Source organism: Ralstonia sp. TCR112 (assembly GCF_007997035.1).
GTDB classification, from domain to species: Bacteria; Pseudomonadota; Gammaproteobacteria; order Burkholderiales; family Burkholderiaceae; genus Ralstonia; species Ralstonia edaphi.
Genome location: NZ_VOSS01000014.1, coordinates 1 through 114489, shown reverse-complemented (window position 1 = coordinate 114489; position 114489 = coordinate 1). Strand labels below are relative to the sequence as shown.

At 64.4% G+C, this 114489-nt stretch carries 103 protein-coding genes, 1 tRNA gene and 6 pseudogenes (1 of these 110 only partly in view); 51 read left to right on the top strand and 59 right to left on the bottom strand.

Annotated features, from left to right (window positions below):
• Nucleotides 1-1045: the 3' portion of a gephyrin-like molybdotransferase Glp gene (gene glp / locus FUT88_RS05910; RefSeq protein WP_147214211.1), read on the top strand. The gene continues 236 nt to the left of window position 1, outside the view; 1045 of the gene's 1281 nt are visible here — the last part of the coding sequence; the start codon falls outside the window, past its left edge; it ends in the stop codon at nt 1043-1045.
• 151 nt (nt 1046-1196) lie between these two features.
• Entirely contained in the window at nt 1197-1475 is a 279-nt protein-coding gene (locus tag FUT88_RS05905) for a hypothetical protein (RefSeq protein WP_004635681.1), read from the top strand.
• Between the two features lie 75 nt (nt 1476-1550).
• Here the strand turns inward: FUT88_RS05905 and FUT88_RS05900 are convergent, their stop codons facing one another.
• The 5 genes and pseudogenes from FUT88_RS05900 to pncB form a co-directional block, all read right to left on the bottom strand.
• A complete protein-coding gene (locus FUT88_RS05900) occupies nt 1551-3035 on the bottom strand; it encodes a DNA recombination protein RmuC (RefSeq protein WP_147214210.1) in 1485 nt (494 codons plus the stop codon).
• A gap of 12 nt (nt 3036-3047) precedes the next feature.
• Nucleotides 3048-4048 (bottom strand): annotated as a pseudogene (locus FUT88_RS05895) (2-hydroxyacid dehydrogenase).
• 19 nt (nt 4049-4067) lie between these two features.
• Nucleotides 4068-5477: a sodium:proton antiporter gene (locus FUT88_RS05890; RefSeq protein ID WP_147214209.1), complete on the bottom strand. Its 1410-nt coding sequence runs from the start codon at nt 5475-5477 to the stop codon at nt 4068-4070.
• Between the two features lie 139 nt (nt 5478-5616).
• Entirely contained in the window at nt 5617-6336 is a 720-nt protein-coding gene (locus FUT88_RS05885) for a lactate utilization protein C (RefSeq protein WP_147214208.1), read from the bottom strand.
• Nucleotides 6337-6425: 89 nt separating this feature from the next.
• Complete coding sequence (gene pncB, locus FUT88_RS05880) at nt 6426-7595, bottom strand: nicotinate phosphoribosyltransferase (protein ID WP_147214241.1); 1170 nt, start codon at nt 7593-7595, stop codon at nt 6426-6428.
• Nucleotides 7596-7776: 181 nt separating this feature from the next.
• On the opposite strand from pncB, the gene prfB reads away from it, so the two are divergent.
• The 4 genes from prfB to FUT88_RS05860 all read left to right on the top strand — a co-directional run bounded on the left by prfB (nt 7777) and on the right by FUT88_RS05860 (nt 12228).
• Nucleotides 7777-8881 (top strand): peptide chain release factor 2 gene (prfB, locus tag FUT88_RS05875; protein ID WP_147214207.1). Its coding sequence is split into 2 segments (ribosomal slippage): nt 7777-7857 and nt 7859-8881, totalling 1104 coding nucleotides; the frame shifts between segments, so codons are not numbered across the junction.
• 25 nt (nt 8882-8906) lie between these two features.
• Entirely contained in the window at nt 8907-9647 is a 741-nt protein-coding gene (locus tag FUT88_RS05870) for an SDR family oxidoreductase (RefSeq protein WP_147214206.1), read from the top strand.
• A 24-nt stretch (nt 9648-9671) separates the two neighbouring features.
• Nucleotides 9672-11216 (top strand): lysine--tRNA ligase, encoded by a 1545-nt coding sequence (gene lysS / locus FUT88_RS05865; protein WP_147214205.1) that lies wholly within the window; start codon nt 9672-9674, stop codon nt 11214-11216.
• 268 nt (nt 11217-11484) lie between these two features.
• Nucleotides 11485-12228: a glycine zipper 2TM domain-containing protein gene (locus FUT88_RS05860; protein WP_147214204.1), complete on the top strand. Its 744-nt coding sequence runs from the start codon at nt 11485-11487 to the stop codon at nt 12226-12228.
• Nucleotides 12229-12310: 82 nt separating this feature from the next.
• Here the strand turns inward: FUT88_RS05860 and iscX are convergent, their stop codons facing one another.
• The 9 genes from iscX to iscR form a co-directional block, all read right to left on the bottom strand.
• Nucleotides 12311-12505, bottom strand: coding sequence for a Fe-S cluster assembly protein IscX (gene iscX, locus FUT88_RS05855; protein WP_009238557.1), 195 nt, complete (start codon nt 12503-12505; stop codon nt 12311-12313).
• 31 nt (nt 12506-12536) lie between these two features.
• On the bottom strand, nt 12537-12875 hold the full coding sequence (fdx, locus tag FUT88_RS05850) for an ISC system 2Fe-2S type ferredoxin (RefSeq protein ID WP_147214203.1): 339 nt from the start codon (nt 12873-12875) through the stop codon (nt 12537-12539).
• Nucleotides 12876-12921: 46 nt separating this feature from the next.
• Nucleotides 12922-14787 (bottom strand): Fe-S protein assembly chaperone HscA, encoded by a 1866-nt coding sequence (gene hscA / locus FUT88_RS05845; protein ID WP_147214202.1) that lies wholly within the window; start codon nt 14785-14787, stop codon nt 12922-12924.
• A gap of 69 nt (nt 14788-14856) precedes the next feature.
• The gene (gene hscB, locus FUT88_RS05840; RefSeq protein ID WP_147214201.1) at nt 14857-15396 is read right to left on the bottom strand and encodes a Fe-S protein assembly co-chaperone HscB; all 540 of its coding nucleotides are present in this window, start codon (nt 15394-15396) and stop codon (nt 14857-14859) included.
• Between the two features lie 34 nt (nt 15397-15430).
• Nucleotides 15431-15631: a DUF3565 domain-containing protein gene (locus tag FUT88_RS05835; protein WP_147214200.1), complete on the bottom strand. Its 201-nt coding sequence runs from the start codon at nt 15629-15631 to the stop codon at nt 15431-15433.
• A 10-nt stretch (nt 15632-15641) separates the two neighbouring features.
• A complete protein-coding gene (gene iscA / locus FUT88_RS05830; protein WP_027677785.1) occupies nt 15642-15962 on the bottom strand; it encodes an iron-sulfur cluster assembly protein IscA in 321 nt (106 codons plus the stop codon).
• 26 nt (nt 15963-15988) lie between these two features.
• Nucleotides 15989-16390 (bottom strand): Fe-S cluster assembly scaffold IscU, encoded by a 402-nt coding sequence (iscU, locus tag FUT88_RS05825; protein ID WP_004635709.1) that lies wholly within the window; start codon nt 16388-16390, stop codon nt 15989-15991.
• A 61-nt stretch (nt 16391-16451) separates the two neighbouring features.
• Complete coding sequence (locus tag FUT88_RS05820) at nt 16452-17669, bottom strand: IscS subfamily cysteine desulfurase (protein ID WP_027677786.1); 1218 nt, start codon at nt 17667-17669, stop codon at nt 16452-16454.
• A gap of 74 nt (nt 17670-17743) precedes the next feature.
• Complete coding sequence (gene iscR / locus FUT88_RS05815) at nt 17744-18337, bottom strand: Fe-S cluster assembly transcriptional regulator IscR (RefSeq protein WP_147214199.1); 594 nt, start codon at nt 18335-18337, stop codon at nt 17744-17746.
• 424 nt (nt 18338-18761) lie between these two features.
• Between iscR and FUT88_RS05810 the strand changes: the two genes are divergently transcribed.
• The 5 genes and pseudogenes from FUT88_RS05810 (at nt 18762) to rbsK (ending at nt 24389) form a co-directional block, all read left to right on the top strand.
• Entirely contained in the window at nt 18762-19721 is a 960-nt protein-coding gene (locus FUT88_RS05810; RefSeq protein ID WP_147214198.1) for a sugar ABC transporter substrate-binding protein, read from the top strand.
• Between the two features lie 29 nt (nt 19722-19750).
• The gene (locus tag FUT88_RS05805) at nt 19751-21331 is read left to right on the top strand and encodes a sugar ABC transporter ATP-binding protein (RefSeq protein WP_147214197.1); all 1581 of its coding nucleotides are present in this window, start codon (nt 19751-19753) and stop codon (nt 21329-21331) included.
• Nucleotides 21321-22327 (top strand): annotated as a pseudogene (locus FUT88_RS05800) (ABC transporter permease). The gene FUT88_RS05805 and the pseudogene FUT88_RS05800 overlap by 11 nt, the downstream one beginning before the upstream one ends.
• 18 nt (nt 22328-22345) lie before the next feature.
• Complete coding sequence (locus FUT88_RS05795) at nt 22346-23386, top strand: LacI family DNA-binding transcriptional regulator (protein ID WP_147214196.1); 1041 nt, start codon at nt 22346-22348, stop codon at nt 23384-23386.
• 37 nt (nt 23387-23423) lie between these two features.
• The gene (gene rbsK, locus FUT88_RS05790; RefSeq protein ID WP_147214195.1) at nt 23424-24389 is read left to right on the top strand and encodes a ribokinase; all 966 of its coding nucleotides are present in this window, start codon (nt 23424-23426) and stop codon (nt 24387-24389) included.
• Here the strand turns inward: rbsK and FUT88_RS05785 are convergent.
• Complete coding sequence (locus FUT88_RS05785; protein WP_147214194.1) at nt 24386-26470, bottom strand: site-specific recombinase; 2085 nt, start codon at nt 26468-26470, stop codon at nt 24386-24388. The genes rbsK and FUT88_RS05785 overlap by 4 nt on opposite strands.
• Before the next feature lie 160 nt (nt 26471-26630).
• Nucleotides 26631-28721 (bottom strand): excinuclease ABC subunit UvrB, encoded by a 2091-nt coding sequence (gene uvrB, locus FUT88_RS05780; protein ID WP_147214193.1) that lies wholly within the window; start codon nt 28719-28721, stop codon nt 26631-26633.
• A 336-nt stretch (nt 28722-29057) separates the two neighbouring features.
• On the opposite strand from uvrB, the pseudogene FUT88_RS05775 reads away from it, so the two are divergent.
• Nucleotides 29058-30253 (top strand): annotated as a pseudogene (locus FUT88_RS05775) (amino acid aminotransferase).
• 205 nt (nt 30254-30458) lie between these two features.
• A complete protein-coding gene (locus tag FUT88_RS05770) occupies nt 30459-31730 on the top strand; it encodes a polyhydroxyalkanoate depolymerase (protein WP_147214192.1) in 1272 nt (423 codons plus the stop codon).
• Between the two features lie 70 nt (nt 31731-31800).
• Here FUT88_RS05770 and FUT88_RS05765 read toward each other — a convergent pair whose 3' ends face one another.
• Nucleotides 31801-32496, bottom strand: coding sequence for a TetR/AcrR family transcriptional regulator (locus tag FUT88_RS05765; protein WP_147214191.1), 696 nt, complete (start codon nt 32494-32496; stop codon nt 31801-31803).
• 140 nt (nt 32497-32636) lie between these two features.
• Between FUT88_RS05765 and rsxB the strand changes: the two genes are divergently transcribed.
• Both rsxB and nth read left to right on the top strand, forming a co-directional pair.
• On the top strand, nt 32637-33467 hold the full coding sequence (rsxB, locus tag FUT88_RS05760) for an electron transport complex subunit RsxB (protein WP_147214190.1): 831 nt from the start codon (nt 32637-32639) through the stop codon (nt 33465-33467).
• A gap of 13 nt (nt 33468-33480) precedes the next feature.
• Entirely contained in the window at nt 33481-34125 is a 645-nt protein-coding gene (nth, locus tag FUT88_RS05755; RefSeq protein ID WP_147214189.1) for an endonuclease III, read from the top strand.
• A gap of 60 nt (nt 34126-34185) precedes the next feature.
• Here the strand turns inward: nth and FUT88_RS05750 are convergent, their stop codons facing one another.
• A complete protein-coding gene (locus FUT88_RS05750; protein WP_147214188.1) occupies nt 34186-34773 on the bottom strand; it encodes a malonic semialdehyde reductase in 588 nt (195 codons plus the stop codon).
• Between the two features lie 407 nt (nt 34774-35180).
• Here FUT88_RS05750 and FUT88_RS26085 point away from each other — a divergent pair, with 407 nt between their 5' ends.
• Nucleotides 35181-35408, top strand: a complete 228-nt coding sequence (locus FUT88_RS26085) for a hypothetical protein (protein ID WP_186829248.1) — start codon at nt 35181-35183, stop codon at nt 35406-35408.
• Nucleotides 35380-37185, top strand: a complete 1806-nt coding sequence (locus tag FUT88_RS05745) for a S10 family peptidase (protein WP_186829247.1) — start codon at nt 35380-35382, stop codon at nt 37183-37185. The genes FUT88_RS26085 and FUT88_RS05745 overlap by 29 nt, the downstream gene beginning before the upstream one ends.
• 73 nt (nt 37186-37258) lie before the next feature.
• On the opposite strand, the gene FUT88_RS05740 is transcribed toward FUT88_RS05745, so the two are convergent.
• A complete protein-coding gene (locus tag FUT88_RS05740; RefSeq protein WP_147214186.1) occupies nt 37259-38194 on the bottom strand; it encodes a DMT family transporter in 936 nt (311 codons plus the stop codon).
• A gap of 115 nt (nt 38195-38309) precedes the next feature.
• Here FUT88_RS05740 and FUT88_RS05735 point away from each other — a divergent pair, with 115 nt between their 5' ends.
• On the top strand, nt 38310-38744 hold the full coding sequence (locus FUT88_RS05735) for a DUF1841 family protein (RefSeq protein ID WP_009238576.1): 435 nt from the start codon (nt 38310-38312) through the stop codon (nt 38742-38744).
• 68 nt (nt 38745-38812) lie between these two features.
• Here FUT88_RS05735 and FUT88_RS05730 read toward each other — a convergent pair whose 3' ends face one another.
• Nucleotides 38813-39211, bottom strand: a complete 399-nt coding sequence (locus FUT88_RS05730; RefSeq protein WP_147214185.1) for a c-type cytochrome — start codon at nt 39209-39211, stop codon at nt 38813-38815.
• 11 nt (nt 39212-39222) lie between these two features.
• Nucleotides 39223-39588, bottom strand: coding sequence for a c-type cytochrome (locus FUT88_RS05725; protein ID WP_027677805.1), 366 nt, complete (start codon nt 39586-39588; stop codon nt 39223-39225).
• A 310-nt stretch (nt 39589-39898) separates the two neighbouring features.
• On the opposite strand from FUT88_RS05725, the gene FUT88_RS05720 reads away from it, so the two are divergent.
• The 4 genes from FUT88_RS05720 (at nt 39899) to FUT88_RS05705 (ending at nt 43142) form a co-directional block, all read left to right on the top strand.
• Nucleotides 39899-40780, top strand: a complete 882-nt coding sequence (locus FUT88_RS05720) for an AAA family ATPase (protein WP_065857353.1) — start codon at nt 39899-39901, stop codon at nt 40778-40780.
• Between the two features lie 12 nt (nt 40781-40792).
• Entirely contained in the window at nt 40793-41401 is a 609-nt protein-coding gene (locus FUT88_RS05715) for a GNAT family N-acetyltransferase (protein ID WP_147214184.1), read from the top strand.
• A 16-nt stretch (nt 41402-41417) separates the two neighbouring features.
• On the top strand, nt 41418-42593 hold the full coding sequence (locus tag FUT88_RS05710) for a vWA domain-containing protein (RefSeq protein WP_116574770.1): 1176 nt from the start codon (nt 41418-41420) through the stop codon (nt 42591-42593).
• 150 nt (nt 42594-42743) lie between these two features.
• Nucleotides 42744-43142, top strand: coding sequence for a nuclear transport factor 2 family protein (locus tag FUT88_RS05705; RefSeq protein ID WP_147214183.1), 399 nt, complete (start codon nt 42744-42746; stop codon nt 43140-43142).
• Nucleotides 43143-43205: 63 nt separating this feature from the next.
• Here the strand turns inward: FUT88_RS05705 and FUT88_RS05700 are convergent, their stop codons facing one another.
• From FUT88_RS05700 to FUT88_RS05690, 3 genes are all read right to left on the bottom strand, one after another.
• Nucleotides 43206-44084 (bottom strand): spermidine synthase, encoded by an 879-nt coding sequence (locus tag FUT88_RS05700; protein ID WP_147214182.1) that lies wholly within the window; start codon nt 44082-44084, stop codon nt 43206-43208.
• Between the two features lie 8 nt (nt 44085-44092).
• Nucleotides 44093-44851, bottom strand: coding sequence for a tetratricopeptide repeat protein (locus tag FUT88_RS05695; RefSeq protein WP_147214181.1), 759 nt, complete (start codon nt 44849-44851; stop codon nt 44093-44095).
• A gap of 185 nt (nt 44852-45036) precedes the next feature.
• Nucleotides 45037-45546 (bottom strand): DUF1993 family protein, encoded by a 510-nt coding sequence (locus tag FUT88_RS05690; protein ID WP_147214180.1) that lies wholly within the window; start codon nt 45544-45546, stop codon nt 45037-45039.
• 435 nt (nt 45547-45981) lie between these two features.
• Here FUT88_RS05690 and FUT88_RS05685 point away from each other — a divergent pair, with 435 nt between their 5' ends.
• Both FUT88_RS05685 and FUT88_RS05680 read left to right on the top strand, forming a co-directional pair.
• Complete coding sequence (locus tag FUT88_RS05685) at nt 45982-46710, top strand: type IV pili methyl-accepting chemotaxis transducer N-terminal domain-containing protein (protein WP_147214179.1); 729 nt, start codon at nt 45982-45984, stop codon at nt 46708-46710.
• Nucleotides 46711-46735: 25 nt separating this feature from the next.
• Nucleotides 46736-47530, top strand: a complete 795-nt coding sequence (locus tag FUT88_RS05680) for a type IV pili methyl-accepting chemotaxis transducer N-terminal domain-containing protein (RefSeq protein ID WP_147214178.1) — start codon at nt 46736-46738, stop codon at nt 47528-47530.
• Between the two features lie 7 nt (nt 47531-47537).
• Here the strand turns inward: FUT88_RS05680 and FUT88_RS05675 are convergent, their stop codons facing one another.
• Nucleotides 47538-48035, bottom strand: coding sequence for a DNA-deoxyinosine glycosylase (locus FUT88_RS05675; RefSeq protein ID WP_147214177.1), 498 nt, complete (start codon nt 48033-48035; stop codon nt 47538-47540).
• Between the two features lie 8 nt (nt 48036-48043).
• A complete protein-coding gene (gene htpG, locus FUT88_RS05670) occupies nt 48044-49966 on the bottom strand; it encodes a molecular chaperone HtpG (RefSeq protein WP_147214176.1) in 1923 nt (640 codons plus the stop codon).
• A 200-nt stretch (nt 49967-50166) separates the two neighbouring features.
• Here htpG and FUT88_RS05665 point away from each other — a divergent pair, with 200 nt between their 5' ends.
• Complete coding sequence (locus FUT88_RS05665; protein WP_147214175.1) at nt 50167-50634, top strand: DUF2778 domain-containing protein; 468 nt, start codon at nt 50167-50169, stop codon at nt 50632-50634.
• A gap of 275 nt (nt 50635-50909) precedes the next feature.
• Here FUT88_RS05665 and FUT88_RS05660 read toward each other — a convergent pair whose 3' ends face one another.
• Complete coding sequence (locus FUT88_RS05660; protein ID WP_147214174.1) at nt 50910-52385, bottom strand: PLP-dependent aminotransferase family protein; 1476 nt, start codon at nt 52383-52385, stop codon at nt 50910-50912.
• Between the two features lie 131 nt (nt 52386-52516).
• On the opposite strand from FUT88_RS05660, the gene FUT88_RS05655 reads away from it, so the two are divergent.
• From FUT88_RS05655 to FUT88_RS05625, 7 genes are all read left to right on the top strand, one after another.
• Nucleotides 52517-53236: an alanyl-tRNA editing protein gene (locus FUT88_RS05655; RefSeq protein ID WP_147214173.1), complete on the top strand. Its 720-nt coding sequence runs from the start codon at nt 52517-52519 to the stop codon at nt 53234-53236.
• Nucleotides 53237-53244: 8 nt separating this feature from the next.
• On the top strand, nt 53245-54183 hold the full coding sequence (locus FUT88_RS05650; RefSeq protein ID WP_147214172.1) for a DMT family transporter: 939 nt from the start codon (nt 53245-53247) through the stop codon (nt 54181-54183).
• Between the two features lie 45 nt (nt 54184-54228).
• Nucleotides 54229-54699, top strand: coding sequence for a RidA family protein (locus FUT88_RS05645; RefSeq protein WP_147214171.1), 471 nt, complete (start codon nt 54229-54231; stop codon nt 54697-54699).
• A 131-nt stretch (nt 54700-54830) separates the two neighbouring features.
• Nucleotides 54831-56021, top strand: coding sequence for a PLP-dependent aminotransferase family protein (locus tag FUT88_RS05640; RefSeq protein ID WP_147214170.1), 1191 nt, complete (start codon nt 54831-54833; stop codon nt 56019-56021).
• Nucleotides 56022-56067: 46 nt separating this feature from the next.
• Nucleotides 56068-56709, top strand: coding sequence for a glutathione S-transferase family protein (locus tag FUT88_RS05635; RefSeq protein ID WP_147214169.1), 642 nt, complete (start codon nt 56068-56070; stop codon nt 56707-56709).
• An 89-nt stretch (nt 56710-56798) separates the two neighbouring features.
• Nucleotides 56799-58085 carry an MASE1 domain-containing protein gene (locus tag FUT88_RS05630; protein ID WP_147214168.1) on the top strand — a complete coding sequence of 429 codons (1287 nt, stop codon included), beginning with the start codon at nt 56799-56801 and terminating at the stop codon, nt 58083-58085.
• Nucleotides 58082-58906: an alpha/beta hydrolase gene (locus FUT88_RS05625; protein ID WP_147214167.1), complete on the top strand. Its 825-nt coding sequence runs from the start codon at nt 58082-58084 to the stop codon at nt 58904-58906. The genes FUT88_RS05630 and FUT88_RS05625 overlap by 4 nt, the downstream gene beginning before the upstream one ends.
• A gap of 12 nt (nt 58907-58918) precedes the next feature.
• On the opposite strand, the gene FUT88_RS05620 is transcribed toward FUT88_RS05625, so the two are convergent.
• From FUT88_RS05620 to FUT88_RS05610, 3 genes are all read right to left on the bottom strand, one after another.
• On the bottom strand, nt 58919-62074 hold the full coding sequence (locus tag FUT88_RS05620; protein WP_147214166.1) for an efflux RND transporter permease subunit: 3156 nt from the start codon (nt 62072-62074) through the stop codon (nt 58919-58921).
• Between the two features lie 2 nt (nt 62075-62076).
• The gene (locus FUT88_RS05615; RefSeq protein ID WP_147214165.1) at nt 62077-63258 is read right to left on the bottom strand and encodes an efflux RND transporter periplasmic adaptor subunit; all 1182 of its coding nucleotides are present in this window, start codon (nt 63256-63258) and stop codon (nt 62077-62079) included.
• A 183-nt stretch (nt 63259-63441) separates the two neighbouring features.
• Nucleotides 63442-65787: a patatin-like phospholipase family protein gene (locus FUT88_RS05610; protein ID WP_147214164.1), complete on the bottom strand. Its 2346-nt coding sequence runs from the start codon at nt 65785-65787 to the stop codon at nt 63442-63444.
• A gap of 271 nt (nt 65788-66058) precedes the next feature.
• Here FUT88_RS05610 and FUT88_RS05605 point away from each other — a divergent pair, with 271 nt between their 5' ends.
• Together FUT88_RS05605 and FUT88_RS05595 are read left to right on the top strand one after the other, a co-directional pair.
• Nucleotides 66059-67735, top strand: coding sequence for an L-lactate permease (locus FUT88_RS05605; RefSeq protein WP_147214163.1), 1677 nt, complete (start codon nt 66059-66061; stop codon nt 67733-67735).
• Nucleotides 67736-68218: 483 nt separating this feature from the next.
• The gene (locus FUT88_RS05595) at nt 68219-70051 is read left to right on the top strand and encodes an ABC transporter ATP-binding protein (RefSeq protein ID WP_147214162.1); all 1833 of its coding nucleotides are present in this window, start codon (nt 68219-68221) and stop codon (nt 70049-70051) included.
• 3 nt (nt 70052-70054) lie between these two features.
• On the opposite strand, the gene FUT88_RS05590 is transcribed toward FUT88_RS05595, so the two are convergent.
• The 10 genes and pseudogenes from FUT88_RS05590 to FUT88_RS27135 all read right to left on the bottom strand — a co-directional run.
• Nucleotides 70055-71374 carry an MFS transporter gene (locus FUT88_RS05590; protein ID WP_147214161.1) on the bottom strand — a complete coding sequence of 440 codons (1320 nt, stop codon included), beginning with the start codon at nt 71372-71374 and terminating at the stop codon, nt 70055-70057.
• Between the two features lie 47 nt (nt 71375-71421).
• Nucleotides 71422-72804, bottom strand: coding sequence for an amino acid permease (locus tag FUT88_RS05585; RefSeq protein WP_147214160.1), 1383 nt, complete (start codon nt 72802-72804; stop codon nt 71422-71424).
• Between the two features lie 241 nt (nt 72805-73045).
• The gene (locus tag FUT88_RS05580; protein WP_186829244.1) at nt 73046-73591 is read right to left on the bottom strand and encodes a chromate transporter; all 546 of its coding nucleotides are present in this window, start codon (nt 73589-73591) and stop codon (nt 73046-73048) included.
• Entirely contained in the window at nt 73573-74145 is a 573-nt protein-coding gene (locus FUT88_RS05575) for a chromate transporter (protein WP_147214158.1), read from the bottom strand. Before FUT88_RS05575 ends, FUT88_RS05580 begins: the two co-directional genes overlap by 19 nt.
• 4 nt (nt 74146-74149) lie before the next feature.
• A complete protein-coding gene (gene parC / locus FUT88_RS05570; protein WP_147214157.1) occupies nt 74150-76492 on the bottom strand; it encodes a DNA topoisomerase IV subunit A in 2343 nt (780 codons plus the stop codon).
• A 49-nt stretch (nt 76493-76541) separates the two neighbouring features.
• Nucleotides 76542-77432 carry a lytic transglycosylase domain-containing protein gene (locus tag FUT88_RS05565; RefSeq protein ID WP_147214156.1) on the bottom strand — a complete coding sequence of 297 codons (891 nt, stop codon included), beginning with the start codon at nt 77430-77432 and terminating at the stop codon, nt 76542-76544.
• A 16-nt stretch (nt 77433-77448) separates the two neighbouring features.
• Complete coding sequence (locus FUT88_RS05560) at nt 77449-79446, bottom strand: DNA topoisomerase IV subunit B (RefSeq protein ID WP_147214155.1); 1998 nt, start codon at nt 79444-79446, stop codon at nt 77449-77451.
• A gap of 172 nt (nt 79447-79618) precedes the next feature.
• Complete coding sequence (locus FUT88_RS27145) at nt 79619-79924, bottom strand: hypothetical protein (RefSeq protein ID WP_410003868.1); 306 nt, start codon at nt 79922-79924, stop codon at nt 79619-79621.
• Between the two features lie 258 nt (nt 79925-80182).
• Nucleotides 80183-80494: pseudogene (locus FUT88_RS27140) on the bottom strand (ATP-binding cassette domain-containing protein); the annotation flags it as partial.
• 201 nt (nt 80495-80695) lie between these two features.
• Nucleotides 80696-81529 (bottom strand): annotated as a pseudogene (locus FUT88_RS27135) (ABC-F family ATP-binding cassette domain-containing protein); the annotation flags it as partial.
• Between the two features lie 173 nt (nt 81530-81702).
• Here FUT88_RS27135 and FUT88_RS05550 point away from each other — a divergent pair.
• Nucleotides 81703-81909, top strand: a complete 207-nt coding sequence (locus tag FUT88_RS05550) for a hypothetical protein (RefSeq protein WP_147214153.1) — start codon at nt 81703-81705, stop codon at nt 81907-81909.
• A gap of 472 nt (nt 81910-82381) precedes the next feature.
• Nucleotides 82382-83293, top strand: a complete 912-nt coding sequence (locus tag FUT88_RS05545; protein WP_147214152.1) for an amino acid ABC transporter substrate-binding protein — start codon at nt 82382-82384, stop codon at nt 83291-83293.
• A 60-nt stretch (nt 83294-83353) separates the two neighbouring features.
• Here FUT88_RS05545 and FUT88_RS05540 read toward each other — a convergent pair whose 3' ends face one another.
• Together FUT88_RS05540 and FUT88_RS05535 are read right to left on the bottom strand one after the other, a co-directional pair.
• Nucleotides 83354-84328: a Kdo hydroxylase family protein gene (locus FUT88_RS05540; RefSeq protein WP_147214151.1), complete on the bottom strand. Its 975-nt coding sequence runs from the start codon at nt 84326-84328 to the stop codon at nt 83354-83356.
• A gap of 132 nt (nt 84329-84460) precedes the next feature.
• Nucleotides 84461-84676, bottom strand: a complete 216-nt coding sequence (locus FUT88_RS05535) for a hypothetical protein (protein WP_147214150.1) — start codon at nt 84674-84676, stop codon at nt 84461-84463.
• A gap of 310 nt (nt 84677-84986) precedes the next feature.
• On the opposite strand from FUT88_RS05535, the gene FUT88_RS05530 reads away from it, so the two are divergent.
• A tRNA-Arg gene (locus FUT88_RS05530) sits at nt 84987-85061 on the top strand.
• A gap of 113 nt (nt 85062-85174) precedes the next feature.
• Here the strand turns inward: FUT88_RS05530 and FUT88_RS05525 are convergent.
• Nucleotides 85175-85363: a hypothetical protein gene (locus FUT88_RS05525; RefSeq protein WP_147214240.1), complete on the bottom strand. Its 189-nt coding sequence runs from the start codon at nt 85361-85363 to the stop codon at nt 85175-85177.
• A 496-nt stretch (nt 85364-85859) separates the two neighbouring features.
• Here FUT88_RS05525 and FUT88_RS05520 point away from each other — a divergent pair, with 496 nt between their 5' ends.
• Nucleotides 85860-87725: a DEAD/DEAH box helicase gene (locus tag FUT88_RS05520; protein ID WP_147214149.1), complete on the top strand. Its 1866-nt coding sequence runs from the start codon at nt 85860-85862 to the stop codon at nt 87723-87725.
• A 121-nt stretch (nt 87726-87846) separates the two neighbouring features.
• On the opposite strand, the gene FUT88_RS05515 is transcribed toward FUT88_RS05520, so the two are convergent.
• Nucleotides 87847-89145, bottom strand: coding sequence for an ergothioneine biosynthesis protein EgtB (locus FUT88_RS05515; RefSeq protein ID WP_027677838.1), 1299 nt, complete (start codon nt 89143-89145; stop codon nt 87847-87849).
• Between the two features lie 67 nt (nt 89146-89212).
• Entirely contained in the window at nt 89213-90259 is a 1047-nt protein-coding gene (gene egtD, locus FUT88_RS05510) for an L-histidine N(alpha)-methyltransferase (RefSeq protein WP_147214148.1), read from the bottom strand.
• Nucleotides 90260-90775: 516 nt separating this feature from the next.
• Between egtD and FUT88_RS05505 the strand changes: the two genes are divergently transcribed.
• Nucleotides 90776-91468: a TerC family protein gene (locus FUT88_RS05505; protein WP_147214147.1), complete on the top strand. Its 693-nt coding sequence runs from the start codon at nt 90776-90778 to the stop codon at nt 91466-91468.
• Here FUT88_RS05505 and FUT88_RS05500 read toward each other — a convergent pair.
• The gene (locus FUT88_RS05500; RefSeq protein ID WP_147214146.1) at nt 91465-92466 is read right to left on the bottom strand and encodes a threonine dehydratase; all 1002 of its coding nucleotides are present in this window, start codon (nt 92464-92466) and stop codon (nt 91465-91467) included. The genes FUT88_RS05505 and FUT88_RS05500 overlap by 4 nt on opposite strands.
• Nucleotides 92467-92682: 216 nt before the next feature.
• Between FUT88_RS05500 and FUT88_RS05495 the strand changes: the two genes are divergently transcribed.
• A complete protein-coding gene (locus FUT88_RS05495) occupies nt 92683-93477 on the top strand; it encodes a thymidylate synthase (protein WP_147214145.1) in 795 nt (264 codons plus the stop codon).
• Nucleotides 93478-93481: 4 nt separating this feature from the next.
• Nucleotides 93482-93985 carry a dihydrofolate reductase gene (locus FUT88_RS05490; RefSeq protein WP_147214144.1) on the top strand — a complete coding sequence of 168 codons (504 nt, stop codon included), beginning with the start codon at nt 93482-93484 and terminating at the stop codon, nt 93983-93985.
• A 65-nt stretch (nt 93986-94050) separates the two neighbouring features.
• On the opposite strand, the gene pmbA is transcribed toward FUT88_RS05490, so the two are convergent.
• Nucleotides 94051-95424, bottom strand: a complete 1374-nt coding sequence (gene pmbA / locus FUT88_RS05485; protein ID WP_147214143.1) for a metalloprotease PmbA — start codon at nt 95422-95424, stop codon at nt 94051-94053.
• A 93-nt stretch (nt 95425-95517) separates the two neighbouring features.
• Between pmbA and yjgA the strand changes: the two genes are divergently transcribed.
• Nucleotides 95518-96135 carry a ribosome biogenesis factor YjgA gene (gene yjgA / locus FUT88_RS05480; protein ID WP_316888147.1) on the top strand — a complete coding sequence of 206 codons (618 nt, stop codon included), beginning with the start codon at nt 95518-95520 and terminating at the stop codon, nt 96133-96135.
• Complete coding sequence (gene mog / locus FUT88_RS05475) at nt 96132-96779, top strand: molybdopterin adenylyltransferase (protein ID WP_147214141.1); 648 nt, start codon at nt 96132-96134, stop codon at nt 96777-96779. Before yjgA ends, mog begins: the two co-directional genes overlap by 4 nt.
• On the opposite strand, the gene orn is transcribed toward mog, so the two are convergent.
• Nucleotides 96780-97427, bottom strand: coding sequence for an oligoribonuclease (gene orn / locus FUT88_RS05470; protein WP_374220483.1), 648 nt, complete (start codon nt 97425-97427; stop codon nt 96780-96782).
• Between the two features lie 76 nt (nt 97428-97503).
• Between orn and FUT88_RS05465 the strand changes: the two genes are divergently transcribed.
• The 3 genes from FUT88_RS05465 to FUT88_RS05455 are packed head-to-tail and all read left to right on the top strand — an operon-like array spanning nt 97504 to nt 100051.
• Complete coding sequence (locus FUT88_RS05465; protein WP_147214140.1) at nt 97504-98763, top strand: M48 family metallopeptidase; 1260 nt, start codon at nt 97504-97506, stop codon at nt 98761-98763.
• On the top strand, nt 98760-99707 hold the full coding sequence (gene rsgA, locus FUT88_RS05460) for a ribosome small subunit-dependent GTPase A (RefSeq protein ID WP_147214139.1): 948 nt from the start codon (nt 98760-98762) through the stop codon (nt 99705-99707). Before FUT88_RS05465 ends, rsgA begins: the two co-directional genes overlap by 4 nt.
• A 29-nt stretch (nt 99708-99736) precedes the next feature.
• Nucleotides 99737-100051, top strand: a complete 315-nt coding sequence (locus FUT88_RS05455) for a hypothetical protein (protein WP_147214138.1) — start codon at nt 99737-99739, stop codon at nt 100049-100051.
• A gap of 35 nt (nt 100052-100086) precedes the next feature.
• Here the strand turns inward: FUT88_RS05455 and FUT88_RS05450 are convergent, their stop codons facing one another.
• From FUT88_RS05450 to rpsP, 6 genes are all read right to left on the bottom strand, one after another.
• Nucleotides 100087-101028, bottom strand: a complete 942-nt coding sequence (locus tag FUT88_RS05450; RefSeq protein WP_147214137.1) for a CobD/CbiB family protein — start codon at nt 101026-101028, stop codon at nt 100087-100089.
• 107 nt (nt 101029-101135) lie between these two features.
• The gene (locus tag FUT88_RS05445) at nt 101136-101840 is read right to left on the bottom strand and encodes a CoA pyrophosphatase (RefSeq protein ID WP_147214136.1); all 705 of its coding nucleotides are present in this window, start codon (nt 101838-101840) and stop codon (nt 101136-101138) included.
• Nucleotides 101841-101944: 104 nt separating this feature from the next.
• On the bottom strand, nt 101945-102331 hold the full coding sequence (gene rplS, locus FUT88_RS05440) for a 50S ribosomal protein L19 (RefSeq protein ID WP_012761581.1): 387 nt from the start codon (nt 102329-102331) through the stop codon (nt 101945-101947).
• 73 nt (nt 102332-102404) lie between these two features.
• Entirely contained in the window at nt 102405-103193 is a 789-nt protein-coding gene (trmD, locus tag FUT88_RS05435; protein WP_147214135.1) for a tRNA (guanosine(37)-N1)-methyltransferase TrmD, read from the bottom strand.
• A gap of 23 nt (nt 103194-103216) precedes the next feature.
• Entirely contained in the window at nt 103217-103768 is a 552-nt protein-coding gene (gene rimM, locus FUT88_RS05430) for a ribosome maturation factor RimM (protein ID WP_147214239.1), read from the bottom strand.
• A gap of 133 nt (nt 103769-103901) precedes the next feature.
• Nucleotides 103902-104156, bottom strand: a complete 255-nt coding sequence (gene rpsP, locus FUT88_RS05425) for a 30S ribosomal protein S16 (RefSeq protein WP_012761578.1) — start codon at nt 104154-104156, stop codon at nt 103902-103904.
• A gap of 145 nt (nt 104157-104301) precedes the next feature.
• On the opposite strand from rpsP, the gene FUT88_RS05420 reads away from it, so the two are divergent.
• The 4 genes from FUT88_RS05420 (at nt 104302) to FUT88_RS05405 (ending at nt 106911) form a co-directional block, all read left to right on the top strand.
• Nucleotides 104302-105375, top strand: coding sequence for a PQQ-dependent sugar dehydrogenase (locus FUT88_RS05420; RefSeq protein WP_186829245.1), 1074 nt, complete (start codon nt 104302-104304; stop codon nt 105373-105375).
• 193 nt (nt 105376-105568) lie between these two features.
• Entirely contained in the window at nt 105569-105958 is a 390-nt protein-coding gene (locus FUT88_RS05415) for a hypothetical protein (RefSeq protein ID WP_147214134.1), read from the top strand.
• Between the two features lie 124 nt (nt 105959-106082).
• The gene (locus FUT88_RS05410; protein ID WP_147214133.1) at nt 106083-106265 is read left to right on the top strand and encodes a hypothetical protein; all 183 of its coding nucleotides are present in this window, start codon (nt 106083-106085) and stop codon (nt 106263-106265) included.
• Nucleotides 106266-106455: 190 nt separating this feature from the next.
• A complete protein-coding gene (locus tag FUT88_RS05405) occupies nt 106456-106911 on the top strand; it encodes an NINE protein (protein WP_147214132.1) in 456 nt (151 codons plus the stop codon).
• Here FUT88_RS05405 and FUT88_RS05400 read toward each other — a convergent pair whose 3' ends face one another.
• The 3 genes from FUT88_RS05400 to FUT88_RS05390 form a co-directional block, all read right to left on the bottom strand.
• Nucleotides 106912-108036 (bottom strand): PA0069 family radical SAM protein, encoded by a 1125-nt coding sequence (locus FUT88_RS05400; RefSeq protein ID WP_147214131.1) that lies wholly within the window; start codon nt 108034-108036, stop codon nt 106912-106914.
• An 84-nt stretch (nt 108037-108120) separates the two neighbouring features.
• The gene (locus FUT88_RS05395) at nt 108121-109740 is read right to left on the bottom strand and encodes an alkaline phosphatase D family protein (protein ID WP_147214237.1); all 1620 of its coding nucleotides are present in this window, start codon (nt 109738-109740) and stop codon (nt 108121-108123) included.
• Nucleotides 109741-109804: 64 nt separating this feature from the next.
• Entirely contained in the window at nt 109805-110302 is a 498-nt protein-coding gene (locus FUT88_RS05390) for an Lrp/AsnC ligand binding domain-containing protein (protein ID WP_027677860.1), read from the bottom strand.
• 122 nt (nt 110303-110424) lie between these two features.
• Between FUT88_RS05390 and FUT88_RS05385 the strand changes: the two are divergent.
• Nucleotides 110425-111710, top strand: a pseudogene (locus tag FUT88_RS05385) (D-amino acid dehydrogenase).
• Between the two features lie 69 nt (nt 111711-111779).
• Here FUT88_RS05385 and FUT88_RS05380 read toward each other — a convergent pair.
• Nucleotides 111780-113564, bottom strand: coding sequence for an acyl-CoA dehydrogenase (locus FUT88_RS05380; protein ID WP_147214130.1), 1785 nt, complete (start codon nt 113562-113564; stop codon nt 111780-111782).
• Nucleotides 113565-113730: 166 nt separating this feature from the next.
• On the bottom strand, nt 113731-114489 hold a 759-nt coding region (locus tag FUT88_RS05375), incomplete at its 5' end, for an electron transfer flavoprotein subunit alpha/FixB family protein (protein ID WP_147214129.1).

Sequence of the window (114489 nt, the reverse complement as noted above, 5' to 3'; positions counted from 1 at the left end):
GGGCGGCGGCGCAGGAGAAGTCTCATTGCGCGTGATCGGCACGGCGTATGCGGGTGTCGCCTTTGACGGCGCGCCCAGCGCGGGCGAAGCCGTGCGCGTCATGACCGGCGCCGTCATGCCGGCGGGCTGCGATACGGTCATCCCGCAGGAATTCACGCAAGGCGATGCCAACACCGTCCGCTTTGCCCGCGATGCCGTGCGTGCCGGCGACAACCGTCGTCTGCGTGGCGAAGATCTCGCGCGTGGCAGCGCCGCGCTGTCCGCCGGCCGTACGCTGCGCCCGGCCGATATCGGTCTGCTGGCCTCGCTCGGCATCGCCGAAGTGTCGGTGCGCCGCAAGCTGCGCGTGGCGTTCTTCTCCACCGGCGACGAGTTGCGCTCCATTGGTGAACCGCTCGACGCCGGCTGTGTGTATGACTCCAACCGCTACACGCTGCACGGCATGCTTTCGCGCCTGGGTGTGGAATTGCTCGACATGGGCGTCGTGCGCGACGACCCGGAGGCGCTTGAAACCGCCTTCCGCACCGCCGCCGAAAACGCCGATGCGATCATCACTTCGGGCGGGGTCTCCGTCGGCGAAGCGGACTTCACCAAACAGATGATGGCCAAGCTGGGCGACGTGACGTTCTGGAAGATCGCCATGCGCCCGGGCCGCCCGATGGCGTTCGGACGCATCGCGTCAAATGGCCACAGCGCATTCCTCTTTGGCTTGCCCGGCAACCCGGTGGCGGTGATGGTGACGTTCTATCACTTCGTGCGCGGCGCGCTGCTGCGCATGATGGGCGCCGCCGACGCCGGCGCACCGCTGGTGCCGGCCGTGAGCGCCGCCCCGATCCGCAAGCGGCCCGGGCGCACGGAATATCAGCGCGCAATCGCCGCCCTGAACGATCGCGGCCAGCTCGAAGTCCGCCTGACCGGCCAGCAGGGTTCCGGCGTGCTGCGCTCCATGAGTGAAGCCAATTGCTTCGTTGTGCTAGCCCACGAACAGGGCCAGGTCAACGCTGGCGACGCCGTGCAGGTCCTGCTGTTCGACGGTCTCGTCTAAGCGGCGTGGCGACGGCGGCTCTTGCGCCGCCAGCAACACCGCAGGCTGTCGGTTTTTTGCGTCACCTCCGGGCTGCGGGTATCGGTGCACCGGTCGATTCGCTACACTCTGCGCCAGTTTGATTGTTTCGGATTTGAGCCTGAGCACTGCCATGATGACCAAGGAGATTGCGTATCTTCACCCGGCCCATACCGCCCGCGCGCTGGTACTGGTGTATCTCTGTTTCTCGCTGCCGGTCGTGGGGCTGTTCTTCTTCGTCGGCTTTGTCCGCTACGGTGAACTGCCGACGATCGTCGTGCTCAGCGGCCTGATTCTCAATGCCCTGGTGGGTTTTGGCGCGCTGTGGCTCGCCTGCCATGCCTACAACTGGGTCGCCGAGCGCTTTGGCGGCATCGAGATCCTGCTGCGCGACGTGCCGGAAGAAGCCTGATCGCTTCCTCGGTGCAAGAAGAAGGGGCGGAATATCCGCCCCTTTTCTTTTGCTGATGGCCCGGTCAGACCGGTCTTAATCGGCCTCGATTTCCTCATCCGGCGGCACGGCGGTTTCCAGCCCCAGCACGCTCTGCGCGGAATCACTCGGCAATGCCTCCACGGCCTTGAGCTTGCGATTCATCTGCCGCGTACGCACCTCGGCCTGCTCGATGTTGCTGACGGCGCGCTCCAGCGTTTTCTTCGTCGCGGCCAGCACGTCGCCAAACTTTCCGAACTCGCTCTTTACGGCGCCGAGCACCTGCCAGACTTCGCTGGAGCGCTTTTCCAGCGCCAGCGTTCGGAAGCCCATCTGCAGACTGTTGAGGATCGCGGTGAGCGTGGTCGGCCCCGCCACCGTCACGCGGAACTTGCGCTGCAGCTCATCCGTCAGGCCGGGGCGGCGCAGCACTTCAGCGTAAAGACCTTCCGTCGGCAGAAACAGGATGGCGAAGTCGGTCGTGGCCGGCGGCGCGATGTACTTCTCGTGGATGGTCTGCGCCTCCTTGCGCACCGCGACTTCCAGCTCGCGGCTCGCGCCGGCAGCGGCTTCGGCATCGGCACGTTCCTGTGCGTCGAGCAGGCGTTCGTACTGCTCTTTCGGGAACTTGGCATCGATCGGCAGCCAGACGGTGGCATCGTGATCGGCATCGGTCTTGCCGGGCAGGCGGATGGCAAACTCCACGCGCGCACCCGTACCGTGCACGGTCTCGACGTTCTTGTCGTACTGCTCGGGCGTGAGCATCTGCTCCAGCAGCATCTCAAGCTGGACCTCGCCCCAGGTGCCGCGCGTCTTCACGTTGGTCAGCACCTTCTTCAGGTCGCCCACGCCTTGGGCCAGCGCCTGCATTTCGCCCAGGCCGCGATGCACCTGCTCAAGCCGATCCGACACCAGCTTGAACGATTCGCCCAGGCGCTGCTCCAGCGTGGCGTGCAGCTTTTCGTCGACGGTGCGGCGCATCTCGTCGAGTTTGGTCGCGTTGTTCGCCTCGATGTCCTTGAGCTTCTGCTCCAGCGTGGCGCGTACCTCGGCCAGACGGCGCTCGTTGCCCTCGCCCAGTTGGGCGAGCTGCTGCTGCATCGTCTCGCCAAATCGACGCAGCGCGTTGCCCTGCTCTTCGCGTGCCTGCTGGGCTTGCTGCTGCAGGTTCTGACGCACGGCCTCGAGCTGCTGCGTGTTCGTCTCGGTCAGCTTGGTGAGCTGCTGCGCGAACGTGTCGATCTGGTTGTTCTGCAGCGTGGCGACGCTGGTGAGCTGCGTGGCCAGCACCTGCTGAAACTGCCCCAGTTGTTGCGTGACGTCGCTGCGGCCGATGCGGGCCGTCTCGGCGATTTCGCCGCGCAGTTCGCGTTCGATGCGTTCGTTGCCGCGCGTGAGTTCACGCATGAGCCCATCTTGCAGCGCCGCGAGCATCGGCGATACATCGCTCTGCGCCGGGCGAGACACGCCGCGCCAGATCAGCACGCACAGCGCGGCCACCACGGCCACGCCCAGCAACGTCAGTAAAGCCAACCAGTCCATATCAGCGTTCGGTCAGGAGGAGGCGCGCTGCGCCAGCGCATCCGGGTTCAACAAGTTGGGCGGCCGCCCCGCGCGCGGGCCGAAGCCGAGCGCAGCGATGAGGTTGTCGGCCGCCAGGTTGGCCATGCCGAGGCGCGTGCCCAAGGTGGCACTGGCAATGTGCGGCGTGAGCGCGACGTGCTCGGCGTCCAGCAACGCCGGATGCACCTTAGGCTCGCCCTCGTACACATCCAGGCCGGCCGCAAAGATGCGCTTGTCCGCCAGCGCCTGCGCCAATGCGGCGTCATCCACGATGCCGCGCGCGCGAGGTTGACCAGCGTGGCGGTCGGCTTCATCTGTGCCAATTCGGCCGCACCGATGGCGTGATGACTTTCCTCGGAATACGGCAATACCAGCACGAGGTGATCCGCCTCCTTCAGCAGATCCTCCTTGCTGACATACGTGGCGCGCGTGTCCTGCTCGACTTCGGGCGAAAGCCGGCTGCGGTTGTGATAGATCACGCGCATCGAAAAGCCGCTCGCGCGCCGCGCCAGCGCCTGGCCGATGCGGCCCATGCCGAGAATGCCCAGCGTGCTGCCATACACCTCGACGCCGAGGAACATGTCGTAAGTCCAGCGCTTCCATTGTCCCGAACGCAGCCAGCGCTCCGACTCGGAGACGCGGCGTGCGGCGGCCATCAGGAGAGCCCAGCCGAAATCAGCGGTGGTCTCGGTCAGGATGTCCGGCGTGTTTGTGGCCAGGATGCCAGCACGCGTCATCGCGGCGAGATCGAAGTTGTTGTAGCCGACCGCCATGTTGCACACCGCGCGCAGCGTCGGCACGCGGCTGATCAGCTCGGCGTTGATCGTGTCGGCAGCGTTGGACAGCAGGCCCACGCGGCCTTGCAGCCGCTCGGCCAGCGCTTCGGGCGGATACTCGATGTCCGCCTGGTTGTCGATCACGTCGAAGGTCTCACGCAAGCGCTCGAGCACTTCGGGAAACATCGCGCGGGTGACAAGGATTCCGGGTTTCATACGTTCAGCACACGTTCGGTTAGCGGAAGAAGACGAAGGTCATCAGAACGAAAATCGGCACGAGAATGCACACAGACCACAGCATGTAGCCAAAGAAGCTCGGCATCTGCAGACCGCGGCTTTCGGCAATGGCCTTGACCATCAGGTTCGGGGCGTTGCCGATGTAGGTGTTGGCCCCCATGAACACGGCCGCGGCGGAAATGGCGGCCAGCGTGGAGGCGCCCTCGCTCATCAGCATGCGCGCGTCGCCGCCAGCAGTGTTGAAGAACACCAGATACGTCGGCGCATTGTCGAGGAACGACGACAAGAACCCCGTCGCCCAGAAGTACATCGCGTTGTTCGGCTGGCCCGCGCTGTCGTTGACGAGATGGACGATGCCCGCGAACGGGCCATCCACGCCGGCCTTGAGCATGGCAATTACCGGGCCGATCGTGATGAAGATGCCGGCAAACAGCTTGGCGACTTCCAGGATGGGCTCCCAGTTGAACTCGTTGCCGGCGCGCGCGCTCGCCGGGGTGAGCCACAACGACAGCAGCGCGATGGCGACGAGCCCGATGTCGCGCACAACGTTCTGCAGCATCACTTCGGTGCCCATGACGTAGAAGACGATGCCGGGCTTCCACAGCCCGCTCATCAGGACGAGGCCGAGAATGCCTGCCAGCAGCACGAAGTTGACGTTACCCTCGAAGCGCAGCGGGCCTGCATCGTCCGGCGTGGCGTCGGTGATGTTGGGCAGCTCTTCCTTGCCCGTGTGATAGAGGTAGCTGTCGATCAGGAAGAAGATCGCCAGCAGCAGCACCCACATGGTCAGCGTCTGGCGCCACAGGTGCTGCGTGGTCCAGAAGAAATCGACACCTTGCAAAAAACCGAGGAACAGCGGCGGATCGCCCAGCGGCGTGAGCGCCCCACCGGCATTGGCCACCAGGAAGATGAAGAACACGACGACGTGCGCCCGATGCCGGCGTGCCTCATTGGCGCGAAGCAAAGGCCGGATCAGCAGCATCGCGGCGCCGGTCGTCCCCATGATGCTGGCCAGCGCCGTGCCAAGCGCGATCAAGCCCGTATTGAGCTTTGGCGTGCCATGCAAATTGCCGCGAATGCAGATACCGCCCGCGACAACGTACAGAGCGGCGATCAGCGCGATGAAGGGAATGTATTCAGCAAGGGCCGCGTGATTGACGGAAGCGATGGCCGCCTCCGTGCCAAACGCGATCCCGAACGGCACCAGAAGCGCCAGCGCCCAGGCCGCGGCGATCTTGCCGTAATGGTCGTGCCACAGCTTGGGCACCATGAGCGGGGCAATGGCAATCGAAAGCAGGATGCCCGCAAAGGGCACACCCCACAACAGATGCAATTCCGCGCCGTTCACATCGGCGGCGCGCGCCAGGCCACAGACAAACAGGAAGACAAGGGGCCAGAGGCGTTTCACGTCGGCGTTCTCCTAAGCGTGGGCGCACGGCAAACGCCGCCGCGCCACCCAAACAAAGACGCCAGTGTAAACGCCCGAGGTCTGTCGCCTCCTGAACGTCCACAGATATTTGATGGGGCAATGAGCCCCGGACGCCGCCTCAGGCGGCCGTCACAACAATCACGTGCACGCGATACGGGCCATGTGCACCGAGCACGATGGTCTGCTCGATATCGCCCGTGCGCGACGGCCCGCTGATGACGTTGGTGGCGCGCGGCAGCTCGCCCCGCTCTGCGCGCATCAGCGCATAGGCGTCTTCCAGCGTGGCGACGATGCGCGACTGCGGAACCACGGCGATATGCGTCTCGGGCAGCAGCGCCGTGGAGGCGACATTCTCCGGCCCCGACAGCAGCATCAGCGAGCCCGTCTCGGCAATTGCGCAGAAGCAACCCGTAATGCCGACGAGATCGCCGTGTTCCTGATCGGCTTGCGCCCCGCGCACAGGCGGGCGGAATTCGATGCCGATACCGGCAGTTGCCCAGTCCAGCGATTGCAATGTCGTCCAGGCCACGGCTTGCGACCGAAGGTTCAGCCCAGACAAGTAACGGGCCACCGCGCTCGGCACGTCGGCTAGCACCTCCACGGTATCCAACGTGGAGGCCATCTTCAGCGCCTGCTCGGCAAAATGCGCGGCGAGGTTTTCGGGCACCGGCGGGCGCGGGCCGGCAGGGTGGCGGGCGAGGTAATCCGCCACGGCGTCGCGCTCACCCTGCGTCGGTTTCGCGGGACGATGCTGCGCGTTGCGGATGCGCGCAAAGATGGCGTCGCGTGCGCGGCTGGTGTCGAGCGGGTCGACGGGGGTGTCCGGTTGTGATTCCATGGCGGCTCCGAAAGATCGATCGATTATACGAGCCGCTTAGAGCACGATCCGCCAACGCCGTTGAAACTTATTCGGCGCTGGCGTGAGCCTTATTGCACGCCAAAAACTTGTTTCAGATACGTCAGGTAGGCCGGATCGTCGCACATGGTCTTCTCGGGCGCGTCCGACAGTTTGGCGACCGGTTGGCCGTTGCAGCGGACCATCTTGATGACGATCTGCAGCGGCGTGTAGCCCAGGTCGTTGGTCAGATTGGTCCCCACGCCGAACGCCAGCTTGCAGCGGCCGTGGAAACGCTCATACAGGCCGATGACCTTGGGCATGTCGAGGCTGTCGGAGAAGATCAGCGCCTTGGATTTCGGCTCGGCGCGCATGTCGTCGTAATGCTTGAGCATGCGCTCGCCCCACTCGAACGGGTCGCCGGAATCATGGCGAACGCCGTCGAACAGCTTGCAGAAGAACATGTCGAAATCGCGCAGGAAGGCGTCGAAGCCGTAGGTATCCGATAGCGCGATACCAAGGTCGCCGCGATATTCCTTGGCCCAGGTTTCCAGCGCAAAGGTCTGGGAATCTCGCAGGCGCGGGCCCAGCGCCTGGCAGGCCTGCAGGTATTCATGTGCCATCGTGCCAAGCGGCGTCATGCTGTGCTTCATGGCGAAGTAGACATTGCTGGTGCCCGCGTACTGGGCGCCCAGCTGCGCACGCGTCTCCAGCAGCACATGCTCGTGCCAGGTGTGTGAAAAGCGGCGGCGCGTGCCGTAGTCGGCAATGCGGCAGTCTTCCAGGCCGGGGCGCTTGAGTGACGCCAGTTTGTCGGTCAGGCGGCGCTTGCCCTCTTCCCACTGCGGATGCGTCTGCGTGCGGCTGAAGAACACCTCGTTGACGATGGCCAGAACTGGCACCTCGAACATGATCGTATGCAGCCACGGCCCAGCGATGACAACTTCTATCTGCCCGTCATTGCTCGGCGCGGGGCGCACGTCGATGTACTTCTCGTTGAGATGGAACAGGCCGAGAAAATCGACGAAATCGCTCTTGATGAAGCGCATGCCGCGCAGGTAATCCAGCTCCGGATCGGTAAAGCGCAGGGTGCAAAGGTGGCGGATCTCGGCGCGGATCTCTTCGATGAACGGCACCAGATCGACGCCCGCGTTGCGGCACTTGAAGCGGTATTCAACGTGCGCACCGGGAAAGTGATGCAGCACCACCTGCATCATGGTGAATTTGTACAGATCGGTGTCGAGCAGCGAGCGGATGATCATCGGGCAGCGCCAAAAGCCATGTGGACTGGTCGTCATGCTAACCGAAGCGAGGCGGGACGCCCGTGGCCGGCACATAAATCGCGGCGCGCCGGTCCGGAAAATGGCGGTTTTGACGCTCTACGCAGGCGGGAAACCCCTTGATTCCGCTATAATTTCCGGTTTCCGACCTGATTTTTGCACCATGGAAGCAGAACGCCTCAATGCCATCCAGAACACGTTGGCCGACCTGAAGTCGCGCGCCGACGACCTTCGGAGGTATCTTTGACTACGACGTCAAATCTGAACGTCTAGTTGAAGTCGATAAAGAACTCGAAAACCCCGAGGTCTGGAACGATCCCAAACGCGCCCAGGAACTGGGCCGCGAGAAGAAGTCGCTTGAAACCGTCGTGCTGGCACTGACCAAGCTTGACGAAGACCTCAGCGGCGGCGCCGAGCTGTTCGAGCTCGCCCGCGAAGAAGGCGACGACGACACCATCGAAGCCATCGAGGCCGACACCGCAGGCATGCGCGCCATTGTCGAAGACATGGAATTCCGCCGCATGTTCTCCGGCCCGATGGACGCTGCCAACTGCTTCATCGACATCCAGGCCGGCGCCGGCGGCACCGAAGCGTGCGACTGGGCGTCGATGCTGCTGCGCCAATACCTGAAGTACTGCGAGCGCAAGGGCTTCAAGACCGAAGTGCTGGAAGAGTCCGAAGGCGACGTGGCCGGCATCAAGAGCGCGTCGATCAAGGTCGAAGGCGAGTACGCGTTTGGCTTCCTGCGCACCGAGACCGGCGTGCACCGTCTGGTGCGTAAGTCGCCATTCGACTCGGCGGGCGGGCGTCACACGTCGTTCTCGTCGATCTTCGTGTATCCGGAAGTCGATGATTCGATCGAGATCGAGGTCAACCCGGCCGATCTGCGCGTCGACACCTATCGCGCTTCCGGCGCGGGCGGTCAGCACATCAACAAGACCGATTCGGCCGTGCGGATTACGCACATCCCGACCGGCATCGTCGTGCAATGCCAGAACGACCGCTCGCAGCACCGCAACCGCGCCGAAGCGATGACCATGCTGAAGTCGCGTCTGTATGAGCACGAACTGCGCAAGCGCCAGGCTGCTGCCGACGCGCAGGAAGCCGCCAAGACCGACGTGGGCTGGGGCCATCAGATCCGCTCGTATGTGCTCGACCAGAGCCGCATCAAGGATTTGCGCACCAACGTGGAAATCTCCAACACGCAGAAGGTGCTGGACGGCGACCTCGACCCGTTTATTCAGGCGAGCCTGAAACAGGGCGTCTGACCCAAGCCGAACCAAAGCGACTGCCATGTCTGACACGTCCCTGTTCATATTGACCGGCGCCTCGCGCGGCCTGGGCGCCGCGCTGGCCCAGGCGCTCATGCAGCCCGGTCACCGCCTCATCTGCGTGGCACGCGGCGATAACGCCGAATTGCGCGCGCAAGCGGCAGCCGCCGGCGTGACGCTCGACTGGCACCAGGTCGACCTGTCCGACGCGCATGCCGCCGAGGCCTGGATGACCAAGACGCTTGCCGCCCTGCCCGCTTTTGCCAACGTAACGCTGGTGCTCAACGCCGGCGCGGTCGAGCCGATCGGCACCATCGATACGCTGCGCGCCGATACGCTGTTGCCGCACCTGCAGCTGAACCTGGCCGGCCCGATGGCGCTGACCGCTGCCCTGCTGCGCGGCACCGCTGGCTGGGGCGCGCAGCGCCGTGTGCTGGCGATCTCGTCGGGCGCAGCGCGCCGGCCGATCGCCGGTTGGGCCGCCTATTGCACAGGCAAGGCGGGGCTGGACATGTTCGTGCGTGCCATCAACGCGGATGGCGACGCCAGCGTGCGCGCCGTGGCGCTGGCCCCTGGCGTGATCGACACCGACATGCAACGCACCATCCGTGGCACCGACTTTGCCGGCGTGCAGCGCTTCCGCGATCTGCATGCGCATGGCGAGCTGGTCTCGCCGCAAGACGCCGCCACGCGCATCGCCGCCTATCTCGCGCGCCCCGACTTTGGCGCGACCGAGCTGGACGACCTGCGCAACATCGCCTGAACCGACATTCCTCTCATCACCATCATGACCGAACAGAACAACCCGGCCGAATCGAATACCGCGGCCGCCGTGCCGGCGCAGGACGACAACAAGATCATCGCCGAGCGCCGCGAGAAGCTGGCCGAAATCCGCCAGCAAGGCGTCGCGTTCCCGAACGATTTCCGCCCGACGCACCATGCCGGTGATCTGCAAGCCAAGTACCGCGAGCTGGAACAGGCCGCCCTGGAAGCCGAACCGGTGCAGGTGGCCATTGCCGGCCGCATGATGCTCAAGCGCGTGATGGGCAAGGCCAGCTTTGCCACCGTGCAGGACAGCACCGACCGCATCCAGTTCTACATCAGCCGCGACGCCGTGGGCGAAGACGTCTACGCCAGCTTCAAGAAGTGGGACTTGGGCGATATCGTGGCCGCACGCGGCACGCTGATGAAGACGAAGACCGGCGAACTTTCGGTGGCAGTGACGGAGCTGCGCCTGCTCTCGAAGAGCCTGCGCCCGCTGCCGGGCGACTACTACGGCCTGGCCGACCAGGAACAGAAGTACCGCCAGCGCTACGTCGACCTGATCGTCTCGAAGGAAACGCGCGACACGTTCCGCGCCCGTACCAAGGCGATGGCCTCGCTGCGCAACTTCATGGCCGGCAACGGTTTCATGGAGGTCGAGACGCCGATGCTGCACCCGATTCCGGGCGGCGCGGCAGCCAAGCCGTTCATCACGCATCACAACGCGCTGGACATGCAGATGTTCCTGCGCATCGCGCCCGAGCTGTACCTCAAGCGCCTGATCGTCGGCGGCTTCGAACGCGTGTACGAGATCAACCGCAACTTCCGTAACGAGGGCGTGTCGCCGCGACACAACCCCGAGTTCACGATGATGGAGTTCTACGCGGCCTACACGGATTACCGCTGGCTGATGGACTTCACTGAACAGTTAATCCGCCAAGCCGCCATCGACGCCTCGGGCACCGCCACGCTCACTTACCAGGGCCGCGAGCTGGATCTGGCCAAGCCGTTCCATCGCCTGACCATCTGCCAGGCAATCCAGAAGTACGCGCCGCAATACACCGACGCGCAACTGGCGGATGTCGACTTCCTGCGCGCCGAGCTGAAGAAGTTCAAGATCGACACCAACGCGCCGCAATTCCTGAACGCTGGCGTGGGGACCCTGCAGCTTGTGCTGTTTGAAGAGACCGCCGAATCGCAACTGTGGGAGCCGACGTTCATTATCGACTACCCGGTCGAAGTGTCGCCGCTGGCACGCGGCTCCGACACGCTGCCCGGCATCACCGAGCGCTTCGAGCTGTTCATCACCGGCCGTGAAATAGCCAACGGCTTCTCCGAGCTGAACGACCCGGAAGACCAGGCTGAGCGCTTCCGCAAGCAGGTCGAACAGAAAGACGCCGGCGACGAAGAAGCCATGTTCTATGACGCTGACTACATCCGCGCCTTGGAATACGGCATGCCCCCGACCGGCGGCTGCGGCATCGGCATCGACCGTCTGGTGATGCTGCTCACCGACAGCCCGAACATCCGCGACGTGATCCTTTTCCCGCACCTGCGCCGGGAAGACTGATCGGTTCGGTCGATCGCCTTCGAAAGACGCCCCTTCGGGGGCGTTTTTTGTTGCCTGCGCAGGCGCAAAACCCGCGCCCACCCCGCTATTTGTAACATCGCGCCGTTTCCACAATATGTATCAAACCGCGCCAAATACTTGATTTTTAGAGGAAAAACCTCGGTACAGATGCTTACAAATTAAAACGGCATCCGTTTGGGCGATGAACCACACTGTGATCATCGAAAGGCCGAACCACGAACCAATCACGGGCCGCAGGAGAACGAAGATGAACAACAACATCCAACCGAACCAAGGTCAGCAATACGGTGGCACCTCGCCGGGCCAAGTCCCGTCGTCGTCGCGTCGCATGCATCCGCTGATGACGACGGCTGCCGTGGCCGTGATCATCGCCAGCCTGACGGCGGTGGCCGCCATTACCGGCGTGCTGCCCACCTCGAAGGCTACGCAGGGCAGCACGGACCCGAACGTCGCTGCGCAATCTGCAGCGGCCATGCCGGGCGCATCGGCCCCGATGGCGCTGGCGGCGCCGGGCCAGACCACGCAACCGAATCAGGCCGCTCCGTATCCGGCACAGAACGTGGCACCCGCTCCGGCGCGCGCCCGTGAGCCGTCGTACGCTGAACGCGCTCCGTCGAACAATCCGAGCTATGCGCAAACGCAACCGCGCCAGTCGGCCAGCCCGTATGCCGGCCGTGTGACATCGGTCACGCCGATCACCACGCAAGGCAAGGAAACGGGCCTCGGCATGATCGGGGGCGCGGTGGTGGGCGGGCTGCTGGGTAACCAGATCGGCCGCGGCAATGGCCGTACGCTGGCGACGGTCGGCGGCGCAGTGGCAGGCGGCTACGGCGGCCATGTGGCCGAAAACTACTACAGCCGCGATACCCAATACCGCGTGAACGTCCGCATGGATAACGGCACGACGCGCAGCTTCATGTACAAGGCTGCCCCGGGCTTCCAGGCAGGCGAACGTGTCCATGTCGAGAACGGGACGCTGGTGGCCGGTTAATTCGGCGTCGCCTTCGCCCAAAAGAAAAACCGGCCTTCGGGCCGGTTTTTTCATGCGCATGCGTTTGATTGAGGCTACGCGCTTATTCCGCTTCGTCGATCCAGGCTTGCTGGATGGCTTCGAGGAACTTCTCGCCGCCACGCTTGTGGTCATCATCAAAGCCTTCCAGCGTGACGACCTTGTTGTGCAGGTCGACAAAGTTCAGGCGCGTCGGATCGACGTCAGGGTATTTGTCGTACAGCGCTTCCGCGATCTGCTGGATATCGTTCCATTTCATGATGGGCTCCCTCCACCGCTGGCCGGTCGGCTCAGTGGTTTTCCTTGGCGTGGTTGATCGTGTACTTCGGAATCTCGACGGTCAGGTCCGTCTCCGCCACCTTGGCCTGGCAGGACAGGCGCGAGTTCGGCTCCAGGCCCCAGGCCTTGTCGAGCAGATCCTCTTCCTTCTCGGTCGCCTCATCCAGGGAATTGAAGCCCTCGCGCACGATCACGTGGCAGGTCGTGCAGGCGCACGACTTCTCGCATGCATGCTCGATCTCGATGTCAGCGCCCAGCAGCGCATCGCAGATGGTCGTGCCGGGCTTGGCTTCGATCACGGCCCCTTCCGGGCAGTATTCGACGTGAGGAAGGACGACGATTTGTGGCATGAAGAAACTCGTTCGATAAGTGTGTTTTGGGAGATGCGATCGGCGATCAGCCGAGCTCCTCGATGCGTTTGCCGGCGAGCGCCTTGCGAATGCCGCGGTCCATGCGGCGCGCAGCGAATTCGTCGGTGCCATGCGACAGGGCATCCACGGCGTCCTTGATGGCGCGGTGGTCTTCGCCCTGCATGGTGGTGCGCAGCGCGGCGATTTCGGCGTCGATGGCGGCACGCTCTTCGGGCGACAGCAGATCGCCGTCGGCGGCCAGCGCCTGCGACAGCGCCTCCAGCAGGCGCTCGCCTTCAACGCGCTCTTCTGCCAGCGCACGACGCCGCATGTCGTCTTCGGCGGACTGGAAACCTTCCTGCAGCATGCGCGCGACATCGTCATCGGCCAGACCGTACGACGGCTTCACAGCGATCGACGCTTCCACGCCCGACACCGTTTCGCGTGCGGACACCGAGAGCAGGCCATCGGCATCCACCTGATACGTCACGCGGATGCGCGCGGCACCGGCCACCATCGGCGGGATCCCACGCAACTCGAAACGCGCCAGCGAACGGCAATCGCTCGCGAGTTCGCGCTCGCCTTGCAGCACGTGGATCGCCATCGCCGTCTGGCCGTCCTTGAACGTGGTGAATTCCTGCGCGCGCGCGACGGGAATCGTGCTGTTGCGCGGGATGATCTTTTCAACCAGGCCACCCATCGTCTCGACGCCCAGCGACAGCGGGATCACGTCGAGCAACAGCCAGTCTTCACCGGGCGCACGGTTGCCGGCCAGCAGGTTGGCCTGCATGGCAGCACCAATGGCGACCACCTGGTCCGGATCGAGGTTCGTGAGCGGCGTGCGGCCAAACAGCTGCCCCACGGCACGGCGGATGATCGGCATACGCGTGGCGCCACCGACCAGCACCACGCCCTTCACGTCTTCGACCGTCACACCCGCATCGCGCAGGGCGCGGCGCACAGGCGACAGCGTCTTCTGCACGAGATTGGCGGTCAGTTCGGCAAAGGTCTCGGCGGTCAGCACGAGATGCACGGTCTCGCCGGTGGAGAGCATCGCGTCAATCTCGGTGCTGTCGGCGGTCGAAAGCCATTCCTTGGCGGCGCGGGCCTTGTTCAACAGCAGGCGCGTGTCTTCGGCAGAAAGCGGTTGCAGGCCGGCTTGCTCGACGATCCAGCAGACGATGCGCTGGTCGAAATCGTCACCGCCGAGCGCGGAGTCGCCACCCGTCGACATCACCTCGAACACGCCCTTCGTGAGTTTGAGCACCGAGATGTCGAACGTACCGCCGCCCAGGTCATAGACGGCGTAAATGCCCTCGGCGGCGTTGTCCAGGCCATAGGCGATGGCGGCTGCGGTCGGCTCGTTCAGCAGACGCAGCACGTTCAGGCCGGCCAGCTTGGCGGCGTCCTTGGTGGCTTGGCGCTGCGCATCGTCAAAGTACGCCGGCACGGTGATGACGGCGCCGACAAGCTCATCGCCGAGCGTATCTTCCGCGCGCTGCCGCAGCGTGGCCAGAATCTCCGCCGACACTTCCACCGGGCTTTTCACGCCGGCCACGGTCTTCAACTGCACCATGCCGGGCGCATCGACGAAGTCGTACGGCGTGTTCTCGATGTGGGCAACATCCTTCAGGCCGCGCCCCATGAAACGCTTGACCGAGATGATGGTGTTTTTCGGGTCGCGCACGGCTTCGGCCTGGGCCTTGTAGCCGATGTGGGCGCCGCCCGAGGGCAGATAGCGCACCACGGAAGGCAACAGCGGGCGCCCCTGATCGTCGGGCAACACTTCCGGCACGCTGCTGCGCACGGAGGCCACCAGCGAGTTAGTCGTGCCCAGATCGATACCGACCGCCAGACGACGCTGGTGCGGTGCGGGCGATTCGCCGGGTTCGGAAATCTGCAGTAAAGCCATGGGGATGTCTCGATTGCGCGGGTGGGCTGCCTGCCGGGGCAAACCCAGCATTGTCGCAAATTCTGGGTTCTAGTCGTCCAGCCGGTCGATGGCCTCGGCGGTGTCGCGTTCGATCTTTTCGATGAACATCAATTGGCGCACGGCATCCGCTGCCGCTGCGGTGTTGCCATCGCCATTGAGCAGGCCGGACAGCGCCTGATAACGCGTACGTTTTTCCTTGCGCAGCATGGCCAGCAAATCGTCCAGCGCATCCACGTTGTGCTCGGCCTTGGCGTCGCCGAGCGTTTCGCGCCATTCCATTTGCTGCATCAGAAACGCGGGCGGCATGGCCGTGTTGTTCTCGGCCTGCACGTCGATACCGCGCAGGTGCAGCAGATACGTCGCCCGTTTGAGCGGATCACGCAACGTCTGATAGGCCTCGTTGGCGCGCGTGGCCCATTGCATGGCAACGCGGCGTTCGGCGTCACCTGCATGGGCGTAACGATCGGGATGCGCCTGCGACTGCACGGTGCGGTAGGCAGCGTTCAGCGCGTCGTCGTCAACCTCAAAGTCTTCAGGCAGTCCGAAGAGGGAAAAATGCGTCGTGTTCGCTGACAAGCCGGAATTCATGAATAAAAAAAGCGGCCGCGCCGCCTCGTGTTCCTCATTCGACCGGTTCACCCCGATCGCACTTCAGGCATTCCACAACCACGCCGATCTTGCTGGCGCGCCCGGCTTCGGTTTCTGTCCAGGGCCGCAGCTGCCAAGGCGGATCGTGGCGCATGTGCTGCCCGTGCCCACACGCGAGACGGGCGACCCAGTGGCCCTCCTCGTCCCGCTCGAAACCGACAATCGCTTGCTTCAATGTGCCCCGCTCACACGCGGAACGACTCGCCGCAACCGCATTCGTCCTTAACGTTCGGGTTGTTGAAGCGGAAACCTTCGTTCAGCCCTTCACGTGCGTAGTCCAGCTCGGTGCCGTCGATGTACGGCAGGCTCTTCGGATCGACGATCACCTTGACGCCGTTGGATTCGAAGACCTGGTCTTCGGCGGCAATCTCATCTGCGTATTCGAGCTTGTAGGCGAGGCCCGAACAGCCCGTGGTCTTCACGCCCACGCGCAGGCCCACGCCTTTGCCACGGCGGGTCAGGTAGCGGGAAACGTGCTGCGCGGCCTTGTCGGTCAGGGTGATCATGCTGCGTCCTTTCTATCCAAACGGGCTCAGGCAGCCTTCTGCTCGGCCGAACCGTGCTTTTCCTTGTAGTCGGCCACGGCCGCCTTGATGGCGTCTTCAGCCAGGATCGAGCAGTGGATCTTCACCGGCGGCAGGGCCAGCTCTTCAGCGATGGCGGTGTTGCGGATTTCCAGCGCCTGGTCCAGCGTCTTGCCCTTCACCCATTCGGTTACCAGCGACGACGAAGCGATGGCCGAACCGCAGCCGTAGGTCTTGAACTTTGCGTCTTCGATCACGCCTTGCTCGTTGACCTTGATCTGCAGCTTCATCACGTCGCCGCAAGCCGGCGCGCCGACCATGCCGGTACCGACCGTATCGTCGCCCTTCTCGAACGAACCGACGTTGCGCGGGTTTTCGTAATGGTCCAGAACCTGGTTGCTGTAAGACATTTCACACCTCTTTCAATCGTTGGCTGGCGCGGGGGCGCCTGTTATCCGTCAAACGCCGCGCTCAGTGCGCCGCCCATTGAATGCTGTTCAGATCCACGCCGTCCTTGTACATCTCCCACAGGGGAGACAGGTCGCGCAGCTTGCCGATCTTGCTCTTGAGTAGCTCAACCACGTAATCGACTTCTTCTTCGGTCGTGAAGCGGCCCACCGTGAAGCGGATCGAGCTGTGTGCCAGTTCGTCGTTGCGGCCCAGGGCGCGCAGCACGTACGACGGCTCCAGCGAGGCCGACGTGCAAGCCGAGCCCGACGACACGGCGACGTCCTTGATCGCCATGATCAGCGACTCGCCTTCCACAAAGTTGAAGCTGATGTTGAGGTTGTGCGGCACACGGGCTTCCATGTCGCCGTTCACGTAGACCTCTTCCATCGTGTTCAGGCCGCGGTACAGGCGATCGCGCAGCATGCGGATGCGCTCGTTTTCGGTCGCCATTTCTTCCTTGGCGATGCGGAAAGCCTCACCCATGCCGACGATCTGATGCGTGGCCAGCGTGCCCGAACGCATGCCGCGCTCGTGGCCGCCGCCGTGCATCTGCGCTTCGATGCGGATACGCGGCTTGCGTCGCACGTACAGCGCGCCGATACCCTTCGGGCCATACGTCTTGTGCGCCGAGAACGACATCAGGTCAACCTTCAACTTCTGCAAGTCGATTTCCACCTTGCCCGTCGCCTGCGCGGCGTCGACGTGGAAGATCACGCCCTTCTCGCGGCAGATTTCGCCCAGCGTTTCGATGTCTTGAATGACGCCGATCTCGTTGTTCACCATCATCACCGAGGCGAGGATGGTGTCGGGGCGGATCGCTTGCTTGAAGACTTCGATGTCGATCAGGCCGTTGTCCTTCACGTCCAGGTACGTCACTTCGAAGCCCTGGCGCTCCAGCTCACGCGTCGTGTCCAGCACAGCCTTGTGCTCCGTCTTGACGGTGATGATGTGCTTGCCCTTGCTGCTGTAGAAGTTGGCGGCGCCCTTGATGGCAAGGTTGTCGGACTCGGTGGCGCCGGACGTCCAGACGATTTCGCGCGGGTCGGCATTCACCAGCGCGGCAACCTGCTCGCGCGCGGTCTCGACGGCCTTCTCGGCTTCCCACCCAAACGGGTGGCTACGCGAAGCCGGATTGCCGAAACTCTCGCGCAGGTACGGAATCATCTTGTCGACCACGCGCGGATCCACCGGCGTCGTCGCGGAATAGTCCATGTAGATGGGAAGCTGCAGGGTGCTCATATCTTGTCTGCCTTGTGTGGGGGGCGATGTTCTTGTCTGACGCCGACGTCGTGGCCGGCCTCACGCTGGCGCAATTACGACTGCGCCAGACTGAAAACGGAGTTGACCAGCGGGGCGCGCTTGACCGGCTCGGCGGCAACCGACGTGGCCGGCGGGGCATCGACGGTGCGCGCGCGTGCCGGGGCACGTTCGCGGCGCGCCGGACGCGCTTCACGCATGTCCTGAATCACTTCGGGCTGACGCTCGCGTTGCTGATCGACCAGGTTCTGCAGCGACACCGAATCGAGATACTCGACCATCTTCTGATTGAGCGTGGCCCACAGATCGTGCGTCATGCAGCGCCCCGTGTGACCGCCGACATGCTCTTCCCCGCCGCAGTTGCCCTTGCCGCCGCATTGGGTGGCGTCAAGCGGCTCGTCCACGGCAATGATGATGTCGGCAACGGTAACGTCGTCGGCACGGCGGGCGAGGCTGTAGCCGCCGCCCGGACCGCGCACACTTTCCACGATTTCGTGGCGGCGCAGTTTGCCGAACAGCTGCTCCAGATACGACAGCGAAATTTTCTGACGCTGGCTGATGCCAGCCAGCGTGACCGGGCCCTGCTCTTGGCGTAGCGCCAAGTCAATCATGGCGGTGACCGCGAAGCGGCCTTTGGTGGTCAATCTCATGGCGTCGGGGAAATACCTGATCGTTTTGCTCAAGTATAAAGGAACCCGACAAAATCGGTCAACTAAGGCGTCGGGGGATTCCGCGTCGCAGCAAGGGGATTTGCAAAGCCCGAAAAACGGGATGGCCACGCGGCAGGCCGTATTGTGGACCAAAACAATCAACCACGTTCGATAGGGCTATCACGCCACTTGCGCAGCGCCACTTGCGCGCCCCGTCAGAACGCGCCGTCACTGCGGGTTTTTCCTTATGCGGTGAAAAGCGCAATTTCATTGACTTCTGTTACGCGGTAGCCGAGACTGTCAGATACGCAAACGTTTGCGAAGAGCGAGGCGCGATTGCCCTTAGGAATGCCTTACGGCGTCACACGGCAGCGACGCCCCGCACTCACCCGCCCCAGATAGGACTCTTCCTGGAGGAGACACCATGGATATCCGCCGTCGCCGCGCCCTGCAACTTGGCGCGGGCTCTGCCGTAGCTGCTGCCCTGCCGTTCCCCTTTTCGCTCGCGTACGCCGCCAATCAGCCGCCCAAGGTGGCGCTGGTCATGAAATCGCTCGCCAACGAGTTCTTCCTGACCATGGAGAACGGCGCGCGCAAGCATCAGAAGGATCATGCGTCTGAGTACACGCTGCTGACCAACGGCATTCGCGACGAAACCGACACCGCCGGGCAGATCCGCCTGGTCGAGCAGATGCTCGTCGCGCGTGTTGACGCGCTGGTGCTGGCGCCGGCCGACTCGAAGGCGTTGGTGCCGGTCGTCAAGAAGGCCGTGGACGCGGGCATTCTCGTCATCAACATCGATAACCGGCTGGACCCGGCGGCGCTCAAGGAAAAGGGCCTTAATGTGCCTTTCGTGGGGCCGGACAACCGCAAGGGCGCGCGATTGGTGGGCGACTTCGTTGCCAAGTCGCTCAAGCCGGGCGACGCCGTGGGCATCATCGAAGGCATTCCGACCACCACGAACGCCCAGCAGCGCACCGCTGGCTTCAAGGACGCGGCCGAAGCCGCCAAGCTGAAGATCGTCGGCGTGCAATCGGGCGAATGGGAAATCGACAAGGGCAACAAGGTGGCGGCTGCCATGCTGCGCTCCGAGCCCGACTTGAAGGCTCTGCTGTGCGGCAACGACAACATGGCGATCGGCGCCGTATCGGCAGTGCGCGCCGCAGGCAAGCTGGGCAAGGTGTTGATTGGCGGCTATGACAACATCGAAGCCATCAAGGCCATGCTGGCAGATGGCCGTGTCGTTGCAACGGCTGATCAGCACGCCGATCAGCAAGCCGTCTACGGCATCGAGACCGCACTGAAGGCGCTGGCCTCCAAGACGCCGCAGGCGAAGCTGTCGGGTGTCGTCGAGACGCCGGTCAACCTCGTCACGCGTTCCTGACCTTACAGACCGGCCAGCCGCCGCCAGCCATGTCTGCCGCTTACGAACCGCGCCCACCGCTGCTGCGTGTTTCGGCCGTCAGCAAGCACTACGCCGCCCCCGTGCTGCGAGAGATCGATCTCGACGTGCATGCGGGCGAGGTGCTTGCGCTCACGGGAGAGAACGGTGCCGGCAAGAGCACGCTTTCCAAGATCCTCTGCGGGCTCGAGACTGCGACCTCTGGGTCGATGACACTGGCCGGCGCGCTGTACGCGCCCGATTCGCGCAGCGCCGCCGAAGCGCTGGGCGTGCGCATGGTGCTGCAGGAGCTGAGCATGGTGCCGACGCTCACGGTGGCCGAGAACCTGTTCCTGGGCAACCTGCCCCAGCGGCTCGGTTTTGTGGATCGCTCTGCGTTGCGCCAGCGGGCCGAACAGGCGCTCGCGCGCGTCGGCCTGGACCTTGACCCGTGGACGCCCGTCCAGGCGCTCGGCATCGGCCACCGGCAGATGATCGAGATCGCCCGCGCGCTGGCCAGCGCATGCCGTGTGCTGATCCTCGACGAGCCGACGGCAATGCTGAGCGCGCACGAGAGCGCCACGCTGTTCGAGCGCATCGACGCGCTGCGCCGCGAAGGCGTGGCCATTATCTACATCTCTCACCGCCTGGACGAACTCGCGCGCATTGCCGATCGCATCGTCGTGCTGCGTGACGGCAAGCTCGTGACCGATGCGCCGGCTGCGACGGTCTCGCAGGATGCGCTGATCCAGGCGATGGTCGGCCGCGACGTGGCCGCCTCGTCCGAAACGCAGCGGGCTGCGCGCGAACCATGGCTCGGCGACACCTCACCTGCGCTGCGGGTGACCGGCCTCACGCGTGCTCCGGCCGTGCTCGACGTGAGCTTCGACGTGGCGCCCGGAGAGATCTTCGGCATCGCGGGGCTGGTCGGCGCGGGGCGCACGGAATTGCTGCGGCTGATCTTCGGTGCAGACCGCGCGGATGCGGGCACCGTCGAGGTCGGCTCGCCCCTGGCGCCTGCGCGCATCCGCTCGCCCGGCGATGCAGTACGCCACGGCATCAGCCTGCTCACCGAAGACCGCAAGGACGAAGGCCTGATGCTGAGCCTGCCCATCGCCACAAACATCGCGCTGGGCAACATGCCGGGCGTCACGAAGCGCGGCTGGCTGCAACCCGCGCAAGAGCGTGCGCTGGCGCAGCGGCACATCGGCGCCCTGCGGGTCCGGTGCGCGGGTCCGGAGCAGCCGGTGGGTGAACTGTCCGGCGGCAATCAGCAGAAGGTGGCCATTGCCCGCTGGCTGGAGCGCGACACGCCCGTGCTGCTGTTCGATGAGCCCACGCGAGGCGTCGATGTCGGCGCCAAATTCGACATCTACACGCTGCTCGAGGCGCTGGCGGCGCGAGGCAAGGCGCTGGTCGTGGTGTCGAGCGATCTGCGCGAACTCATGCAGTTGTGTGACCGCATCGGCGTCATGCGCGCCGGGCGGCTCACGCACATCTTCCAACGCGGTGGCTGGAGCCAGGACGCCCTGCTCGCCGCCGCCTTTGGTGAATCGGGCGAATCCGATTCACCTGCACCTCAATCGCCCTCGGAGACCGCAGATGCGCTCTGATTCCACCCTGCCCCCGACGACGCCCGCAGCGAGCACCGGCACGCGCGCGGCGCTGGGCATGTCGCTTGGCACGATCGGCGGGTTGCTCGCTGCGCTGATCGCCATGCTGGCGCTGTTCGGCACGCTGTCCCCCACGTTCTTCTCGCTGCCCACGTTCACAACCATCGCCAACGAGATACCCGACTTGCTGGTGATGGCGGTGGGCATGACGTTCATCCTGATGATCGGCGGCATTGATTTGTCGGTCGGCTCGGTGCTGGCGCTGTCGGCGTCGGTGCTGTCCGTCGCCATGACCAAGTTGGGCTGGGGCCTGTTGCCCGCGGCGCTGGCGGGCGTGGCGCTGGCCACGGCGGCCGGCATGCTGACCGGCGCGGTCACGGTGCACTGGGGCATTCCGTCGTTCATCGTGTCGCTGGGTGTGCTGGAAATGGCGCGCGGCCTCGCCTACAGCCTCACCGATTCGCGCACCGTGTACATCGGCAGCGCGGTCGACTGGCTGGCCAACCCCATCGCGCTGGGCATTGCGCCGTCGTTCCTGATTGCGATTGCCATCACGGTGGTTGGCCAGATCGTGCTGGTGCGCACGGTGTTCGGCCGCTACCTCGTGGCCATCGGCACCAATGAAGAAGCCGTGCGGCTGGCGGGAGTGAACCCCCGCCCCTACAAGATTGCGGTGTTCGCGCTGATGGGGCTGCTCTCGGGCCTGGCTGCGCTGTTCCAGGTGTCGCGCCTGGAAGCCGCCGACCCGAATGCCGGCGTGGGCATGGAGCTGCAGGTGATCGCGGCCGTGGTGATCGGCGGCACGAGCCTGATGGGCGGGCGCGGCTCGGTCGTGCGCACGCTGTTCGGCGTGCTGATCATCTCGTGCTCGAATCGGGCCTTGCGCAGATCGGCGCCTCCGAGCCCACCAAACGCATCATCACGGGCGCGGTCATCGTCGCCGCCGTGGTCATGGATACCTACCGCAGCAAGCGCAACCGCAGCAAGCACCATTAAGAGACAGAGGAGATCGACATGGCAACCATCAAGGACGTGGCCGCATTGGCCGGAGTTTCGTTCACCACCGTCTCGCACGTCATCAACAACACAAGGCCGGTCAACGCCGAGACCCGCAAGCGCGTGGAAGAAGCCATCCGGGCCACGCGCTATGTGCCCAGTGCCGTGGCGCGCTCGCTCAAACATCGCACCACGCGCACCATCGGCGTGCTCGTGCCCACCGCCACCAACCCGTACTTTGCGGAGCTGGCGCGGGGCATTGAAGATGTGTGCGCTGCCGCCGGCTACAGCGTCATCCTCTGCAACTCCGACGACGACCCGCGCAAGCAGCGCGACTACCTGCGCGTGCTGATGGAAAAACGCGTCGACGGCATCATCGTGAGCAGCGCCGGGCCGGATACGGCATTGGTGGAAGCGCTTGGTGAATCCGCCCTGCCCATCGTGATGGTCGACCGCCCGACCGAAGGCATCCAGGCCGATCAGGTGCAGGTGGATCACGAAGAAGGCGCGTACATGGCGACCAAGCATCTGCTGGAACTCGGCCACCGCCGCATCGCCTGCATCAGTGGGCCGTCGGCGCTGAGCGTGACGGCAGAGCGCCTGGCCGGTTTCCACCGCGCGCTGCGCGAAGCCGGCGTACCGGAAGCCTCTGCCCGCATTGCCGAAGGCGATTTCACGAGCCCCGGCGGCTACCGCGCCGCGCGCCAGCTGCTGACCGAAGGCGAGATGCCTACCGCCATCTTTGCCGGCAATGACCTGATGGGCATCGGCGCGCTGCGAGCTGCGGCCGAGCTGGGCATTCCCGTGCCGAAGGCGCTTTCCGTGATGGGCTTTGACGATATCGAGCTCAGCCGCTACGTCTATCCGGCGCTGTCCACCGTCGGCCAGTCGATCCGCCAGCTGGGCGAGACCACCGCGCAGACGCTGCTCGAGCACCTCGGCGACAACGCCCTGCGCCATCCCGTGGAAGAGCCGCGTGCGCGCCGCATCGTGCTGCCGCCGCGCCTGTCTCTGCGGGAGTCGACCGCCGAACCCGAGCGCCCGGCCCGCGCCGCCTGATTCCGCATTCCTTTCACGCTTTCAACGTAGTCCCGCCATGGTGGCCAAGCGCCCTTCCGCCTCTTCCGCGCACCCCGCTGCCGACGTGCTGATCGTCGGCAGCCTGAACATGGATCTGGTGATCCGCACGCCCCGCTTGCCGCGGCCCGGGCAAACGGTTGCAGCGCCTGCGCTGGAAACCATTCCCGGCGGCAAGGGTGCCAACCAGGCCGTGGCAGCGGCCCGCCTGGGGGCCCGCGTCGCCATGCTCGGCTGCGTCGGTGATGACGCATACGGCACTGCGTTACGCGACGGCCTGCGCCGCGAAGGCGTGGACACATCGATGGTCTCGGTGCACGCCGGAGCGGCCACCGGCATCGCATGCGTGACCGTGGCCAACAGCGGCCAAAACACCATCGTCATCGTGGCCGGCGCCAACGAATTGCTGACGCCCACCATGATCGAAGCGCAGCGTGCCGCATTCGAGCGCGCGCGCGTGATCGTTTGTCAGTTGGAATCGCCGCCGGATGCGGTGGAATGCGCGCTGAAGCTGGGCCAGCGGCTTGGCAAGACGGTCATCCTGAACCCGGCGCCTGCAATCGGCCCACTGCCTACCCCGTGGCTGGCCGCCTGCGATTACCTGATCCCGAACGAAACAGAGGCCGCGCTGCTGACGGCCCGGCCCGTCGATTCGCCCGAAGCTGCGCTGGATGCGGCTGCTGATCTCCACGCGCAAGGTGCGCGGCACGTGATTGTCACGCTGGGCGCGCGCGGCGTTGCCTATGTGGATGCCCACTCGCGCGTGCTGATGCCGGCCCCCACAGCGCACGCCATCGATACCACAGCGGCCGGCGATACGTTCGTTGGCGCACTGGCTGCGGCGCTCGCGGAAGATGCGGCCCCCGCTGCGGCCATCGAGTTTGGGCAGGCCGCGGCGGCCGTGTCGGTCACGCGGCTTGGCGCGCAGCCGTCCATTCCGTTCCGCAGCGAGTTGGGCGCACCTGTCGCGCCCGCACCGCACTAGACCGGCGTGCTGGTGCTGGGCGGCGTGCTCGCAGTCGGGGCACGTGGGACCAACAGGCACAGCGGATCCCGCAAGATGCGCCGCCACACGGCGCCCGTCACGCGCTTGCGATCGACGCCGCGAAGGTTGCGCGAGCGCATCGCCATGTTGAAGGCCAACGCAAACGACACCAGAACGTTCAGCACGCCCATCAGCGCAATGCCGGCCACGGCAAGCCAGAACGGCCCGGTGTGCATGACGCTGGGGCCAAGCACGCCCACGGCCGTCGCCACCGCACCCGTCGACAGCGTGACATGTCGCACCTCCATATGCGGGCCGAAAAAGGACAGGATCTCCGGCCCCAGCCCGAGCATGAATCCCAGCGAGACGTTGGCGACAATGCCCGACAGATTGCGCTTCCAGAAGCTGGCAATGCGCTGTGCGCCCTGGGTGCCGACCATGAAGCGCAGGCGCCGGTGATAGGCAATCACATCGTGCACACGATGCAGCGCAAACCAGTTGTCGGCCCAACCCGCCGCCAGGCTTGAGGCCCACAGCAGCACACCCGTGAAGATGGCGTACAGCGGTGTCGGCCCGAGAATCGAAAACGACTCGATGGTCGCCATCGCCTTCGCGGCCGAAATCAGGTCCGCATGGAACAACCGCCCGGCCAGCCACTGCACCAGGAAAGCCACCGGCGCCACGGCCACCAGGTTGCCGGCGATCGCTGCCGCGTTGGAGCGGATCATGGCGACGGTATCGTCGACAAAACGGTCCAGCCCTTCCTGGCGCCCCACCTGGTCCAGCCGATGCGCCAACGCGGGCGCCGTCATGGCGGGTTGCTTGGTGGCCAGCGTGAAATGCGCGAAATGGATGCCGAGAAAGCTGAGCGCATAGTTGATCGACGCGAACAGCCCTTCGGTAAAGCGCGACAGATGCGCTCCGGTGATGAAGAACTTGATGTACACCGTGGCCGCCGTGATGACGCCACCGCCCGCTGCGGCCTTCACCATCGCCCCGTATTCCTTGCCGTCGCGGGTGATGTAGTGCTCGCCGCTCTCGGCAGACCGCTCGACCACCTTGCGCGCCAGATCAGCGAACGTGGAGCGGATCAGATACCCCACGCTGCGGCGATGCTGGCTGGCCGACACCAGCTCGGCCGTCATATGCACGAAGCGACGCGAGCCCTGCGTGTCCGCCCATGCCGTCAGCAGCAAATCGATACGGCCCAGCCACGCCTTCATGCGCTCAACCTGGAAGACGACTTCCACCGAGACGCCGTTCTCGTCCAGATGCTGATACACGCTGGCCGTCGCCGTTCCGCAGCGGTCCAGCACGGCGCGGAAATAGTTGAGTTCCTGCAGGAACCGCTCGGGGCTTGCCAGCGCCGTGTTGGGCCGCTCCAGGAAGATCGCGTTGGCCGCATCGGCGAGCAAGTAAAACGGAGAATCGGTGAGTTCCGCATGGTCCATGCGGCTGCGGATGCCGCGCGACAACCCGGCCGCGCGCACCTGGCTGATGAGGATCTGGATGCTGATACCGAGGCTGCGCTCCAGTCGTGTCTGGCCTACAGCGTGCTCGTCATCGCTCATCCCGGCGCGGAACAGCCCGTAAAGGCGCGTGACCAGTTCGTCGTCCAGACCGTCGACCCACTGCGCATCGGTCGGCCCCACAAACAGCAGTGCAAACAATGTCGCCAGTTGCGCCTGATTCGGGGCGGGCGGCAGCCAGCGCGCCTGCCAGCGGTCGATCAATTCGCTCCAGAAACCCGAGCGTGACGACAACCCCGTATCGCATAACAGCGACACCGGATCGTTGTCCTGCACGATGCTGCGCAATGTCTGCCCGACGCGCTCTGCCAAGGCCGGATTGTTCTCCAGCACTTGCAGCAGATAACGCAGGCGGGCATAACGCCACGACTCTGAGGCCGCGCCCGCAGGCCTGTCCGCGCGGCGCAGCCAGTAGCCCAGCTCGATCAGCCATTCATTGCGTTCGGCCAGACTGCGCGTGGGCTCGAACTGCGCCAGGATGGCATCGAGTTGATGGCTGGCGTGCCGGGACGCGCGCCACTTGCGCCACGGGTTAAGCAAAAAATCGAACATCGAACTCCCTTGATGGCAGACGCGTGCAGCAAGCGCTGCAGCAGGTGCCGGCTCCCCGGTCAGGCGACGCGCACGGCCCGAATTTGATCTGAAATGATGTCAACAGCAACCCCTGCCACCTGCAACGAGGTGGCGGGGTTTCAAGCGGAGGCCGCGCGATTCAGGCGGCCGGAACGATGTGGTCTTCGCCGCTCGCCCCAAAGAGCTGCGACTTGAGCTTGGCAAGCTGATCGCGCACCGCCGCCGCCTTTTCGAATTCGAGATTCTTGGCGTGGTCGAGCATCTGCTTTTCCAGGCGCTTGATTTCCTTGGACGCCTGCTTCTCGCTCATGTCTTCGTACTTGGCGGCCTCTTGCGCGGCCTTCAGTTCCGCGCGCGCGTCGTCGACGTTGTACACGCCATCGATGATGTCCTTGATGCGTTTGACGACGCCGCGCGGCGTGATGCCATGCGCCTCGTTGTGGGCGATCTGCTTGGCGCGGCGGCGCTCGGTTTCGTCGATCGCCTTCTTCATTGAATCGGTCATGCGATCCGCATACAGAATGGCGGTACCGTTCACGTTCCGCGCCGCGCGGCCGATGGTCTGGATGAGCGAGCGCTCGGCGCGCAGGAAACCTTCCTTGTCCGCATCCAGGATCGCCACGAGCGACACCTCGGGAATGTCCAGCCCCTCGCGCAGCAGGTTGATGCCGACCAGCACGTCGAAGGTGCCCAGTCGCAGGTCACGGATGATCTCCACGCGCTCGACGGTGTCGATGTCCGAATGCAGGTAGCGGACCTTGATGCCGTTCTCCGACAGAAACTCGGTCAACTGCTCGGCCATGCGCTTGGTGAGCGTCGTTACCAGCACGCGCTCGCCAGCCTCGACGCGCACGTGGATCTCAGACAGCAGATCGTCGACCTGCGTTGTCGCCGGGCGCACCTCGATGATCGGGTCGACAAGGCCCGTGGGGCGCACGACCTGCTCGACGACTTCCGTGCCGGCGGTCTTCTTTTCGTAATCCCCCGGCGTGGCGGACACGAACGTCACCTGCCGCATCTTGGTCTCGAATTCGGCGAATTTCAGCGGCCGGTTGTCGAGCGCAGAAGGCAGGCGGAAACCATATTCGGCCAGCGTTTCCTTGCGCGCGCGGTCACCGTTGTACATGCCGTTGAGCTGGCCAATCAGCACGTGCGATTCATCCAGGAACATCAGCGCATCCGGCGGCAGGTAATCGACCAGCGTCGGCGGCGGCTCGCCCGGCGCAGAGCCAGACAGGTGCCGCGAATAGTTTTCGATGCCCTTGCAGAAGCCCAGCTCCTGCAGCATCTCCAGATCGAAGCGCGTGCGCTGCTCCAGCCGCTGCGCTTCCACCAGCTTGTTTTCCTTGTAGAAGAAATCGAGCCGCTCGCGCAGTTCGGCCTTGATGGTTTCGATGGCGCGCAGCACGGTCTCGCGCGGCGTCACGTAGTGGCTCGAGGGGTACACCGTGAAGCGCGGAATCTTTTGCCGCACACGGCCCGTCAGCGGATCGAACAGTTGCAGCGATTCGACTTCATCGTCGAACAGCTCCAGGCGCACGGCCATTTCTGCGTGCTCGGCGGGGAAGATGTCGACCGTGTCGCCGCGCACGCGGAAGGTCCCGCGCTGGAAATCCGTCTCGTTGCGCGTGTACTGCATGGCGATCAGGCGTGCGATCACGTCGCGCTGGCTGACCTTGTCGCCTGCGCGCAGCGTCAGGATCATCTGGTGGTATTCGCTCGGGTTGCCGATACCGTAGATGGCCGAGACGGTGGCCACGATCACCACATCGCGGCGCTCCAGCAGGCTCTTGGTGGCGGAGAGCCGCATCTGCTCGATGTGCTCGTTGATCGACGAATCCTTCTCGATGAACAGGTCGCGCTGCGGCACATAGGCCTCAGGTTGGTAGTAGTCGTAGTACGAGACGAAGTATTCGACTGCATTGCGCGGGAAGAACTCGCGGAACTCCGAATACAGCTGCGCCGCCAGCGTCTTGTTCGGCGCAAAGACAATCGCCGGACGACCTACGCGCGCGATCACATTCGCCATGGTGAACGTCTTGCCCGAGCCCGTGACGCCCAGCAGTGTCTGGTACGACAGGCCGTCTTCGATGTTCTCGACGAGCTGGCGGATCGCCTCCGGCTGGTCGCCGGCCGGCGGGTACGGCTGGTACAACTGGAACGGCGAGCCCTCGAAAGTCACGAATTTCGACTCGTCGTGCGGGCTGGGGACTTGGCTCAGATCGGTCATGGCGGGGGGCAGGATGGCAGCGCAGAAAGTCGACAAAGTGACTCGCACGCCCTTAGCAAATGAGGACGGCAGCGGCAATTGCAACCAATCGTCTAGTGTAGCGTGCGGCCCGGGCAATCGTTTGGACGACCGGGCCCGCAGATCTGTACCGGCCGTTGAAACGCTTTAGGCGCCTGTTCTGCAAGGATTTTTCGGGCGATTAGAGCGTGTATTCGGTACAATCCGTCTTCGTGCGCGCCTCGTTGTACATCTGGCGCCGGGCGAGCCGCCCCGGAGTCCGCGCCGCACCGCCTGCAAGATCCCACCGAATTCCGAACCAACCGATCGAGACATCTCATGTCGCTTTTCTCTGCCGTCGAACTGGCCCCGCGCGACCCCATCCTGGGCCTGAATGAAGCTTTCAACGCCGATACCCGCAGCACCAAAGTGAATCTGGGCGTGGGCGTGTACTTCACCGACGAAGGGAAAATTCCGGTGCTGCGCGCCGTACAGGAAGCCGAAAAGGCCCGCCTGGCTGCCGCTGCCCCGCGCGGCTACCTGCCGATCGAAGGCATTGCCGCCTACGACCAGGCCGTGCAGAAACTGCTGTTCGGCGCTGAGTCGCCGCTCATCACCGAAGGCCGTGTGGTCACCGCGCAAGCCCTGGGCGGCACCGGCGCACTGAAGATCGGCGCCGACTTCCTCAAGCGTCTGTACCCGAACGCCAAGGTCGCGATTTCCGACCCGAGCTGGGAAAACCACCGCGCGCTGTTCGAGTCGGCCGGCTTCGAAGTCGTCAACTATGCGTACTACGATGCCCCGTCGCACGGCCTGAACTTCGCCGGCATGATGGATTCGCTGAACAGCTACGCGCCGAACACGATCGTCGTGCTGCACGCCTGCTGCCACAACCCGACCGGCGTGGACATGACCACCGAGCAGTGGAAGCAGGTCGTGGAAGTCATCAAGGCCAAGAACCTGATCCCGTTCCTCGACATGGCCTACCAAGGCTTTGCCGACGGCATCCAGCAAGACGGCCTGGCGGTGCGTCTGTTTGCCGAATCCGGCCTGCCGTTCTTCGTCTCCAGCTCGTTCTCGAAGTCGTTCTCGCTGTACGGCGAGCGCGTCGGCGCGCTGTCGATCGTGACGACCAGCAAGGACGAAGCCACCCGCGTGCTGTCGCAAGTCAAGCGCGTGATCCGCACGAACTACTCGAACCCGCCGACCCACGGCGCACGATCGTCGCCAGCGTGCTGACGAGCCCCGAGCTGCGCGCGATGTGGGAACAGGAACTGGGCGAAATGCGCGACCGCATCAAGTCGATGCGCAACGCGCTGGTCGACAAGCTGGCCGCCAAGGGCGTGAAGACCGATTTCTCGTTCGTGAAGGCGCAACGCGGCATGTTCTCGTACTCGGGCCTGACCTCCGCGCAAGTGGATCGCCTGCGTACCGAGCACGGCATCTACGCCGTGTCGACGGGCCGCATCTGCGTGGCCGCGCTGAATACGCACAACATCGACGCTGTGGTGAACGCCATCGCTGATGTTCTGTAAGGTGCTGTAGGCGTCACGCCTCAGGTGCAATTGCAAAAAGAAAAGCGGCTTCGGCCGCTTTTTTGCTGCATCGGACTAGACTGACACGGGCGCATCATACAAGCGATGCCACATTCTGTTATCAGGGTTTATGCTGCATCGCAGTAACGTGCACCCAGGTGCATAATCATTCGCGTCGCCTTCGCCACCAGAGACCGGTCCAGCCATGCTTTACCAGCTTCACGAATTCCAGCGCGCCCTGCTCAGCCCCATGACGGCTTGGGCCCAGGCGACCGCCAAGACCTTCACAAACCCCCTGAGCCCGCTGTCCCTGATGCCCGGCGCGCAACGCTACGCCGCGGGCTACGAGCTGCTGTATCGCCTGGGCAAGGAGTACGAGAAGCCGGAATTCGGCATCCGCTCCGTCAAGTCCAACGGCCGCGACATTCCGATCGTCGAGCAGACCATCATCGAGAAGCCGTTCTGCCGCCTGATCCGCTTCAAGCGCTACGCCGACGACGCCGAGACCATCAAGCTGCTCAAGGACGAGCCGATCGTCCTGGTGTGCGCCCCGTTGTCGGGCCACCACTCGACGCTGCTGCGCGACACCGTGCGCACGCTGCTGCAGGATCACAAGGTCTACGTGACCGACTGGATCGACGCTCGCATGGTGCCGACCGAGCAAGGCGCCTTCCACCTGTCGGACTACATCAACTACATCCGCGAGTTCATCAATCACATTGGCGCCGACAAGCTGCACGTGATCTCGGTGTGCCAGCCGACCGTGCCCGTGCTGGCCGCCATCTCCTTGATGGCCTCGGACGGCGAGAAGACGCCGCGCACCATGACCATGATGGGCGGCCCGATCGACGCCCGTAAGAGCCCGACCGCCGTCAATTCGCTGGCGACCAACAAGTCGCACAGCTGGTTCGAGAACAACGTGATCTACACGGTACCGGCGAACTATCCGGGCCACGGCCGCAAGGTGTACCCGGGCTTCCTGCAGCACGCCGGCTTCGTGGCGATGAATCCGGACCGCCACCTGTCGTCGCACTACGACTACTACCTCAACCTGATCGAGGGCGACACGGAAGACGCTGAAGCCCACGTGCGCTTCTACGACGAGTACAACGCCGTGCTGGACATGGCGGCCGAGTACTACCTCGAGACCATCCGCGACGTGTTCCAGGAATTTCACTTGGCCAACGGCACGTGGGTGGTGGAAGGCAAGCCGGTGCGCCCGCAGGACATCAAGAGCACCGCGCTCTTCACCATTGAAGGCGAGCTGGACGACATCTCCGGCAGCGGTCAGACCGAAGCGGCGCATGGTCTGTGCACCGGCATCCCGAATGCGCGCAAGCAGCACCTGACGGCGCCCAAGTGTGGCCACTACGGCATCTTTTCGGGTCGCCGCTGGCGCGAGCAGGTGTATCCGCAGTTGCGGGACTTCATCCGCCGCTACGAAGAGAATGCTCCACGCATCAAGGCTGTGGCCTGAGCCTGAAGCACTCAAGAAAAAGCCTCGCAACCGCGAGGCTTTTTTGTTGTGGCGACGATCCGTTCGCCGATCAGTTCTTGGGCCGGTCCAGATACGCCAGCAGCATCTTGATATGCAGTTGCGCGAAGGCTTCGTGCTCATCGGCCGAGGCGATGTCGCGGCCGACCACAGCGCTGATCGTGTAACGGTTGGACAGCACGTAATAGCCCAGCGCCGAGATCGTCAGATACAGGCGCGACACATCGACATCGTCACGGAAGATGCCGCTGCGCTGGCCGCGCTCCACCACGCCGCGCAGCACGTCGATGACCGGGTTGACCAGCTCCACCAAGTGCGGCGACGTCTTCAGATGCCGCGCCTCGTGCAGGTTTTCGCTGTTGAGCAGGCGGATGAATTCGGGATTCTCGTAATAGAAATCCCAGACGAAACGCGCAAGCTGGATGACCGCCTCACGCGGATCCGACGACTCGATCTGCACCTGTTCTTCCGCCTCCTTGAAGCGGAAATACATGTTCTCGAGCACCGTCAGGAAGAGCTTTTCCTTGCTGCCGTAGTAGTAATACAGCATGCGCTCGTTGGTTTCGGCGCGGCGGGCGATGGCATCGACGCGGGCACCGGCAAAGCCGCCGCGTGAAAATTCTTCAGTGGCCGCAGCAAGGATGCGCCGACGCGTGCCGGCGGGGTCGCGACGCGTGCGGGGTGCGGCGGATTCGCCATGAGCATCCGCTTCGATGTCGGCGAGCGGCGCGGCTGGGTGAGACGGCATGGCACCTCGGTCCGTTTAGAACGCAGGAATTATGTCATAGGGTCAAGACATGCCCGCCGTGTGCGATCTCAGGGCATGCACGCCTTGCGCCGCAGCCAAATCGGCGATAATGGCAGGCTATTCAAACGACAAGTCCCATCGTGGTTTCCTTGGTCTCCACAACCGCCGCATCCTTGGCCGACCGGCTCGAAAACCTCCTGCCGCAAACGCAATGCACCAAGTGCGGCTACAGCGGCTGCCGCCCCTACGCGGAAGCCATGGCCAGCGGCGAGGCGCTCCCCAACCGTTGCCCACCCGGCGGCGCGGAAGGTATTCGCCGGCTGTCAGACGCACTTGGCCGCACGGGCGACCTGCTGCCGCTGGACCCGTCCAACGGCATCGAACAGCCTCGCGCCATCGCCGTCATCGACCCGGAGCGCTGCATCGGTTGCACGCTGTGCATTCAGGCGTGCCCCGTCGATGCCATCGTCGGTGCGCCCAAGGCGATGCATACCGTGCTCGAAGACTGGTGCACCGGCTGCGACCTCTGCGTGCCGCCCTGCCCCGTCGATTGCATCGACATGCGCCCAGTCACCGGCGAGCGCACAGGCTGGGATGCCTGGAGCCAGGAACAGGCCGATGTCGCACGGGACCGCTACGTCTTCCGCAACGCGCGCCTGAAGCGCGAACAAGCCGAGAACGAAGCGCGCCTCGCCGCCAAGGCCGCGGCCAAACTCGCAGCGGTGAGCGCCGAGCAACCGGCCGATGACGCTGAACTCGCCGCGCAGGCGCGCAAGAAAGCGATCATCCAGGCCGCGATTGAACGGGCACGCCAGAAGCAGGCCGAGATGGCCGCGCGCGGGCAAGGTCCACGCAACGTGACCAACGTGTCGGCGGACGTGCAAGCCCAGATTGACGAAGCTGAAGCCCGCCGCAAGCGCATCGCCAGCCAGATCGAACACGGCACCAAGCCCGACGCAGACACACCCTGAAACCTGCCCGACGATGAATCCCGCCAAGCGCCACGCCATCTTCGAGACCCTGCGCGAGAACAACCCGACGCCGACCACCGAGCTGGAATACACCACGCCGTTCGAGCTGCTGATTGCGGTGCTGCTGTCCGCACAGGCGACCGACGTGGGTGTGAACAAGGCGACGCGCAAGCTGTTTCCGGTGGCCAATACGCCCGCCAAGCTGCTGGCGCTGGGCGAGGAAGGCATCACCGAGTACATCAAGACCATCGGGTTGTATCGGACGAAGTGCAAGCACATCCTCCAGACGTGCCGCATCCTGCTCGACCGATACGGCGGTGAAGTGCCGCGCGACCGCGCCGCGCTCGAAGAGCTGCCGGGTGTGGGCCGCAAGACAGCCAACGTGGTGATGAACACGGCCTTTGGAGAGCCGACAATCGCGGTCGACACGCACATTTTTCGCGTGGCCAATCGCACGGGGCTGGCACCGGGCAAGAACGTGCTGGAAGTCGAATTGAAGCTGCTGAAGGTGGTGCCGGAAGAGTTTCGGCAAGACGCCCACCACTGGCTGATCCTGCACGGGCGCTACGTGTGCAAGGCCCGCAAGCCCGAGTGCTGGCATTGCGCCATCGAGCCGCTATGCGAATTCAGGCCGAAGACACCGGCGCCGAAGGAATGAAAAACGGGGACCGCACCTTCCGATGCGCGTCCCCGTTTTCCTTGCGTGACCGACCGTGGCTTAAATGATCTTGCACGCCTCTTCGAACGACAGACGCGGGTTGCGCGGGTGCAGCTTTTCCGCGTCGCCGTAGCCGATGTTCATGATGAAGTTGACCTTCCACTGGCCATCGGGGAAAAACGTCTCGTTGACCTTGTCGGCATCGAAGCCGGCCATCGGGCCGCAGTCCAGGCCCAGCGCACGCGCGGCGAGCACCAGATAGCCGCCCTGCAGCGAGCCGTTCATCAGCGCAGCCGCGTTGATCTTGGCCTGGTCACCGGCGTACCAGGAACGCGCATCGGTGTGCGGGAACAGCTTGGGCAGTTGCTCATGGAACTGCGTGTCATAAGCGACGATCACGGCCACGGGCGCCTGGCGGGTTTTTTCCTGATTGCCGGCCGACATGCACGGAATCAGGCGTTCCTTGGCGGCAGCGCTCTTGACGAACACGAAGCGGGCCGGCGTGCTGTTGGCGGCGGTCGGGCCGTACTTCACGGTGTCGTACAACGTGTGCAGCAGTTCGTCATCGACCGGCTTGTCCAGCCACACGTTGTGCGTACGGGCTGCGCGGAACAGTTGGTCCAGCGCGGACGGTTCAAGCATCGGCATTGCGGGGTGCTCCGGAAAAAGTTGAGGAGCGCATTGTAATGCGCCGTATCCGCGCGCGCGGGACACCTGCACACACGGGATGGGCATCCGGCACACGTGAGGGGCGCACCGACTTTAGAAAAAACGGCATGCCTCGTTTGTATTTAATCGCACCTATTGCGACGCGCCATCGTATTGGCATGGTCATTTTTACAGCGCATCGCACGCAATGAAAAAGAGCCCTTTACAACGGTTTCCTTACGAACTACTTTTTCGTTCGTCATTGCATTACCCGCAGAGCTGGACGTATCGGATTCGCGCCTGAGTTAAATCAGGCGCGTAGCCGCATTCATCCCAACGCTTTTGCACGGACCGTTGCAGACTTTGCGCAAACGCGCTGCGGGCTTGACTCCAGAGCCGTTCCGTTTTTGAAATCCGATCGGATTTCAGGGGCTTCTTTTACCAAACAAAAACCGATTGCATTCATTTCCGCAGGCAAGGCGGGAAATCAGAATATTCGTTTCGCGTCGCAGAGAAATTACAAAACGCAAATCGAATATGGAGCCCACTTAAAACCACACGTTTTAAGTGATGGCGTTCGTCACCCTGAAAAAGGCCATTATCGCCATGAAAAAATCCAGGTTATCGACCAGTGATTTTGCAGGATTGTCCCGGACCCTCGGTGTATCGTTTGCGGCCGCAGCGCTATCCGCGGTGCTGCTGGCAGGTTGCGGCGGTGGCGATTCATCCGCCGCGGCCAACCCCAGCGGCGTAGCCACCAACGCCGGCAACGCAACCACGCAACCGGTGACGGCCGCCGTGCCGCCCGACCAGCCTTACGTCGACCCGAACGTCTACGGCACCGGGCCCAACGACGCGCTTGCTGCCGATCCGGGCGAAAGCGCGGCCATCACGCACCACACCGTGACGATCGGCGGCAAGAGCATCGCCTACACCGCCACCGCCGGCCACCTGACGACGATCGACCCGGTCACGTCGCAATCGAACGCGACGATGTTCTACGTGGCGTACACGCAGGACAATCCCGATCCCGCAAAGCCGCGTCCGGTGACGTTCTTCTATAACGGCGGCCCGGGCTCGTCGTCGGTGTTCCTGCTGCTGGGCTCGTTCGGGCCGAAGCGGCTGCAGTCGTCGTTCCCGAACTTCACGCCGCCGGCGCCGTACAAACTGCCCGACAACCCGGACAGCCTGCTCGACCGCTCCGATCTCGTGTTCATCAACCCCGTGGGCACCGGTTATTCGGCCGCCATCGCACCGGCCAAGAACAAAGACTTCTGGGGCACAGACCAGGACGCGCGCTCCATCGACCGCTTCATCCAGCGTTACCTGACGAAGAACTCGCGCTGGAATTCGCCCAAGTTCCTGTACGGCGAGTCGTATGGCACGGCGCGCAGTGCGGTGCTGTCGTGGGTGCTGCATGAGGATGGCATCGAGCTGAACGGGATCACGCTGCAATCGTCGATCCTCGACTACGCGAATGCGCTCTCGGCCGTCGGCACCTTCCCGACGCTGGCCGCAGATGCCTTCTACTGGAAGAAGACGACGCTCAACCCGGCACCGACCGACCTCGACAGCTACATGGCCCTGGCACGCAACTACGCCGACAACACGCTCGCACCGCTGGCGCAGGCTCCGAGCGCCGCAGACGGCGGCTTCGTGAACGTGCGCCTGAACCTGAACCTGTCGACGGCGCAGACGATGGGTTCGTACATCGGCACCGATCCGGTCTCGCTGATCCAGACATTCGGCAATCCGGCGGCGCTGGGCAACGTGCCGTCGCAGAACAACAACCCGCCGTACACGTTCTTCCTGACGCTCAACCCGGGCATCCAGATCGGCCAGTATGACGGCCGCGCTAACTACACGGGCCAGGGCATCGCGCCGTTCATCCTGCCGAACTCGGGCAGCAACGATCCGTCGATCTCGAACATCGGCGGCGCGTACACGGTGTTGTGGAACAGCTACCTAAACACCCAGCTCAAGTACACGTCGACCTCGTCGTTCGTGGACCTGAACGACGCCGTGTTCAACAACTGGGACTTCAGCCACATCGACCCGACGGGCGCCAACAAGGGCGGCGGCAACACGCTGTACACCGCCGGCGATCTCGCCTCGACGATGAGCCTGAACCCCGACCTGAAGGTGCTGCAGGCCAGCGGCTATTTCGACGCCGTCACGCCGTTCCACCAGACCGAGTTGACGCTGGCGCAAATGCCGCTCGACCCGACGCTGAAGGCGAAGAACCTGACGATCAAGAATTACCCGTCGGGCCACATGATCTATCTGAACGATGCGTCGCGCACCGCGCTCAAGGGTGACCTGGCTTCGTTCTACGACGGCGTGATGGCCGATCGTCCGGCCCTGATGCGGGTGCAGAGCCTGCAACGCCTGCCGAGCGGGCAGAAGAAGTAATCGGCTCTGGCAGAAAGCAAAACGCCCAGTTCACGCTGGGCGGTCTTTTGTTGGTTGGACTGTGGATTCGGCTTCAGGCCATGTCGTCTGCACCGTGCCCAGCGGGTTTCGCATCTGCACGTGTGAGCCACAGCACGCCCGCCAGAATCAATGCGCCGCCCGTCATCTGCATGGGCGTGATCGACTCGCCGAGCAGCAATGCCGCGAGCAGCACGGTCACCACCGGCTCCAGCGTCGACAGCATCGACGCCTGCGCGGCCCCCAACTTCTGCAAGCCGGCGAAGAACGTCAGGATGGCCACCACCGTCGACAAGCCTGCAATGGCCAGCGCCGCGGCCCAGCCGCTGAACGTGCCGGGCAGATGTGCGGGCGCGCCGAGCAACGCCATCCCCGTATACACGACAGCCGCCGCGGTACAGATGACGGTCGTACACGCCAGTGGATCGAGCCCGCGCGTGACCCGTGCACCGACCGTGATGTAGATCGAGTAAATGACCGCCGAGGCCACACCCAGCCCGATGCCGAGGAGGCTGCCGCCCGACAGGCCCGCACCGCCCACCGTCAGCCCCGCCCCGACCGAGCACAGCACCAGCGCGATGATCGCCGTGGTGGTCAGCCGCTCGCGCAGGAAAATCGCCGCCAGCACCGTCACGAACATCGGATACAGATACAGCAGCAACGCGACCAGGCTGGCCGGCGCGTAGTTCAACGCCGTAAAAAACGCGAACGACTGCCCTGCGTAACCGATGCCGCCCATTGCCGCCAGCCCCGCCACGCGCGACCACGGCGGTATGCCGATGCGGCGGACACGCATCACGACCATCAGCGCCGCGGCTGCGATCACAAAGCGCACGATCAGCAGACCGACCACGTTGGCGCCACTCGCATAGGCGTAATGCGTGAAGATGGCCATCGCGCCGAAGGATGCGGCGGACACGGCGATCAGCAGCACGCCGAGGAGCTTGTCGGCGGCGCGTGCTGCGAGGGGGGAATCGGCGGCTTGTCTCATGAGGGGCGGCGTTTTTGTTGGAATCGACCTCTGCGGGAGCGGGCGCCATTGTAGCGTTGCCGTCTCGTGAAGCTGCCCGGCAGGCATCCAGACGCGCCGGTACAATGCCGGGATCATGTTCAATCCCTCCCGCGACGAAGTCCGTCAATTCTTCTGCGGCGCGTGGCGCAAGCACCGCCAAGCAGAAATCCTCACGCCGCTCGAAGCCATGGCGCTCGACTGGATGCTGCAGCATCCCGAATACCACGACACCCTGGAAGCCGGCGAAGAAGCGCTCGCCCGCGACTACACGCCGGAAAGCGGCCAGAGCAACCCGTTTCTTCACCTGTCGATGCATCTGTCGATCAGCGAGCAGGTGTCGGTGGATCAACCGCGCGGCATTCGCGCCGCTTATGAGGCGCTGGCGCAGCGGCTCGACTCCCCGCATGAAGCCCAGCATCAGGTGATGGAATGCCTGGGCCAGATGCTGTGGACGGCGCAACGCACCGGCCTGCCGCCCGACGGCGACGCCTACATCGAATGCGTGCGCAAGCGCGCCACGGCCCGTTGAATCTGACGCTCTGACGCCAACAAAAAACCGCTCCGAAGAGCGGTTTTTTATTTACCGGCGACGCCGCATTACTTCTTGAGCACCAGGGAGCCCGGCAGTGATTCGATGTACGCGGCAATGTCCTTCAGCTCAGCCTGCGTGAACGGACGCGGCTTGCCGTCGGCACCGATCGTGGCAGGGTTGCTGTTGACCTGGCCCGCCATGATGGCGTTGCTGCGGCCCACCAGCGGGTTGTTGCTGGTCTGATAGGCCAGCAGCGCGTGATAGATGTAGTCGCCGTGCTGGCCGGCGAGCTTCGGATAGTCCGGCGAGATCGGGGCATTCAGGCCAGCACCGTGGCAGGCCGCGCACGCGCCCTTCTCCACCAGCTGCTTGCCCTTTTCAATATCGGCAGCTTGTGCCGGCACGGCTGCTGCCAGCATCAGCGCGCCCAGATTGAACGAGATTGCGAGCGAGATCTTCTTCATATTCTTCCTCGTCACTTCTGGGGATTGTTTTGGGTGGCAGGCGTCTGCGCCGCGTAATAGGCGGCCAGGTTGGCGATGTCCTGGTCGGTCAGCGACCCGGCGATGGCGCGCATCGTCGGGTGCTTGCGGTCACCCTTCTGGTACGCATGCAGCGCGCTTTCGATGTACTTGGCGTTCTGGCCGCCCAGATAGGGCACGCGATACACCTCGGGGAACGACGTCTTGTAGTCAGGGATGGCATGGCAGCCGATGCACATGGCGACCTTGTTTTCGGCGGCGGCAGCGTTGCCCTGAACGTCGGCAGCGGCGGCGCTGTTGGCTGCGGCCAGTGCGCCTAAAGTGCCCAGTGCGGCCACCATGGTGAGGATCTTTTTCATCTCGTTCTTAAGCGTGGAGTTTCAGAATCCTGCTCGCCCTGCCGGCTTGGCTCGTCTCAGCCGGCTGTCTCGCTGGGCGCATTCACCCGCCGTTGGCAACAAGCCAGAAGACGGTCATTTGAGGTGCGTCAAACCGGCGCATTGTACCGCACCGCTTTTTTTCCAGTCCAGTTAGGGCTCCCGTGACTTGACAGCGATGAATGGCACGCGCGCGCCCTCCCGGCCCGCCCCGCTGACACCCGGCGTCAAACACCCAAATGCTCTTATACTGGCCGTTTCCAAATCTTTTACCGCTCAGTAGGCTTGCACGATGAACACCACCACCTCGCCTGCCCCATCCGACCAGCGCACCCGCTTCGAGGGCTCCGACCAGTACGTCGCCACCGATGACCTGAAGCTCGCCGTCAATGCGTCGATGACGCTGCAGCGCCCGCTGCTCATCAAGGGCGAGCCGGGCACGGGCAAGACCATGCTGGCCGAGGAAGTGGCCGCCGCGCTGGGCATGCCGCTGCTGCAGTGGCACGTGAAGTCGACCACCAAGGCCCAGCAGGGCCTGTACGAATACGACGCCGTCTCGCGCCTGCGCGACTCGCAGCTCGGCGATGACAAGGTGCACGACATTCGCAATTACATCGTCAAGGGCGTGCTGTGGCAGGCCTTTGAGGCGGATGAACCTGTCGTGCTGCTGATCGACGAAATCGACAAGGCCGACATCGAGTTCCCGAACGATCTGCTGCGCGAGCTGGATCGCATGGAGTTCTACGTGTACGAAACGCGCGAAACCATCCGCGCGAAGCATCGTCCGCTGGTGATCATCACGTCGAACAACGAGAAGGAATTGCCCGACGCGTTCCTGCGCCGCTGCTTCTTCCACTACATCAAGTTCCCCGATGCGGAGACGATGCAGGCGATCGTCGATGTGCACTACCCGGGTATCAAGCCGGCGCTGGTCAAGGCTGCGCTGGATGCGTTCTACGAGATGCGCAACCTGCCGGGGCTGAAGAAGAAGCCGTCGACGTCCGAGCTGATCGACTGGCTCAAGCTGCTGCTGGCCGAAGACATTCCACCGGAATCGCTGCGCAGCCAGGACAAGAACGCCGCGATTCCGCCGCTGCACGGGGCGCTGCTCAAGAACGAACAGGACGTGCACCTGTTCGAGCGCCTGGTGTTCATGAACCGCGCCAATCGCTGAGCGTGCCCCACCATGCCGCGCCTGATCGAGCCCGTCACGCTGTCCGGCCAGCACGCCTGGCTGGAGCCGCTCGGCCCGGAGCACGAGGACGAAGTGCGCGCCGCGGCCGCTGATGGCGAGCTGTGGAAGCTTTGGTACACGTCCGTCCCGTCGCCCGACAAGACCGGCGAGTGGCTGGCCATTGCGCTGGACATGCGCGAACGGCTCGGCGCGATGCCGTTCGTCGTGCGAGAGATGCGTGATGGACGGCCCGGCAAAGTGGTCGGAGCCACGCGCCTCTTCAACGTCGACGAAGCCAACCGCCGGCTCGAAATCGGCCACACGTGGTACGCCAAATCGGTACAGCGCACGGCCGTCAACACGGAATGCAAGTTGCTGCTGCTCACGCATGCGTTCGAAACCCTGCGCTGCATTGCCGTGGAATTCCGCACGCACTGGATGAATCACCAGAGCCGAGCCGCCATCGCCAGGCTCGGCGCCAAGCAGGACGGCGTGCTGCGCAACCACCAACGCATGCCGGATGGCAGCTTCCGCGACACGGTCGTGTTTTCGATCATTGAATCGGAATGGCTGACCGTGAAACGCCATCTGCAATACAAGCTCGAGCAACCGCGCGCCTGAGCGCCGGAGGACCACCATGCTCATCGATTTCTTCTTCACGCTGCGGCACGCCAAGCTGCCGGTCTCGGTCAAGGAATACCTGACGCTGCTCGAAGGGCTCAAGCAGCAGGTCATCGCGCCGTCGCTCGACGAGTTCTACTTCCTCGCGCGCATGACGCTGGTGAAGGACGAAAAGCACTTCGACAAGTTTGACCAGGCGTTCGGCGCCTACTTCAAGGGCGTGGAAGGCGCGGTCGATTGGCGCGCAGACATTCCGCTGGATTGGCTCACCAAGAAGCTGGAGCGCGAACTGTCTCCCGAGGAGAAGGCCAAGATCGAGGCCATGGGCGGTCTCGACAAGCTGATGGAGCGGCTGAAAGAACTGCTGAATGAGCAGCACGAGCGTCACGAAGGCGGCAACAAGTGGATCGGCACCGGCGGCACGTCGCCGTTCGGGCACGGCGGCTACAACCCGGAAGGCATCCGCATCGGCGGGCCATCGAAGGGCAACCGCACGGCAGTCAAGGTGTGGGAAGCACGCGCGTACAAGGACTACGACGACACCGTCGAACTGGGCACGCGCAACATCAAGGTGGCGCTGCGCCGCCTGCGCAAATTCGCGCGTGATGGTGCCGACATCGAGCTGGACCTCGACGACACCATCCACTCCACCGCCGCCAACGCCGGCATGCTCGACATCAAGATGCGCCCCGAGCGGCACAACAACGTCAAGGTGTTGATGCTGATGGATGTGGGCGGCTCGATGGACGACCACATCAAACGCGTGGAAGAACTTTTCTCCGCCGCCAAGACCGAGTTCAAGCACCTCGAGTATTACTACTTCCACAACTGCGTCTACGAATGGCTGTGGAAGAACAACCGGCGCCGCCACGCAGAACGCTTCTCTACCTGGGATGTCATCCGCAAATACCCGCCCGACTACAAGCTGATCTTCGTGGGTGACGCGACCATGAGCCCGTACGAGATCCTGCAGGCGGGGGGCTCGGTGGAATACAACAACGCCGAAGCCGGCGCCACGTGGCTCAAGCGGTTGATCGAACAGTTCCCGAAATTTGTCTGGCTCAACCCCGAGCCGGAAGGCCTGTGGGAATACCGCCAGTCCATCTCGGTCATCAATCAGATCGTGAAGACGCGGATGTATCCGGTGACGATTGCGGGGTTGGAATCGGCGATGCGGTTGTTGTCGAAGTAACGCGCCTCCCGGCGTTTCTCCAGGCGTGGACACGGCGATTACCTGACGCGTAATCGACACCATCCACGCTGGTGCCGAAGATGAAGCCATCCAGCGCAATCGATCCATCACCGCGCTGGGCAAGCTTCCCACTTCGAACGGAGAAACGCCATGACAGCCACCCAACTCGCCGCCAACGACACGCTCGCCGATACGCTCGTCGACCGTTACATTGCCGCGTGGAACGCGACGGACGCCGCGCAACGCCGCGCCCTCGTCGCGCAAACTTGGACTGAAAGCGCCACGTATGTCGACCCGCTGATGCAGGGCGCCGGCCATGACGGCATCGACGCGCTCATTGCCGGCGTGCAGGCCAAGTTCCCTGGCTTCCGCTTTGCGCGCGACGGCGGCGCGGATGTCGTGCAGGACACGATCCGCTTCCGCTGGACGCTCGGCCCCGAGGGGCAGGCGCTGGTCAAGGGCACCGATTTCGTACGCATCGAAGGCGAGCGCATGCAGACAGTGACCGGCTTCATCGACCAGATGCCCGGCATGGGCGACGCCGCCTGAGCGCCCCCGCACAAAAGCAAACGCCCCGAAAGTCGGGGCGTTTTGCATTGACGGCATGAACGATCAGATGGACAGCGCGTCTTCCTGGCCGGCATTGGCACTGCGCAAACCGTCGGCCCAGCCTTTGGTCGGCAGCTTGAGCGAGGCCTGCAGCGCGGCGGCGCGCGCCTGCACATCTTCCCAACTCACCTGCAGCGGCGGGCCATTGAAGGCAAGCGCGATCACATTGCCGTCGTGCACTTCAGGGAAGACCAGCACGCGATTGTCGAACGCGTCGCAGATGCGTTCGATGTTGCGCGGGAAGCTGGTGTGGTCGCCAAACAGGTTGATCGTCATCACACCCGGCGCGCGCAGCACCTGGCGGCAAGCCTTGTAGAACGCCGGCGTATCGAGCACGGGGCCGCGCGCGGTGGCGTCGTACAGGTCGATCTGCAGTGCATCGACGGTGCCGTGGTGGCTGGCGTCCATCACCCAGTCGTAGGCGTCCTGTTCGAGCACGCTCAACCGCGCGTCGTCAAACGGCAGGCCGAACATGCTGCGCGCTGCGACGATTACCGACGGATTCAACTCCACTGCGGTCACCTTCGCGGGCGCGAGTTGACGATGGCAGAACTTGGTCAGCGCGGCCGCGCCGAGACCGAGCTGCACGATGTGGAAGTCCGCGCCTCGCGCGGCCGGATCGAGAAACAGCAGCCACGCCATCATCTGCTGCGCGTATTCCAGTTCGATGGCGTCGGGCTTGGACAGGCGCATGGCGCCCTGCACCCATTCGGTACCGAAGTGCAGGTAGCGCACGCCGGCCAGTTCAGAAAACGTGACGGGCGCGAAGCGCGGGGCCATGCGCTTCGGTTCGTCATCGTGGCTCTGGCGGTCTTCGCGCTTGGCGCGGGCAGGTCGTCGCGAGGCGACGGCCTCGATGGATTTACGTTTCAACAGCGTCATAAAGCGGATCAACGGGAAGAAGACTGAGCGGCAGCCGCGCGCTGCAGCCACTCGCGATTGTGGTCTTTGGCATAGCGCGTCCAGTGCTTGGCGTCGCGCAGGATTTCTTCAAACAGGGCCTGCGCGAGCTGCTTGTCGGCATCGTTGTTCTGGGCGAGCAGCCATTCGCCGAAGAGGCAACGGGCTGCGGCATCGTTCGCGCAGGTCAGGGCCTGCTCGAACGCCGCACGCGTATTCGGCGCGTTCGTCGCAGCCAATGCCCGTGCGTAAAGCAATGTCGGCTCGGGCTGCTGGCGCGTCACGCGATGCGCTTCGAACAGTGTGTCGAGCGTGCCCTTGGCGAGTGCCGCATCGCCCGTGGCGAACTGCGCGCGGGCCAAGCCCAGCAGCACGGCCGGGTCACCGGCAAACGGGCCCGTGGCCGCCTGCTCGAAGTGCTGGCGAGCTTCCTTTGCATCACCGGCTTCCAGCAGTGCTTCGCCCAGGCGCAGACGATGCTGCACGGTCGGCGCGCGATCGAAATCGTTGCGCGCTTCGCGTACGGCGCGGTTCGGGTCGATCAGCTGCGTGACGGCGCGACTGGCGACACGGGCGCCGCGCGAGTGGCGCATCTCCGGCAGATAGATCGCGAAGAAATACACCACGCTGCCCAGCAACGGAAACGCAAAGAGGATGAACAACCAGTACATGTTCTGGTTGTTGCGTACGACGTGCACCGCAAAGAACAGCGCGACGATGACGTGAAACCCGATTCCGAGAAACGGCATGTGAAGGCCCGATAGTGAAATGCACCGACGCCCCCCGCGTCGGCCACGGGCGCGATTGTGACAGATGCGCCGCGACAAGGGCGGATGCGCCCATAACGTTTGCCCGCCCCGGGGACGACCGATCCACCCATAAACGCCGGCGCCCTCATCAGGCGATCGGCGTTGCCTCTGCGGCCAGGCGGCTCTCAGGGGCGCCCGAGGAAATCCATCTTGCCGATTTCCACGCCGTTATGGCGCAGCAGCGCGTAGGCCGTGGTGACATGGAAATACAGGTTCGGCAGCACAAAACCGCGCAGGTAATCGATGCCCGTGAACTGCAGCTCTCGCGTCGGGCTCTTGAGGGTGATCTGGCGATCTTCGCTGCCGGCAAATGCCGCAGCGTCGATGCTGTTGACGAATTCGAGCGTCTTGGCGATGCGCGCCTTCAGCTCCGGAATGGTCGTCTCCACATCCGGGTACGACGGTACCTCGTTGCCCGATAGACGCGCCGCGCCGCCCTTGGCCTGGTCACAGGCAATCTGCACCTGCCGCGTGAACGGATGCATGTCCGGCGCCAGACGCGCCGTCATCAAGTTAGCCGGGTCGAATTTCTTCGCTTCTGCGTGGGCGGCCGCCTTGTCGAGCAGCGCCGAGAGGTTGCCCAGCATGCGGTTCACGGTCGGGACCAGAAACTCGTACATCGAAGGTGTCGTCATGGAAATGATGTCCTTGGTATCCATCGTTGTGGCCGCCGGCGATCATCTGTCCGGTCTGCCGGCGCCGCGCTTTGTCGCGCAGGGCACAGTGTAGGCCAGCGATCTGGCCGGTGCATGGCGCACGCGCACGCCTCGTCATGAGGCATTTGGCACGAGATTAGTGCGGCTGAACCCTTTACGGCGTGCAGATCAACGGGCACGTCGATATCTCTCCCGTGGCATGGCTATTGCATGGGCAAGGACAAGGCCAACGGCGGCCTTGATCCACCTTGGCACATCGCAATGACACGCTCCGCAGCGGAGCGTTCGGGGCAACGGCGCTCCGAGGCGACATGGCACGACCCGGGCAACCGGTGCGTCGCCATCTCGCTTCGGAGCGCTTTTTTTCTGGCCAGCGCGACTGCGTCAGCGTCAACACCATCAGCAAGGCATGACATGAACGCTTCCACCACCCGGGGTTCCACGGCCGACGTAACCGTCGAGACCATTGGCGAGCTGATCAATCTTTCCGGGCGCCAGCGCATGCTGTCGCAGCGGATCGTGTTGCACATGGTGCTGGCCGCGCAGGGCCACACCACGGCGCTCGACATCGCGAAGTCATGCCTGGCGACATTCGCAGCGGCACACACCGATCTTGTCGAGGGCAATGCGCGGCTGCCCGGCGCATTCTCCGAAGCATTGCGTCAGGTGTACTCCGGCAAATTGCGCGGCGATGCGCGTGTGCGCGAGTTCATCGTGCTGGCCAAGAGCGCCATCGAGACGCTGTCGTCCGGCACGACGCAACGCAACCCGTCGCTGGATGCGCTCGTGGCGCAGGCCACGCCCATGCTGGAGCTGCTGCAGACGATCACGCAGGCCTATCAAGACGAGATGCACGTGTGCGAGGTCGCACAGCGCAAGCGCCAGGCAGACATCGCCGCGCACCTTGGACGCATCTCGATGCAGGCCAACATCGTCGCCATGAACGCGCGCGTCTCGGCAGCGCGGGCGGGGCCATATGGGCGCGAGTTTTCAGTCATCACCACGGTGCTGGCAGACATCATCCAGGAGATGGACCAGTTGATCCGCAACGTCGTCGGCACGAACGACGCGCAGTCCGGTGCGGGCACGCGCCGGCCATCGACGCCCGTATCGCCAACCTTCGGGCACATTTCGCTGCGCTGAGCATGAGATTGAGACGGAGCGCTACTTGAAACCTTACCTGCAATTCATCCGCTTGCTGCTCTGCACCGCCCTGCTGTCGGGGCTGATTGGAAGCGCCTGCGCGCAACCGCTGACGATCAACTCGGCCATCAACAAGGCGGGCCGCCAACGCATGCTGTCGCAACGCATGGCCAAGGCGTATTGCCAGATCGGGCTGGGCGTCGAGGTCGAGCGATCGAAGAGGATTCTCGAACAGTCCGTCGCGCTATTCGATCAACAACTCACGGAGTTGAAGGCGTTCGCGCCCACACCAGAGATCAAGGACACCTACGCCAAGCTTGAGCAGATGTGGATCGTTTACAGGCGATTGCTCACGGGCGGTGAACCGAACATCGACAACGCGAGGAAGATCGCTCAGGCCAGTGAAGACGTGCTGAAATTCGCACAACAGGGCACGGTACTGCTGGAGAAATACTCGGGCACGGCGACGGGCAAGCTGATCAACGTGGCCGGCCGCCAGCGGATGCTGTCGCAGCGCATCGCCAAGCTGAGCATGTTCCGCGCGTGGGACATTACGTCCGCGCAGATGACGCAGGATCTGGACTCAGCCATGAAGGAATTTGCCGCTGCCCAGGCATTTCTCACGTCTGCGCCGCAGAACTCCGGGGCGATCAGCAGTGAGCTGCAATTGGCCAACACGCAATGGCTGTTTTTTGCAGAAGCCCTCAAGCAAACGGAAGGAACGCGCGCCGAGCAGTTGCGCAACGTTGCCACAACCAGCGAGCGCATCCTTCAGGTCATGGATGACGTGACGGGCCTGTACGAGGGGCTCGGCCGGTAGCAGGACGCTACGACAGCCATTCACGCAGCGCCTGCCACGCCGCCAACTTCTGGGCATACGGCACGGCTGCATAGGCCGGACTGCTGGAAGGGAGCTTGAGAATGGTGTGACGGTCGCCGACCTCGCCCAGCGCCTTCATGCCGATGCGCGCAGCGGTACCGCCGTTGAAGGCGATGACTGCCAGTTCCGGCAGTGAGGCAATCAAGCCGGCAAGGTCATTACCGGCATGGTCCCGGATCTTGCTGTCGAGACTGCCCTCGCGCTTGGCTTCGGCCACCACATCCCACAAGCCGATGCGATGTGCCAGCAGCGCCTGCAAGCGCGCGGCGTATTCCATGCCTGGCAAGTCCTCGCCGATCACCTCGCCGGCGAGGCGCCAGAACTGGTTGTGCTTGTAGGCGTAGTACTGCGATTGCGCAAGCGATGCCTCGCCAGGCAGGCTGCCCAGGATCAGCACGCGCGTGCGCGCGTCGACCACAGGGGGGAAGCATCGCTTGAGCGCCACGCTCGTCGTCAGGCCAGCAGGCGGTTCACGCGTTGGACGTAAGCCGCAGGGTCGGTCAGAGCGCCGCCTTCAGCCAGCAGTGCCTGATCGAACAGCACGTGAATGCGATCCTCGAACGCGGCGCGGTCGGCTTCGTTGCCGGTCACGGTTTCCAGCAGCGCGAGCTTGCGCACGAGCGGATGCGTCGGGTTCAGCTCCAGCACCGGCTTGCCGTCAGGAGCCTGTTGGCCGGCCTGCTTCAGCAGACGGGCCAGCGTGCCGCTGATGTCGCCTTCATCGGCCACCAGGCACGACGGCGAATCGGTCAGGCGATGCGTGATCCGCACGTCCTTGGCCTTCTCGCCCAGCACAGCCTTGGCGCGCTCGACCAGCGGCTTGAACTCGCCTTCCACCTTGGCGTGCTCGGCCTTCTCGGCTTCGTCTTCCAAGGCACCCAGGTCGAGATCGCCACGCGCCACCGACACCAGTTCCTTCTCTTCGAAGTCGTGCAGGAACGAGAGCATCCACTCGTCCACGCGGTCGGTCAGCAGCAGGACTTCGACGCCCTTCTTGCGGAAGATTTCCAGATGCGGGCTCGACTTGGCGGCCGTCCAGTTTTCGGCGGTCACGTAGTAGATCTTGTCCTGGCCTTCCTTCATGCGGCCGATGTAATCCGCCAGCGAGACGGTCTGGGCACTGTCTTCGTTGTGCGTGGAAGCGAAGCGCAGCAGCTTCGCAATGCGGTCCTTGTTGGCGTGGTCTTCGCCGATGCCTTCCTTGAGCACCTGGCCAAAGTTCTGCCAGAACGTGGCGTACTTTTCCTTCTCGGCGGCGTCATCCGACTCCACCATCGATTCCAGCATGCCCAGCACGCGCTTGGTCGAGCCCTCGCGGATGGCCTTCACGTCGCGGCTTTCCTGCAGGATTTCGCGCGACACGTTCAGCGGCAGGTCGGCCGAATCGATCACGCCCTTCACGAAGCGCAGGTAGCCCGGCAGCAGTTGCTCGGCGTCGTCCATGATGAAGACACGCTTGACGTACAGCTTCAGGCCGCTGCGGCGCTCGCGGTCCCACAGGTCGAACGGAGCATTGGTCGGGATGTACAGCAGCTGCGTGTATTCGCTGCGGCCTTCCACGCGGTTGTGCGTCCAGGCGAGCGGCTTGCCGTTTTCGTGCGCGATGTGCTGGTAGAACGCGATGTACTGATCGTCGGTCACATCAGTGCGCGGGCGTGCCCACAGCGCGCTGCCCTGGTTGATGGTTTCCCACTCGTCCTGGGCGACCATCGCTTTCTTCTCTTCGTCCCACGCTTCCTTGCGCATCTGGATCGGCAGGGAGATGTGGTCCGAATACTTCTGCACCACTGACTTGATCCGCCAGGTGGAGAGGAAATCGTCCTCGCCCTCGCGCAGGTGCAGCGTGATGGTGGTGCCGCGCTCGGCGCGTTCGATCGTGTCGACGGTGAATTCGCCGTCGCCGGTGCTTTCCCAGCGCACGCCTTCCTCGGCGGCCACGCCGGCACGGCGCGATTCCACCGTCACGCGATCGGCCACGATGAACGCCGAGTAGAAGCCGACGCCAAACTGCCCGATGAGGGCGGCGTCCTTCTGCTGGTCACCCGACAGTTGGCTGAAGAACTCGCGCGTGCCCGACCGGGCGATGGTGCCGAGGTTGCGGATCGCCTCGTCGCGGCTCATGCCGATGCCGTTGTCGGCAATGGTGATGGTGCGCGCGGCAGCATCAAAGCCGATGCGGATGCCAAGCTCGCCGCCGCCTTCCAGCAGCGACGGATTGGCGATGCCCTCGAAGCGCAGCTTGTCCACCGCATCCGACGCATTGGAAACCAGCTCCCGCAGGAAGATTTCCTTGTTGCTGTACAGCGAGTGGATCATCAGATGCAGAAGCTGCTTCACTTCTGCCTGGAAAGCCATCTTCTCGTGCGGTGCGCTCATGGTGTGCATAAAAAGTCTGGAAAGTGGAAAGAGAAGCGGGCTACACCTTGCGCGTGCGCCCGCATGAATTTGTGAGGCTAGATAGGGCGGGAGAGCGGGTTTTCAAGCCCCGCGTAAGGGCAAAAAAGCCAGAATTGGCTGATTGTGCGGTATGCCAGAGCATTGCTGGAATCGACGCTTTCCATCCGCAGGAGAGTTTCATGTTCGATTGCTGCTTTGAACTGAATGACCAACCGATGAGCGCATTCAAGATCGGCACTGCCGCTTTTCCGGCATTCTCGGGCTACGGCGCCTATATCAACAAACGCGCGTCGATGTGTCTCGCAAATCTAGGCCCGATCCCTACGGGTTCGTATTACATCATTGACCGCCAATCCGGAGGGCGGCTCGGCTGGCTATGGGACCAAGTCCGAGGTCACGCCGACTGGTTCGCGCTGTATGCCATCGACGGTCAAATCGACGACCAGACATATTGCGACCAGGTACTGCGTGGCAATTTCCGCCTGCACCCCAAAACCGGTGCTGGAATCAGCCAAGGCTGCATTACCATTGCCGCGCCTCACAATTTCGCTCGTGTACGGGCCATGCTCAAGAGCAGCGCCACCCTGGCTGTACGCGCCGCAGATGGGCAAACCCTGCAGACTTATGGCAAGGTTCTTGTCAAATGAAACGGTACATCACGAGATCTCTGCTAGCCGTTTGGCTCATCGGCACCTCTTTGATGCTCGGCTATACGTGGTATTACCACCCAGACAACTTCCCTCCTCTACCCGAGTCTGTGGGCCGATGGATAGTGACGGTTTCCGGCGCCCAGACTCCAGAAGACATCGCTGAAGCTAGTCTTTTCTTTGGTTGGCTGGTTTCCTTTTTCCTCGTCTGCTCTGCCACGTCCCTGGCATTTCATGCTTGGAGTTGGATGAAGCGACCACGTACATAAACCACTTCAGGCCTTTTCGAGCTGCTCCGCCAGGAACCGCAGCATGTCCGGATCCGCGCTGGTCGCGATGTTGAAGCGCATCCACGTCGATGGCATCTGGGACGGCGAGAACAGGCTCCCCGGCGCAAACACATAGCCCTGCTCGTGCCCGGCGCGGGCGATGGCGTTGGTGTCCTGGCCGGTATCGGCCCAAAGGAACATGCCCGCGCCTTGCTGCGCAAACAGCTTCAGGCCCATGCGCTCCAGGTTGCGCTGAACGGCATCGCGCGCACGGTCCAGGCGGCCGCGCACGCGCTCAACGTGCTTGCGATATTGGCCTTCGGTGAGGATCTTGTAGAGCACGCGTTCGTTGATCTCGGGCGTAGCAAACCCTGTCAGCAGCTTGGCATCGGTCAGGTTCTTGGCCAGTTCCGGATGGCAGGCAATGAAACCCACGCGCAAATTCACCGCCAGCGTTTTGGAAAAGCTGTTCAGGTAAATCACCCGGCGCAACTGATCCAGGCTTGCAAGGCGTGTCGCCGGATAACCGGGCGGTGCAAGATCGCCGTAAATGTCGTCTTCAACGATCAGAAAACCGTACTGCTCAGCCAACCGCAACAGCTGGAATGCCTTGGCAGCCGAGAGCGACGTGCCGGTCGGGTTGTGCAGGATTGAATTGATGACCAGCAGCTTGGGGCGACGCGCCTGTACCAACCCTTCCAGCGCGACCAAGTCCGGCCCCTCGGTGGTATAGGGCACGCCGATCACCTGCGCACCCTGCGCGGCAAAGCGGCCGAACATCAGAAACCACGCCGGATCGCCCACGAGCACCGTGTCGCCCGGCTGCACATACTGACGCGCAATCAGGTCCAGTGAAGCGGTGATCCCGGAGGTCACCACGATCTGTTCGGGTCGCGCGCCGATTTCCAGCTCGGCCAGCCGTGTTTGCAGTTGCTGGCGCAGCGGCAAGAAGCCCTGCGGCGTGCCCAGCGACAGAAATTGGTTGCCGTTCAGCCGCCCCAGCGAGCGCATCGCGTTGGCGATCAGCTCGCCGTCCAGCCACCCGTTGGGCAAGAAGCCCACACCCGGCGCCTTGCGTGGCTCCGCAGAATGGAACATGTTCCGCAGCAGCCACGTCACGTCGATCTTGCGTGCAGCAGTCGGCGGCGGCGCGACCGGCTCCTCGGGCAGCAGCGCTTGACGCTCCTTCACGTAGAAGCCCGAACCGCGGCGCGACTCCAGATACCCCTGCGCCACCAGCCGCTCGTACGCCTCCACCACGGTGAAGCGCGAAATGCTCTTTTCCTGCGCCAGCTGCCGGATCGACGGCATGCGCATGCCGGCACGAAACACGCGCTCGTCGATGCGCATGCGCGCCCATTCGGTGAGCTGATCCACCAGCGTCATCTGCGCCGACGGAATGGGGTCAGGCAACTGCTCCGCCGCCGGGCGGGCGGCCGCGCGGCGGGCGTCCAGGCTGATGATGGGGGAGGTGGAATTCATGACGGGTAGGCTTCAAGCGGGCAGAAAACTGTACAGAAAGCGCCACGACAAAGTGTACAGGTACTGTACAGACGCAGTTCGGTAGGATCAAGGTCAGAATTCCGCCCTCAGCGAACCCGGAGACTGCCCCAATGCCCACGTTGAAACGCTTTGACGAAGACGCCTACCGCGCCACCTGCGACGCCACCGTCGTCGCCGTGCATCCGGAAGGCATTGAACTGGACGCCACGGTGTTCTACGCCCGCAGCGGCGGCCAGGCAGGCGACACCGGCACGCTGGTCCTGGCCAACGGGCAGACCATTGCGATTGCCGACACCGTCTACAGCGCCGATCGCCAAACCGTTCTGCATGTGCCTGCCGACAGCGCAGACGTCTCGCTGCTCGCGCCCGGCACGCCGGTCACGGCCACCATCGACTGGGACCGCCGCCACCGCCTGATGCGACTGCATACGTGCCTGCACCTGCTGGGCTCGCTGATTCCCGTGCCGGTCACGGGCTGCGGCATCTCGCCGGACGCTGGCCGCATCGATTTCGACCTGCCGGAATCGACGCTCGACCGCGACACGCTGACCGCGCAGCTGAACGAGCTCATCGGCCGCAATACGCCGGTGCGCGTCGACCTGATCACGCCGGAAGAACTGGCCGCCCAGCCCGAACTCGTGCGCACCATCGGGGCGGCACCGCCGGCGGGCGCCTCCGCCATCCGCATCATCCACATCGACGGCATCGACCGCCAACCGTGCGGCGGCACCCACGTGCGCGCCACCGGCGAAATCGGTCGCGTGGTCGTCACCAAGATCGAAAAGAAAAGCCGCCAGAACCGACGCGTCGCCGTGACGTTTGCAGATTGAGCGCCGCCATGAACAAGTCCGTCGCCCTGCCCCTGCAACACATTGACCACGCTGAACGCCGCGGCCTGCTGCTGGGCTTTATCGGCGTGGCCATCTTCAGCCAGACGCTGCCGTTCACGCGCATGGCCGTCGCCGAACTGGATGCCACCTTCGTGGCGCTGGCGCGGGCGGTGCTGGCGAGCGTGCTGGCGCTGGTGCTGCTGGCGGCCACGGGCGCGTTCTCGGCCGGCAAGCGCCCGCGCGGCAATCAATGGTGGCAACTGGCGGTGACGGCAATGGGCGTGGTGGTCGGCTTTCCGCTGTTCTCGTCGCTGGCGATGCGCGATGTGCCGGCCGCCCATGGCGCCATCATCACCGGCCTGCTGCCGCTTGCAACCGCCATCTTTGCCGCGTGGTTCGGGCGCGAGCGGCCGTCTGCCGGGTTTTGGCTGTGCGCGGTCATTGGCAGCGTGCTCGTTGTTTCATTTGCACTGCTGCAGGGAGCGGGCGCCCTCCACCGCGCCGATTGGCTCCTCTTCGCCGCCATGGTGACGGGCGCCCTCGGCTATGCGACCGGCGGCAGGCTCGCGCGCGAACTGGGCGGCACGCAGACGATTGCCTGGGCGCTGGTCGTCTCCCTGCCTGTGCTGCTGCCGCTGGTGGGCGCGCTGGCTTGGCTGCCGTCCACACATCAGGCCGAGGCGCTCGCGCATGCGTCGTCCAGGGCCTGGATGGGGCTGGCTTACGTGTCGGCCTTTTCCATGTTCATCGGCTTCCTGTTCTGGTATTCCGGCCTGGCTGCGGGCGGTGTTGCGCGGGTCGGCCAGATACAATTGCTGCAACCTTTCATGACGTTGATCGGCGGCTGGCTGCTGCTGGGCGAACCGCTCGATGCGCCGACCGTGCTGTTTGCGCTGGCCGTCATTGCCGTGGTCGGCATCGGCCGGCGCACGTCGGTCCGCCGATAGCAACGTTTTCCCTCTTTTGTTGACCGCACTTACCAAGGAGTCTTCATGACCGCCCCGCACGACGCTCAGGCCAAGCTCAAGCAACTCGGCATCGAACTGCCCGCCGCAGGCGCCCCCGCTGCCGCCTACGTCATGGCCGCGCAAACCGGCAACCAGGTCTTCCTGTCCGGCCACATCGCCAAGAAAGACGGCAAGCCGTGGGTTGGCAAGCTGGGCGCCGACATGACCACCGAGCAAGGCAAGTCAGCCGCACGCGCCATCGCCATCGACCTGATCGCTACGCTGAACACGCACCTGGGCGGTGATCTCAGCCGCGTCAAGCGCATCGTCAAGGTGATGAGCCTGGTCAACTCCACCCAGGAGTTCACCGAGCAGCACCTGGTGACCAACGGCGCATCCGAACTGTTCGTCGAGGTGTTTGGCGACGCCGGCAAGCACGCCCGCAGCGCCTTCGGCGTCGCACAGATTCCGTTCGGCGCATGCGTCGAGATCGAACTGATTGCGGAAGTCGCCTGAGCGACGCTTTTTGCTGCTGTGCCACCGGCAGCCGGCCAGTGTTAGACGGGCCGGTTGCCTGCTATTCTCATCGTTTTGCCCACCCACGGTGCCCGCTCACGAGGTGGGCGCCGCAACACTAGGACCACACCATGGACCACACCGCCTGTACCTTCTCCAGCCGCGCTCAGAAACTCACCAGCTCGGCGATCCGGGAAATCCTCAAGATCACCGAACGTCCTGAGGTCATTTCGTTTGCCGGCGGCCTGCCCGCCCCGGTCACCTTCCCGGTCGAAGCGATTCAGGCGGCGTGCGCCCGCATGTTTGCCGACAACCCGCAGGCCTCGCTGCAGTACACCCCGACCGAAGGCCTGTCGGTGCTGCGCGAGTGGATCGCCCAGCGTCATGGCACCACCGCTTCGCGCGTGCTGATCACCACGGGCTCGCAGCAGGGCCTGGACCTGCTCGGCAAGATCTTCATCGACCCGCAAAGCAAGGTGCTGGTCGAAACGCCGACGTACCTCGGCGCACTGCAGGCGTTCTCGCTGTTCGAGCCGGCCTATACGTCCATCGCCACCGACGACAAGGGCCTGCTGCCCGACGCGCTCACGCCCGAGCTGGCGGCCGGCGCGCGCTTCTTCTACACGATCCCGAACTTCCAGAACCCGACCGGCCGCCGCCTGCCGCTGGACCGCCGCCAAGCCCTGGTCGCCCGCGCGAAGGAACTCGGCGTGCTGCTCGTTGAAGACGACCCGTATGGCGAACTCAGCTACACCGGCGACGCCCTGCCCTCGCTGCGCTCGCTGAATCCGGACGGCGTGGTCTACATGGGCTCGTTCTCGAAGATCCTGGCACCGGGCATGCGCCTGGGCTACATCATCGCGCCCGAACATATCCACTTCAAACTCGTGCAGGCCAAGCAGGCATCGGATCTGCACACGCCGAGCTTCACGCAGCGCGTGGCGTACGAGGTGCTGAAGACCGGGCTGCTCGACACGCACATCCCCAGCATCCGGAACCTCTACGGCAAGCAATGCGAAGCGATGCTCGACTCGCTCACGCGCCACATGCCGGCCGGCGTGCACTGGAACCGCCCGGAAGGCGGCATGTTCATCTGGGTGGAAGTGCCGGAAGGCATCGACACGATGTCGCTGCTGGAAAAGGCCGTCGCGCGCAATGTGGCGTTCGTGCCGGGTGCACCGTTCTATGCCAATGCGCCGCGTCGCAACACCCTGCGCCTGGCGTTCGTGACGGTGGCACCGGAGCGCATCGAGCAAGGCATTGCCGTGCTGGGCGAGCTGATCCGTGCAGAAATCGCTGCGCTCACGCCGAAGGCCGCCTAAATTACCTACCTGTCCATTCATCCATTCGAGAAAGGAGCCGTCGTCGATGCTGCGGATCTGGGGAAGACTCTCTTCGGTCAACGTTCAGAAAGTGGTCTGGTGCGCGCGCGAGCTGTCGCTGGACCATGAGCGCATCGACGTCGGCGGCGCCTTCGGCGGCGTCGACACGCCGGAATTCAAGGCGATGAACCCCAACGGGATGATCCCCGTCATCGAAGACGGCCTGAACGATGCCGGCGATACGCGCTTCGTGCTGTGGGAGTCCAACGCCATCGTGCGTTATCTCTCGGCGCGCTATGGCCCGGGCAATCTCTACCCGCTCGAGCTTCACCAGCGCGCGGATGCCGACCGCTGGATGGACTGGCAGACCACGTCGTACAGCCCGTCGATGGTGGATGCGTTCATGCAGCTCGTGCGTACGCCGGAAGACCAGCGCGACGCTGCACGCATTGAACGCTCGCGCCAGGCCGCGGAACGCAGCACCGCCGTCCTCGAAGCCGTGCTGGCCAAGCAGCCCTACGTGGCCGGCCGCCGCTTCACCATGGCCGACATCGTCTGCGGCTGCGCCACACACCGCTGGCTCGGCCTGCCGATGGACCGCCCGGCGCGCCCGAACCTCGAGCGGTGGATGGCCGAGTTGCGCGACCGGCGCGCCGCACGGGAAGTCTTGGCGCTGCCTGTCGTCTAAGCCCGCCCGAAACCGGTTGCGGTAGCATCACCAACCGCGCACGGCACCCAAGCCGGCGCGGTTTTTTGTTTTCACCGAGGGAAACCCGGATGCCATTGAACCGACCTTCCACCACCGTCGCCACGATCCTCTGGGGCGCGCTTTACCTGGTTGCCGCCATCGTGTCGCATCGGCTGAATGGCCCGGTCGACATGACGGGCTACATCTGGCTGCCGGCAGGCGTGACCATGGCGGCGTTCATGCTGCGGCCTTACCGCGAATGGCCGGGGCTCGGCGCGGCGTTTGCCGTGGCCCAGCTGGCGCTGGCCGCGATTGAACACACCAACCCCGCGCACGCCATGCTGTTCGTGCTCGACGAGGCGGGGAGCGCGGCCCTGGCCGTGGCCCTGGTGAGGCTCGCGCGCGTGCCGCTCGAAGGGTTGTACTTCGTGCGCGCGATGCTGGTGGCGGGCGCGGTCAGCGCGCTGCTCGGGGCGCTGTTCGGGGCGGCATGGTTTGCGTGGTCCCAGGGTGGCGCATTCGGGCACGTCCTGCGCATCTGGGCGGCGTCGGATTTCCTGGGCGTGCTGATCGTCACGCCGGTGCTGGCCGCATGGTCGCGCTTTCGCGCATTCCGCTCGGGCGGCACGGACCGCACGGACTTCCTGCTGGGCCTGGCGGCTGCGATTGCGCTGGCGCTGTCGGCGTACGTCATCTTCGATGGCAACAGCGATGCCAAGTTTGGCGACGGCATCGGCTTTGCGCTGACCTACGTCCCGTTGTTCTTTGCCGTGGTGGTGGCCCTGCTGTGGGGCGGCCGCGGCGGCTCCATGGCCGTGCTGCTGCTCACGCTCGTGGCGCTGACGCAAACCGCCGAGGGCGACGGCCCGTTCGCCGTGCTCGATCACCACTATGGCCAGTCGCTGCTGGAAGCGCAGCTGTATCTGGGCATTGCCGCGCTGCTGGTGCTGCTGGTGAGCGCGCTCAAAACCACGCGCGAACAACTGCACGAGCAAAGCGCGCAGTGGCAGAACCGCGTCGAACTGGCGTTGGCAACATCGGGCCAGCTCGTCTACACCATCGACCCGGCCAGTGGCCGCATCGACTGGGGCGGCGACGTGGTCCTCGTCTTCGGACACGACGCGACGAGCATGGCGTCGATCTCGACCGTACTGCAACTGGTGCATCCGGATGATCGCGACGCGCTGCGCGCACGTTGGCTCGGAGAAACCGCGCTGGACGACGGGGCCGCCATGCCCGCGCGCCGCCAGACGCTGCGCATCACCGCACGCGACGGCACGCTGCACACCGTGGTGGATACCGGTGGCCCGCTGATGGATGCCGTGGGCAACATGGCGCTCGTCACCGGTACCTGGTCGGTCGAGACCGCACTGTGACGGCATTGGCGTCCGGCAGCACGGCTGTGCTGCTGATCCATGGTCTGGGCGGCACGGCCTACGACGTGGGCGTGCTGCAGAAAGCGCTGCGCAACGCCGGCGCGGTCACGCACGTGCCAACCTTGCCTGGCCACGGCACGCGCCCCGAAGACCTGATCCACATGCCCGCCGAGGCCTGGCTTGAAACGCTCACGCAAACGTATGAGCAGCTCATCGCCGAGCACGACGCCGTGCATATCGCTGGGATGTGCATGGGCGCATTGCTGGCACTGGTGCTGGCGCACCGGGTTCGGCATGGCATTGCACGCCCGCACGACAGGCTGGCGCTGCTCGCCACGCCGATCCATATCGATGGCTGGTCGACGCCGTGGTATCGGGATCTGCGCCACGTGGTCTATCGCATCCCGGGCATGGCGGCGCGCATGCGCGTGGAAGAAGACGAGCCGTTCGGCATCAAGAACCCGCTATTGCGGCGGATCATCAAGGCGAAGCTCGCGCGCGGCGACAGCTTCCACTACCCGTGGGTGCCGCTGGCGTGCATTCGGCAGGTGGATCGGCTGCGACGCTGGGCGCTGGCTGGCGCGCCCGAGACGCAGTGCCAGACGCTGGTCGTCCACTCCCGTGAAGACGAACTCACCAGCCTGCGCTCCGCTGAAACGTTGCAAGCTACCCTGCCCCATGCGCGCAGCGTCGTGCTCGAAAACAGCTACCACATGATCTGCGTAGACAACGATCGCGATCAGGTCGCCGCCGAGGTCCTCGGCTTTTTCGGTTTCGACCCCGCAGCGGCCAGGCGCAAGAGCCCAGCCGCCGCAGATTGATCACGACGCCGATCAGGCCGCCGGCCCCGCAGTCTCGTGCTCGTGCGCCGCGTCCAGCCGGCGCTGCCGCTCGCTGCCCTTGAACACGCGCCGCACCACCACAAAGAACACCGGCACCAGGAACACCGCCAGCACCGTCGCCGCGATGATCCCGCCCAGCACACCCGTGCCGATGGCGCGTTGGCTGGCGGATGCCGCGCCGGTCGCAATCGCCAGCGGCACGACACCAAAGGCAAACGCCAGCGACGTCATCACGATCGGCCGGAAGCGCAGCCGCGCGGCCTCCAGCGTGGCTTCAATCAGGCCCATGCCTTGCGCCACGAGATCCTTGGCCACTTCAATGATCAGGATCGCGTTCTTGGCCGACAGGCCAATCGTGGCAATCAGCCCGACCTTGAAGTAGATGTCGTTGGGCAGGAAGCGCAGCGTGGCGCCCAGCAGCGCGCCCAACACGCCCAGCGGCACCACCAGCATGACCGCCAGCGGAATCGACCAGCTCTCGTACAGCGCCGCCAGGCACAGAAACACGACGAGGATCGACAACGCAAACAGCGCCGGCGCCTGCGCACCCGACAGCCGCTCCTCGAACGACTGCCCCGTCCACTCGTAGCCGAAGCCTTCGGGCAGGCCGCGCGCGATCGACTCCATCGCCGCCATGGCCTCGCCTGAGCTGTGACCCGGCGCGGGCGCGCCGGTGATCGTCATGGCCGGAAAGCCGTTGTAGCGGTCGAGCTTGAGCGGCCCCACGATCCACTTCGTCGTGGTGAACGCCGAGAGCGGCACCATGGCCCCTGCGGCATTACGCACATGCATGCGGCCAAGCTGCTCGACCGAGACGCGCTGCTTGCCGTCGGCCTGCACGATCACGCGGCGCACCTGGTTGCGATAGACGAAATCGCCTGCGTAATCGGAGCCGAACATCACGGCCAGCGTGCGGTTGATGTCATCAATCGACACGCCCATCGACAGCGCCTTCTTGCGGTCCACATCAATCAGCACCTGCGGTGCATCGCCCTGGCCCGCAAACGTGACTTCCGACAGCGCGGGATGCTTCGCGGCCTCAGCGAGCATGCGGTCGCGTGCCTGCGCGAGGCGCTCGTAGCCGGCGCCTCCGCGGTCCTGCAGACGCAGGTCGAAGCCCGGCTTGCTGCCCAGCTCCGGCAGCGCGGGCGAGTTCATCGCCATGACCATCGCGCCCTTGATCTTGCCGAACGCTGCGTTGGCTCGCTCGACCACGGCATCGACGTGCTGGTCAGCGCCCTTGCGCTGCTTCCAGTCCTTGAGCGTCAGGAACAGCATGGCCGCGTTCTGCCCGTTGCCGTACAGGCTGAAGCCCGTGATGGCCAGCGTGGATGCCACCGCCGGCTCCTGCGTCATGAAGTGCTGCTCGGCTTGCCGCACGACGTCGAGCGTTTGCGCCTGCGTGGCGCCAGTCGGCAGCATGACGACGGTCATGAACTCGCCGGTGTCTTCTTCCGGCAGAAAGGCCGTCGGCAGTTGCGTGAACAGCAGCACCACGACACCGACGACGGCGCCGTACGCCACCAGCGCGCGGCCCGTGCGGTTCAGCAGCCTGGCAACGCCGCCTTGGTAGCGCGCCGTCAACCGCGCAAAGCCGCGGTTGAATGCGCCGAAGAAGCCCTTGCGCTCGGCACCGTGGCCAGCCTGCACGGGCTTGAGCAGCGTCGCGCAAAGCGCTGGCGTAAGCGTCAGTGCCAGGAATGCCGAAAACACCATCGACACCGCCAGCGACAACGAAAACTGTCGGTAGATATTGCCCACCGCGCCGCCAAAGAACGCCATCGGCACGAACACCGCCGTCAGCACCAGCGAGATGCCGACGATGGCCCCGCTGATCTGCCGCATTGCCTTGGCCGTCGCCTCGCGCGGCGAGAGCCCATCTTCGTGCATCACGCGTTCGACGTTTTCCACCACCACGATCGCATCGTCGACGAGGATGCCGATGGCCAGCACCAGGCCGAACAGCGTCAGCACGTTGATGGAAAAACCCATCGGCAGCATCACCGCAAACGTGCCCAGCAGCGCGATCGGCACGACCAGCGTCGGGATCAGCGTCGCGCGCAGGTTCTGCATGAACAGCATCATCACCAGGAACACCAGCACCACGGCTTCGAGCAGCGTCTTGACCACCTGCTCGATGGCGATGCCGACAAAGCGCGAGCTGTCGTACGCCACCTCGTAGCGCACGCCGGGCGGGAAATGCGCCTGCGCTTCGTCCAGCACCGCGCGCACGCGCTTGGCCACGCCCACGGCGTTGGCGCCAGGGGCGAGCTTGATGCCGATGGTCGTGGCCGGCTTGCCGTTCATGCGCGAGAGGTAGAGGTAATCGCTGCCGCCCAGCTCCACGCGCGCCACATCGCGCAGCAGCACCATGCGGCCTTGCGCGTCCGCACGCAGCGGGATCTGGCCGAATGCATCCGGCGTGGTCAGCCCATCGTCGCCGGTGACGCTCGCGTTGATGGGCGCGCTGCCCGGCACGGCGCCGCTGCCGATCTCGCCCACGGTGATGCGCGCGTTGTAGCGGCGCACGGCGTCGCTCAGGTCGCCGGCGGTCAGGCCCAATGCGGTCAACTTGTCGGCATCGGGCCAGATGCGCATGGCGTATTCCGCGTCGAACAACTGCGCGGTGCCAACGCCCGGCACGCGGCGCAACTGCGGAATCAAATCTGACGAAGCGAGGTCGCCCAGGTCGATGCCGTCAAAGCGGCCACGCTCGGCCGTCAGCGACAGATACATCATGTAGTTCTCGGCCGCCTTCTCGATGCGGATGCCGTTGCGGCGCACGACCTCGGGCAGGCGTTCTTCGACGATCTTCAGCCGGTTCTGCACCTCCACCGCCGCAAGATCGGGGCTCGTGCCCTGGGTGAACGACAGGTTGATCGACACATTGCCCGCCGCATCGGACGACGACGACATGTACAGCAGCCCCGGCGCGCCGTTCATCTCGCGCTCGATGATGGCGGTGACGGCACTCTCCACCGTGCGCGCCGACGCGCCGGGATAGTTGGCCGAGATGCTGACGTTGGGCGGCGCGATGTTCGGGTACTGCGCCACGGGCAGTTTGGGTAGCGCGAGCACGCCGGCCAGGATGATGGCCAGCGCAATCACCCAGGCAAAGACCGGGCGGTCGATAAAGAAGCGCGCCATGGTCAGCCCTTCTTCGGCTTGGTGTCAGCACGCGGTGCTGCGGGCACCGGCTTGACCGCCATGCCCGCTTCCAGCGTCTGCATGCCCGGAATGGCGAGGCGCTCTCCGCCGGACAGCCCACTGGTCACCAGCCATTGGTCACCGGCCAACGTTTGCGCAGCCACGGGACGCACGGCCAGCGTATTGTCGGCCTGCACCACAAACACCGATGCTCCCTGGCGGTCGCGCTGCAACGCGCCCTTGGGAACCGTCACCGCGCCCTGCTGGACGGCGTGCGAAAGCTTCACGCGCACGTACATGCCAGGCAGCAGCAGGCCATCGGGGTTGGGCAGCACGGCGCGCATCGAGACGTTGTCCGTCGCACGGTCCACCGCCAGATCCGAGAACAGCAGCTTGCCCGGGCGCTCGTACGCCACGCCATCGCTCAGGATGACCTGTACGCCGATGTCCTGACCACTCAATGCAGCGGCCTCGCCCTTCTTGAGCGCGCGCTGCAAGGCCAGCACTTCGGCAGCAGGCTGTGCGAAGTCCACGTAGATCGGGTCGATCTGCTCGACGGTGGTGAGCGGCGTGGCAGCGTCTTCCTTGACCAGCGCACCTTCGGTCACCTGCGCGCGGCGCGAGCGGCCGGCAATCGGCGCCGTGACGGTGGCATAGCCCAGGCGCAGCTGGGCGGTTTCCAGTGCGGCGCGGCTGGACACGACGTCTGCGGCGGCCTGACGCTCGGCGGCTTGCGCTTCGGCGTATTCCAGCTCGCTCACGGCGCGCGTGGCGGCCAGCCCCTTGTAGCGCGCAGCCTTGTCGCGCGCGATGGCGTGTTGCGCCTGCGCACGGGCAAGCGCGCCTTGTGCGGCGTCCACCTGCGCCTTGAGCGGCGCCGGGTCGATGCGGAACAGCACCTGCCCGGCCTTGACCACCTGGCCTTCTTCGTAGGCGCGCTTGAGGACGATGCCATCGACGCGCGCACGCACTTCCGCCGTGCGATACGGCTCAAGCCGGCCCGGCAGTTCGGTCACCAGCGGCGCCTCGGAGCGCTGTGCAACGGCAAACTCGACCTCCGGCGGGCCAGCGGGCCTGGCGGCCTCATCAGCATGCTTGCCGCACGCCTGCAACACAGCCAACGCGCACGCGCACAGCAACCACCGGGACGAACGGTAACGACGGAACAACACGGAGAACATCATGAGAAAGGGGGCTGGGCGCGACCGCGCCCGAGGTCTTGAACGAAGCGAAGCGGAAGGCTAGCACGCACGTCCGCCGCGACCTGACCGATTGATTTCCCAGTCTGATCAAGACCTTACGAAGCGCGCATTGCCGCCGCGCGCGCGCAAGCCTGCTGCCGCCTGCTGCGGTTTCAGAACGTCAGGTCAGAAGACGCGGCCGAGCTGCAGGTACACGTTCCACACGCCCTGCGGCGCCACCGCAAAACCAAAGTACAGCGGCCCGATCGGGCTGTTGCCGCCAACGAATACGCTGCCGCTCTTCAGGTAAGGGCCCCGCCCGAAGTTGTTGCGCAGCTGCCAGACGTTGCCGGCCTCCGCGCTGGCGCCGAACACCGGCGCGCGCAGGCCGAGCAGATCGTCGATGCGCAGGTCGTACAGGTAGGTCAGGCGGCCGTACAGCATGTACTGGCCGTTGAACTGATCCTGCGCGTACGCCGAAAGGTGCTGGAAGCCGCCCAGGAAGAAGCCTTCGTTGGCGCCATTGCCCGTGTTGCCGCCGTTTTCCCGCGTCGGGCTGTTGACGCCAAACTGGCCGGCGCCCTCCAGCGCCACATTGAACGTGTGGCGGCCGTAGCTCGTCGCCCACAGGCCCTTGGCCTGGGCGGTGTTGAACTTCTTGTCGAGCGATCCAAAACCGGCTTCCACGCTGCTGTAGAAGTAATAGCCGCTGCGCGGAAACAGCGGGTCATCCAGTTGGTCCAGCGTCAGCTGCGCGCGGAAGGCCGGCTGCTTGGCGCGCAGCGTCGGCAGATCCAGCGCCCCTTCGTCCGTCAACGCCAGATAGTTGAACGCCGCGCTCTTGCTCATGTAGTTCACGCCCAGCCGCAGTTCGCCCTTGCGGCCGAGCGGAATGCCGAGGTCGACGCCGGCACGCGCGGTCTCCATGGTGATGCTGTTGAACGCCTTGGCCTCCTTGGTCGGCGCCTGGTCGTCAAAGTAGAGGTCGAAGCGGCGGCGCGAATACTCGGCATACGGCGCCACGTAGAACCCGCGCGCCTGCCAGAGCGGCTGGCGCAATTCGGTATGGATGCTCGCCCGGTTGCTGCCGAGCACGATGTCATTGCGCCATTCCAGCCCGCTCTGCGTGAGCCACGGATACCGGTGGCCGAGATTGACGTTGAACGCGCCGCGCCCGTCGAAGTTGGTCGACATGCCCAGCCCGAACAGGAAGAACTGGTTGCCCCAGGACTTTTCACGGGCGTCGATCTTCAGCGTATGCACGCCGTTCTGTTCCACCAGTTGCTGCGTCACGGTTTCGAAGTCGCCCGTGGTGGCCAGCGCCGACAGTTCGCGATTCAGCGCCTCGGCGTCATATGCGTCGCCTTCGCGCACCTTGATCAACTGGCGCACGCGCGCGGGCGGCACACGGCCGCTGGTGGTCACATCGATGGCGTCGATGCGCGCGCCGGCCACCAACGTGCCCTGCGGCTCGTGGGCAGCGCGGTACGCGGCATACGCCTGCGGCGAGAGCGACAACGTCGCGAGCTTCGCCTCCGCGCCCTGCGCCGCGCGCTCCCCCTGCCGCACACCCTGCGGGCCCTTGGCGAAATCGGTGAATGAAAGCTCCGAGAGCTGCGGCTCGATCAACACATCCTTGCCGCGCAGCAGCGCCTTTTGCGCCCGCACGTTCTGGCCGACGAGGATGGTGATCATTTGCTGCGTCACCGCCGCCGGCGAGGTCAGATCTTCCGGCCGCTGCAAATCCGACCCGATGTTGACCGCGATGATGATGTCCGCGCCCATGTCGCGCGCGAGCTGCACGGGCAGGTTGCTCACCAGGCCGCCATCCACCAGCGTGCGGCCGCCCACTTCGATGGGCGCGAACAGGCCGGGCACCGCCATGCTGGCGCGCATGGCCAGCGGCAGCGAGCCGTGGTCGAGAATCACCCCGTCGCCCGTGGCCAGATCCGTCGCCATGGCCTTGAAGGGAATCTGCAGGTGCGAGAACGCGATGTTGTCGGGCCACTGCGCCGTCCAGTTCTTGAGCAGCGCAAGCAGGCGGTTGCCCTGCACCAGCCCGGTGGGCAGCTTGAGCCTGCCGTCGCCATAGCCGGCGGACAGGCCGATCGGATACTGGAAATCATCCTCGCGCAGCGACTGCGGCAGCTTGGCCCGATCGTTGCGATCGAAGGCGATGTCGCTCAGGTCCACCTGCGAGAGCTTCTGCTCCAGCGCGTCCGCACGCATGCCGCTGGCGTACAGGCCGCCCACCACGGCGCCCATGCTGGTGGCGGCAATCACGTCCACGGGAATGCGCATGCGCTCCAGCATCTTGAGCACGCCGATATGCGCATAGCCGCGCGCCCCGCCGCCAGAGAGCACCAGACCGATACGCGGCCGCGTCGCTTCTGCATTCGGTTGCGTTGGCGCTGCCGCATTCTGGCCATGCACGGCGGGCGACAGCATTGCCATTGCCGCAAACGCGGTGAGCACGGCGGTAGCCAAACGGGCGCCGCGGCGGCGAGACAGGAAGGCCGTCAGAGAAGCCATGGATGGAAGGCGAATTGGGGTGGGTGCGGGTTGGGTGGGCTGCGCTGCAGGCGCAATGATTCCACAACCCGGATTTACCCGGTGCAATTGCGCACCCCGCGCCATACCACGCGCCAGCGCCGATGAATACTTTTCAGGGCGAAAGTGACAGAATATTGCCGGGACCCGGACACGCTTGTTCCTACAATCCGCGTTTGCCCCTTAAAAAAGGGGCGACAGAAGACGTTCGGTATCGAGAAGAACTGAAACGCCCAAACAGGAGGAGATCAAGATGTGGAATCAAGTCTATGACCCGCTCGGCAGTGCCGTGTGGTCGACCATCGCAGCCGGGATACCGGTAGCGGTGCTGCTGTGCTCGCTGGCGTTCTTCCATATGCAGGCGCATCTGGCCGCGGGCCTGGCGCTGATTGTCGGGGTGGGCATCGCCTCGTTCGTGTTCGGCATGCCGACCGCAATGGCCGGCAAGGCAGCGGGCCTGGGCATCGTCTCCGGCCTGTTCCCGATTGGCTGGATCGTTCTCAACATCATCTTCCTGCATCGGCTCACCACCTTGAACGGGTCATTCAAGGTCTTGCAGAGCTCGATTTCCGGCATTACCGAAGACCGCCGCCTGCAACTGCTGCTGGTGGCGTTCAGCTTTGGCGCGTTCTTCGAAGGCGCCGCGGGCTTCGGCACGCCGGTGGCCGTCACGGGCGCCATCCTGATCGGCCTGGGCTTCTCGCCGCTGGCCGCGTCTGGCCTGGCACTCATCGCCAACACCGCGCCGGTGGCCTACGGCGCGCTGGGCGCCCCGCTCATCGGGCTGGCTTCCGTTACGGGGCTGGACTTGCTGCAGCTCTCCGCCATGGTCGGCCGCCAGTTGCCGTTCTTCTCGGTGCTGGTGCCGTTCTGGCTGATCTGGGCGTTCGCGGGCTTCCGCGGCATGCTGCAGATCTGGCCGGCGATCCTGGTGGCGGGCGTGTCGTTTGCGATTCCGCAGTTCCTGGTGTCGAACTTCCACGGCCCGTGGCTGGTGGACGTGATTGCGGCGCTGGTGTCGATGGGCACGCTCACGCTGTTCCTCAAGGTGTGGAAGCCCAAGACGATCTGGACGTCGACCGCCCTGCGCAACCGTGAGGACAACTCCCGCGTCGACCCCGAAGCCGCCGCCGAAGCCCGCGAAGCCACCACGGCCACCAACGGCAAGATCACGCGCGTGCAGGCATGGCTGCCCTGGGTGATCCTCACGGTGTTTGTCTTCATCTGGGGCGTGCCGCAGTTCAAGGCATTTGCCGACGGCCTGTGGGCCTACAAATTCGCCATCCCGGGCCTCGACAAGATGGTGCTCAAGGGCCCGCCGGTGGTGCCCAAGGTGATTGCCGAAGGCGCGGTGTTCAACTTCAACGTGCTGTCGATGGCGGGCACGGGCATCCTGGTGTCGGCCCTCGTGGGCGGCCTGCTGATGGGCTACTCGCTGCCGCGCATGCTCAAGGAGTACTGGAACACCATCAAGCTGACGCGCTATTCGCTGCTGACGATCTGCGCGATGTTCGGCATCGGCTACCTGACCCGCTACTCCGGTCTGGACGCCACGCTGGGCCTGGCCTTCGCCCACACGGGCGTGCTGTACCCGCTGTTCGGCACGATGCTGGGCTGGCTGGGGGTGGCGCTGACCGGCTCGGATACGGCATCGAACGTGCTGTTCGGCGGCCTGCAGAAGACCACGGCCGAGCAGCTTGGCCTGTCGCCGATCCTCATGTCGGCGGCCAACAGCTCGGGCGGCGTGATGGGCAAGATGATCGACGCGCAGTCCATCGTCGTGGCGTCCACGGCCACCAAGTGGTACGGCCACGAGGGCGACATCCTGCGCTACGTGTTCTTCCACTCGCTGGCGCTCGCCTTCCTGGTGGGGCTGATGATTACCCTGCAGGCCTATGTGGAGCCGTTCACGCGGATGGTGGTGCACTGAGCCCCCGCTCCCGACGGAACCCGAAAGCCGCTCAACCGAGCGGCTTTTTTCATGCGAAGCCGACACGTCGAGCGAAAAGCCTCGCACGTCGGGTTCCGAACTCCAGCGTCGGAGCAAAAAGCCTCATACGTCGAGCTCTGAGCTCCACTCGCCGAGCAAAAAGCCTCACCCGTCGAGCTCCGAGCTCCACCTGCCGAGCAAAAAGCCTCGCGCATCGAGCTCCGAGCTCCACCTGCCGAGCAAAAAGCCTCGCGCGTCGAGCTCTGAGCTCCAATCGCCGAGCAAAAAGCCTCGCGCGCCGAGCTCTGAGCTCCAACCGCCGAGCAAAAAGCCTCACGCGTCGAGCTCCGAGCTCCACTCGCCGAGCCCTGCACGCCGTAAGCCACCCCGCCAACAAGGGCACTTTCACGCGCGTATCATGGGCAGCTCTTCCGCGCACGTCCCGCCCTGGGGCGTCGGTCTCCTCTTCACCCCCGACCCGACATGCTGCTGCGCCGCCTGGAAAAGCTCATCGATCCGTTCCGTCCCCTGCCCGACACACAGCCTCCAGCCAACGTCTGGCGCTTCTACGCCTACTTCCTGCGCGAAGTGCGCGGCGTGTTCGCGTTCCTGCTCGTCGTCGGGTTGCTGGGTGCGCTGATTGAAGTCGCGCTGTTCGACTTCCTGGGCCGCATCGTCGACATGATCCAGGCGACACCCGGCCCCGCCTTCTTTGGCCGCCACCGCAACGAACTGCTGTGGATGGCCTTTGTGGCGCTGATCGCGCGGCCGGTCATCTTCGGGCTGCACGACGTGCTCGTGCATCAGGTCATCAACCCCAACCTGTCGAACCTGATCCGCTGGCAGAACCACCGCTACGTGCTCAAGCAGAGCCTGACGTTCTTCCAGAACGACTTTGCGGGCCGCATTGCCCAGCGGATCATGCAGACCGGTTTTTCATTGCGCGATTCCGCCGTGCAGTCCGTGGATGCGCTCTGGCATGTGGTGATCTACGCGATCAGTGCGATGGTGCTGTTCGCCAAGGCCGACTGGTGGCTCGTGGTGCCGCTGCTGGTGTGGATTGGCTGCTACGTCGCGGCGCTGAGCTACTTCGTGCCGCGCGTGAAGGCGCGATCGGTCATCGCCACGGAGTCGCGCTCCAAGCTGATGGGCCGCATCGTTGACGGCTACACCAACATCACCACGCTCAAGCTGTTCGCGCATACGCAGCATGAAGAAAGCTACGCGCGCGACGCCATGGCCGAGCAGACGGACAAGACGCGCCTGTCAGGCCGGATGATCAGCGGCATGGATTTCACCATCACGGCCATGAACGGCCTGCTGATTGTCGGCACATCGGCGCTCGCGCTGTGGCTGTGGAGCGAGGGCCGTGTGAGCGCCGGCACCATCGCGCTGACGACGGGGCTGGTGATCCGCATCAACAACATGTCGGGCTGGATCATGTGGGTGGTCAACGGCATCTTTGAAAACGTCGGGCAGGTGCAGGACGGCATGCAGACCATCGCGCTGCCGCGCGCCGTGATCGACCAGCCCGATGCCAAGCCGCTGCACGTGACGCGGGGCGAAGTGCGCTTCGAGCACGTCGGCTTTCACTACGGCAAGGGCAGCGGCGTGATCGAAGGGCTGGACCTCGTGGTGCGCCCTGGCGAACGGATCGGCCTGGTCGGCCCGTCGGGTGCGGGCAAATCGACGCTGGTCAACCTGCTGCTGCGCCTGTACGACGTGGAGCGCGGCCGGATTCTTGTCGATGGTCAGGACATTGCAGCCGTGACGCAAGAGAGCCTGCGCGAGCAGATCGGCATGGTCACGCAGGACACATCGCTGCTGCATCGCTCCATTCGCGACAACCTACGCTACGGCAAACCCGACAGCACCGAGGCCGAGTTGATGCAGGCCGTGCACCGTGCGCGCGCCGACGAGTTCATCCCGCAGCTGTCCGATGTGCAAGGGCGACGCGGCTTTGATGCGCTGGTCGGTGAACGCGGGGTGAAGCTGTCGGGCGGTCAGCGGCAGCGCATCGCGATTGCGCGCGTGCTGCTCAAGGACGCGCCGATCCTGATCTTGGACGAAGCCACGTCCGCGCTGGATTCGGAAGTGGAAGCCGCCATCCAGGAAAGCCTGGAAACGCTGATGCAGGGCAAGACCGTGATTGCCATCGCGCACCGGCTCTCGACCATCGCGCGCATGGACCGGCTGGTCGTGCTCGATGGCGGGCGCATCGTCGAGAGCGGCACGCACGCGGAGCTGCTGGAACACGGCGGCCTGTATGCGCGGCTGTGGGCGCACCAGACCGGCGGTTTCGTTGGTGTGGACTGAGCGTTACGACAGGCGGCGGCCGAGCGTCTCGGGCACCATCGCCAGCCCGATCAGCGAGATCAGGCCGCAGCCGATCACGTAGAACGCCGGCGCGTTGGCGTTGCCCGTGAGGTGGATCAGCTCGGTCGAGAAGAACTGCGCAAAGCCGCCAAAGATGGCGATGGCCACGCAGTAGGCAATCGACAGCCCCGTGGCGCGCAGCCGCTGCGGCAGCACCTCGCTCACCAGCACCATGGATGCCGGCGAGGTCATCGACATCGGCACCGACAGGCAGCCGACCACGATCAGCAAGCGGGCGAGCGATGGGTCTGCGTTGATGAGTGCGAAGGCCGGATAGATCATTGCCAGCAGTGCAACACGCGACCACAGCACGACCTTGCGGCGCCCGACGCGGTCGGCCAGCCGGCCGGCGAACGGCGACAGCACCACCTGCACCAGCGCCGCAATGCACGCCGCCCAGATGCCCAGCGACAGCGGCATGTGCAGCACGCTCACGGCGTAGTTGCTGAGGTAGTAGACGATGATGTACGTGGACGACGCCACGCCGATCATCAGCAGGATGCTGGCGACCAGCGCACGACGGTGTTCGCGCAGCAACGGCAGCGTGGCGTCGGCTTCGCGCGTGCTGGGCGGTGCGGCGGTTTCCTCCAGGCGGCGGCGGATGATCAGGCCGACCGGGATGACGAGAATGCCGATGACGAACGCCAGGCGCCAGCCCCACGACTCCAGCGCCGTAGGCGCCAGCACGTTGCTCAGCAGCAGGCCGACCAGCGCACCGAACAGCGCGGCCAGCCCCTGGCTGAACGGCTGCCAGCTCGTATAGAAGCCGCGCGAGCGGTCGTCGGCGTATTCCAGCAGCAGCGCAGTCGAAGCGCCCATCTCGCCGCCGATGGCAAAGCCCTGCACCAGCCGCGCCAGCACGACGAGCATGGGCGCGAGGATGCCGATCTGGGCGTAGGTGGGCGTGACGACAAAGACGAGCGAGGACAGGCCCATCAGCCACAACGTGAGCGCCACGGCGGGCTTGCGGCCTGCGCGATCGGCGTACATGCCGATCAGCAGACCGCCGAGCGGACGCATCAGGAAGCCCACGCCAAACGTGGCGAACGACATCAGCAACTGGCCGGTCGCATTGCCGACGGGAAAGTACAGCCGGCCGATCAGCGTGGCGAAGAAGCTGTAGACCACGAAGTCATAGAACTCCAGGCCGTTGCCGATGGTGATGGCGGCAATGGCCCGCGTGCGTGACAGCGGTTGCGTGTGGACGGTCGCCTGCGCGCCGGCGCGGCCGGCGTACGACGGAGCAGAGGTGTGGTTCGACATGGGTTGTCTCCGGAACTCGTCTTCTTATTTGCGGGGGCGGGCCGGGCTCACGCCCCGCTGGCCTCTTCGGCCAGAACGGCCGCTGCGTTGGGCTTCACCCGCAGATACCATGCGGCCGACATGAGCAGCACCCAGCCTGCGCCAACGTACAGCGCCACGCGCGTGTCTTCCATGGTGCCCAGCACGCCGATCACGAACAGCATGAACGCGATGGCAAGGGCCGGCCCCACGGGCCACAGCGGCACCTTGAACTTGAGCGCACGCACTTCTTCGGCCGACAGGCGACGGCGCATCGCCACCTGAGACAGCAGGATCATCAGCCAGACCCACACGGTGGCGAACGTGGCGATCGACGCGATGATCACGAAGACGTTCTCGGGAATCAGGTAGTTCAGCACCACGCCGCACAGCAGCGCGCCAGCCATGAACAGCACCGTCACCCAGGGCACACCGTGCCGCGACGTGGCGGCAAAGATGCGCGGTGCCTGGCCCTGCTCGGCCATGCCGTACATCATCCGGCCCGCGCCGAAGATGTTGCTGTTGATGGCCGAGATGGCGGCCGAGATGACGATGAGGTTCAGGATGGCCGCCGCAGACTGGATGCCCAGTCCGGAGAAGATCTGCACGAACGGGCTGCCCTGGCCGTCGATGCCCGTCCACGGGAAGATCGCCATCAGCACACACATGGTCAGCACGTAGAACAACAGGATGCGCGCCGGCACGGCGTTGATGGCCTTGGGGATGACCTTGTCGGGGTTCTGCGCCTCGCCGCCGGTGATGCCGATGATCTCGACGCCGCCATACGCGAACATCACCACGGCAAACGACGCCACGAGGCCGCCCACGCCGTGCGGCAGGAAACCGCCGTGCGACCAGAGATTGCTCAGGCCCGACGCATGCTCGCCGTTCATCTTCACACCGAGGAACAGGATGACGGTGCCGCCAACGATCATGGCGCCGATCGCCACGATCTTGATCAGCGCGAGCCAGAATTCCATCTCGCCGAACACCTTGACGTTGCAGAGGTTGAGGCCGCAGATGAGCATGACGATGCCGAGCACCCAGATCCATTGCGGGACCTCGGGAAACCAGAAGCCCATGTAGATGCCGAAGGCGGTCACGTCGGCCAGGCAGACGATCACCATTTCGAGGATGTACGTCCAGCCGGTGAGAAAGCCGGCGAGCGGGCCAAGGTTGTCGCGCGCATAGCGCCCGAAGGAGCCGGAAACCGGCTGGCGCACCGCCATCTCGCCGAGCGCGCGCATGACCATGTAGACGGCCGCGCCGCCGATGATGTACGCGAGGATCACGGCCGGCCCGGCCAGCTGGATGGCCGACGCGGAGCCGTAGAAAAGGCCCGTGCCGATGGCCGAACCGAGCGCGAGAAAACGGATATGCCGCGCGCGCAGGTTGCGTTGAAGGTGTTCCAAACTGTCTCCTCTTTATGTCGGCGAGATTGCCTGCGGGGTCGGTCCGGGCTCGACGCATGGGTCGATCGGACGCGAAGCCATATACAGACAACATCACGTATCCATATATGTTGTTGTATATACATTATCGATGGCATTGGGGTATTCCCGAGGAACAGTGCCGCGCATGTGCCGCAAGGCGCCCAAAGAAAAAGGCGGACACGTGTCCGCCTTGGATTTCGCTAGCCCTGCGGCACCGGCGCTACACCCAGCCCATGCCGCCGACCAATGCCCCCAGTCCCACCAGCACCAGCGGGTGGACGCGGGTGAAGGTGCACGCCACGACCGTCGCCACGGTCAGCGCGATGGTGCTGAAACTGCTGTCTGCGCCGCGTGCGAGCACCCAGCCGGTGGAGAACAGCAGGCCGATCGTGAGCGGTGCGAGGCCGCGACGGACCAGCGCAATCCAGCGCGCATCGGGCTTGCGGTCCATGACGCGCGCGATGACGGCAGCGATCACGCACGACGGCCCGCAGATGCCGACCAGCGAGGCAATCGCCCCACCCAGACCCGCCGCCTGCCAGCCGAACAACTCTACGAACAGCACGTTGGGGCCCGGCGCCGCCTGCGAGATGGCATACATGGCGCTCAGCTGCTCGCTTGTCATGTAATGCCGCGTGTCGACCAAGAAACGGTGCATGTCGGGCAGCGTCGAGCTGGCCCCGCCGATGGCGAGAAACGACAGCACGAGAAAGTGCCAGAACAGGTCGAAGACGGTGGTGAGGTAACTCATCGCATCGCCCACCATTCGAGCAGGAGCGCGAGCGGAATCAGCACCAGCATGACGGGCAGCAACGGCCACTGCAGGACGCCAATGGTGAGGAAAACCGCCAGGCCGATGCCGAGCGCGCGCCAGGTGCGCGACTGGCCCTGCGCCAGCTTCACGGCCGTTGAGAGCACCAGCCCCGCGGCCACCGCCGCCATGCCCTTGAGTAGGTTCTGCACCACCGAGAGCGCGCTGAAGTGGTCGTACAGCATGACGATCAGCAACAGCACTACGGCAGGCGTGAGTACCAGACCGGCCATTGCAGCGGCGGCGCCGCGCACCCCGTGAAAGCGGTAGCCGAGCATCACCGAAAGGTTGACCACATTCGGACCGGGCAACACTTGGCCCAGGCTCAGCAGTTCAGCGAACTCGGTGTTGGAGAGCCAGCGGTTGCGATCGACAATGCCGGCGCGCGCAAAGGGCAGCACGCCGCCGAAGCCCGACAGGCCCATCCGCGCAAACTCGGTGAAGAGTTTGCTGCAGGACGGGATGTTTGCTGCGATGTTGGCTTCAGGCGCGGCGGTCGGATCGCTCATGGATTCAGGCGGCGTCCGGCGCGGGCTTGGGCAACGAGAGCTTCGGATCGCGCAGCTTGGGCTCCAGCGTCTTGCCCTTGCGTGCGCGCTTGCCGGCGTACGGCTCTTGGGCACGCGTCGTCAGGGTCTGCTCGACCGCCTTGCCGCCGCGCGGACCGGTGCCCGAGAGCACAAAGCCCGCTGCGCCGAAGGCCACCGCCTGGAGCAGCGATTCGTTCTTCTCCAGCTCCATCAGGATCACGCCACGGCCACCGCTGGCGAGCGTCTTCAACTCGCTGATCTGGAACAGCAGCATGCGGCCGCCTTCGGACAGGCACGCCACGCCGTAAGCGTCTGCCGGCACCGGCGCCGGTTTGTTCGGTTGATCGCCCTCGTCCAGCGTCAGGAACGCCTTGCCGGCCTTCTGGCGGCCGACCATGTCGCCCACCTTGGCGAGGAAGCCGTTGCCGCCGCGCGTGGAGATCACCAGGTTCTGTTCGGCATGGCCCGCGAAGGTGTGGGCGATGTGCGTGCCCGGTGCGAGTTCGATCAGCGTCGTCAGCGGCACGCCGTCACCACGGCCGCCAGGCAGGTTCGCCACGGCCACGGAATAGACGCGACCCGTCCCCTTGTCGTCGCGCGTGCCGAAGATCAGCAGCGCATCGGTGGTGCGGCATTCAAACGTGTCGTACAGCGTGTCGCCCGCCTTGAAGGCGAACTGCGTGGCATCGTGGCCATGGCCCTGGCGCGTGCGCACCCAGCCCTTCTGCGAGACGATCACCGTGACGGGTTCGTCGACGACCTTCACTTCGGCAGCGGCACGGCGCTCTTCCTGGATGAAGGTGCGGCGGTCGTCGCCGTATTGCTTCGCGTCGGTTTCGATCTCCTTGATGATGCGACGGCGCATCATGGTTTCCGACTTCAGCAGCACGTCCAGCTCGCCCTGCTCTTCGCGCAGGTTCTTCAGCTCCTGCTCGATCTTGATGGCTTCCAGGCGAGCCAACTGGCGCAGGCGGATTTCCAGGATGTCTTCGGCCTGACGATCGCTCAGGTTGAAGACCTGGATCAGCGCGGCCTTGGGCTCCTCGCTCTCGCGGATGATGCGGATCACGTCCTCAATGCGCAGCAGCACCAACTGACGGCCTTCGAGGATGTGGATGCGGTCTTCGACCTTGCCCAGACGATGGCGCGTGCGGCGCGTGACCGTGGCGAAGCGGTAGGCGATCCATTCGCGCAGGATCTCGGCCAGGCCCTTCTGGCGCGGCCGGCCATCCGTGCCGATCATCACCAGGTTGATGGCCGCGCCCGATTCCAGCGATGTGTGCGCCAGCAGCGCGTTGGCAAATTCCTGCTGGTCGATGTTCTTGCTCTTGGGCTCGAACACGAGGCGCACCGGGGCGTCCTTGCCGGACTCGTCGCGCACGGCATCGAGCAGGCCCAGCATGGTCTGCTTCATGGTGAGCTGATCCGGCGACAGCGATTTCTTGCCCGTGCGGACCTTCGGGTTCGTCAGCTCTTCGATCTCTTCCAGCACCTTCTGCGACGAGGTGTTGGGCGGCAACTCGTTCACCACCAGTTGCCACTGGCCGCGCGCGAGTTCTTCGATCTTCCAGCGTGCGCGCACCTTCAGGCTGCCGCGACCGCTCTCGTACACCTGCGCAATGTCGGTTGCGGACGAGATGATCTGGCCGCCGCCCGGGAAGTCCGGGCCCGGCATGTACTGCATCAGGTCGGTGCTGGTGAGCTTGTCGTCGCGGATGAGCGCCACGGTGGCATTTGCCACTTCGCGCAGGTTGTGCGACGGAATCTCCGTGGCCATCCCCACCGCGATGCCCGATGCGCCGTTGAGCAGCACGAATGGCAGGCGCGCCGGCAGCAGCTTCGGCTCTTCCATCGAGCCGTCGTAGTTCGGGATGAAGTCGACCGTGCCCTGGTCCAGCTCTTCGAGCAGCAGGCGCGAGATGGGCGTGAGGCGCGCTTCGGTGTAGCGCATCGCCGCTGCGCCGTCGCCGTCGCGCGAGCCGAAGTTGCCCTGGCCGTCGATCAGCGGGTAACGCAACGAGAAATCCTGCGCCAGGCGCACCAGCGCGTCGTAGGCGGATTGATCGCCGTGCGGGTGATATTTACCGAGCACGTCGCCCACCACACGCGCCGATTTGACGGGCTTGGCATCGGCGCGCAGGCCCATCTCGTGCATCGCAAACAGGATGCGGCGCTGCACCGGCTTCTGGCCGTCGGCCACCTCGGGCAGCGCGCGGCCCTTGACCACGCTGATGGCGTAGTCGAGGTAAGCGCGCTCGGCATAGGCGCCAAGCGTGAGCACTTCGGCCGGCTCGCTGGGGTCGAAGAGGATGTCTTGTTGTTCCATGGAGGCTCAAGCGAAAGCGGCGCGCTTCAACGTGGCGGCGCCGCCAGGATCAATGTTGGGGGAGGTTCGTGGCCACGCCGGTGGCCGGGTCCAATACGAGTTCGATGCGTGCGGGCCGGCCCGTGCGGCCCGGCTTGCGCGTGGCGATGACGCCGTTGCCGCTCACGTTCATCAACCCGGGCACGGCGGCGACCGGGTTGTAGTAGCGATAGAACTGCAGCACCGTCTTCACATAGTTCTGTGTCTCGGCGTAGGGCGGAATGTCATTGCCGTGCTTCTGCACCGCGCCCTCGCCGGCGTTGTACGCGGCCAGCACGAGTTCGAGGTTGCCCGAGAACATGCGCAGCAGATCGCTCAGGTAGCGCACGCCGGTCGTGATGTTGGTCTTGGGGTCGGCCAGCTTCTGCGCGGCGGTGCGGCGGGCGTCGCCTGTCACGCCGTAGCGCGCGCCGGTGTCTGGAATCACCTGCATCAGCCCGATCGCGCCCTTGGGCGACACGGCCTGCGGGTTGAAACCGGATTCGGCGGCAATCACCGCCTTCACCAAAGCGGGGTCGATACCGTGCTTGCTGGCGGCCTGGCGGATCAGCGGTTCCACCGTCGGCACGTTCGGATGTTGCAGCACCGCGCGCACCAGGCGCTGGCGCATGCCGGCAGCGTTGTCGAGTGCATCGCGCTTGCTGGCGTTGAGATAGGCGTCGGCATCGGGCAGCTCGGTCGCCGGCAGGGCGATGGCGCTGTCGTCCTTCGCCTTGTCGTCGCCCTTGCCCGCCACTGCGGCGCCTTTCATGAACAGCACGTAGCGATCGTCCAGCCGTTCGGCAGCGAAATGCGCGAGACCGTTTTCATCGATGTAGCCGTAGACGTCCGCGCGCGCCGGCTGGCTGGCCAACAGGGCCAGCGCCGTCAATGCGAATGCGAAACGTACGGAAAGCTTCATCGTTGTCGGTTTGCGGTCAGATATCGGCTTCGACTTCGTTGCCGCGCGCTTCCAGCCACGTGCGGCGCGCACCGGCTTCGCCCTTGCCCATCAGCATGTTCATCATGTTGATGGTCTGGTCTTGGCCGAGTTCGCCCAGCGCCACGGGCAGCAGGCGGCGCGTGTCGGGGTTCATGGTGGTTTCCCAGAGCTGCTCGGCGCTCATTTCGCCCAGGCCCTTGAAGCGGGAGATCTGCCAGGCGCCTTCCTTCACGCCGTCCTTGCGCAGCTTGTCTTCAATGGCTTCCAGCTCGCCGTCGTCCAGCGCGTAGAGCTTCTGCGCGGGTTTCTTGCCGCGCGCCGGGGCATCGACACGATACAGCGGCGGACGGGCCACGCATACGTGCCCCCTATCGATCAATTGCGGGAAGTGCTTGAAGAACAACGTGAGCAGCAGCACCTGGATGTGCGCGCCGTCCACGTCAGCATCGGACAGGATGCAGATCTTGCCGTAGCGCAGGCCCGACAGGTCGACCGTATCGTTCGGACCGTGCGGGTCCACGCCGATGGCGACTGCAATGTCGTGCACTTCGTTGTTGGCGAACAGGCGGTCACGCTCGGTCTCCCAGGTGTTCAGCACCTTGCCGCGCAACGGCAGGATGGCCTGGAATTCCTTGTCGCGGCCCATCTTGGCCGAGCCGCCGGCCGAGTCGCCTTCCACCAGGAAGAGTTCGTTGCGGGTGACGTCGTCGGATTCGCAGTCGGTCAGCTTGCCGGGCAGCACGGCAACGCCGGAGCCCTTTTTCTTCTCGACCTTCTGCGCGGCACGTGTGCGCGCCTGCGCCTGCTTGATGACGAGTTCGGCCAGCTTCTTGCCGTGATCGACGTGCTGGTTCAGCCACAGCTCCAGCGCCGGGCGGCTGAAGGTGGATACCAGCCGCACCGCGTCACGGCTGTTCAGGCGTTCCTTGATCTGCCCCTGGAATTGCGGGTCGAGCACCTTGGCCGACAGCACGAACGAAGCGCGCGCAAACACATCTTCTGGCATCAGCTTGACGCCCTTGGGCAGCAGCGCGTGCATCTCGACAAAGCTCTTCACGGCCTGGAACAGGCCTTCGCGCAAGCCGGATTCGTGCGTGCCGCCAGCGGGCGTCGGGATCAGGTTGACGTACGACTCGCGCACCGGCGAGCCCTCTTCCGTCCAGGCCACCACCCACGACGCGCCTTCACCGAAGGCAAAGCCTTCTTCGCCCGGCTTGTCGGGATCGGCAAAGTGCTCGCCTTCAAACAGGGGGATCACCGGCTCGCGAGTTGGCCCCTGAGCGCTGCCCTGCGCAAGCGATTCGACCAGATAGCCGCGCAGGCCCTGGTCGTATTGCCACTCGAGCGTTTCGCCGGTTTTTTCCAGCGTGAGCGTGACCTTCACGCCCGGCAGCAGCACGGCCTTGCTGCGCAGCAAGCGCTGCAGTTCGGCCTGCGGGATGTTGTCGGAATCGAAATACTTGGCGTCGGGCCATGCGCGCACGCGTGTGCCGCTCTTCTTCTCGCCGCGTTCGGCCTTGCGGGTGGCGAGCGGTTCGATCACGTCGCCGCCGGAGAACGCGAGCGTCGACACATTGCCGTCACGCCAGACCGTCACTTCCAGCCGCGTCGACAGCGCGTTCGTGACCGACACGCCCACGCCGTGCAAGCCGCCGGAGAACGCGTAGGCGCCACCGCGGCCCTTGTCGAACTTGCCGCCGGCATGCAGGCGCGTGTAGACGATCTCGACCACCGGCACGCCCTCTTCGGGGTGGATGCCGACAGGAATGCCGCGCGCATCGTCTTCGACACTTACGCTGCCGTCCTTGTGCAGCGTCACGGCGATGAGCTTGCCGTAGCCGCCCAACGCCTCGTCAGCGGAGTTGTCGATGACTTCCTGCACGATGTGCAGGGGATTGTCGGTGCGCGTGTACATGCCCGGCCGTTGCTTGACCGGTTCCAGGCCCTTGAGGACCTTGATCGACGATTCGCTGTATTGGGAGGTTTTGCTCATGGAAGGCGGAAAAACTGACCGGGCTTGGGTCTGTCGCCAAGCACCGGGAATGCAGCGCGCATTGTAAAGGAAGCTGTCCTGAACAATGCGGAGGGATCGTCAGCGTCGGGATGCGCGCGAAAACTCACATTCGCCCGACATCCCGCTGACATATTGCGTCGTTACTGCAGCGTCACACCGTGCCGGCGCGCTTGGCTTCGAGGGCTTCCCAGCGCTCCAGCGCCTCCAGCAGCTCCAGTTCGATAGCTTCGTGGCGCTCGGCCAGCTTTTGCGCGCGCTCCGGGTCTCGGCCGTAGATCGTGCCGTCCTCCAGTTCGCCGCCGACCTGCTTCTGTTCCGCCTCCAGCGCCTCGATGGTGGCGGGCAACGCGTCCAGTTCGCGCTGCTCCTTGTAGCTGAGCTTGACAGTGGCGCGCTCGCGCGGCTTGGCGGCTTCGGGCTTCTTCTCCTCGGCGACGGGCTTGGCGGCTTGCGCCATCTGCGCCGCCCGTGCCGATTGCGTCTGCCAGTCCGAGAACCCGCCCACGTATTCGCGCCAACGGCCCTCGCCTTCGGCCGCAATCACCGAAGTCACGACGTTGTCGACGAACGCGCGATCGTGCGAAACCAGGAAAACGGTACCGCTGTATTCCTGCAGCAGTTCTTCCAGCAGTTCCAGCGTGTCGATGTCCAGATCGTTGGTCGGCTCGTCGAGCACCAGCACGTTGGCCGGACGCGCAAACAGGCGTGCCAGCAGCAGCCGGTTGCGCTCACCGCCCGAGAGCGACGCCACCGGCGAGCGCGCGCGCTCGGGCGGGAAGAGGAAATCGCCCAGATAGCTCATCACGTGCTTGCGCTGGCCGTTGACTTCGATCCAGTCGCTGCCCGGGCTGATGGTGTCGGCAAGCGAGCGGTTCAGGTCCAGTTGCGCGCGCATCTGGTCGAAGTACGCGACCTGCAGGTTGGTGCCGTTGCGCACCGTGCCCGAATCCGGCGCCAGTTCGCCCAGGATCAACTTCAGCAGCGTGGTCTTGCCGACGCCGTTGGCGCCGAGAATGCCGACCTTGTCGCCGCGCATGATGGTGGCGGTGAAGTTGTCAACGACGGTCTTGTCGCCATAGCGCTTGGTCACGTCGATCAGCTCGGCGACGATCTTGCCGGAGCGGTCGCCCTGCGAAACCTCCAGCTTCACGTTGCCCTGCACTTCGCGGCGCGCCTGGCGCTCCACACGCATCTGTTCCAGCCGCGCCACACGGCCGACACTGCGTGTGCGGCGCGCTTCCACACCCTTGCGGATCCACACTTCTTCCTGCGCGAGCAGTTTGTCGAAGCGGGCGTTTTCCAGCGCTTCGGCTTCCAGTTCCTGCGCCTTGCGCGTCTGATACGCCGTGAAGTTGCCGGGGTACGAGCGCAGCTTGCCGCGATCGAGCTCGATGATGCGCGTGGCCACGCGGTCCAGAAACGCCCGGTCGTGCGTGATGAACAACACGCTGCCGCGGAAAGCCAACAGCAAGTCTTCGAGCCAGCGGATGGAGTCGTAGTCGAGGTGGTTGGTCGGTTCGTCCAGCAGCAGGATGTCGGGTGCACCCACCAGCGCCTGTGCAAGCGCCACGCGTTTGGTCAAGCCGCCCGAGAGCGAACCGATGCGCGCACCCGGTTGCAAACCAAGCTGCGCAATGGTGGTTTCCACGCGGGTGTGCAATTGCCAAGCATCAGCGGCGTCGAGTTGGGCTTGCAGGGCGTGCAACTTATGCATCGCCTCATCATCTTGTGCGTCGCCCATGGAGGCGATCAGCACCTCGTATTCAGCCAGCAGGCCAGCGACATGCGGCACGCCCATCGCCACGGCTTGGGCCACGGTCTGTTCCGGGTCGAATTCGGGCTCTTGCGGCACGTACGCCGAGGTCACGCCGCTCTGGCGGGCGATCAGGCCGTCATCCGGCGAGGTCATCCCCGCCACGATCTTGAGCAGCGACGACTTGCCGGTGCCATTGCGGCCGATCAGGCCAACGCGCTCGCCGGCCTCCAGCGAGAAATCGGTGTGGTCGAGCAGCGCCACGTGGCCGAACGCCAGTTGTGCATCGGTAATGGAAAACAGGGCCATGCTGGAGTGAAAAGGGTGCTGGCCGTGTACGGCCGGAAGGCGCGTATTGTAGTCGCCCCGCGCGTCGCCCATCGGCGGCATTGCGCTTGCAGATGCCGGTGCTATAACGCTTGTGCCGCCGGACTCGCTTTTTCCGGCCGCGCCATCCATACCGTTACAAAGGGGGAATGACGATGCGCGGACTCTTCGGGCTGTTGATCATCTTGATCGTGGCAGGCATTCCGGTGCGGCAGATTTTGCTGCGGACTGGCTTTTCACCGTGGTGGACGCTGCTTGTGCTGGTGCCGCTGGTGAACCTGGTGGCGCTGTGGGTTTTCGCGTTCTCGAACTGGCCGCGGCAGTCGTCCCAGCCGGGCAATGTGCTGCCGAATCAGAACTGAGCGAGCTCGAACGCCAAAGCGGCAAAGAAAACGGCCCGCTTTCGGCGGGCCGGAAGAGTCTCTCCTCGATGCCTTGCGAACAAGACATGGCCGGAGCATAACGCCCCTGGTCCGTCTCGGGCAGTCGGGACAAACCCGGTAGGGAAAAACGCCTAACGCTAGGCCCGGTGCGGCTTCGCACCGCAGCAACGCATGCCGCGTCAAGCGTGCACCTCAGGGGGTGTCCCTTGCACCGGCCGCACAGCTGAGACAGTGCGTGGCGCACACCGCGTGTGCGCCACGCACCACTGCAACGCACCCGCCACAGGCCAACTTTTAGAGGGCGAAATCCACTCTTGCAGCCTGCTTACAACACCCGAAAAGCGCAGGCCTGCAGGCTGCGACGCCGCGCCGTATCATGCGGCAGGCCCTCCGGTCACGAGCCGGGCATAACGATAACGTGGGCCACCGATTCTTTCCGGGGGATACAACCATGCAGTTCTTCACGCGCACGCTGCCGGCTGCAGCGCTGCTCTTCGCTTCGCTGTCCAGTCTCGTACCAGGCACCGCCCTGGCATCCTCCACGCCGGTGCTCGACCGCATCCGCGATACCGGCACAGTCCGCGTCGCCTATCGCGAAAGCTCCGTGCCCTTCTCGTTCTACGACGCCGATAAAAAGCCCGTCGGCTACGCCGTCGACCTGTGCCTGCGCGTGGTCGACAAGCTGCGCACCGACCTCAAGCGGCCCGACCTGAAAGTGCAATACGTGATGGTCACGCCCTCCACGCGGATGCCGGCCATCATGGAAGGCAAAGCCGACCTCGAATGCGGCTCGACTACAAACAACCGCGAACGCCGCGAGAAGGTGGCGTTCACGATCCCGCACTACATCGCGGGCATCCGCATGATCGTCAAGAGTTCGTCGGGCATTCGCCGGTGGGATGATCTGCGCGACAAGACCGTCGTCACCACCAAGGGCACCACGAGCGTGGCGGAACTGCGCAAGATGAACGACGTGCGCGTGCTCAACATGAAGTTTCTCGAAGCCAAGGACCACGCTGAATCCTTCGCGATGGTCGAAGCGGGCAAGGCCGACGCCTTTGCAATGGACGACGTGCTGCTCTATGGCTTCCGCGCCAACACGAAGACCCCGAGCGATTACGCCGTCGTCGGCGACATGCTGACGGTCGAGCCTTACGCGATCATGCTGAGCAAGGACGACGCCGAGTTCAAGCGGCTGGTCGATCGCGCGATGACGAACATCATTCTCGACTACGACGCCGAGAAGCTCTACAAGAAGTGGTTCCAGCAACCGATTCCGCCGCACAGCGCAAAGCTGGATATCCCGATGAGCTTTTTGCTGCGCGACTCGTTCAAATATCCGAGCGACAAAGTCGCTGATTAAAGAGAACTGCGCGGAGCATCAGCGCCGCCGTCATGCACGGCGGCGTTTTTGTTTGTGCGGTCAGCGCTGGGCCGGCAGCATCGGCCTATTCAGGATGCGCGACAGGACAGCTTCGGGGGAATGGGTCCGATCGGCAACGGCCGCTGGGTCGAGATAAAACGTCTGCTCCATCATCGCGCGGCCGCGCATCGCCGCATGCAGCGCTTGATCGCTGAAAACGACCCACGTCGCACCCGGCGCGAATTCGAACGTCTGCTGCGGTGCCGTGCGTTGATAGACCAGATCCGCTTTCGCGAGGTCATGCAGCTGCAGCATGCGGTGATCGTATTCGGAGCGCAGGCGCTTGGTGATATGCAGCTTGTGCATCAGCCACGATTGTCCCGGCAGCAGCCCTCGCGTTTTCGGCACAAACCGCTCGGCGAAGTCGGCAAACGGCTCGCCGATGCGCCAGACGCGCGGGGCATCCGGATCGACGTTGTGGAACACACGCAAGAGCCGCTGGCCATGCAGCGGGTTCGACGGAAATGCATCGACGTGCAGGCGCGTATCGTCCTTACGCCAGCTGACCGGGCGCCCCGCAATCTCAGCCGGCCGCAACGATGTCCCGGCTCGCTTCAAGTGCGGGCCATAGTCGGGAAACAACGCCAGCACCAAGTGCTCCGCTGCATCGGCGTAACGCTCGATCAGGGTAGCGAGATCGCGTAGGTCTGCAGGCTGCCCGACGGCGCCGCGCACGCGCGTCTCGGTGGCCCGCAGGTTGATGTTCTTCGTCTTGCCGTCGGACCACCGCGCGTCGAGAAAACGCTGCTCTCGGGCATCAAGTGGAAAGTCGAGGCCGGGAAAATGCAGCACATTGCCGCGTTCCAGCGCGGAACGCATGGCAGCGGCTTCATCAGAAGTGACCGCAGGCGTCCAGTCGCGTACCGGACACGGCACAACCATGTCAATGGCGCGCGGCTCACCGAGGGATCGCTTTCCGGAGTAATGGTTGTGCGCCGGGGGCGTGGCAGGCGCAAGCCCTTGCATACTTCCCATGAACTTATCAATCGCTTACGTAAATATTTGCGAATGATAGTGCGCTGATCACCTCAGTGCATCGTCAGGAAACACAACACATCATGTCTTACGAGATGTGCACGAAGGCGCTCGCTAGCGCGGGAAGCGGAGTCAGAGAAAGTGTTTGACGACCTGCTCTTCCAGGCCGACAAAACGCACGAGCTGGCGCGAGCCGTCAGGAAACTGCTTGATGACGTGGCCGTCCGGCGTATCGGTGTGACGGAAATAGATCGGTCGATCGATCGTGCCAGCTCGATGCTTCGGAAGCAGGCTTTCCAGCGACGGCTCCACCGTCCACGGATCGTCCCGTTCTTCGGATGTCAGCATGTTGGTCGCCTAGGGGTTCTGAAAAGGGGTGATGAAGCATAACTTCCGTGAACAATCGTGGAAAGTTCGTAATACTTAAATCTGATTCTTTGACCGATCGTTCGTTCGCTTTAGCGTTTGCTTCGTCATAACTGCGTCTGAACTGTAGGCGGCGCCCCACAGAACCGGCGCCGTCATCACCGTTTCATGTGAGGCCTGTAACTGCTGGCCGAGGTGCGTTCCAGCCCCGTGGTTCACTGGTCTTGGCTGTACAAATTGCGTAGAATCGCGGCTCGCTCGGGCGGCCGTTCACGTCACCCGGGGTCGGTCTCTCGCCGTAGCACAATGGATAGTGCACGCGCCTCCTAAGCGTGAGATACAGGTTCGATTCCTGTCGGCGAGACCAACAGACGCGACAAAGCCAGGCAAGCACGCCTGGCTTTTGTTTTCTTGCTCGCACAAAACGATGAGGCCCGCCACATGCGGGCGGGCCTATGGCTGCGGATGGCGCCGGGCCATCTAGGTCAGCACCGGCAGCGCTTCGAGCACAAGCAGGCCAATCAGCACCCCGATAATCGTGAGCAGCACGCGGATCCCTACTCGCGCACCTCGGATCACCATTGGTGCAGATGCCAGGCCGATCACGCCCGCAACGCAAACGGCGAGCAACAGGTACAGGTTGGAGAAGGCCATCGGGAATTCCATCATCCGCCCCTTTCCGGCCGCGAGGGTGGCCGGTCTTTCGAGTATAGGCAGCAGGATCGATCCGACAAGCGGCGGCGCTGGCACACGTGGCTCCAGCGGAATTTTTGCGCAGTGCGAAAATTCGTGCTATAGTTCGTGGCTTGGCTGCTTACTGCCGTATTTTTCGGTCCGCGGTTGGCCGATGTGCTGGTTCCGACCGGCGTTCATCGCCCAGATCCCCGCCCGTTGCATGCATGCGCAGCCGATTGCCATTGTGCTTGGCATCGTCTCCGATCTCCCGCGTGGATTCACATCACGCCGAAGGGACCGCCGCCCCACCTCGCTGACCTGTTCAGCTTGAGGCCGGCCCACTCCCCCGCCTTGTCCGTTCTGCAGCCCGTCTGTCGAACCGGCCTTATCCGATTGGCGCCGACGCCCGTGATTAACCGGTCGCCGTATCCCATTTCCGTCGTCTGCATCCGTTGATGTAGCGGCGCGGCAGCCTTACTACCTATTCGACATGACGCAGCCTCAAGACGGCAGCGGCGCTATTGCGCACGCTGAAACCATCAATACCAATACTGAAACCCTCATCGCCGAAGCCGCGACCCGTGCCAGCGCCTTTGCAGCACTGGGCCTGGACGACCGCATCGTCCGCGCGCTGGGCGAAGTGAACTACACCACCCCCACGCCGGTACAAGCCCAGGCAATTCCGGCCTGCCTGTCGGGCCGCGATCTGCTGGTCACAAGCCAGACCGGTTCGGGCAAGACCGCCGCGTTCATCCTGCCGGCCATCCAGCGCATCAGCGAGCAGCCTGAGCCGCAGCGTCCGCGCATGGACGGCCCGCCGCAACGCATGAAGGGTCGCCGGCCTCGCCCGGCGCCGGCCAAGCCGTCGCTGCTGGTGCTCACGCCCACGCGTGAACTGGCCCTCCAGGTGACCACCGCCACCGCACAATACGGCCGCCATCTGCGTCGCATCGTCTGCGCGAGCATCCTGGGCGGCATGCCGTACCCGAAGCAGCTCGATATGCTGGCACGCATGCCGGACATCATCATCGCTACGCCGGGCCGCCTGCTCGACCACATCGACTCGGGCCGCATCGACCTGTCGGCTCTGGACATGCTCGTCTTTGACGAAGCCGACCGCATGCTGGACATGGGCTTCTCGGATGACATCGAAGCCATCGTCGGCGCCACGCCGGCCACGCGTCAGATGCTGATGTTCTCGGCAACGATGGACCGCCGCATCGAGCAACTGGCCGAGCGCATGATGCGCGAGCCGCAGCGTATCGAAATCGCCGCCGCGAAGATCGACCAAAGCAACATCGAAGAGCGCCTGCACTTCACCGACGACATGTCGCACAAGCAGCAATTGCTGGATCACCTGCTGCGCGATGCGTCGCTCAAGCAAGCCATCGTCTTCACGGCGACCAAGCGTGATGCCGACTCGCTGGCCGAGCGCCTGACCGAGCACGGTTTCTCCGCCGGTGCCTTGCACGGCGACATGCACCAAGGCGCGCGTAACCGCACGCTGACGGCACTGCGCCGCGGCCAGTTGCGCGTGCTGGTGGCCACCGACGTGGCCGCCCGCGGCATCGACGTGCCGGACATCACGCACGTGGTCAACTTCGACCTGCCCAAGCAAGCCGAAGACTACGTGCACCGCATCGGCCGTACGGGCCGTGCCGGCCGCAGCGGTATCGCGATCAACCTGGTGAACCACAACGACACGTTCCAATGGCGCCGCATCGAGCGCTTCGTTGATCGCCGCATCGACGCCTCCGTGGTGGAAGGCCTGGAGCCGAAGCGCTCGCCCAAGCCGCGTACCGGCGGCCCGCGTGCCGGTGGCGACCGTGGCGGCTACCGTGGAAACGGTGGCAATGGCGGCGGTTATCGCGGCCAGCGCGAAGGCTACGGCGCACGCCAGGGTGGCAATGGCGGCAACAGCGAAGGCCGCTTCCAACGCAGCTTCGGCGGCGACCGCGACGGCTTTGCTCCGCGTCGCGACGATCGCAACGGTCACGGCGGCGGCTACCAAGGTGGCCAACGTGAATGGAACCGCGACGACCGCGCTCCGCGTCAGTCGTACGGCCAAGGCCAGCAAAACCGTGGCGATTGGCAACAGCGCCCCGCCCGTACGCAAGACGGCAGCCGTGGCTACGGCAACAGCACCGGCGGCAACGCTGGCGGTTATGGCAATCGTGACGGCAACCGCGAAAGCTACGGCAACCGCGAAGGCGCCCCGCGTCGCTTCGGCGACAACAACGGCGGCAGCCGCTTCGGCGACGGTGGCAACGGCGCGCAGCGTCGCAGCTACGGCAACCGCGACGGCAACCGCGACAGCTACGGCAGCAAGGGCCGTTCGCGCGACTTCGATCGTTGATCGATGAAGGGCTACCCCACCGGGATAGCCTCCGCAGACCGCCAACAAAAAACCCCACGTCTAACAGCGTGGGGTTTTTGTTTGGGCATTCGACTTGCCTCTCCTGTCCAACAAGCTTTCGTCAAAGCGCACAGGTTCGGAAGCCAACAAAGACGTCATCGCGCTCCGGCAGCAAGAAGCCCCGGAAACGCGGATGACGCGCGCGCTGCGGCGTATGAGCGGCAGCACCGCGCACCGTCTGCATCGTTTGGAAGTGCGGCGCCGACAGGCTCGCCACACGGCCGCGCGGCATGCCCGGCACGAAATCCGGATACGGCTCGAACGGCGATGACGTCCACTCCCAGACCTGCCCCCAATGGAAACCGGCGCGCCCCTGCACCGCCGCCATCTCCCATTCGTCTTCCGTCGGTAAGCGACGGCCCGCCCAGCGGCACCACGCCTGCGCTTCGTACAGGCTCACATGGCGCACGGCTTCATCCCGGTTGATCGTGCGCGCCTGACCGTAGCGCAGTGCCTGCCAGGTGCGCGTGGCGGGATCCCGCTGCCAGCCTTGGGGCGCCGAACGCTCCTGCATCATCAGCCACTCCATGCCGGCGGGCGACCACCACTGCGGATGGTCGTAACCACGGTCTTCGATGAACTCCAGATATTGGCCATTCGTGACGGGCTGCGCATCGATTTCGAACGCGGGCACATAAGTGCGATACGGCGGACATTCGTTGTCGAAGAAGAATCCGTCGGCGTCGGGCCAGCCCATCTGGAAGCGACCACCCGGCAACGATAATGTCTGCGCAGCCGGCACGGCCACGGCGGCCAGCGGCGGTTGCCCGGCGGGTTGCAGGCCCAGCACCTGCAGCAGGCCGTGCAGATGCTCGGCGCGCAGGTCTTCGTGAAAAACCGCCCAGCGAAACGGCTCCAGCGCCGCATCGTCGTCAGTGCCGAGCGTGGCGAGCTTACGTAGCACGCGGTCGAGCACGTCATGCGCGTACTGCTTGATTGCCGAGATGCCCGGCAGCGTCAGTTCCCAGCAGGCCTCCGGCGGCATGCGGTCCATGTCGAAGAACGTATCGGCACCGTCGAGCGCGGCCGGCAGCGTGGCTTGCCAACGCGCCAGGTCCCACTCGGTGCCGGCGCCGTCTTCGATGGTGTCGCTGCCGTTGCGACGCGGCTCGCGCAGGCACCAGAACTCGGCAAACCAGGCGAGCTGGCCCAGCGTCCACAGCGGCGGGGCGTGATGCTCCACGCGTTCGATCTGCCAGCCGCGCTGCGTGTCGCCAAACGCGGACAACAAGGCCAGCGTGCGATTGCGCGCGTCGACCAGGCTGTGCGCGATGCCCTGGCGCGGCAAGCGCCGGCCGTCGGTCCAGTCGGGAAGCGATCCGATGAAGGTCGGATCGGGGAGCATGAAGAATTCAGCCATCGCGGCACACCTCGGGCGGGAATCGATCCATTATCGCACCGGCCCGCATGGTGTTCTGCCGCCGGGCCTAGCGGCCTACGCTCGCGTGGCAGACGGCAAAGTCGCCGCTGACATCGGTCCAGGCATGCAGGTCTTCGAAGCCGGCGTCGGCAAACATCGCTTGCAGGCTCGGCAGGTCGTATTTGACGGAGTTCTCGGTGTGCATGCGTTCACCCGCCGCGAAGGCGCGCGCGTGCTTGCCCCACCGCACCGTGACGTCACGACGCGCTTCCAGATGCATCTCAACGCGGTGCGCCTCTGCGCGGTACAGCGCGACATGGCGCCAATCCCGCACGTCGAAATTCGCACCCAGGAGGCGATTCAGGTTGCGCAGCACGTTCAGGTTGAAGGCTGCCGTCACCCCGAGCGGATCGTCGTAAGCGGCTTCGAGCCGTTGCGCGTCTTTGATGAGGTCGATGCCGATCAGCACGCTGTCGCCGGGTGCCGAAGCTTCGTGCAGGCGCGACAGAAATGCCCCCGCCTCGTCCGGCGTGAAGTTGCCCAGGCTCGAACCGGGGTAAAACCACACGCGGCGTCCATCGCCGACGGCATCGGGCAGCACCAGCGGCGCACACAGATCGGCGCCAATGCCGACCATCGGCAATTGCGGATGCTGACGCGCAAGCCCACGCAGCGTATCGCGGAGGAAATCTGCCGAGATATCGATCGCCACATACCGCGACGGTGCCAGCGTGCGGAACAGGCGCGCGGCCTTTTCGCAGTTGCCGGCGCCCAGGTCGATCAACGTGGCACCGCGCCCCACACGCAGGGCGATCTCGGCCGCATGCAAGCTGAAAATGGCAGCTTCGGTGCGCGTCGGGTAGTACTCGGGCAGATCGGTAATCGCTTCGAACAGACGCGAACCGAGGGCGTCGTAGAAGAACTTCGGGCTGATGCTCGCTGCCGATGCGAGTAAGCCGGCTTCGGCCTCGGCACGCAGTGCGGCGTCGTCTTCCGTAAAGAGCTGGTAGAAGGTCAAGCCTGCGCCGACGGCGTCGACCGTGGGCTGCGGCTGGATCAGTCGAGCCAGCGCGCGGCGGGCATAGGCATCGGCGGACGGCTTGGTGGCCTGCATGGTGTCTCCCGTTGTGGGTGGAACGGCGCGGTGCTGCATGGTCATGAGGGCTGTCGACAGCGAGAAATGTGCCACGGCGCCTATGCCATCACCGCAGGCCCGTGGCGCGCGGATGAAATTGCAGCGTAGACGCCGCTTTGTGACAGCGCCACCGTTCTTTCGCCGGAGGCGGCCACAACGCACCATCTCGCCGTTCGTAAAAATCACCCACGCCGCTGAAAAAACCGCGCATACCGCGCCCGCATGCCACGTTGCGTTTTTTGCAGCGCACAATCGGCCTGCTGCGATATAATGCGGACTTCCTCAAAGGGGAGTAGCTCGGGGGTTCTTCAGCCCCAGGCACGATCGTCATGACGAAGCGCACGCTTCCGGTCGTGCCGGCACCGGCAGGTTCCCAACCTGTTCGTGTCGAGCAAGACCTTTGCAACCGGATTTCATGGTCTGCAAAGCGTCTCGCCCCAGCACTCCATGCAGTTCGGTCAACCGGTTTTCATTGTTGTTTGACCTGGAGCCACCATGGAATGGTTGTCTGACATTTTCACCATGCAGTTTGCTGCCGCGCTGGCATCGATCATCGTGATCGACCTCGTGCTTGCGGGCGATAACGCCATCCTCATCGCGCTGGCGGCGCGCAACCTGCCGCCCGAGCTGCAGAAGAAAGCCATCTTGTGGGGCGCTGCGGGCGCCATCGTTGTGCGTGCACTGATGACGCTGGCGGTGGTGTGGCTGCTGAAGATTCCTGGCCTGATGCTCGTCGGCGGTCTGGCGCTGGTGTGGATTGCATGGAAGCTTCTGGCTGACGACGGCCAGGGCGGCGACGAACACGGCGCGGGCAGCACCACGCTGATGGGCGCCATGAAGACCATCATCATCGCCGATGCGGTGATGGGCATCGACAACGTGCTTGCCATTGCCGGCGCATCGCACGGCAGTTTCCTTCTGGTGGTGCTGGGTCTGCTGATCAGCGTGCCCGTCGTGGTATGGGGTAGCGGCGTGGTACTGCGTCTGATCGAACGCTTCCCGATCATCATCTATGGCGGCGCGGCAGTGCTGGCTTATACGGCCGCGCACATGATCGTTGCCGAACCGGTCCTCAAGGCGTTCTTTGCTGCGCAGCCGCCGCTGAAGTGGGCCGTGTATGTGGTGGTGTTCCTGGTCGTGCTGGGCGGCGGTTGGCTGGTGCAACGTCGCCGCCAGCAACCCGCCTAAGCCAGGATCGGCTGACCGGCGAGGACTCGCGCCAGCTTGGCGCGATCGATGTTGCCGCCCGTCAGCGGGAGGCCGACGCGCTGGCCGGCAATCTGCCCGCGCTGCTGCCATGCCCCAGCCAGGGCCGCGGCGGCAGCGCCCTCGGCCACGTTGTGCGTGGTGGAGAAATACAGGCGAATGGCCTCCGCCACTTCATCGTCCGTCACCGCAATGACTTCTTCGACACCGGCGCGGACCACCTCAAGCGCGTTCGCATCGGGGGTACGGCACGCCAGCCCGTCGGCCAGCAGCGTCGACACTGGCGCCGACACCGCCGTACCGCTTTTGAACGACTGCTCGTAGCATCGCGCATGTGCCGACACCACACCGACAATGCGTGTCGACAGCCCCAACGCATCGCGCGCCCGCACCGCGGCACAGATCCCGGAGCCCATGCCGATGGGCACATAGACCACATCCAGCGGCGTGGCCTCGAAGAACTCCAGCCAGTAGCTTGCTACGCCGACGACCAAGTCCGGGTGATACGAAGGGACAAAGTGCAAACCGCGTTCAGCGGCGAGTTGATCGGCCGCCTCGCGGCTGGCCTGGAAATCATCGCCCGCTTCGATCAGCTCTGCGCCGAGTGCGCGCATGGCGGCGTTCTTCTCCACGCTATTGCCATGCGGCACAACGATGGTGACAGCGACACTGTTGCGACGGGCCGCCCATGCAATCGACTGACCATGATTGCCACGCGTGGCGGCAATCACACCGCGCACCTGTGGCTCGCGTTGGCGCAGAGCATGCAGATAGGTCAGCCCGCCCCGAAGCTTGAACGCACCCACTTCGGTGTGGTTCTCATGCTTCACCCACACCGCTGCGCCCATGGCTTGGGAGAGCAACGGCCAGCAGTATTGCGCGGTCGGCGGAATCACCGCATGGACGATGCTGGCCGCTGCGCGCAGATGGCGCAGCTCATTGGCACAGTCCAGCGACGCGGAGGTAGCAATGGTCGACATGATCTTTCTCCGTCAGACAGTTGAAACGATGGCGCCATCCTGCCAGCCCCGCCGCCCCTTGCACCATCGACAATCCTGCACTTTCCCGGCCCAGCCGTTCTGGTCATCTGAACGGGCCAGTTTGCGGACACTACCGGTACAGTCGACGCCGGGCCGCTCACGTTACAATGCGGCTCACCCGATTTCCGACGCCCCGCCTCTTCGCCCTGCGCTCGCATGAAGCCTTATCTCGACCTGATGCGCCATGTCTACGAACATGGCACCGACAAAGCCGACCGCACCGGCACCGGCACGCGCTCCGTGTTCGGCTACCAGATGCGCTTCAACCTGCAGGACGGCTTTCCGCTGGTGACCACCAAGAAGGTGCACATCAAGTCCATCGTCTATGAACTGCTGTGGTTCCTCCAGGGTTCGACCAACGTGCGCTGGCTGCAAGACAACGGCGTGACCATCTGGGACGAATGGGCCGACGCCGATGGCGAGCTGGGCCCCGTCTACGGCTCGCAATGGCGCTCGTGGCCGACGCCCAACGGCGAACACATCGACCAGATCGCCGAGCTGATCGCCCAGATCAAGCGCAACCCCGATTCGCGCCGGCTGATCGTCTCGGCCTGGAACGTGGCGGACATCCCGCGCATGAAGCTGCCCCCTTGCCACGCGTTCTTCCAGTTCTACGTGGCCGACGGCAAGCTGTCATGCCAGCTCTACCAGCGCAGCGCCGACATCTTCCTCGGCGTGCCGTTCAACATTGCGAGCTACGCGCTGCTGGTGCACATGGTTGCGCAGCAGACCGGCCTCGATGTGGGCGATTTCGTCTGGACCGGCGGCGACTGCCACCTCTACAACAACCACTTTGAACAGGTGGAGACGCAACTCGCGCGCGAACCGCTGCCGCTGCCGAAACTGATCATCAAGCGCAAGCCCGAGAGCATCTTCGATTATCAGTACGAAGACTTTGAGATCGTCGGCTACCAGAGCCATCCCGCGATCAAAGCACCGGTGGCCGTGTAAACGTATGACCATCCTGACGCTCATCGTCGCGCGCGCCCGCAATGGCGTGATCGGCCGCGACAACACCCTGCCCTGGCGCCTGCCGGAAGATCTCGCGCACTTCAAGCGCACGACCATGGGCGCGCCCATCGTGATGGGCCGCAAGACGTACGATTCGATCGGCCGTCCGCTGCCGGGCCGGCGCAACATTGTCGTCACGCGCAATGCCAAGCTTGAGTTGCCGGGCTGCGAGATCGCGTATTCGATGGAAGACGCGCAGCGTCTGTGTGTGGGCGCTGAGCAAATTTTCCTGATCGGTGGCGCCCAACTGTATGCGGATGCCCTCCCGAGCGCGGACCGCCTGATCGTCACGGAGATCGACGCCGATTTCGAGGGCGACGCGCACTTCCCCGCGCCCGACCCGAAGCTTTGGCACGAGGTGGCGCGCGAGACGCACCACGCGGCAGCGCCCAACGATTTCGACTACGCGTTCGTTACGTACGAACGCCCGCCATCGAACGAGCAGTAACCGGCGGCAGGCAATAAAAAAACGCGCTCAATTTCGAGCGCGTTTTTCATGTCCGCTAGGGCGATTTATTCGCCGGCAATCGTCATCTGTTCGATGAGGATCGAGCCCGTTTCCTTCGTACCGCGCACCAGCGCATCCGCGCCGATGGCGACGATCTGGCGGAACATCTCGCCCAGATTGCCGGCAATCGTGATCTCCTCCACCGGATACTGGATCACGCCGTTCTCGACCCAATAGCCCGACGCACCACGCGAATAGTCGCCCGTCACGTAGTTCACACCCTGGCCCATCAGTTCGGTCACCAGCAGGCCCGTGCCCATGCGGCGCAGCATGCCGGCAAAGTCATCCTCAGGCGTGGTCTTGTCGGAGAACAGCGTCAGGTTGTGCGAGCCGCCCGCGTTGCCGGTGGTCTGCATGCCGAGCTTGCGCGCGGAATACGTCGACAGGAAGTAGCCTTCCACTACGCCGTTCTTCACCACATCGCGGCGCTGCGTGCGTACGCCTTCCTCGTCGAAGGGCGCGCTGCCCATCCCGTTGAGGACATGCGGGTCTTCCTTGATCTGCACATGCGGTGCGAAGACTTCCTTGCCCAGCGTATTGAGCAGGAACGTCGACTTGCGGTACAACGCGCCACCCGACACTGCCTGCACGAACGCACCCAGCAAGCCCGCCGCGAGCGGCGCCTCGAACAACACCGGGCACTTGCGGGTGGTCAGTCGGCGCGCGCCCAGACGTGCCAGCGCGCGTTCGGCGGCGTACTTGCCGATCGCTTCCGGTGCGGCCAGATCGTCCGGCGAGCGCTTCGAAGAGTACCAATCGTCGCGCTGCATATGCGCGCCCGAACCGGCGATCGGCGCGGCCGAAATGAAGTGACGCGAATATGGGTAGCCGCCCATGAAACCGCGCGACGTGGCCAGCACGAAGTGCGAATGCTGCGCCGAGATGCTCGAGCCGTCGCTGTTGCGGATTTTCGGGCTCACGGCAAAGGCAGCGGCTTCCGCGGCGCGTGCGATTTCCACAGCGGCCTCGGCATCGATCATCCATGGGTGATACAGCTGCAGGTCTTGCGGGTGCTTCTCCAGCAGTTCTTCTTCTGCCAGGCCGGCGCAGTCATCGTCGGCGGTGAAGCGCGCGATGTTGTAGGCGGCCTCGACGGTGGATCGCAATGCCGCCGGCGAAAAGTCCGACGTGCTGGCGTTGCCGCGCTTCTTGCCCAGCATGACGGTCACGCCGACGATCTTGTCGCGGTTCTGCTCGATGGTCTCGATCTCGCCCTTGCGCACCGTGACCGACAGGCCCTGGCCTTCGGAGATTTCCGTCGCGGCATCGGTGGCGCCGAGTTCGCGTGCAATGCGCAGCACATCGGTGGCCATCTCTTCGAGCTGTTCGCGGCGGTAGGCAAACACTGGGGCGGTCTTGGAATCGAGCGTTTGAGACATAGGCAATGGAGGGGAGAAACGGGTGCCGCGATTTTGCCAAAAGCGGGCAAGAACTGGCGGAAACGCCCATCATAGCAAGATACAATGCGCGCCATGAGCCGAGCATCCCGACATAACCCCACGTATCTGCAACCCGTCGTGCGCACCGACATCGGTGACGAGGACGATCCGGATACGCCCAAGAGCAAATCGCAGCGCAAGCGCGAGGTCAACGCCTTGCAAGACCTGGGCGCGGCGCTGGAAGCGCTGCCCAAGGACAAACTCGCCAAGGTGCCGCTGCCCGAAAAGCTGGTCGACGCGCTGCGCGAGGCCAAGCGCACCACCGCGCATGAAGGCAAGCGCCGCCAGATGCAGTACATCGGCAAGCTGATGCGCGCGCTGACCGACGAGGAAGTCGAGGCCATCCGCCGCGTCCTCGCCACCTTCGTCGGCGCCTCCAAGGCCGAAACCGCGCGCCTGCATGCCATCGAACGTTGGCGGGACCGCCTGATCGCCAGCGACGACGCCATCACCGAGTTCATTGCAGCGCACCCGGATTCCGACGTGCAGGCGCTCCGTACGCTCGTGCGCAATGCGCGCAAGGAAGCGCAGCTGGCCAAGCCGCCCAAGTCGTCGCGCGAACTGTTCCAGATGGTCAAGCAGGCCCTGTCCGGCAACGACCGCAACGAGGACGACGCCGATCAACCCGAAGCCGAAGACGACGAAGCATGACAGCCCCTGCCCCCTCCGCGCCGATCACCCGCCGCCACGCCGACGAACTGATCGTCGGCTTTGTGTCGATTTCGGACCGCGCCTCGGCCGGCACGTATCAGGATGAAGGGATTCCGGCGCTGCGCGACTGGTTTGTCGCCGCGCTGTCTTCGCCGTGGCAAGGGGTGGAACGGCTGATTCCGGACGATCAGGCCACGATTGCCGACACACTGATCGACCTGGTCGACCATGCCGGCTGCGATCTGGTGCTCACCACGGGCGGCACCGGGCCGACGCGCCGTGATGTGACGCCCGAGGCCACGCTGGCCGTCGCCACCAAGGAAATGCCGGGTTTTGGCGAGCAGATGCGCCAGATCAGCCTGCATTTCGTTCCGACGGCGATCTTGTCGCGTCAGGTGGCGGTGATCCGCGAGACGCCCTCACGCGCTGCGCTGATCATCAACCTGCCGGGTCAGCCGCGCGCCATCAAGGAAACGCTTGAGGGCTTGAAGGATGTAGAGGGCCGCGCCGCGGTGCCGGGCATCTTTGCGGCCGTTCCGTACTGCATCGACCTGATCGGCGGCCCCTATGTCGAGACGCACGACAGCGTGGTCAAGGCCTGGCGGCCCAAACACGCTGTGCGCGCAAAACCGCTGCAGGTCTGATTACGGGGCGACAGAAGACGCCAGCGCCTCAGCGTCGGGCGTTTGCGGCACGTCGCGGATGAAGTGCTCGCGGTAGTAGCGCAGCTCTTCGATCGACTCGATGATGTCTGCGAACGCCGTGTGCCGTTGGTGTTTCGTAAAGCCCTTGGCAATGGCCGGCTGCCAGCGCTTGCAGAGTTCCTTCAGCGTGGAGACGTCCAGGTTGCGGTAATGGAAGTACTCCTCCAGCTTGGGCATGTAGCGCGCCATGAAGCGGCGGTCCTGGCAGATGGAGTTACCGCACATCGGCGACTTGCTCTTCGGCACCCACTTCTTGAGGAACGCCAGGAGTTCCGCTTCCGCTTCCGCTTCGGTCGTGGTCGATGCCTTGACCTTGTCGATCAGGCCCGAGCGGCCATGCGTGCCCTTGTTCCACGCGTCCATGCCGTCGAGCAGCTCGTCGGATTGATGGATCACCAGCACGGGGCCTTCAGCCAGGATGTTCAGCTCCGAATCCGTCACCACCACGGCCACTTCGATGATGCGGTCGTTCTCGGGGCTCAAACCGGTCATCTCCATGTCGAGCCAGACCAGGTTGTTGTCGCTCTTGGCAGCAACACGGTTCGGGGTCGAGGGGGATGCGGCGGACGGGGAAACAGGGGTACTCACTGGGGTGCTCACTCAAGGGCCTTGAGAAAATGACTGAAGGCTATAATTTTCGCATATCTGATAGGTGTTTCCCCACATGCCCGCCTTTACCGTTGTCTTCCTGGTCGCCCTTGTCTTGATGTCCGCCACGCGCCTGTGGCTGGCGGCGCGGCAAATCCGTCACGTCGCACGTCACCGCGATGCCGTGCCCGCGCAGTTTGCCGAGTCCATCACGCTCGACATGCACCGCAAGGCAGCCGACTACACCATCGCCCGCACGCGTCTGGCGATGCTCGAAGTACCGGTTCAGGCAGCCCTCCTGATCGCGCTGACGCTGCTCGGCGGGCTGAACTGGATCAACCAGGCCTGGTTGGGCGTGTTTGGCCCCGGCTACGCGTATGGCGTGGCGCTCATCGCGTCGGTCATCGCGATCAGCAGCGTGATTGAGTTACCGTTTTCGCTGTATGCGCAGTTCGTCGTCGAAGAGCGTTTCGGCTTCAACCGCATGACGTTCAAGCTTTGGCTGACCGACAATCTCAAGGGCCTGGCCATCGGTACCGTGCTGGGTCTGCCGCTGCTGCTGGCGGTGCTCTGGCTGATGAACAAGATGGGCGCCCACTGGTGGCTGTACACCTGGGTCGTGTGGATGGCGTTCATGCTGTTTGTTCAGGCCATCTACCCGAACGTCATCGCGCCGCTCTACAACAAGTTCACCCCGCTCCAGGACGAAGAGATGCGCTCGCGCATCGAAAGCCTGCTCAAGCGCTGCGGCTTCGCCAGCAAGGGCCTCTTCGTGATGGACGGCAGCCGCCGCAGCGCCCACGGCAACGCCTACTTCAGCGGCTTTGGCGCAACCAAGCGCATCGTCTTCTTCGACACGCTGCTCGCGCGCCTGAACCCGTCCGAGATGGAAGCGGTGCTCGCCCATGAGCTGGGCCATTTCAAGCGCCATCACATCACCAAGCGCATCGCTGTGACGTTTGTGCTGAGCCTCGGTGCGCTGGCGCTGCTCGGCTGGCTGATGACGCGCACGTGGTTCTACCTCGGCCTGGGCGTGGCGCCCAACCTGTTCTCCGACAACCATGCGCTGGCGCTGATGCTGTTTTTCCTGGTGCTGCCGGTATTCACGTTCTTCGTCTCCCCGCTGGCGAGCCTGTCGTCGCGCAAGGACGAGTACGAAGCCGACGCCTTTGCCGCTGAGCACGCCGACGCCAATCAACTTGTCTCGGCGCTGGTCAAGCTGTTCCAGGACAACGCATCGACGCTCACTCCGGACCCGGTCTACTCCACGTTCTACTATTCGCACCCGACTGCATCGCAGCGCGTGGAGCGCCTCGTGCAGGCCCGCGCGGCATGACGCGCGGCAAACTGGGCCGCGCCCATAAGCAGGCTGCCACTGGCGAACATGGGCTCGTCATCGCCGCGCACGGGCGCCATTACCTTGTCGAACGCGAAGGGGGCGGTTTCCTGCAATGCTTCCCGCGGGGCAAGCGCAGCGAGTGCGCCGTCGGCGATCGCGTGGTCTATGAAACCACCGCTGTCGACCAAGGCGTCGTGGTGCGTGTGGACGAGCGCCGCAACCTGCTCTATCGCTCCGATCAGTTCAAATCGAAGGTGCTGGCCGCGAATCTGGATCAGGTCATCATCATGCTCGGCACCGAGCCGAGTTTTTCGGAAGACTTGCTCGGCCGCGCGCTCGTCGCCGCAGAATCGCTCGGCATCACCCCGCTGATTCTGCTCAACAAGATCGACCTGACCGCGCGACTGGAAACGGCGCGCTCACGCCTGGCGCTCTATCGAGACCTGGGCTACACCATCGTGGAACTGACCGTGCACGGCGCGCCGGAAGCCGCGCATGCCGCGCTTGAACCACACGTGGCGGGACGGGCTTCGATCCTGATCGGGCAATCGGGCATGGGCAAGTCCTCGCTGCTGAATCTGCTGATTCCCGGCGTGGACGCGCAAACGCGCGAGATCTCCGAAAAGCTCGACTCCGGCAAGCACACGACCACGTTCACGCGGCTTTATCACCTCCCGGCAGAATGGGGCCAGGATGGCGTACTGATCGACTCGCCGGGCTTCCAGGAATTCGGCCTGCATCACCTCAGCGAAGGGATGCTGGAACGCGCCTTCCCGGAGTTTCGTCCACGCCTCACCGATTGCCGCTTTTATAACTGCCGGCACCTGCAGGAACCCGGCTGTGGCATTCTGGGCGCGATGGCCGAGGGCAAGATCGATCCACGCCGTCACCAGCTTTACGCGCAATTGCTGCACGAATCGGAGCAGCAGAAGCCCTGGTAACGGCTCGCCATACGCTCAGGGAGGGAGGGATGAAGTTGATGATCAGCAGTCCATCGTTGGGCATGGCGGCACACTGGCAGAACGTCCTGTCTGCCGCTGGCATTCGCACTGAGCTCCGCAACATCTACTTGAGCAGCGTGGCGGGTGACGTTCCGCCACAGGATTGCGCGGCACAGGTTTGGCTGGTGAACCCGGCGCAGGAAGCGCAGGCCCGCGTACTGCTCGATCAGGCGCAACACCCGCCGGCCGGGCCGGCATGGCGTTGCGTACATTGCGGCGAGAGCCATGAGCCGCAGTTCGCACAGTGCTGGCGTTGCGGTAAAGACCGCGAGAATGCGGCCTGATTTGAGTGATCGATTTGGCGCCTAGGCTTGGTGCGTCAGCCCAGCCACACGGCAATCGACAACATCGCCAGCAGCAGCATCCACAGCACCACGGCGCGCCACACCAGCCCAACAGCCGATTGCAGCGTACGCACGTTCGGCTCCTGCCCCACTTCCATCGGATAGGCGCCATCCTCGTCGGCAATGCTGTCGGCCGAGTCGCGCTGCGGGATAGGCGTGCCAAGACGCACGCCGAGCGCCCCGCCGCCGGCAGCCAGCAGGATACCGTTCACTTCGTCGTTCCACTTGGCAGCGCGGTTGCGCCAGGCATACACGGCGTCTTCAAAGTTACCGACGATCGAAAAGCCGACGGCGGTGAGCCGCGCAGGAACGTAGTCGATGATGAAAAATGCCTGACGGGCAAAGAGACCAAGCGCCGGGCTGCGTTCCGTCGACGTATCGCTCCAGTGGCGAGCGAGGTATTCAGCGCCGCGGTACAGCACAACACCCGCCGGCCCGATCGGCACCAGGAACCAGAAGAACACGCCAAACACGTGACGATGCGCCGCCACGATCGCGCATTCGAGCGTGTGACGGACGATCTCATTGACAGGCATGTCGGTGGTGTCGCGTCCCGACCATTCGTTCAGCAGCAGGCGCGCGGTGACGACGTCATCGCTGCGCAACGCCTCGTGGATATCAGTGAAGTAGTGGCTGAACTGGCGGAAGCCGAGCGTCAGGTACACCATCAGCACGTTCCACAGGAACGCCAGCCCGAGGCTGATCGACGACAGCAGGTAGTGCACCAGTGCCACGACCACCACGGCCGGAAGCGTGACCACGCACCAGGCGAGCACGGCATCGCGACGATGGCCGGTATCGAACCATTCTTCTGCCCGCGCTGCCAGAGCGCGCACGACGTCGTAGATCGGGTTGTCCCGGCTGAGCGCACGAAACTGTTCGAGAATCAGCGCGCAGAGTACGGAGAAAAAAGTCATTGGAAGGGCGTTGCGAGGGCGTGGGTCACGCCGTGAGGGCAATGTGCAAGACGATAGCACACAGCGTGCGCGCAACAGCGCACAGGAAGCCCATATTCGCGCCGACGCTACGCTGCCAGAAGGTGATACAGGTTGCGCAGCATGCCCGCTGTCGCGCCCCAGATGAAGTGATGGCCGGCGTCAGGTGCGTGGCCCGACCGCCCAGCTCGCCGGTAAGGCATCGCATAGAAACGACGCACACGGTCCTCCCACCGCAGCTCGCGCACTTGGTGGTTGGCCGGGTCCATCAAAAAGGCCAGCGGCACTTCAAACACTTCCGCAACTTCACTGGGGTCCGGCTGCAGCGTGAAATCGGGCGCGAGCAATCCGACAATCGGGCTCACATGGAACCCCGTCCCGGTGATGTAGTCGGGCAAGCGACCGATCACTTCGATGTGATCGGCACTGATGCCAACCTCTTCCATCGTCTCGCGCAGTGCCGTGTCGACCATGTCACGATCAAAGTCTTCACGTCCGCCGCCAGGAAAGCTCACCTGGCCGGCATGTTGGCTAAGCGACGCATTGCGCTGCGTCAGCAGCACCGTCAGCCCCGGCTCGCGCTGCACGAGCGGTACGAGCACCGCCGCCTCACGCAGCTTGAGCGACGCATCGATCAGGCGGGATTCATCCGTTTGTTCCGGGTGCCAGTCGGGCTGCTTCTGCAACCGCTCGCGCACGAATTCCGCTGTCAGCCGCGAGCCGTCAAGCGCCGGCAACGATGCCTCGGTCGGCACCACCGGCAACTGCTCAGGATCGAACACGGGACGGCGCATCGGATGGGAATGAAGGTTGTGGGCGGAAGACATACATGTGGTCAATCTTCCGCCGCAAAAGAGAAAAAAGGCACCCGAAGGTGCCTTTTCGCAACGCGCGCAGATTACTCCGCAGCGGCTTCCTTGCGCTTGAAGGTCAGCTTCTCCTTGATGCGTGCCGACTTGCCCGAGCGTTCGCGCAGGTAGTACAGCTTCGCACGGCGCACATCACCGCGACGCTTCACTTCGATGCTGGCCAGCAGCGGCGAGTACAGCTGGAACGTACGCTCCACGCCTTCGCCCGAAGAGATCTTGCGAACGATGAAGGACGAGTTCAGGCCACGATTGCGCTTGGCAATCACGACGCCTTCATACGCCTGCACACGCTTGCGGGTGCCTTCAACGACGTTCACGTTGACGATCACGGTGTCGCCAGGGGCGAACGGGGGGATCGTCTTGTTGGCCGTCAGGCGCTTGATTTCTTCCTGCTCGATTTGCTCGATGAGATTCATCTTTTTCTCCTTGACCATCATGCCGGCGTTTTGCCCGGTCGGTAGACCGCGGCCCCGGTAGAGGATGGGAACTTCACTTGGCCGAGCCTTCCGGACTGGAAGCCTCTGACCCCTTTGCCGTTATCGCCGCGGCAGCGAGGAAAACCTCATCGCTGCGGGACAACAAACCCTGCTTGCGCGCCGCCTCGACCAGATCGGGCCGCTTGCGCATCGTGTTCAACAGCGCCTGCTGGCGGCGCCACTTCTCGATCTCGGCGTGGTGGCCACCCAGCAAGACATCGGGCACACGCACACCTTCGTACTCTTCGGGCCGCGTGTAATGCGGGCAGTCGAGCAAACCGTTGACGAAACTGTCCTGCACCGCCGACTGCGCATCGCCCAGCACACCTGGCAACTGCCGCACCACGGCGTCGATGATCGCCATCGCCGCAATTTCGCCGCCGGACAGGACGAAATCGCCAAGGCTGATTTCCTCATCCACGCGACGGTCGACCAGACGTTGATCAATCGCTTCGTAGCGCCCGCACAGTAACGTGAGCGCCGGCAACTGCGCCAACTCCATCACCCGCTTGTGCGTCAGCGGTTTGCCTTGCGGCGACAGCAGCACCACATGCGACGCCGCCGGGGCTTGCGCCTTATGAATCGCGTCCAGTGCAGCTTCCAGCGGCTTCGCCAACATCACCATGCCTGGGCCACCGCCGTACGGGCGATCGTCCACGGTGCGGTAGTTGTCCGTCGTGAAATCGCGCGGGTTCCAGGTGCGCAACGTGTACACCTGCTGTTTTGCTGCGCGGCTGGTGATGCCCCAGTCGGTCAGCGCCCGGAACATGTCCGGAAACAGCGAGACGACGTCGAACTGCATCGCCGAATTCTCCGGCCGCATGTTCAGTAATCCAGACCCCAGTCGACGACGATGCGCTTGCCTGCCACATCCACCGACTTCACGTAAACCTCGACAAACGGCACCAGCCGCTCGACCTCGCCTTCACCAACGATACGCAGAATTTGATGCGCACCGTTGTCGATCAGGCCGCCCACCGTGCCAAGCGTTTCCTCTTGCTCGTTGACGACCGTGGCGCCGATCAGATCGACCCAGTAAAACTCGTCATCTTCAGGCTCAGGAAAGTCGGCCCGGCTGACCCACACGGTATAGCCGCGCAATGCTTCCGCGACATTCCGATCCGGCGCGGCAGGCGAACCCGCCACCACCGTGCCGCTGTGCTCACGCGACGTGCCGACGGGAAACACCCGCCAGTCCGCCGACGTCGCCGGCCCGGAAGCAGGCTTGAGCCACCAGGTGCGGGCATTCAGCAGCGCATCGGCGTCGCCGTGCAACTGGACCTTGATCCAGCCACGAATACCGTAGGCCCCACCCACATAGCCCACCTCGATGAGATCGTCGGGGAGCGTCGGATTGGAGCCCGTGCCCGGGCGCATGGCTTGCAGCCGCTCGGCAACCTTTTGCGAGATTGCCTGCGTTGCAACAGCCACGGGACCGGGCCGTGTCGATCCAGCGCGCGTCACAGCAGGATGTGCTCGGACGGCACCGTCGATCGACGCATGCTAAAACTTAGGCAGCAGCCTTCTTGGCGCTTTGCTTCACCAGACGGGCAACCGTCGGCGACAGCTGCGCGCCCACGCCTTCCCAGTAGGTCAGGCGGTCTTGCACGATGCGCAGACCTTCTTCGCCTTCACCGGCGAGCGGGTTGTAGAAACCGACGCGCTCGATGAAACGGCCATCACGGCGGTTACGCGAGTCGGTCGCAACGATATTGAAGAACGGGCGCTTCTTGGAGCCACCGCGGGCCAGACGGATCACGACCATGGATCTTTTCCTTGAAAAACTGGGTATGCGTACAGAGAAACACGCAAGTATAGCGCAATTTCTCCGACCAAACAAACACTTAGGCCCGGCGAAGGTGTGCAGCCCATGGCGGGCGTGGCTTCGGCGGTACGTGAAGGTGGCCGTTGTGGTCGCAGCTTGGCTTGGCACGGGGCCGGCGGCGCTCGCCAAGCTTCCCATCGAGTCGCTCCGGGTACCGCCGGGCTTTCAGGTCGAAGTCCTCACTGACGCGATGCCGGCAGCGCGCGAAATGGCGCTATCTCCGGCCGGCATTCTGTATGTGGGGAGTCGCGCGGGCAAGGTCTACGCGATGCGGTTGCAGACGGCAAACGCGCCAATCCATGTGGTGGCATCGGGACTGGAACTCCCCGTTGGGGTGGCGTGGCGCGACGGAAGCCTTTATGTATCGGCGGTTTCGCGCGTCGTGCGGCTCGACGGCATCGACCGCAAGATCGAGAAGCCGCCGCAGCCCGTTGTCGTCAATGACAAGCTGCCGACGGAGACGCATCACGGATGGAAATTCATCGCGTTCGGCCCGGACGGTAGGCTGTATGTGCCGGTAGGCGCACCCTGCAATATCTGCCGCCCCGATGAAAACCGGTACGCCAACCTCATGCGCATGAACGCCGACGGAAGCGGGCTGGAACTCGTGGCGCGCGGCATCCGCAACACGGTCGGCTTCGACTGGCATCCGAGCACGCACGAATTGTGGTTCACGGACAACGGCCGCGACCTCATGGGCGACGATGTGCCAGACGACGAACTGAATCGCATTACCCAACCGAATCCGCACTTCGGCTACCCGTTCTGCCACGCGGGCGACATTCCGGACCCGGAGTTTGGCGCGGGGCATTCGTGCCGCAACTACGCCCCACCCGCCGCGAAGCTCGGGGCGCACGTGGCGGCGCTAGGCATGCGCTTCTATACAGGCAGCAGTTTTCCGGCGGAGTACCGGAACAACATCTTCATCGCCGAGCACGGCTCGTGGAACCGATCATCGAAAGTCGGCTATCGCGTCATGCGCGTCGTGTTGGACGCCGCCGGCAATGTGACGAAGCAGGAACCATTCGTTCACGGCTGGTTACGAGGCGAGCAAGCTTGGGGACGCCCAACAGATGTGCTCGTGGCGCCCGACGGCAGCTTGCTGGTTTCCGACGACTCGGCCGGCGCGGTGTATCGCATCCACTACACCGGGAAATGACCTCTACGTCGCCCAACGCCCAGGCAAAGCGTGCACGAAACATCTCGTTACATGGGTAACGTTCGGACAGTGGATGCCCGCTGAGTGAAGCCTTACATTGACAGGCATGAACACGCGCTGCCGATCTCCCTTGCACATGCCAGAAGCACGCGGCGCGTGGCACTTTCGAATCCTTGCCCGACAGGAGATAGCCATGCCGATCCGCGCATTGCTTCGCACCTTGGCGGCAGGCGTTCTGATCGTCGCCTCTGCGGGCGCTGTGGCTGCCAACGCATCGGCGCGTCAAACCGCCGTCGCCTTCGCAGAATCCACCATGCCCGAATGGACGCACGCGGCACAGACCAGGCCGCAGGAGCGTCCGCTGGTGGCGCAATTCTTCGCTGACAGCCGGGGCGAGCAGGCCGCCCGCATCCGCGCGCAAATGGAACGGATGGAAGCGCGCGCCCGGGCCGACGATCGCCTCAATGGCCGGATTCAACCGCGTGACGGCGGCGGCCGAGGGGACTGGCAGCAGCAGGAACGCATGCGTCAGGAACGAGGGAACGGCGACCAAGGTAACTGGCGGGGCTCGCGCCGGGGCTGAGCCGCACGTCGGCGCATTTCACATCACGGAACTTGCCAGCGGACGCCTGAGTCGTATTGGATGCCCTGTGCACACGCCCGGTGTGCACAGGGCATCACCAATCACAACGACAACAGGTGCTTCAATGTCATTCCCTCTTCACCGCCATGTGCGGCTTATCCTCGGTCTGGTCTGGACCACAGCCTTTATGCTGATGCTGGCTCAGTTGCTCTACGGCGAAGTCAGCCTGCGCGACCAAGCGCCTCGACTGCAGCAAGATTCGACGGTTTCGATGAGCGTGCCGTCGCTGCGTCCGGTTCCGATTTAGTGACCCTGCCTCTCCCGCCGCTAACGCTACGCAGCGTTGCGCGCCTCCGGCCAACCTGACGGCCGCTTCCCCAAGTTGCTGATGCGTCTTCAAGACGCGCTCCCGGCGCCGCCGTTTGGCTGCGCCGCGGTTGACGTTGGGCGTAGAATGCGCGGCGCTGTGTTGTCTTGCCGTGTGTTCGCCGCCCGCTATGTCTACGACCGCTCTCCAAAAAAAATCCAAGCTGCTGACCGTGCTGCTCGCCTTCCTGTTCGGAAGCGTGGGCGCGCATCGTTTCTATCTCAAGGGCGGACGCGATTTCTGGGCATGGTCCCAGGTCTTTGCCACGGTGCTCGGTGTGGTAGGCGTGGCGCTGCTGTGGACGACGCAGCGCGCGAGCGTCCCGGGCTGGGTCTGCGCGGTGATCGGCGGATCCTCGGTGCTCGCGGGCTATCTCTCGGCGCTCGTCTACGGCCTCCGCCCCGACGAGAAATGGGACGCGCAATTCAATGCCGACGGCACGCCCACCCATTCGGGCTGGCCGGTCGTACTGCTCAGCATCCTCACGCTGATGATTGGCACCGGCCTGCTGATGGCCGGCCTCGCCATCACCTTCCAGACGTATTTCGAAACGCAGGTGCAGGCAGCGAAAGAGCTGTCGCAGTAGTCAGAACAAACTGCCCTGGCGCTCGTCGACGGGCTTTCGCGGTTTGACGGCGCGCGCAGGCGGCTTGAACTGCGAGGTGTCGAGCACCCGCTCGTTGTAGCGGTGGTAGCTGAAGCCGAGCCTGTCGGCGGCCTTGTAGAAACGCTGCCGCAATAAGTCGGCCCAGATGCCGGTGCCGCGCATGCGCGTGGCGAAATCCGCCTTGTAGTCCTGCCCGCCGTGCAGATCGCGGACGCGGTTCATCACGCGTTGCGCGCGGTCGGGAAAATGCGCCATCAGCCAATCCTGAAACACCGCGTTCAGCTCATTTGGCAAGCGCAGCACGATGTAGCTCGCGTACGTGGCCCCCGCCTCGCGCGCAGCTTCCAGAATCTGCTCCATGTGGTCGTCGGTGACGAAGGGAATCATCGGAGCGACGCTGACACCCACCGGAATACCAGCGTCGGCCAGCGTGCGGATCGTGCGCAGGCGTCGCGATGGCGTGGCGGCCCGGGGCTCGAGCTTGCGCGCAAGATCGGCGTCGAGCGTGGTAATCGTGACGGCGGCTACGACAAGGTTCTTCGCAGCCATCGGGGCGAGCAGATCGATGTCGCGCTCAATCAAGCTCGACTTGGTGATGAGCCCGACGGGGTGATCGCAATCGTGCAGCACCTGCAGCACATCGCGCGTGATGCGCAGTTCGCGCTCGATCGGCTGGTACGCATCGGTGTTCACGCCCAGCGCAATCGCTTCGCAGCGGTAGCTGGGTTTGGCCAGCGTTTCGCGCAGCACCTCGGCGGCATTGGTCTTGGCGAACAGCTTGGTCTCGAAGTCCAGCCCGGGCGACAACTCCAGATACGCATGCGTCGGTCGCGCAAAGCAATACACGCAACCATGCTCGCAGCCGCGGTACGGATTGAGCGACACCCCAAACGGAATATCCGGCGACTGGTTGTGGCTCAGGATCGAGCGAGCACGCTCGATGGAGACGCAGGTCTCGATGCGCGGCGGCGCCTCATCCGCATCGAGATGCCCGACAAGCGGTTGCCAGCCGTCATCGACTCGCGTGCGTTCGTCGCGCTCGAAGCGGCCTTGCAGATTGGAAGTGGCGCCGCGTCCCTTGCGGGGGACGTGACGGTCGGACATATCGGACACAGCGGAACAGAGTGGATGCGGGGGGGCTTGCTGATCCTATCGCATCCGCTCCTACCGCGCTGTGGGTGACGCCGGCTACGCCTCGGGATCGAGCTTCACTTCCCAGAGCGATTTGCCCTCGAGATCGTGCAGCGATACATGCATCGTGCGCGTGGCCGGGTCGATCGTGGCTCGGCCGTAATACTGCTGCAGCGCCGCGGGCGACTGGTTCTGCGGATTGTCCTTGGGAATGCTGACGTAGCGCACGTCCGGCCCAAAAGTCTGGTCCACTTCGTTCGGCCCGAACGTGCCGGCGTTGATCGGCCCGCCGACGAACTCCCAGAACGGTTTGAACTCCGTGAATTTGGCGCGCGACGGGTGGTAGTACGTCGCCTGCGCGTAGTGGACGTCAGCCGTCACCCACACCACGTTCTGGATGTTTTCCTGCTTGATGAAACGCAGGATCTCGGCCAGTTCCAGTTCGCGTCCCGAGGGCGCACCGTCATCCGCATTCGCCCACGCTTCGTAGGTGCCCTTGGGCACATCGGGGTTCAGATCCGGCACGACTAGCGAGATCGGCATGTCGCTCGCAATCACCTTCCACGTCGCCTTCGACTGCTTGAGCGATTGCTTCAGCCACGCCGCCTGTGCCGGACCGAGGAAGGCCGAATCGGCATCCAGCCGGGTCTGGCGGTTCGGCGAATTGCGCCCGCGATAGCTCCGTTCGTCGAGCATGAACACGTCGAGCAGCGGGCCGTACTGGAACGCGCGGTAAATCTGCTCTGGGTCGACCGGATTGAAGCGAAACGGGTTGTACTCGAACATCGCCTGCTTCGCGCGGGCCGCCAGCAGCGATGCGCTGCGCTCCTGATAGCGCTTCTCTTCCGGGCCGATCTGCTGGCCGGGGTACCAGTTGTTGCGCACTTCGTGATCGTCCCACTGCACGAGGAACGGCACCTCGGCCGAAAACGCGCGCTTGTTCCTGTCGAGCTGGTTGTAGGCGAACGCGCCGCGGTAGTCGTCGAGCGTCTGTGCAACGTGCGACTTGGCCTCGGTAACGAGATTGGTCCACAGCGAGCCGTCGGGCAGTTTCACCTCGGCCTGGATCGGGCCGTCGGCATAGATCTGATCGCCGGAGTGGATGAAAAAGTCGGGCGATTCACGGCGCATCGCTTCGTACAGACGATAGCCGCCGAAACGCTCGTTGATACCCCAGCCCTGGCCGGCCTCGTCGCCGGAGAAGACGAAGCAGATCGGGCGATTGGCCTGGACGGGCGCCGTGCGAAAGCGACCGGCAACCGGCTCGCTGAAGACCTTATCGTGCACGAGGTCCTGGAAGCGCACGCGGTAGAACAGATCTGCGCCGGCAGGCAGGCAGGTCAGATCGACGCGGGCTGTCAGGCCGTTGCTTTCAAGCGCCGCTGGGCCAACGCGACGCGCGACGGTCTTGAAGGCGGCGTCCGTCGAGTATTCGACCAGCATGCGTGCCGGACGATCGGTGCGGCTCCAGACGATGGCGCTGTCAGCCGTGATATCACCGCTCATCACGCCGCCCGGCACTTGCGGACGCAGGCGCTCGGACGTCACTGCAGCCGGCGCGACGCCCTGGGCAAGCACGTCGCCAATACGCGAGCCCAGCAGCGCGGTACCGCTGGCGGAAACAAGACCCTTGATCAGCGTGCGGCGGGTCGGCTTGAAGATCGGCTGGTCGGACATGTAGGCTCCGGTGTGGGCGATGAAGATGCCGGCCAGCGTAAGGCGTTTGCGTGACAACGCTACGTCATGCGCCCTCTTCCGTGACGTCGATGGCGAGCGTCTCCTTGATCTCTTCCATCACGATGTAACTCTTGGACTGCACTGCGCCGGGCAGCTGGAGCAGGATGTCGCCCAGCAAGCGCCGGTATTCGCTCATCTCGCGAATGCGTGCCTTGATGAGGTAGTCGAAATCGCCGGAGACGAGGTGGCACTCCAGCACTTCAGGGATGCGCAGCACCTCGCGGCGAAACTGCTCGAACATGTTGCCGGATTTGCTGCCCAGGCTGATCTCCACAAACACCAGCAGCGACGCGCCCAGCATGGCCGGATTGAGCCGCGCGTAGTAGCCGAGGATGAAGCCCTCGCGCTCCAGGCGCTTGACCCGCTCGATGCACGGCGTAATGGTCAGGCCGACTGCCTCGGACAGTTCCTTCATCGACAGGCGCCCGTCCTTTTGCAGCAGGTCGAGAATGCGCCGGTCGAGCTTATCGAGGGCCCGGACGGGCTTGCGCTGGGTTCGCATGGTCGAAAACGCCTCAAAATCGAAATTGTTTCTGTTTCCATTAAATATACAGAAACAATTGCTGGTGTTGTACGAATACGATAGCGACATCTATCGCAAATGCATCCCCGGGGAGTATCACCATGCGCGTGCTCGTTCTTGGCAGCGGCGTGATCGGCGTCAGCAGCGCCTACTACCTGGCCCGCGCGGCATGAAGTCACCGTCGTCGACCGCGAAGCGGGTCCGGCACTGGAGACGAGCTTCGCCAATGCTGGCCAGATCTCGCCGGGGTACGCGTCGCCGTGGGCCGCGCCGGGTGTGCCGCTGAAGGCCATCAAGTGGATGTTCCAGCAGCACGCGCCGCTTTCCATCCGCCCGGACGGCACCCTCTTCCAGCTCAAATGGATGTGGCAGATGCTGCGCAACTGCGACGCTGCCAGCTATGCGCAGAACAAGGAGCGCATGGTCCGCCTGGCTGAATACAGCCGCGACTGCATCCGCGAGTTGCGCGCCGACACCGGCATTGCCTACGAAGGCCGCCAGCAAGGCACGCTGCAAATCTTCCGCACCCAGCAACAGCTCGACGGCGCCGCGAACGACATCGCCGTGCTCGAGCGCGCCGGCGTGCCGTACGAACTGCTTTCGCGCGAGACCTCGTGCGCAGTGAACCGGGCCTCGCCTCGACCCGCCACAAGCTGGCCGGTGGCTTGCGCCTACCCAACGACGAAACGGGCGACTGCCAGCTCTTCACCACGCGCCTGGCCGCGATGGCAGAAAAGCTCGGCGTGCGCTTCCGTTTCAACAGCACGATCAACAGCCTCACCTTCAAGAACGACGCCGTCCGCGGCGCGCTCGTCGACGGCCAGCCGATCGACGCCGACCTTGTGGTCGTGGCGCTGGGCAGCTACAGCACGCCGTTCCTGAAGAACCTGGTGAACGTGCCGGTCTACCCGCTCAAGGGTTTCTCGATCACCGTACCGATGACGGATGCGGAGAAGAGCCCCGTGTCGACCATCCTGGACGAGACCTACAAAGTGGCCGTGACGCGCTTTGACGACCGCATCCGCGTGGGCGGCATGGCGCAGATCGTCGGCTACGACAAGCGCCTCGACCCGGGCAAGCGCAAGACGCTGGAGTTCGTGGTCAACGATCTGTTCCCGGGTGCCGGTGATGTGTCGCGCGCGTCGTTCTGGACCGGCCTGCGCCCGATGACGCCGGACGGCACGCCGATCGTTGGTCAGACGCCCGTGCGCGGCCTGTGGCTCAACACAGGTCACGGCACGCTGGGTTGGACCATGGCATGCGGCTCGGGCAAGCTGCTGTCGGATCTGGTGTCGGGGCGCTCACCTGCCATCGCGCGGATGACCTCTCGGTGTATCGCTATCTGGGCGGCACGCCGATGCCCGCAACCAAGCCTGCGCTGGCCTGATCGCCTGCGCTGCATGCAATGAAAAAGGGAGGCCGAAGCCTCCCTTTTTCTTTGTCCCGCTGACGCCGCTTAGAACTGCACTTCCGGCACCGCGCCGATCGTCTCGCCGCCGGTCAGGATCGACTGTGCGATACCCGGCGCCTGCGTGAGCAACACGTCTGCAAACACGCGCGCTGTGGCGATCTTCGCGCCGTAGAAGTTCGGATCTTCGCTTTCGCGGTCGATGGCCACCAGCAGCGCACGCGCCATCTGCCAGCCCGACAGCACGATGCCGCACAGCCGCAGATAAGGCACGCTGCCCGCAAACACGGCGTTCGGCTGCGCCTTGGTCTGCTCGACCACAAACCGCACCACCGATTCCAGCGCCTCGCGGCCCGCCGCCAGACGCGCACGCATCGCGTCGCAATGCGCACCGCCCTTCGCCGCCAGGGCCGCTTCCACCTTGGCGATTTCCGCGCAGATGCCCAACGCCACCGCGCCACCGTCACGCACCGTTTTGCGGCCGATCAGGTCGTTGGCTTGGATGGCCGTGGTGCCTTCGTAGATCGGCAGGATGCGCGCGTCACGATAGAACTGCGCGGCGCCCGTCTCTTCGATAAAGCCCATGCCGCCGTGCACCTGCACGCCCAGGCTCGTCACGTCGATCGACATCTCGGTGCTCCAGCCCTTCACGATCGGCACCAGGAATTCGTACAGCGCTGCGTTCTGCTTGCGTGCAGCTTCGTCGGCAGCGTGATGGCCGGCATCGCAGGCTGCGGCAGCCACGTAGGCCAGCGCACGCGCGCCTTCCGTCATGGCGCGCATCGTCAGCAGCATGCGCTTGACGTCCGGGTGGTGAATGATCGGCACGGCCTTGGCAGCAGAGCCATCCACCGGGCGGCTCTGCACACGCTCGCGCGCATAGGCCACGGCCTTTTGGTACGCGCGCTCCGACACGCCAATGCCCTGCATGCCCACCGCATAACGCGCCGCGTTCATCATGATGAACATGTATTCCAGGCCGCGATTTTCTTCGCCGACCAGCGTCCCGATCGCGCCGCCGTGATCGCCAAACTGCAGCACGGCCGTCGGGCTCGCCTTGATGCCAAGCTTGTGTTCGATCGACACGCAGTGCGCATCGTTGCGCGCGCCCAGCGAACCATCTGCATTGACCATGAACTTCGGCACCACAAACAGCGAGATCCCTTTCACGCCTTCCGGTGCGCCAGGCGTGCGCGCCAGCACGAGGTGGACGATGTTCTCGGCCATGTCGTGCTCGCCCCAGGTGATGAAGATCTTCGTGCCGAAGATCTTGAACGTGCCGTCGCCCACGGGCTCAGCGCGCGTGCGCACAAGTGCCAGGTCGGAGCCCGCCTGGGGTTCGGTCAGGTTCATCGTGCCCGTCCATTCGCCCGAGATGAGCTTGGGGACGAAAAGCTGTTTCTGCTCTTCGGTGCCAGCCGTCAACAACGCCTCAATGGCGCCATCCGTGAGCAACGGGCACAGCGCGAACGACAGGTTCGCCGCGTTCAGCATTTCGATACACGCCGTGGCGATCAGCTTCGGCAAGCCCTGGCCGCCATATTCCACCGGATGCTGCACGCCCTGCCAGCCGCCTCGGCCGAATTGCGCGAACGCCTCCTTGAAGCCCGTGGTGGCCGTGACGACGCCGTCCTTCCAGCTGCTCGGGTTACGGTCGCCTTCCACATTCAGCGGCGCAACGACTTCACCGGTAAAGCGCGCGCTTTCTTCCAGCACGGCCTGCGCCGTGTCAGCGGTGGCGTCTTCAAAGCCGGGCAGCTTGGCGACGTTGTCCAGGCCGGCCAGCTCGTTCATCACGAACAGCATGTCCTTGACGGGGGCTTGATAGGTCATGTCTCTCTCCAACTCTCGTTAAGCGCGATCAGGACAGCGCCGCATCGGGTCGTGACGCGCTCTCCTGATGGCGCTTGCGTATAAAAAAGCCGTTTCCAAACAGGTCGGAAACGGCTTTGCGCGGGCATTGCGGCGCACCTTAACCAAGGCACGCCGCACGGTGAAATCAGCCCAGTGCGGTCACCAGCTCCGGCACGACGGCGTTCAGGTCGCCCACGAGGCCGTAGTCCGCCACCTGGAAGATCGGCGCTTCCGGATCCTTGTTGATCGCCACGATCACCTTCGAATCCTTCATGCCGGCCAAGTGCTGGATCGCGCCCGAGATACCCACGGCGATGTACAGCTGCGGCGCGACGATCTTGCCGGTCTGGCCGACCTGGTAGTCGTTGGGCACGAAGCCGGCGTCCACTGCGGCACGCGAGGCGCCCAGCGCTGCGCCCAGCTTGTCGGCCAGCGGCGTCAGCACCTTGGTGTAGTTCTCGCCCGAGCCCACGCCGCGGCCACCCGACACGATGATCTTCGCGGCGGTCAGTTCCGGGCGGTCGCTCTTCGTCACTTCGCGCGAGACGAATTGCGAGATGCCGGCGTCAGCCACGGCGGTCAGGCTTTCGGTTGCAGCCGAGCCACCGGTGGCGGCAGCGGGGTCGAATGCCGTGCCGCGCACGGTGATCACCTTCACCTTGTCGGTCGATTGCACGGTGGCAATCGCGTTGCCGGCATAGATCGGGCGCTCGAAGGTGTCCGGGCCGTCGACCTTGGTGATGTCGGACAGCTGGGCCACGTCCAGCTTGGCGGCCACGCGCGGCAGGATGTTCTTGCCGTAGGCGGTGGCGGGCGCCAGGATGTGGCTGTAGTTGCCGGCAACGGCCAGGGCCTGCTCGGCGACGTTCTCGGCCAGGCCATCGGCAAACTGCGGGGCGTCGGC

Bases quoted from the DNA above. Each gene is read 5' to 3' on its own strand.
- FUT88_RS05710 (WP_116574770.1), top strand. From the start codon at position 41,418: ATGCTCATCGATTTCTTCTTCACGCTGCGGCACGCCAAGCTGCCGGTC.
- FUT88_RS05575 (WP_147214158.1), bottom strand. From the start codon at position 74,145: ATGAGCGATCCGACCGCCGCGCCTGAAGCCAACATCGCAGCAAACATC.
- mog (WP_147214141.1), top strand. From the start codon at position 96,132: ATGACAGCCCCTGCCCCCTCCGCGCCGATCACCCGCCGCCACGCCGAC.
- FUT88_RS05535 (WP_147214150.1), bottom strand. From the start codon at position 84,676: ATGCTGACATCCGAAGAACGGGACGATCCGTGGACGGTGGAGCCGTCG.
- iscU (WP_004635709.1), bottom strand. From the start codon at position 16,390: ATGTCTTACAGCAACCAGGTTCTGGACCATTACGAAAACCCGCGCAAC.
- FUT88_RS05700 (WP_147214182.1), bottom strand. From the start codon at position 44,084: ATGACGCTGTTGAAACGTAAATCCATCGAGGCCGTCGCCTCGCGACGA.
- FUT88_RS05410 (WP_147214133.1), top strand. From the start codon at position 106,083: ATGTCATTCCCTCTTCACCGCCATGTGCGGCTTATCCTCGGTCTGGTC.
- FUT88_RS05395 (WP_147214237.1), bottom strand. From the start codon at position 109,740: ATGTCCGACCAGCCGATCTTCAAGCCGACCCGCCGCACGCTGATCAAG.
- FUT88_RS05820 (WP_027677786.1), bottom strand. From the start codon at position 17,669: ATGAGCACCCTGCAGCTTCCCATCTACATGGACTATTCCGCGACGACG.
- rplS (WP_012761581.1), bottom strand. From the start codon at position 102,331: ATGAATCTCATCGAGCAAATCGAGCAGGAAGAAATCAAGCGCCTGACG.
- FUT88_RS05545 (WP_147214152.1), top strand. From the start codon at position 82,382: ATGCAGTTCTTCACGCGCACGCTGCCGGCTGCAGCGCTGCTCTTCGCT.
- FUT88_RS05615 (WP_147214165.1), bottom strand. From the start codon at position 63,258: ATGATGTTCTCCGTGTTGTTCCGTCGTTACCGTTCGTCCCGGTGGTTG.
- FUT88_RS05745 (WP_186829247.1), top strand. From the start codon at position 35,380: ATGAAAAAATCCAGGTTATCGACCAGTGATTTTGCAGGATTGTCCCGG.
- FUT88_RS05690 (WP_147214180.1), bottom strand. From the start codon at position 45,546: ATGACGACACCTTCGATGTACGAGTTTCTGGTCCCGACCGTGAACCGC.
- FUT88_RS05810 (WP_147214198.1), top strand. From the start codon at position 18,762: ATGGATATCCGCCGTCGCCGCGCCCTGCAACTTGGCGCGGGCTCTGCC.
- FUT88_RS05540 (WP_147214151.1), bottom strand. From the start codon at position 84,328: ATGGGAAGTATGCAAGGGCTTGCGCCTGCCACGCCCCCGGCGCACAAC.
- FUT88_RS05390 (WP_027677860.1), bottom strand. From the start codon at position 110,302: ATGCGAACCCAGCGCAAGCCCGTCCGGGCCCTCGATAAGCTCGACCGG.
- FUT88_RS05695 (WP_147214181.1), bottom strand. From the start codon at position 44,851: ATGCCGTTTCTCGGAATCGGGTTTCACGTCATCGTCGCGCTGTTCTTT.
- iscA (WP_027677785.1), bottom strand. From the start codon at position 15,962: ATGATCACCCTGACCGACAAGGCCGCGCAGCACGTTTCCCGCTACCTG.
- parC (WP_147214157.1), bottom strand. From the start codon at position 76,492: ATGGAACAACAAGACATCCTCTTCGACCCCAGCGAGCCGGCCGAAGTG.
- FUT88_RS05785 (WP_147214194.1), bottom strand. From the start codon at position 26,470: ATGTTCGATTTTTTGCTTAACCCGTGGCGCAAGTGGCGCGCGTCCCGG.
- egtD (WP_147214148.1), bottom strand. From the start codon at position 90,259: ATGCAGGCCACCAAGCCGTCCGCCGATGCCTATGCCCGCCGCGCGCTG.
- FUT88_RS05465 (WP_147214140.1), top strand. From the start codon at position 97,504: ATGCCCGCCTTTACCGTTGTCTTCCTGGTCGCCCTTGTCTTGATGTCC.
- FUT88_RS05380 (WP_147214130.1), bottom strand. From the start codon at position 113,564: ATGACCTATCAAGCCCCCGTCAAGGACATGCTGTTCGTGATGAACGAG.
- uvrB (WP_147214193.1), bottom strand. From the start codon at position 28,721: ATGACCGATCTGAGCCAAGTCCCCAGCCCGCACGACGAGTCGAAATTC.
- FUT88_RS05730 (WP_147214185.1), bottom strand. From the start codon at position 39,211: ATGAAGAAGATCTCGCTCGCAATCTCGTTCAATCTGGGCGCGCTGATG.
- FUT88_RS05505 (WP_147214147.1), top strand. From the start codon at position 90,776: ATGGAATGGTTGTCTGACATTTTCACCATGCAGTTTGCTGCCGCGCTG.
- rsgA (WP_147214139.1), top strand. From the start codon at position 98,760: ATGACGCGCGGCAAACTGGGCCGCGCCCATAAGCAGGCTGCCACTGGC.
- FUT88_RS05400 (WP_147214131.1), bottom strand. From the start codon at position 108,036: ATGTCCGACCGTCACGTCCCCCGCAAGGGACGCGGCGCCACTTCCAAT.
- FUT88_RS05515 (WP_027677838.1), bottom strand. From the start codon at position 89,145: ATGGCTGAATTCTTCATGCTCCCCGATCCGACCTTCATCGGATCGCTT.
- iscX (WP_009238557.1), bottom strand. From the start codon at position 12,505: ATGAAATGGAACGATATCCAGCAGATCGCGGAAGCGCTGTACGACAAA.
- FUT88_RS05885 (WP_147214208.1), bottom strand. From the start codon at position 6,336: ATGGAATCACAACCGGACACCCCCGTCGACCCGCTCGACACCAGCCGC.
- FUT88_RS05565 (WP_147214156.1), bottom strand. From the start codon at position 77,432: ATGAAGCTTTCCGTACGTTTCGCATTCGCATTGACGGCGCTGGCCCTG.
- FUT88_RS05620 (WP_147214166.1), bottom strand. From the start codon at position 62,074: ATGGCGCGCTTCTTTATCGACCGCCCGGTCTTTGCCTGGGTGATTGCG.
- FUT88_RS05445 (WP_147214136.1), bottom strand. From the start codon at position 101,840: ATGCGCCGTCCCGTGTTCGATCCTGAGCAGTTGCCGGTGGTGCCGACC.
- FUT88_RS05740 (WP_147214186.1), bottom strand. From the start codon at position 38,194: ATGAGACAAGCCGCCGATTCCCCCCTCGCAGCACGCGCCGCCGACAAG.
- rpsP (WP_012761578.1), bottom strand. From the start codon at position 104,156: ATGGTCGTGATCCGTCTGGCCCGCGGTGGCTCCAAGAAGCGCCCGTTC.
- fdx (WP_147214203.1), bottom strand. From the start codon at position 12,875: ATGCCACAAATCGTCGTCCTTCCTCACGTCGAATACTGCCCGGAAGGG.
- FUT88_RS05645 (WP_147214171.1), top strand. From the start codon at position 54,229: ATGACCGCCCCGCACGACGCTCAGGCCAAGCTCAAGCAACTCGGCATC.
- FUT88_RS05765 (WP_147214191.1), bottom strand. From the start codon at position 32,496: ATGCCGTCTCACCCAGCCGCGCCGCTCGCCGACATCGAAGCGGATGCT.
- FUT88_RS05450 (WP_147214137.1), bottom strand. From the start codon at position 101,028: ATGACTTTTTTCTCCGTACTCTGCGCGCTGATTCTCGAACAGTTTCGT.
- FUT88_RS05900 (WP_147214210.1), bottom strand. From the start codon at position 3,035: ATGGACTGGTTGGCTTTACTGACGTTGCTGGGCGTGGCCGTGGTGGCC.
- FUT88_RS05705 (WP_147214183.1), top strand. From the start codon at position 42,744: ATGACAGCCACCCAACTCGCCGCCAACGACACGCTCGCCGATACGCTC.
- htpG (WP_147214176.1), bottom strand. From the start codon at position 49,966: ATGAGCGCACCGCACGAGAAGATGGCTTTCCAGGCAGAAGTGAAGCAG.
- FUT88_RS05490 (WP_147214144.1), top strand. From the start codon at position 93,482: ATGACCATCCTGACGCTCATCGTCGCGCGCGCCCGCAATGGCGTGATC.
- FUT88_RS05405 (WP_147214132.1), top strand. From the start codon at position 106,456: ATGTCTACGACCGCTCTCCAAAAAAAATCCAAGCTGCTGACCGTGCTG.
- FUT88_RS05520 (WP_147214149.1), top strand. From the start codon at position 85,860: ATGACGCAGCCTCAAGACGGCAGCGGCGCTATTGCGCACGCTGAAACC.
- yjgA (WP_316888147.1), top strand. From the start codon at position 95,518: ATGAGCCGAGCATCCCGACATAACCCCACGTATCTGCAACCCGTCGTG.
- FUT88_RS05715 (WP_147214184.1), top strand. From the start codon at position 40,793: ATGCCGCGCCTGATCGAGCCCGTCACGCTGTCCGGCCAGCACGCCTGG.
- lysS (WP_147214205.1), top strand. From the start codon at position 9,672: ATGACCGAACAGAACAACCCGGCCGAATCGAATACCGCGGCCGCCGTG.
- FUT88_RS05610 (WP_147214164.1), bottom strand. From the start codon at position 65,787: ATGGCTTCTCTGACGGCCTTCCTGTCTCGCCGCCGCGGCGCCCGTTTG.
- FUT88_RS05560 (WP_147214155.1), bottom strand. From the start codon at position 79,446: ATGAGCAAAACCTCCCAATACAGCGAATCGTCGATCAAGGTCCTCAAG.
- FUT88_RS05770 (WP_147214192.1), top strand. From the start codon at position 30,459: ATGCTTTACCAGCTTCACGAATTCCAGCGCGCCCTGCTCAGCCCCATG.
- iscR (WP_147214199.1), bottom strand. From the start codon at position 18,337: ATGAGATTGACCACCAAAGGCCGCTTCGCGGTCACCGCCATGATTGAC.
- FUT88_RS05665 (WP_147214175.1), top strand. From the start codon at position 50,167: ATGTTCGATTGCTGCTTTGAACTGAATGACCAACCGATGAGCGCATTC.
- FUT88_RS27145 (WP_410003868.1), bottom strand. From the start codon at position 79,924: ATGGCGCAAGCCGCCAAGCCCGTCGCCGAGGAGAAGAAGCCCGAAGCC.
- pmbA (WP_147214143.1), bottom strand. From the start codon at position 95,424: ATGTCTCAAACGCTCGATTCCAAGACCGCCCCAGTGTTTGCCTACCGC.
- FUT88_RS05590 (WP_147214161.1), bottom strand. From the start codon at position 71,374: ATGTCGAACCACACCTCTGCTCCGTCGTACGCCGGCCGCGCCGGCGCG.
- hscB (WP_147214201.1), bottom strand. From the start codon at position 15,396: ATGAATTCCGGCTTGTCAGCGAACACGACGCATTTTTCCCTCTTCGGA.
- hscA (WP_147214202.1), bottom strand. From the start codon at position 14,787: ATGGCTTTACTGCAGATTTCCGAACCCGGCGAATCGCCCGCACCGCAC.
- FUT88_RS05685 (WP_147214179.1), top strand. From the start codon at position 45,982: ATGAACGCTTCCACCACCCGGGGTTCCACGGCCGACGTAACCGTCGAG.
- FUT88_RS05605 (WP_147214163.1), top strand. From the start codon at position 66,059: ATGTGGAATCAAGTCTATGACCCGCTCGGCAGTGCCGTGTGGTCGACC.
- FUT88_RS05455 (WP_147214138.1), top strand. From the start codon at position 99,737: ATGAAGTTGATGATCAGCAGTCCATCGTTGGGCATGGCGGCACACTGG.
- FUT88_RS05660 (WP_147214174.1), bottom strand. From the start codon at position 52,385: ATGAATTCCACCTCCCCCATCATCAGCCTGGACGCCCGCCGCGCGGCC.
- FUT88_RS05525 (WP_147214240.1), bottom strand. From the start codon at position 85,363: ATGATGGAATTCCCGATGGCCTTCTCCAACCTGTACCTGTTGCTCGCC.
- FUT88_RS05725 (WP_027677805.1), bottom strand. From the start codon at position 39,588: ATGAAAAAGATCCTCACCATGGTGGCCGCACTGGGCACTTTAGGCGCA.
- FUT88_RS05630 (WP_147214168.1), top strand. From the start codon at position 56,799: ATGCCATTGAACCGACCTTCCACCACCGTCGCCACGATCCTCTGGGGC.
- FUT88_RS05595 (WP_147214162.1), top strand. From the start codon at position 68,219: ATGCTGCTGCGCCGCCTGGAAAAGCTCATCGATCCGTTCCGTCCCCTG.
- FUT88_RS05550 (WP_147214153.1), top strand. From the start codon at position 81,703: ATGCGCGGACTCTTCGGGCTGTTGATCATCTTGATCGTGGCAGGCATT.
- FUT88_RS05720 (WP_065857353.1), top strand. From the start codon at position 39,899: ATGAACACCACCACCTCGCCTGCCCCATCCGACCAGCGCACCCGCTTC.
- FUT88_RS05735 (WP_009238576.1), top strand. From the start codon at position 38,310: ATGTTCAATCCCTCCCGCGACGAAGTCCGTCAATTCTTCTGCGGCGCG.
- FUT88_RS05655 (WP_147214173.1), top strand. From the start codon at position 52,517: ATGCCCACGTTGAAACGCTTTGACGAAGACGCCTACCGCGCCACCTGC.
- FUT88_RS05500 (WP_147214146.1), bottom strand. From the start codon at position 92,466: ATGTCGACCATTGCTACCTCCGCGTCGCTGGACTGTGCCAATGAGCTG.
- nth (WP_147214189.1), top strand. From the start codon at position 33,481: ATGAATCCCGCCAAGCGCCACGCCATCTTCGAGACCCTGCGCGAGAAC.
- FUT88_RS05580 (WP_186829244.1), bottom strand. From the start codon at position 73,591: ATGGTGGGCGATGCGATGAGTTACCTCACCACCGTCTTCGACCTGTTC.
- rbsK (WP_147214195.1), top strand. From the start codon at position 23,424: ATGGTGGCCAAGCGCCCTTCCGCCTCTTCCGCGCACCCCGCTGCCGAC.
- trmD (WP_147214135.1), bottom strand. From the start codon at position 103,193: ATGCAGTTCGACGTCGTCTCGCTGTTTCCGGACATGTTCCGGGCGCTG.
- FUT88_RS05415 (WP_147214134.1), top strand. From the start codon at position 105,569: ATGCCGATCCGCGCATTGCTTCGCACCTTGGCGGCAGGCGTTCTGATC.
- FUT88_RS05495 (WP_147214145.1), top strand. From the start codon at position 92,683: ATGAAGCCTTATCTCGACCTGATGCGCCATGTCTACGAACATGGCACC.
- pncB (WP_147214241.1), bottom strand. From the start codon at position 7,595: ATGATCATCCGCTCGCTGCTCGACACCGATCTGTACAAATTCACCATG.
- FUT88_RS05905 (WP_004635681.1), top strand. From the start codon at position 1,197: ATGATGACCAAGGAGATTGCGTATCTTCACCCGGCCCATACCGCCCGC.
- FUT88_RS05750 (WP_147214188.1), bottom strand. From the start codon at position 34,773: ATGCCGATGCTTGAACCGTCCGCGCTGGACCAACTGTTCCGCGCAGCC.
- rimM (WP_147214239.1), bottom strand. From the start codon at position 103,768: ATGCGCCCGGGCACGGGCTCCAATCCGACGCTCCCCGACGATCTCATC.
- FUT88_RS05805 (WP_147214197.1), top strand. From the start codon at position 19,751: ATGTCTGCCGCTTACGAACCGCGCCCACCGCTGCTGCGTGTTTCGGCC.
- FUT88_RS05635 (WP_147214169.1), top strand. From the start codon at position 56,068: ATGCTGCGGATCTGGGGAAGACTCTCTTCGGTCAACGTTCAGAAAGTG.
- FUT88_RS05870 (WP_147214206.1), top strand. From the start codon at position 8,907: ATGTCTGACACGTCCCTGTTCATATTGACCGGCGCCTCGCGCGGCCTG.
- FUT88_RS05795 (WP_147214196.1), top strand. From the start codon at position 22,346: ATGGCAACCATCAAGGACGTGGCCGCATTGGCCGGAGTTTCGTTCACC.
- FUT88_RS05640 (WP_147214170.1), top strand. From the start codon at position 54,831: ATGGACCACACCGCCTGTACCTTCTCCAGCCGCGCTCAGAAACTCACC.
- FUT88_RS05650 (WP_147214172.1), top strand. From the start codon at position 53,245: ATGAACAAGTCCGTCGCCCTGCCCCTGCAACACATTGACCACGCTGAA.
- FUT88_RS05860 (WP_147214204.1), top strand. From the start codon at position 11,485: ATGAACAACAACATCCAACCGAACCAAGGTCAGCAATACGGTGGCACC.